Source organism: Microcoleus vaginatus FACHB-2002 (assembly GCF_040004035.1).
Taxonomy (GTDB): Bacteria; Cyanobacteriota; Cyanobacteriia; order Cyanobacteriales; family Microcoleaceae; genus Microcoleus; species Microcoleus vaginatus_C.
In genome coordinates, this window is sequence record NZ_JAMPLN010000002.1 from 1 (window position 1) to 115343 (window position 115343).

Genomic DNA, 115343 nt, shown 5'->3' on the forward strand with positions numbered 1-115343 from the left:
ACCCATTTGTCGCTACGAGCGACCGATGATCGGTACGAGCGACCGATGATCGGTACGAGCGACTGATTGTCGGTACGAGCGACTGATTGTCGGTACGAGCGACTGATTGTCGGCTCAATCGCCTGATTGTCGGTATGATCGAATCAATGACGTGGCGATCGACCGTCCTCACTCTTTTAAGATACAAGGGGCGGGTTCACCAATAATAATTGCCCATAATCTACAATCTCATAAACCCGCCCCCGCTGGCTTTTCATTAACGACATGATTGCCGATACACACAAAGAAATTAGAAAAGTTATCACAGTTTTTGTAAGTAAAAATCAATCAAATGCCCAACAGCTAGAAACAGAACTGACAGAAGCAAATTTTCCCATCCGCGTCCAATCTTCGCTAGTAGTTGCCTATATTGCAATACGCTTGGCTTAAGCTCTATCCCCCCTAACCTCCCTTAATAAAGGGGGGACAAGAACTTACTCTTGCGTCCCCCTTCTTAAGGGTGATTTAGGGGGATATCCGAGGAATAATATCAACTCCGCTAGCTGAGGAATTGTAAAATCGAATCAACAGTCAATACTCAACTATCATTCAGTTTTTCGACCCCTCCTTCAACAGTCAACAGTCAACAGTCAACAGTCAACAATAATTCCGGTGCAACCGGAATTGATATAAATAGTTTTAAATGAACCGTATTGGCCTATATTGAACTGGGCGGAAAATTTCACATTTTTTAGGGCGCAAAAATTGCCGGGAAAGGCACGCTACAGCAGTTAAAATAGCATTATCAGCGCAATTGGTTCACACCCATGCCCATCTATCCCTTCAAGCGCCTAACCGCCAAATTTTTCAGCAAGCTTCCGCTGCGAACGGTTCTAATTGTTCCGTTTGTTTTGCAAACAGTCAGCGCCGTCGGGCTAGTGAGCTTTATTTCTTTCAAAAGCGGTCAGGAAGCAGTCGAGGATGTAGCGCATCAGTTAATCGAACAAGTAGGAGAACGGATTAGCGATCGCCTCACCGATAATAATGGGCCCTCGGCAATCAATACCTTTCTGGCTAGGCTGCAATTCTCGGCGTCAGGACAAACTTTTATTATGGATCGATCGGGCAATCTGATTGCCACATCCACACTAGAAACACCCTTGGTGACGCCAACAAAAAAGCAACCGACGCCATTGCTAGCCACCAACAGCAAGGATGCGCGAACGCGAGATATTGCTCGACAACTCGCCAACCGCTTTGGCAACTTCCGCGCGTTGCAAACCACCCAGAAATTGACTCTGGCGAGCAAGGGCGATAGGCAATTTGTCCGTGTCACTCCCTATCGAGATTTCCGTGGCTTAGATTGGTTGATTGTGGTGGTGGTGCCAGAGTCTGATTTCATGGCTCGCATTCAAGCAAATACGCGCAACACATTGTGGTTATTGATTGGTACAATGCCGCTGGCGATCGCGATCGGATTGTTGACTTCCCGTTGGGTGACAAAGCCAATTATGCGTTTGAATACCGCCACCAAAAATGTGGCAAAAGGAAAATGGGATCGACCTTTAGAAATTAGACGCTGGGATGAAGTCGGAGATCTCGCCAATTCCTTCAATTTTATGGCAGCGCAACTGCAACAGGCTTTTGCAGACCAAAAATCTTTAAATGAAGCTTTAGCGCAAAGAGAGAGCCAACTCAAGCAATTTCTCGAAGCCATACCTGCGGGAGTATCTATCCACAATGCCTCCGGTAAAGTCGTGTACTTGAACGAAACTGCCAAGCATTGGCTCGGCGTAGAAAATATTCCCGATGCGACTTTAGAAGAAGCAGTAGAAGTTTATCAAATCTACCGCCAAAACCAGCTTTATCCCACTGAAGAGCTGCCTGCATTCCGAGCACTGCGTGGCGAAACGGTATTCCTGGAAGATGTAGAACTTTATCGAGATGGGAAATTTATTCCTTTTGAGGTGCGCGCCACACCAATTTTTGATGAAGATGGAAACATTATTTATGCCATCAATGCTTTTTATAACATCGCACAGCGCAAACATTCTGAAAAAATCTTAAGCGACTACAATCGCACTTTAGAAACCGAAGTTGCAGAACGTAGCTATGCCTTAGCTGGTGCTAACGAACTATTACAATCTGAAATTGCCGATCGCGAATTGCTCGAACAAAAACTTTACACTTCTACGGAGCAATTTGTGAAAATATTTGAGTCTATTACAGATATTGTATTGATTTTTGATGTGCAAGAAGAAACTATCCAAATTATACCTACAAAAGGGATTTTTCAATACAACTATCACACGAATCAGATCGACTCCATCATCGAACAGTTTTTTGATGAGGAAAGCGAGGAGATTTATTTCGCTCAAGTTATCGAGGCATTGGAAGCTCAACAAACTATTAGTTTTGATTACAGTCTGCAGATTAATAACCAAGAAGTTTGGTTTGCTGCTAAAATTTCGCCGCTGTCGGATAGCTCTGCGGTTTGGGTAGCGCGCGACATTAGCGATCGCCAGGTGGCGGAAGCCCGACTGCTGGAAGCACAAAAAATTGCCCGTATTGGCAGTTGGGAACACGATATCGCCACAAAAAGAACGACTTGGAGTGAGGAACTATATCGCATTTATGAGCTCGATCCTACTCAAAAACCGCTGCCAACCGAACAATTAATCGAACGTTTTCATCCAGAAGATCGATCGCGCTATCTGGAAATGGTGCGCGAGCAAGCTATGTTAGGGCAAAGCTTTGAAATTGATCTGCGGCTGATCCGAAGAGATGGCTCGCTCAGTTACATTGAAGTTCGAGGAAAACCGGTTTATGATGAAAAAGGGCAGTTGATCCGTTTGTTCGGCACTGTTTTGGATATTAGCGATCGCAAACAAGCCGAGTCAGCTTTGCGAGAAAGCGCCCAGGGAGAACAAGCCATCGCCCGATCGATCGATCGCATCCGTCAGTCCTTAGATATTGACACAATATTCAAAACCACAACCTCTGAACTGCGACAAACCCTAAAATGCGATCGTGTCGGTATCTATCGCTTTAATCCTGATTGGAGTGGGGAATTTGTTGCCGAATCAATGGCTGCTGGCTGGATATCTCTGATGCAACCTGACGATTTTAATGTGCCAAACACTCTCGTCGAAGACTCTCGCTGTACCGTGAAAACTATGCAAGCCGGCGGTACACCAGTGCTGGATACCTATCTACAAAAAAATCAAGGCGGTATGTACGCTAGAGGCGTTCCTTACCGCATAATTGAAGACATATACAGCGCTGGGTTGAGTCCTTGTTACCTAGAACTGTTAAAACAATTCCAAGCTAGAGCCTACGTTATTTTCCCCATATTTTGTGGCAGTCAACTTTGGGGTTTGCTCGCCAGCTATCAAAATTCTGGACCCCGCACTTGGCGCGAAGCTGAAATCAATATTGGGCTGCAAATTAGCACTCAACTGGGAGTCGCCTTACAACAAGCTCAATTGCTCGAAGCGACTCAACAGCAAGCAGTACAGCTTCAACAAGCCGCCTGGGCCGCAGAAGCTGCTAACCTTGCCAAAAGCACTTTCCTGGCGAATATGAGCCACGAACTTCGCACCCCGCTAAACGCAATTCTGGGATTCTCCCAATTGATGCAGCGCTCTACCAACCTCACTCGCGAACAACAGGAAAATATCCGCATTATCAACCGCAGCGGAGAACACTTGCTAGCTCTAATCAATCAAATATTAGATTTAGCGAAAATAGAGGCGGGACGCATGACAATCAACCCAACCGACTTTCAATTAAGGAGCCTGTTGAACGATTTGGAAGAGATGTTTCAACTTCAGGCAAGGGAGCAACAATTGCAGTTAATATTTGAGTGCTCTAGCGAAGTTCCCGAATACGTGCAAACAGATCAACTTAAGTTGCGCCAAGTTTTAATCAATCTCCTCTCTAACGCCATTAAGTTTACGAAAGAAGGAGAAATTAGGGTAAGAGTAAGTGCGGTTAAGGAGGGTGAAGATCAGCAATTACTAATCAGTAATTACCAATTACATTTTGAAATAGAAGACACTGGCTCCGGCATAGCTGCTGATGAGTTAGATAAACTTTTTCAAGCCTTTGTGCAAACCAAAACAGGAACAAAATCTCAGCAAGGAACAGGCTTGGGACTGGCTATCAGCCAACAGTTTATCAAGCTGATGGGCGGCGTGATTACTGTACGCAGTGAAGTAGGACGCGGCACCACCTTCGCGTTTGATCTCCCCGTCAGCGCCGTTGATGCCCCGGCGACTCAACCCGTACAGCCACTGCGTCGGGTGATAGCGCTGGAACGCAACCAGCCACGCTATCGTATTTTGATTGTGGACGATCGCTCGGACAACCGCCAACTGCTGATCAAACTCCTCGCTGCCTTTAACTTTGAACTCCAAGAAGCCACCAACGGCATGGAAGCTATTGAAATGTGGTCGAGTTTTGAGCCACACTTAATTTTTATGGATATGTGGATGCCCGTGATGGATGGACATGAAGCGACCAAACGCATTAAAGCCACCGTTAAAGGTCAAGCTACGGCAATTATTGCCGTGAGTGCCAGTAACGCCGAGGAAGCGCCAACCGTTACTGTATCAGATGATTGCGATGACTTTATCCACAAACCCTTTCGAGATACAGAAATTTTTGCCACCCTGCACAAACATCTGGGAGTGCGTTACATTTACGGTGAACCGGAGAGTGTTCCCGAGTCAACTCAAATTGAGGCTCCGACTCCAGAGAGTCTGGCAGCTTTACCCGCAGATTGGCTGGCAGCTTTAGAGAAAGCCACAATTGAGTGCGATTTAGAGTTAATTCTGATCCACATTGAGCAAATTCGCGATCGCAATGACGCTTTAGCAAGCGCTCTAGCCGCCTTGGCTAACGAGTTTCAGTTCAATCAAATACTAGCTCTCATCCATCCCGAACCAAAATAATCAGGATATGAGATAGGTTTGTAGTGAGTACGATCGTCCTCATAAAACCCCATCGGGCGATCGTACTCACTACAAACCTATAAAGGTTATTTTACAGCACTAGATATGAATTACGAATCAACTCCCGTCATAAAAGGGAATATTTTAATTGTTGATGATATTCCGGCTAATTTGCAACTTTTAGCTCAAATACTCTCGCAGCAAGGGTACAAAACACGCACCGCACCCGACGGCAAACTAGCGCTGCGGTCGATCGAGTTAACTCCTCCTGACTTGATTTTGCTCGACATCATGATGCCCGGTATGGACGGCTACAAAGTCTGCCAAGCATTGAAAGCTTCTCCCACAACCAAGGACATTCCAGTTATTTTTATCAGTGCTTTAAATGAAGTGTTTGATAAAGTCAAAGCCTTTGAAGTTGGTGGTATAGATTATATCACAAAACCGTTTCACGAACTAGAAGTTTTGGCCCGCGTTTCAAATCAACTCGTGCAGCGCCAGTTGTTCCGGCAAACACAATCCTATGCCAAGGAACTCGAACAAACCGTCACTGAACTAAAGAAAACTCAAGCTCAGTTAGTACAGAAGGAAAAAATGGCTTCTTTAGGTCAGCTAGCGGCAGGAATTGCTCACGAAATCAACAATCCCGTCAGCTTTATCTACGGCAATATTGCTCTAGCAGCCGACTATGCGCGAGATTTGCTTCGCCTCGTTGAATTGTACCGACATTACTACCCCCACCCCGTTGCAGAAATTATCGGCGAATTGGATGAGATTCAACCCGAATTCATCGCAGAGGATTATCCAAAACTGCTGAATTCGATGACAGAGGGTGCTTCTCGCATTAGCGAAATTGTGATGTCTTTGCGGAAATTCTCCCACCTTGGCGAACAAAAGTACAAGCGAGTCGATATTAATGAAGGCATTGACAATACTTTAGTTATTTTGCAACACCGACTGAAGGGAGCACACAAAGCTGGTGAGATTGAGGTCATTAAACACTACAGCCAACTGCCCAGAGTCCCCTGTTACGCCAGTGAGTTAAATCAAGTATTCATGAACCTGCTAACTAATGCTATTGATGCCCTGGAAAATCAATCGTCTCCCCGCAAAATTACCATCAGCACTTCAGTAGGTTTTGAGTCAGAAGCTGCGCTGCACAATCACGATTCAATATTAGCCACTCAAAACACTCAATCCGTTGTGATTAACATTGCCGATAACGGTTGTGGGATGAGTGAGGAAGTGCGCCACCAGATATTTGACCCATTTTTTACTACGAAGCCTGTAGGCCGCGGTACTGGATTAGGGTTGGCAATCAGTCACGATATTGTAGTGGAAAAACATCGAGGTCAAATCAGTTGTATTTCTGCTCCGGGCCGAGGAACCGAGTTAATTTTGCAGATTCCGATATCTGTTAAATTTTAATAAATTTCAACATTTGAAAATTTAAGTGACCCAGAGGATATATCAGATAGATTGTACGCGAGCATCTGTTTAAGGTAAAACCGATAGTCTGTCAGTCCGTCAGGGGTTGAAACCCCTGCCTCAAAGCGAAAGTCCTCTTTTAGAGGACTGAATAATTTATTAGTCCTCTTTTAGAGGACTTTTGCTATAAGCCCCGTGGAATTCATTCCCTGGCGGAGTGCCGGGTGAGCGGGAGGACTGTTTCATTTTATTGCCAGAGGATTTGATAGGAATCCTCATTACAAACAGGGGCTGATTGTGGGAAATTGACCATAGAACGTATTTACTTTAAATCCAGCAATCCGCTAGTTTTCAGCTTGGGATTAAACCGGATTTCTTCAGTTACGCCGCGAGCTTTCAACAGCGATAAAATTTCATTTTCCACGCGCCGCGCGACATTTTTCAACAATTTATCTTTGGCAATTTCATCGGCGAAGATACCTTCATAATTTGCCGTTTCTTGGGCAGTCATCACAGTTTTGGTGTCGATGGGATCGTTCCACTTGGCAGCATCGGCACCGTTACCCTGGGGTTGGGAACCGTTTTCGGCAATCCAACTTTCTCTAATACTTTCTAGAATAGTGCGGCTGGGCTTGTCAATAGTTTGGACTTTCAGCCAGTAGCAATATTGGGTTTGGCGTACCAAATGCTGTTTAAGGCTGAGGTAAATGTCGCGAGAATAGCCGACAAATTGGAGAACTTTGTCGTTGTCAAAAATCGCGTAAACGCCAATTTTTCCCTGGACAAAATCGGGCAATTTTCCCTCGGAGTCTATGTAGGGAATGAATTCTAAGCTGGCGAGAGATTGAATGTCTTCTGTCATCCGATTTTAGATTTTAGATTTTAGATTTTAGATTAAACCACAAATTAACCAGCCTTGACCTAATTCTTGAAAACGCGATAAATTGCACAGAGGCGGCTGGGTTTAAATATTTTGGCTTGGAACATGAAATTAGGCGGGACGTTGACGATCGCAAAATCGCTCGATTGATGATACTTTTCAAATTCCGCAGGCATTCCCTTCGGCGTCTCGCTGCTGTAAGGGACTGGCTGAAAAAGTAACTCGGCAAACTCAATGCGGGAGCATTGCAATTGTAGCGCTACTTGTTTGACAAAGCTTTCACCGGTTAACAAACCGAACAGTGCAGTTTTAGCATCTGGTTCGAGGACAAAACTGCTATCGTAGCTTTCAATAATCTTAAGACCCATTTTCTGTATACTCCTGACAGACGGCGGTGAATGGTTATTGGTTAACTGTTGAGCGATCGACTTAATCCTGAATTTTACCTGAGATTGAGCGTTTTGAAGGCAGGAGGTCAATCCATTTTAGATTTTAGATTAAAGATTAAAGAATTGAAGCATTGACCCCACGGACGAATCCGGGGGCTTGTATCCTGGATGCTTTCGGTCAATCGATTTTAGATTTTAGATTTTAGATTTTAGATTTTAGATTTGAAGCATTGACCCTACGGATAAATTCTGGGGGCAAGTTTCATCGGATACAGGTTTTTTATTTCTGGACGGATGAATCCGGCGGCTTGTATCCTGGATGCTTTCGGTCAATGAAAATACCACAATCAGGAAATTTTGACAAATAGGCCTGATTTATTTGCCGATCGCTTTTATCATGTCCGTATCGCCATCTATCCGACTACGACTAAAAGGCTATGCAGAAGATTGAAAAAGCATCATTCCCACCTTTGAGAAGTGCCCCGAACCAGCCGGACTGGCTAGAATTGGCAGAATACGCCTCTGTTGGTGGTTCAGCGATTGGCACGATTGCTGCTGTATTGTCGGGCCAAATTCTCTACGCTGCCGCCCCCTTAACTGCAGCACTCTCGCTAAATCTCGCCAATCGCCAGCGTTTCGAGCAACAAATGCAACAAAAGGCAAATTCTGCGATTACGGACGTACAGGCCGCAGTAGAACGTCGCTCGCAGCAAGTTCAGATACTACCTGGAGAGCCGGCGGAACTCTACACCGCCGTCTCCGACTTGCAGCAGAAACTCCTCGGCTTGGAATCCGGCGTCATCGCCGAGGTACAAGCTGCCGTAGCCTCCCTAGAACGCCAAGCCCAGGCGCTGCCGGCAGATTCTCAGGATTTCAACACGCAACTGTCGGATTTGCAGCAGAAAGTCCGCATTTTGGAAAATAGCGCCCTGAGAGAGCATGATTGGGAAAATGTTAACGTCCGATTTTTATTGATGGGCGAAAAGTTAACTGAAGTTAAAACTATTACGGCTCAGTTACAGGAGCGATCGAACGAAGTAGACTTGGATCAAATCCAAGGTTCTCTGAAGCAATTACAGGATTTGCTCGATCGACCCACAATAGACACAGGGATGTTGCAAACCGAGATTCAGCATTTGCAGCAGCAAGTTTCCGAGTTGCAGAGGCAAAATCAAGAAATTGTCAAGCCTTACTTGCAGCGTCTGACTCGCGCCGTGAAGAAACTATCAGCAAATTAGTCTTACTTATTCGTTTTTCGTAGGGTGCTGCGCGGGCACCTTCCGGGATTTTTTCGTAGGGGGCTCTTCTGCCGCGCACCTTACCCCTTACCAATTACCAGTTACTAAATTTTTGCCAAGCTTGCCAGAAAACATAAATCGATAAGATTGCCAAGAGCGATCGAAAAGCTAAACTAACAATACGATCGGGCAATCTCGGCAAAAACCGCGTGCTCACCTGGGCGCCCAACAAACCGCCGCCGCCCAGAATTAACCCCACAACCCACAAAACATTACCGCGCGCCGCGTGTCCCGCCGTCGCCGAAATTGCCGTAATGACGATGACGCCCAAGCTGGTTTGAATTGCGGTTTTAATGCTTTCTCCTAATAGCAAAATTTGCAGGGGAACCATAATCACGCCGCCGCCTACGCCGAACAAACCCGCTAATAAACCTGCCGCACTGCCGGTGGCAATTTTAGCAAAAGTTGGATTGAATAAAATATTTGAATTATTGGGTAATTCGTGATTGGTAATTGGTAATTGAGCCTTGTCTCCTTGTCCCGCTTCTCCTCTTAGTTCCTCTTGTTCTGCTTCCGCTTTCTTCTTAGCTGTCAGGTGCTTGCGAACTTCAATCAAATAAATATTGAGCCACAGCAACAACCCAAAAGTCAGTAACAGCAAGTAAGGCGGAAAAATCCCCGCCAAATAAGCACCGATTTGTGCGGTGATGACGGCGGGAAATCCAATGCCTGCGACTTGGCTCAAGCTGAGGTAGCCCATTCGCCAATTCTGGATGCTGCCAGAAATAGCTGTAATGACGATCGACAAACCGCTAGTAGCAACCGCTTCTACCGGGGCGTACTTGAGAGCAACCAACAAAGGTACGAGCACCGTACCGCCACCGATACCCAAAAATCCAGCTAGAACTCCGGCAAAAATTCCTGCAGCACCGAGAATCAATAATTCAGTGATAGTCATTAGTTATTAGTCAACAGTTAACAGTTAACAGTTAACAGTCAACAGTTAACAGTTAACAATCAAATTTTAAGAATCATTAGTCGTGCCGTCCGGCATAATTGCCCGCCTCAAATCTGCATCGCGGAAGTTAGTTCGATTGAGATTAGCATCAATCAAAACCGCTTCCAACAAAACAGCCCCGCTAAAATTAGACCAGCACAGCTTAGCACGGTACAAATTAGCACCGCTCAAATTAGCTCTTGCCAGCGTTGACCAACTCACATTAGCAACTCTCAAATTAGCATTGCTCAGATTAGCTTCGGTGAGATTAGCTCCAATCATCGTTACTTGGCGCAAGTCTGCACCAGTCAGGTTGGCCCCGCTCACCATCGCCCCGCTGAGAATTGCCTGAGTCAGATTAGCTCTTTCTAAAAGCGACTCGCTGAGGATGGCATTTGTCAGGTTTACCGCTTTGAGAGTTGACCAACTCAAATTTGCCTTCATCAAATTAATGCGAATCATGCTAGCGTCGGTTAAGTTGGCCGCAAACAAATTCGCTTCGGTAAAGTTGGCTTCGGTCAAATTAGCTTCGGTCAAATTAGCCTTGGTCATGTTGACTTCTCTCGCCATTGAGCCGCGCAGGTTGGCTCCCATCAGGTTAGCCCCGCTGAGATTGGCACGACTCAAATCGGTACCGATGAGATTTGCTTCGCTGAGGTTGGCTTCTGTCATGTCCACCCCTGACAATTTCACCTCGCGCAAGTTCGCTCCCGTCAGGTTAGCGCCTTTGAGGTTTGCGTCTTGGAAATTCGCTCTGGTAAAGTTAGCCTCGCTGAGGTTTACCCCTTTTAAGTCGGCCCCGACGAGGTTAATCTCTCGAAAAATTCTTTCTCCGGCCGCATATTGCCTCAGAATTCGATCGGCCTCCATGTCATTCGCCTCGCAATTTTTTTTAAACGTTAGAGTGATGGGTGTTACCACATCATCCCAGATAACTACGGTATTCACTCTGCACGCTGTAGTATCTGTAGAATCTTTGCATTGCTTTCCGGGCACTGCTGTGCCACTGCCTCCTAAAAGGTCTGACAAATATCAAAGCTTCTGAGAAAATCAACAATAGGGTAAAACTCTCGGCGCTCGGCACTGAGTCAGTCGATTTTAGATTTTAGATTTTAGATTTGCTCCACAGATTCATCTGGGAGCCGGAACTTTGGTCTAAAATTATGGGCTCACCACGACGATTATCGGAAACTTGTATTCGTTTTTGGGCGAGCTGGCAGTTGACAACTGACAACGGTCAACTGTCAACTGTCAACGGTCAACTGTCAACAGACAAAGGAAATTTTAAAATGCCTGAAAATTTGAGAAGCCAAGCTGTGACTGGGGGCGTGCAGCGCGCGCCCAACCGAGCAATGCTGCGGGCAGTCGGTTTTGGTGACGGCGATTTCACTAAGCCGATTGTGGGGATTGCCAACGGGTACAGCACGATTACGCCCTGCAATATGGGATTGAACGACCTCGCTTTGCGGGCTATTGCGGGTGCAAAAGAAGCCGGCGCCATGCCACAGATGTTCGGTACGATTACTATCAGCGACGGGATCTCGATGGGAACTCAAGGGATGAAATATTCTCTGGTGTCGAGAGATGTAATTGCTGATTCCATCGAAACTGTTTGCAACGGCCAAAGTATGGACGGGTTGCTGGCTGTCGGCGGTTGCGATAAAAATATGCCGGGGGCGATGATTGCGATCGCCCGCATGAACATTCCTGCTATTTTTGTTTACGGTGGCACGATCAAACCCGGACACCACAACGGACGGGATTTAACCGTTGTCAGCGCTTTTGAAGCAGTCGGTCAATTCAGCGCGGGCAAAATTGACGAAACAGAACTCAAAGCAGTGGAAGAGAAAGCTTGTCCGGGTGCGGGTTCTTGCGGCGGAATGTTCACAGCAAATACTATGTCGAGTGCTTTTGAAGCGATGGGCATGAGTTTGCCTTATTCTTCGACAATGGCTGCTGAGGATGCCGAAAAAGCTGACAGCGCTGCCGAATCTGCAAAAGTGGTGGTGGAAGCGATCCGCAAACAGTTGTTACCGAGCCAAATTTTGACTCGCAAGGCCTTTGAAAATGCGATCGCGGTAATCATGGCAATCGGCGGTTCAACCAATGCTGTGCTGCATTTATTAGCCATTTCCAATGCGATCGGCGTTGAGTTGTCCCTCGACGATTTTGAAACTATTCGAGCAAAAGTGCCGGTGCTGTGCGACCTCAAACCCAGCGGCAAATACGTAGCAACCGATTTGCACAAAGCCGGCGGCATTCCCCAAGTAATGAAAATCCTGCTAGAACAGGGTTTGCTGCACCCAGACGCGCTGACAATTACCGGTCAAACTCTTGCGGAAGTGTTGGCAGATATTCCAGCCGAACCCCGCACCGACCAAGATGTCATCCGCCCTTGGAACAACCCGATTTACGCCCAAGGACATTTAGCAATTCTCAGGGGAAATCTGGCAACAGAAGGAGCAGTTGCTAAAATTACTGGCGTTAAAAAAGCGCAAATTACCGGTCCAGCGCGCGTATTTGAATCTGAAGAAAATTGTTTGGATGCAATTTTAGCGGGCAAAATTCAAGCCGGAGATGTGATTATCGTCCGCTACGAAGGGCCCAAAGGCGGGCCGGGAATGCGCGAAATGTTAGCGCCAACTTCGGCAATTATTGGCGCTGGTTTGGGCGATTCTGTAGGGTTAATTACTGACGGTCGCTTTTCTGGCGGAACTTACGGTCTGGTTGTCGGTCACGTTGCACCTGAAGCGCAAGTTGGCGGGACAATTGCTTTGGTAGAAGAGGGCGATTCGATTACGATTGATGCTCAAAATCGCTTGTTGCAGCTCAATGTTTCGGACGCTGAATTGGAGCAGCGGCGGGCTCTTTGGCAGCCTCCTAAACCTCGCTATACTAAGGGCGTTTTGGCTAAATACGCTAAGTTGGTTTCTTCGAGCAGTGTCGGTGCTGTGACTGATTTGGGTTTGGGTTGAGTTTGGAATTAGTTAAAAATCGCCGATCGTAATCGGCGGTTGAAACCTGCACTACACAAACTTTCGTCCCTCTCGCTTGAAACTGAAGAATAAAGCTGTAGGGTGCGCCGAGGCGCACCCTACAGCTATGAGCAGGAATATCATGTTTGCTCGAACGTAATATTATACCAGTTTCAAAAAAGAATGTAAGTTGAGGCAACCTCCAAACCCCTATCGAATCAGTCAATCGATTTTAGATTTTAGATTTTAGATTTTAGATTGACCCCACCGATAAATGCGGGGGCTTGAGGATTTTCGATTTTAGATTTTGGATTGATTCCACGGATAAATCACGTGGCGGGTACCATCAAGAAATTCTTGTCATTCCCAATTCTTCAATTCTTCAATTCTAAAATCTAAAATCTAAAATCATATCACCCTTGTCCAAAAACCTTCACCGCTTCAGCCAAGTCAGTCTCACCTATCAAAATGCAGCGTTTCAACAGCTCGATATTCAGCGTTTCCAATCCTGACAACTTGCTCTGAACTACTTCTTCATAACCATCTTCTCGCAGGTGATACAACCGCAGTGTGCCATCTTCCCAAAACCACACCTCCGGCACGCCCAAAGCTCGATATTTTGCCAGTTTGTTCAATCCACCGCTGGTATAAACTATCTCGATCGACAAATCGGGAATTGACTTAGCTTCCTCGAAACAAAATGATTTGTCAGCTTGGGTTGAAACTTCTCCGGTTTTCTCCTGCGTCATCGAACCAGAAGGGTAAAATCTGATGCCCTGTGTTAGCAGAAAAGTTGTCACCAGATAGCCTATGATTTCAGAAAAGTTTTCGTGTTGGAATCCCGGCATCAGAATCTCGATCGCCCCTGCAAAAAAAGATAGCTTAACTCCGGGTGAATCTTCCGAAGCTTTCTGGATTAACTTAAACTGATCCCAATTGCCCCCGATCACTACTCGCTGGTCGATAGTTTCTCGATCGAGAATTTGTGTCATAGCAAATTCATCTATAATTGGCACGCTCAATTATTGTATGTAATTTCGAGCGATCGCCCTTGCCCTCAAAAGAGCGATCGCCCGCCAATCTCTATCCCCACATCTTAACGCTAACGGCGCTGATTCAAAAAGCGGCCTGCCATCGACATGGCGTCAGTAATATCTACGTCGCCGTCTCCATCTGTATCTAAAAACGTATTCAAAACGGGATTTCCACCTTGGGCTGGATTTTGGGCGTTGCCGCCGGTTTGTAGCAAATTCAGTATGAGCGGCACCAAAACAGGTATCATCGCCTGCACTGTGGCGTTATTCAAACCGGTTCTGTGGGCGATATCGTTCACTATCTGCGTCAGTTGGCCGACTCCGAACAAACTCTGTACCGCTTGCGGATTGGGATTTGTGCCGCTAAATTGGTTGACAAGTTGTTGAGCTTGTGCATCTCCTGATTGCGCTCGCACGTTTTGCAATGCCGATCGCACATATCCGCCCAAAACCGACATTGCTAGCTGAGTCGTGCCTGTATTGACGCCCTGGTTGCTGCTCAACTGCTCTACCGCACCGAGAATGTTGCCCAACTGATTGGGACTTGCTTGTTGGTTGGGATTGTCGATCGCGCTCAAAATTTGGTCAAATAGTCCCATAATTTTCGCTCCGTACAGTGATTGCTCAACTTTAAATTTAAATTATAGCAACTCCTGTTTTTCAAGATTACTGAAAATAGTTTTGATTTGGGTATTATCACTCATTGAGTGGGGGAGCGACAGCCAGTCAATCGATTTGAGATTTGAGATTTGAGATTAAAGAATTGAAGCATTGACCCCAGGGATAAATTCGGGGGGCAAGTTTCATCGGATACAGGTTTTTTATTTCACCGGTCCTGAGTCTGCGCGTTGGAATGAATCCGGGGGCTTGTATCCTGGATGCTTTCGGTCAATAAGCAATCTCATACAATTTTAGATTTTAGATTTTAGATTTTAGATTTGGAATGAATTATGAGATCCGAGTTTAGAGCACGGGCTTGCTATTGCATTCTTTTTTGAAAGTGATATAAAAACTGATAATTTTTAAGTTTTTACAGTTCCTCTATCCTCGGACTTGGTTGGCTTTTTCATTGCAGGGGTAATTATATTCGCGAGGAATTGGAAGGTTTACCTGCGTATTTTGCATCAAATCCTCATGCTTAATCGGCAGGGCGATCGAAAATTCCGTCCCCGTTCCCACCTCCGACCAAAAGTTAATTGTCCCCCCATGTTTCTTGACGATAATTTCGCGACCAATTGCCAATCCCAAACCAGTACCTACACCTCTCGGTTTAGTAGTAAAGAATGTTTCAAACATTTTTTCTTGACTTTCTGGTGCTATTCCCGTACCGTTATCAGAAATTCGCACTACCACTGAGTCGTCGTCCAAGTATTCTGTAGCAATCACAATCCTCGGCGAAAAAGTTGGTGCCTCCTGTTTCATTGACTCCGAAGCCGATTGTTTTTTCGCCTCGGCTGAGCTGGATTTCTCGCTTTTTGCTTTCTCTTCCACAGCATCTAGTGCATTGTTGATAAGGTTAACAAATACCTGGTAAAGCAAACCCATATAGCCTTCAACAGTCGGAATATTTCCGTAATTTCGCACCACTTCAATGCCCTGTTTGATGCGGCTGTTGAGAATCAGCAAACTGCTGTCTATGCAGGCGTGCAAATCGACGGGATGAGGGGCGGCATCGTCGAGGCGAGAAAAATCTTTCAAGCTTAAGATAATAGCTTTGGCTCTTTCAGCCCCTAGTTGCATTGAGTCAAATATTTTGCTCAAATCTTCTTTGAGAAAATCGATGTCTATTTCTTCGCCTTTCGTGATAACTGCGGCAGGGGGGTTGGGAATTTCTGTTTCGTAAGTTTTGAGCAAATCTAAAATATCTTCAACATAATGTCTCGCTGGGTCGATATTGGCATAGATAAAATTGATTGGGTTGTTAACTTCGTGAGCCACACCGGCTAACATCCGCCCCAAAGTTGCCATTTTCTCATTTTGAAGTATCTGGGTTTGTTGTTCAGATTTCAATTCTTCTAGCAACTGATTTACTTTCTGAATCAGTTGGTTCAACGAAGCTGCTAATACTCCGACTTCATCGGTGCTGGTAACTGGTACTTGCAACTGAAAATTAGATTCTTCAGTGACTCGCTGAGCAATTTTAGTTACAGCGGCGAGGGGTTTGGCGATCGCCCGACTGGTGAAACCCGCTAGCAGTGCTGCAACGACGATCGACAGTGCCATGCTACCCAAAATTATTTGCACCCGCAGCGCCTGCGCTTGCAGCAAATCCTGCCGCCCTGCATCTTCTTGCTCTTGGGCGCGATCGATAATTTCTGCTATATCATTGACCGCCCTGTCTAGTTCCAACCCTATTTTATCTCGCTCTAAATTCGACAGCAACTTACGGTTTACAAGTTGTTGAGCGGGGTTATTTGGCAGGTTACTGATTTTTTTATTCACTCTTTCTATTTTAGCAAGATAATTAGACAATAGCGAATCGCAAGTTTTTTTAAATTTTTCTATGCCTTCTATGTCTTCCAGGTATTTAGAGTTTTTGACTTCAGATAACAACAACTTTAAATTGTAAATATTGTTTTGTAGTTGTTCGTATTTGTTGTCAAAAAATTTGGGCTGTTCTAGCCCGTAAATAAGCCATTCTTGGCTGTTTTTAGTTCGCAGTAAAGCCACCTGCAACTTATTTAAAAGCTGAGTTTCTCGATCGATGTGTACTTGATTGTTAGTTCTGCGATAGTAATGAGTGCCCACCAACATCCCCAGAGTCGTTCCCCCAATCGCAACACAAAGAGCCAGTGCGTACCCACTGCTGATTTTGTCGCGAATACTGAGGTTGCCCAAGGAATGGGCTATGTGAGCGAAATAATTGGGCTTGAGTGGCTGGCTCTCTTTGAGGTGATGCTCGCAAGAGGTAGAGAGTTCTTGTGAAGGCTGATTCAGATGTTTGAGCTGCATAGATGCTAACCTGTGAATAATTCACGCACTGACAATTCAGTCTAACTTAACTCGCGGCTGATTTGAGAGGACCGCATGGATACTTAATTTGATAATTTTTGTAAATTAGGACGCTTTTACCCTGCCTAAGAAACCCGGTTTCTCGTTTCCCCTTTCAGAGCTTCCAAGACGCACTTACGTTAAGAAACCGGGTTCCTGACTACTTAAGGTGATATTTGTTTCTTAATAAAAAAGTATGGATCGAATTGCGAGGCAATAAATCACGGAATAAATAAGTAGGTAGATACCAATAAGCCAGCCTGCTGTTCGGTCGAGTAATAAGCTGTAGCTTAAGTAGGTATGCGGGCAAAATAATCTTTAGGTAACTAAATATTAAGTAGCGTGATTAAAATGAAACTTAACACGTTGTGTACGGTAGTTTCCTCTTTCTCCTCTAACTTTTAATCCATGAATTACGGCGTGGCGAATTCTAACTCCAAGTCAAATATTTCTCCCGCTAATTCATCTTTTTTCATAAGTTGCCACTCCTATTCAATTGGGTGCATTTCGGCACAATATTGGGATAACAAAAAATATGTATAACCTATTTTTTTATTTTTATCATAACTGTTGTAATTCTTGAGATTGGTGTATCATCAGTTGTTTTGTATGATTATTGGGAAGCGTGTAATCTTAGCATATTTTTGGGCTTATTGCTCCATCATCTTGATATAACTTGTCGATAAATAAACCAAGTTACCAAACCGCAAACCCAGCTAATTTAATGTGAGAAAATTCCTACAATAATCTACGGTCATGCCGTTTCGTTTATTTCAGCAATTATTGCTCACTTCTTTGGTAATAAGTGTAACCAGGTTCACTCCATGCACAAAACCCTGATTGAACCAAATATTCTCAGCCGATTTCTTCCACCCACGTAGCCCATTTCAACATATATAGGTCGGGTTTAATTTGGTGTAATACAGCTTCTTGGTTTCCTTTATGACTCTTCCTCCCTCGTTGGCAAATAAACCATTTTTTTAGTAGTTATTTTAAGCAGTCGTGACTTAATCTAATAGAATAGAAGCCTCTTTTTCTAATTTATGATCTAAGAGAATACTGTTATAGGTCGGTGGTTTGTTTTTGAGGAATTCTTATAAAAACTTTATGTCGGCTTCTTTTAACTTCAGATTTAAAATCCTGTCACAAAAATTCCAAACCTTTTTCTTGCATAGTTTGTGTTATTTATGTAAAACCTATTTCCCTATTTGTGGAGTCCCATTAATCCAGATCAGCTATTTTGCCAACCTACCAGCCATGTGCATTTAATCTAACTACCAGGGCGGCGTATTTAACTTGTTGCGATCCATCCGCCGTTCTCAGTTTTTCGAGATTTTTGTCTTGTTTTTGAGTCAAAAACACCCTTAATATAGCGCCCATATATTGAGTTGCCGCAGTAGAAACATTCTCTGTATTCACTTATTTCTTTAACATTGTTCTGTTTTTTCACGCCGACTTACTCAAAGTCTATTTGAGTGTTGACATCGTTTCAGATAATCGGTTGTATTCCCTTTTTTTAATTTTCTATTAATCAATAATGATAAATATTTATTGTGTGGTTATTTTTTGTAAAAAAGGTTTAATCTAGCTCTCTCAAGCCTTCTAATTTTCAAGTAATTCGCTTAGAAAATGCCAAAGTTTTTGTTCAGTGCTTAATCCCACTACACGAGATATTGCTATTGCTGGTAGTGTTTTACGCTTCATATCAGAAAATCCCCACATAAAAGTAATTAAATGCCTCACAAATTCTCACTTCGGGGAATAGTGTTCTGTATGCTCTGTATAATTCGCAGTAATCGTCAATCGTCAACAAATTTTATCATGAGGGCGAGTTCTCCGAGCTTCTACATAGTCGTAAAGGGTTTACGGGACTTGCTCTTTTTATTATCTCAGGAAAGTGCTGAAAGAGCGTTACTTTCTCTTTTTATTATCTCATGAAATTGATAAGAGATCGTTACCTTAGAGTCGCCGAATTTCCCTAACTCATTTCATGCAGCAACCCACAGTAAGTAAATATAATATTTAGAGAATGTCGTGCAGCTAAGTAACTATTCTCGTTACTATGGCTGACCCCAGGCTACGCTATCAGCTCATGTGTTTAAGGCGAAGTGTTTAAAAAAATAATCAACAATAAAACCCTATAAACTCATGTTCATGCGTACTACGGCTCTTACTCCAATAGAGCTCAGGACTGCGATCGTCCGGCAACCCTTGGTGGTTTCGCCCGATACGACGGTGATGGATGCGATCGCCCAAATGAGCGGCGTGCGATCGCTCTGCAACAACCCTAGAACGGCCGACGGTCAACTTGACGACCTCCACCTAGAGGCGCGATCGAGCTGCGTGTTGGTAGTGGAAAACGAGCAATTGGTCGGCGTACTGACCGAGCGAGACGTGGTGCGGCTGAGTGCCCAACAGCCTTCCTTGGAGAATGTGGCGCTCCGGGAGGTGATGGCACACCCCGTCGTCACCCTGCGCGAGTCCGCCTTCACCGATTTATTTTTGGCGATTAATCTGCTCCAGCAGCACCAAATTCGCCATTTGCCCATCCTGGACGAACTCGATCGCCTAGTGGGCCTAGTGACTCACGAAAGCCTGCGCCAAACCTCTCGACCGATCGACCTGCTGCGGTTGCGTATGGTAGCAGAAGTGATGACCCGCGAAGTGATTTGTGCTGCGCCAGATTCTTCCCTACTGGCTATCGCTCAACTTATGGCAGAGCATCGCGTCAGTTCCGTGATGATTGTACACCCAGGCGGAATCTCTACTGAACCGCTACAAATTCCAATGGGGATTCTCACCGAGCGGGATATTGTGCAATTTCAGACATTGGGCTTGAACCTGGAAACCTGTCTAGCTCAGGCGGTGATGAGTACCCCGATTTTTAACGTCAAGCCAGAGGAGTCGCTCTGGACTGTGCAGGAGATCATGGAGCAACGATCGATCCGTCGGTTGGCGGTGACAGGGGAGCTAGGAGAACTATTAGGCATTGTCACCCAGACCAGTTTGCTCCAAGCCCTCAACCCGCTGGAGCTATACAAGCTGGTCCAGAAGTGGGAAGAGAAGGTGGTGCGCCTAGAGGCGGAAAAGGTAGCGCTGCTGGCAAATCGCAACCTTGAGCTCGAGCAGCAGGTGGAAGCTCGGACAGCCGCCCTCAAAGCAAAGGCCGATCGAGAGCAACTTCTCAATACCATTGCCGAACAGATCCGCTCCTCCCTGAATTTGTCAGATATTCTGCATACTACAGTGCACGAAATTCACTCGCTTCTGGGGTGCGATCGCGTCATCATTTACCAATTTCAGCCTGACTTTAGCGGCACCGTGATTGCGGAAGCAATTACTGACACGGGGCGATCGGTACTCCATAGAGAAGCCCGCGATCCTTGCATGAGCCCAGAATGGCTTGAACCTTATCGCCAGGGCAGAATTCGTGTCATCAACGACATCTACGGCGAAGAAATGACCCAGTGCCATCAGGAAATGTTAGTGGGGTTTGATATTCGCGCCAAGCTGATGGTGCCGATCGTGATTGAGCAACAACTGCGCGGATTAATGATCGCCAGTTATCGAGCCACGGCACACTCTTGGACGGCTGAGGAGATCGAACTCCTGCGACAAGTTTGTCTACAGGTGGCGATCGCCCTTGGGCAAGCCACGATCCAGCAAAAATTGCAGGATGAACTGGTAAAGCGACAGCGCATCGAAGCCACCCTGATCGAGAGCGAAGAACGCTACGCCGCCCTTGCTGCCGCGGCTCCGGTGGGGATTTTTCGCACCGATGCGGAGGGGCTATGCACCTATGTCAACGATCGCTACTTTCAGATCAGCGGGCTCAGACCAGAAGCCACTATCGCACAGGGATGGCAACAAGGAATACACCCCGACGATCGCGATTGGGTCATGGCCCAATGGGAGCAATTCATCCAAGGTAACGACTCTTTTGAACTCGAATATCGCTTTCAACGTCCCGACGGTACCGTAACGTGGGTTTATGGGCAGGGCGTCGCCGAACTCGATGCCAATGGACATCGGAGCGGCTATATAGGCACCATTACCGACATTAGCGATCGCAAACGAACAGAAGCCTTCCTGCAAGAGAGCGAAGAACGCTACGTCAGCCTAGTGGAAGCCGTACCAGTGGGGATTTTCCGCGCCAATGCTGTGGGCAAGTGCATCTATGTTAACGATTGGTGGTGTCTCATCAGCGGACTCACCCCAGAAACCGCCATCGGGGAAGGATGGCAACAAGGGCTACACCCCGACGATCGCGATTGGGTCATCGCCGAATGGGAGCAATCTATCCAAGAAAATGGCTCTTTCCAACTCGAATATCGCTTTCAACATCCCGACGGTGGTGTGGTTTGGGTATATGGGCAGTCCGTTCCCGAACTGGATGCAGACGGGCAAGTTATCGGGTATGTAGGAACTACTACAGACATTAGCGATCGCAAACAAGCCGAACAACAACTCCAGCAACTCAACCAACAACTAGAAACCAAAGTCGCAGAACGCACCCAAGAGCTTTCCCAAGTCAACAGCCTGCAACGCGCCATCCTCAATGGTACTGATTACTCCATCATCTCCACTGACCCAACTGGCATCATCCAGACCTTTAATGCTGGAGCCGAAAGGATGCTGGGTTACAGTGCTCGAGAAATCATCGGCAAAGCCTCCCCCGGACTCTTCCACGATGCAAATGAGGTAATTGACCGGGCAGCATCACTATCTGCCGAACTAGGGCAAAATATTCCCCCCGGCTTTGAGGTTCTTGTTGCCAAAGCACGCCAAGGTATTGTCAGCGAAGAAGAGTGGAGCTATATCCGCAAAGATGGTTGTCGATTTCCTATGTCGCTATCCATCACCGCCCTCAAGGATGTCAATCAGCAAATTATCGGCTTTTTAGGCATCGCCCAAGATATTAGCGATCGCAAACGTGCAGAAGTGGAACTACAGAAAGTATCAGATCGCCTTGCTTTGTCCCTCAAATCAGGGGCGATCGGCTGTTGGGACTTCGATATTGTACAGAACACCGTCATTTGGGACGAGCGGATGTACGAACTGTACGGTGTCACAAAACAATCTGATTCCCCTCTGCCTTACCACATTTGGGCAAACCGCCTACATCCCGAAGACCGCACCGCCACCGAAACATTGCTCCAGCAAGCCGTCTTAGGACAGGCAGAATACGATACCGAGTTTCGAGTGTTGCATCCCGATGGCAGCCTCCGCTTTATTAAAGCCTATGGTGTCGTCGTGCGAGATGCCCAAGGCAATCCCCAGAGCATGATTGGGGTCAACTTGGATATTAGCAGACGCAAACAGGCTGAACTCCAACGACAGCAGTTAATTCAAGAATTATCAGCCTTTAAACAGGCTTTGGATCAGTCTGCCATTGTGGTCATCACCGATCGCGAAGGGCTGATATCCTACGTCAACGATCGCTTCTGTTTAATCTCTGGCTACTCCCGCGATCGACTGATCGGACAAACCCATCGCATTGTCAACTCTGGCTATCATTCCCCTGCTTTCTTCCAAGACTTGTGGCGCACCATTAGCAGCAGTCAGATTTGGCGCGGTGAAATTTGCAATCGGGCAAAAAACGGTAGCCTGTACTGGGTTGCCACCACCATCGTCCCCTTTTTGGACGAACAAGGGCGACCTTTTCAGTATCTAGCCATTGGCTTCGACATTACCGATCGCAAGTTGGCCGAAACAACGCTTCAGCAGGAAAATACTTTCCGTCAAGAAATTGTAGAAAACATGGCAGAAGGGCTGTGCGTTTTCCATAAAGTTGAGGAGTTTCCCTTTGTCCGCTTCACAGTCTGGAATCAGCAAATGCAAGCGATTACGGGTTACACCTTAGAAGAAATTAACCGTCTGGGGTGGTATCAAAGCTTGTACCCGAATCAAGAAGATCGAGAACAGGCGATCGTCAACTGCAGACAGATGCACCCGATCGCTGTGGAAAGGGAAATCCAGCGTCAAGATGGACAGCGGCGCACTATCTCCATTTCCACCTCGGTCCTATCGGGTGATGATGGACATCTCTATTCGCTGGCCCTGATCCAAGACATTACCGATCGCCAACAGACAGAGCGAGAAAATCGCCTGTTGAAAGAACGCCTCGAATTTCTTCTGGCCTCCAGTCCCGCCACGATCTATAGCTGTAAGCCCTATGGCGACTATGGAGCAACTTTCATGAGCAAAAATATCGAAGCCATTTTGGGCTACAAACCAGAAGAATTTGTCTCGGAATCTGCCTTCTGGGCTAACCATATTCACCCAGAAGATGCCCCTATAGTTTTTACACATCTATCGGCTCTCTTTGAGTACGACACTCATCAGCATGAATATCGATTTTTGCATCGCGATGGTCACTACGTTTGGATACGGGATGCACTGCGCCTGGTGCGAGATGAACAAGGTCGCCCAACCGAGATTGTTGGCTATTTTGCCGATATTAGCGATGTCAAACAAACCGAAGAAACCCTAAAAATACAACTGGCGGCAATTGAGGCGGCGATCGACGGCATTGCGATTATCGAAGGAGATACCTACCTCTATTTGAATCAAGCCCATCTAGAATTGTTTGGCTACGAACGCGCTGAAGAAATGTTGGGCAAATCTTGGAAACTTTTGTATTCCCAACACGAGTTAGAACGGTTTGAGCGGGAAGTCTTTCCGGTGCTGAGGCGCGATCGCGCTTGGCAGGGAGAGGCGACCGGCACCCGCAAAGATGGCTCTACCTTTGCCGAAGGGCTGTCCCTCACCCTCACAGACGATGGATTATTGATTTGTGTATGTCGCGATATGAGCGATCGCAAACAGATCGAAGCCGAATTAGCAGAGAGTGAAGCTAAATTCCGGCGGCTGGTAGAAGGGGCTAATGATTTGATCTGGTCATGTGAACCCGATGGCATACTCACTTATGTGTCACCGCAATTCAAGACGATGTTTGGCTGGGACGAGAGTGCATGGATTGGTAAGTCGTTTATATATCTGGTGCATCCAGACGATCGCTCTTTGGTAGTTACTGATTATCGGGAGAATATGAAACTTGGTAAAAAGTCAAGTGATTATGAGTTCCGACATCGCCACCGAGATGGCAATTATGTCTGGGTGAGAAGCAGCGCCACACCCGTTATAAATGCTGAAGGGGAATTGATTAGCGTCCAGGGAATTTTATCGGATATCAGCGATCGCAAACAAGCTGAACTCGCCAGGGAAAGCAGTGAAATGCGCTTCCGCCGGGTGTTTGATTCCAGTGTGAGCGGCATGATGTTTGCCGATTTTCAGGGGAACATTACCGATGCCAACGATCGCTTCTTACAGATCGTTGGCTACACGAGGGAGGAACTAAATGCTGGGATGATTCATTGGGATGTCATGACCCCCCCCGAATATCTCCCCGCTGATGTTTTAGCGATGGAGCGCCTGATACAGGATGGCGAGATCGATTCCTTGGAAAAGGAATACTACCGTAAGGATGGCAGCCGGATTTCTGTCCTGCTCGGAGCCGCACTTCTTCCCGGCTCAGAGGATCAAACTATTTGTGTATTAGTAGACATCACCGATCGCAAACAGGCCCAGAAGGCTTTGCAGGAATCTCAGCAGTTTCTGCAAACGGTACTCGATACCATCCCGCTCGCCGTGTTTTGGAAGAATAGAGAGTCTGTTTTTTTAGGATGCAATCAGAAGTTTGCCAAAACTCTAAGCTTGCCATCTACGACCGAAATTATAGGTAAAACAGATTTAGATATTTGCCCGAAAAAAGTCGAGGCGAGCAGCTATTGTGCGATGGATCGGTGGTTAGTAGAAACGGGTGAATCTATATTAGGGATCGAAGAAAGGCTAACCCTACCCAATGGTAAAGCACTATTTATCGAAACCCACAAGGCTCCCCTGCGAGACTGCTCAGATAATGTTATTGGTCTGGTAGGCACGTTTCAGGATATCACCGATCGCAAAGAAGCCGAAGTGAAAGTGCGACAACAAACAGACCAGGAACGTTTGCTGGGAGCGATTACTAAACGGATGCGATCGTCTCTGCATCTCGACGAGATTCTCAATAGCACTGTTGAGGAAATCCATCAGGTCTTGCAACCAGACCGAACGCTGGTTTATCGAGTTTTTCCTGAAGGGACGGGGGCTGCCATTGCTGAATCTGTTTCGCCAAATAGGCTGAAGCTCCTGGATATCCTCTTCCCTGAAGAGGTTTTCCCCCAAGAGAACTACGATCGCTATATCCAAGGAAGAGTTTATGCCCTCAACGATACCGAAGATGAAAACGAGTCAATCCTACCCTGCTTGGTTGAATTCCTCGCAGACATCCAGGTCAGAGCCAAACTCGTAGTTCCAATTATTCAGAATCAAACCCTCTGGGGGTTGCTAATTGTTCATCAATGCGATCGTCCGCGCCAGTGGGAAGACTGGGAAATCAATTTACTTAAACAAATTGCTAACCAATTAGCGATCGCAATTCAGCAATCTTACCTCTACGAACAGGTACAATCAGAACTGGCTATCCGCAAGCAAACAGAAAATGCGATCGCTTTACAACTGCAACGGCAGCGAACTTTAGGAGTCATCGCCCAGCAAATTCGCGAATCGTTGGATCTTAACCAAATTTTGGCGGCTGTGACACAGCAAGTCAAAGAAATCTTGCAAGGCGATCGGATCATCGTGTTCCGGCTATTTGGGGATGGCAGAAGTCAAATTGTTGAAGAAGCTGTGTCTAGCGAGTTCCCCGCGCTCAAAGACCATCACTGGGAGGACGAACAGTGGTCGCCAGAAATCCTCAACCGGTACTGGCAGGGCAAGCCCCGTATCGTCCCCGATGTAATGACCGATATCTGGACTGATTGCTTGGTGGAATACGCAAGCGTTGGTCAAATCCAGTCCAAAATCGTTGCACCTATCCTGCAAGAAGTCCGAAGCAGCGAAAGCCATAGATGGGTTGCCCCAGGACAAACCAAGAAGCTGTGGGGGGTTTTAGTCGTCCATGCCTGTAGAGAAAAACGAGTATGGCAAGAGTCTGAAGCGCAACTCCTGCAACAAATTGCCAACCAGTTGGCGATCGCAATTCAACAAGCGAGCCTATTTAAGCAGTTGCAGCAAGAACTCACCGAACGACAACAAGCCCAGCAGCAACTCACCGAGCGCAACGAACAACTGGGAGCGTCTAACGAAGAACTGGCCCGCGCTACCCGTCTCAAAGACGAATTCCTCGCCAACATGAGCCACGAACTCCGCACTCCCCTCAACGCCATCCTGGGCATGAGCGAGGGGCTACAAGAGCAAGTCTTTGGCATCGTCAACGAACAACAAATCAAAGCTTTACAAACTATCGATCGCAGTAGCTCTCACTTGCTAGAGTTAATCAACGACATTTTGGATGTCGCCAAAATTGAATCGGGTCAAATGGATCTCGATTGCACCCCAGTTTCAATCAATAATCTCTGTCAATCCAGTCTGGCATTTATCAAACAACAAGCCCTGCAAAAACGCATCCAACTAGAGATTAAAGTGCAACTCAATCTGCCCGACTTATTGATTGATGAACGGCGGATGCGCCAAGTCTTGATCAACCTGCTCAACAACGCGGTCAAATTCACTCCTAACGGAGGACGCATCACCCTAGAAGTCAGCGGTCAACAACGCCCTGCCGACCCAGATTCTGCCGATTCCCCACCCCATTTTTTGGTCAAAGAGACCCTGCGAATTGCCGTCATCGATACAGGTATTGGTATTGCCCCAGAACATATCAACAAACTGTTTCAGCCCTTTATCCAAATCGATGGCGCCCTGAATCGTCAATATACAGGCACTGGCTTGGGGCTTGCCCTGGTGAAACGCATCGTCGAACTCCACGGCGGACAGGTCGGGCTAACCAGCACTGTGGGTGTAGGAAGTTGCTTCACGATCGACCTTCCCTGCACTGCTTGTGCGCCATCCTCTCTTGCAATGGAATCCAAAACAGATCCCAGCATCGAGCCCAGCGGGCCCGAACAGCAGGGAGGCTCTCCCTTAATCTTGCTGGCGGAAGATAACGAAGCCAATATCACTACGATTTCGAGCTACCTGAAAGCTAAAGGCTATCGCATTCTCTTGGCTAAGAATGGAGAGGAGGCGATCGCCCTGGCCAAGTCTGAAAACCCCAATCTAATTTTGATGGACATTCAAATGCCTGGTATGGATGGTCTAGAAGCTATGCAGCAGATCCGCAGCGACCCAAACTTAGTCGATCTGCCGATCGTTGCCCTAACTGCCTTAGCCATGACGGGCGATCGCGATCGTTGTCTTGCCGCCGGAGCCAATGATTACCTCACCAAACCCGTCAAGCTGAAGCAATTGGCAAGCACTATTCAACAACTTTTAGTTTCTAAGTAAAGATAAGCCGTGAACAGACCCTCCGTTTTAATCATTGACGACGATCCCAATAATTTTGATGTAATTGAAACGCTCTTGAGCGAGCAAGACTATCAATTGCATTACGCTGCCAGCGGGCAAGAAGCGATCGCATCCCTCGACATATTTGAGCCTGATCTTATTTTGCTGGATGTGATGATGCCAGGAATAGATGGCATCGAAGTTTGTCGGCAAATCAAAGCCATGCCAAAATGGCAAGCCGTTCCCATCATTATGGTGACAGCATTAAACTCAAAATCCGACCTTGCCCATTGTCTCACTGCCGGCGCTGACGACTTCATTAGTAAACCTGTAAATGCTATTGAACTGCGTGCAAGAGTTCACTGTATGCTGCGAATTAAGCACCAGTATGACGACCTGCAAAGCTTACTCAAATTGCGGGAAGATATGGTTAAAATGGTAGTCCACGATTTACGCAATCCCCTGGCTGGTATCTTGCTTGGCTTGGAACTCCTAAAAAGCATAGAGTATCCTAGAGAAAAACTACAAAGACAACTGGATAGAATTTACTCATCAGCGCAAGCAATACAGCTATTAATTGATGATTTATTGCAAATTGCTTTACTAGAGTCTGGTAAAGCTCGTCTCAATTACACAGAGGTTTATCTGTGCGATATCATAGAATCTGCCATATCAAACTTTGAAGCGATCGCTGCTAAAAAAAATCAGTCGTTGGTCGCTCAATTACCAGGAGAAGCCAGTAGGAAAGTCTCGGTTGATGCCACCATGATACATCGAACGCTGGATAATCTTCTCTCGAATGCCATTAAGTTTTCCCCACACAATAGTCAAATCATAGTGAATGTAGAATTCCTCAGATCTGGCAACGCCAAAATCCAGGTTATCGACTGTGGGCCTGGTGTTCCTGATACATTGCGACACAAGATTTTTGAGAAATACGAGATTGGAAATCTGATGTCGGATGTCTCTCAAATAGGGTTGGGTTTAGCTTTCTGCAAAATGGTCGTTGAGGCACATGGGGGCGAAATTGGTGTCAGAAGCAACCAACCAAAAGGTGCCATTTTTGAAATAACTTTGGCAGCATAGCTGACGGCTATCACCTCAACTCATAAAACAAACTTTTTCCCTTTTTGAAAGGGTGGCACTTATGTCTCAATTCTCTCTGTTAATTGTTGATGATGAGCCGGATAACTTTGATGTGATTGAAACCCTGTTATCAGAGCAGGATCATCAATTGCATTACGCTGCCAGCGGGCAAGAAGCGATCGCATCCCTCGACATATTTAATCCCGATCTTATTTTGCTGGATGTGATGATGCCGGGAATAGACGGCATCGAGATTTGTCGGCAAATCAAAGCCATGTCAAAATGGCAAGCCGTTCCAATCATTATGGTGACAGCATTAAGCTCAAAATCAGACCTAGCCTATTGTCTAAGTGCCGGAGCCGACGACTTCATCAGTAAACCTGTAAATGCTATTGAACTGCGTGCTCGCGTGCATTCAATGCTCAGAATCAAGCAACAGTATGATAATATCCAGAACTTATACCACATCCAAGAAAATACCATCAATGTCTTGGAAAGCACCCTCAATGAGCTGCGTGGCAACTTAGCTTCTACTCTATCCCATGAACTGAATACGCCCCTCAATGGCATCTTAGGCACGCTCGGGTGGATCAAGGACGAGATCGAAGACATGGAGATCGCCCAAATCCGTGAGATATTAGGCTGGGCACATGACTCTGCCCGTCGCCTAGAAACATTAACGAAAAAATTCCTGATTTATTTAGGATTAGAACTATCCGCAAGTCAACAGCACAAGATCGAACCTGCCCAAACTCAATTTTCAGCTTCCGCCATTGAAGCCGAGTTGAAATACGAGGCTCAGAAGGTCAACCGTAGCAACGATCTGTTGTTCACTCTTGAAGAAGCGGAGATCGCTCTATCAGAGCGATATCTATCAAGGCTGCTCTATGAATTAATTGATAATGCACTGAAATTCTCCTCGCCAGAGACAACCATTAAAGTTAGTAGTCAAGTCGTAGGGGAGATGCTGCATTTATCTGTACATGACTCGGGGCAGGGCATGACAGAAGAGCAAATTGCTAAAATTGGTGCCTTCATGCAGTTTGAGCGCAAGAAGTATGAGCAACAGGGCACCGGTATCGGCTTAAAAATTGTGCAGAAAATTGTCGAACTGGCAGGAGGAGAGTTCTCAATTACCAGTATCTATCAAAAGGAAACAACGGTACATCTCACTCTGCCCATTGTCGGGAATTAGCAATCGATTCCGGTTGCACCGGAATCATTGTTGACTGTTGACTGTTGACTGTTGACTGTTGACTGTTGACTGTGAGTCAAAAAAATGAAAATTGCGCCAATTATTTGTTGGCAGCTTGATTCGACTTTACGCCCGACGATGAAGCGCGGAATTGATATGAGAAGGAATAAATTTGCTTTGCCTGGGAATGGCAACACATCAAAAAAGATGAACGAGCAGGAAAAATATTTGACTCGGAATTAGAGCTTGCTTCTGCGGTAATTCATGGGGTAGAAGGTAAAGAAAAAACCGTACACAACCTTACACAACCTATTAAATTTAACTCGAATCACCCTACTTAATCTTTTGTTACATACTGGTGGAGAATTTTCCCACCGACTTACTGAGTTCTCGTGCAAGCTACAATTGCAGACTCCGGCGCGATCGCACTTTATCTGCACCCGCTACCACTAAAACCCCGCCAATCGCGCCCGCAGTCGGACAGAATCGGGATTTGGGGGTTCGCGGAGTACGATCCTCTTCGAGGGCTTTCCTTCGGATCGCTTCGCTAACGCTAACGGGGGCTTCGCCATTTTAGATTTTAGATTTAGATTTTAGATTTGCAATGACTGATGACTATCGGGGTAATGTAAAAATCAAAGCATAACCCTTTTATTTGCCACTCCCCTCATGCCTTTGCCGCGCCTGTTAACCTTAATTGCTTCTTTCTGCCTCGCCCTGGGGCTGATTATTGGGCTGGTGAGTTCCTTAACAGGGCTTTACAGTCAAGTTGCGTGGTCTGCTTCTCCGCTGCTGGCTAATTTGCTGATTTTCCTGATAATTGTACTTTTGGGAACCCTAATTTTTGCGCTGGTTTACTATTTTAGGCTGCTGCAACGCCCTCAGAAAGTTAAGGGAAAACGGCCGATTACTCCGAAGATTCCGGTTGTGAAAAGTGAAGCAGCTTCGGAAAATCTCAAAGCAATCAGGCAACAAGTCGATCGCATTCAAGATGAAGTAGCGCGGCAAGCTTTGCTGTTGAGAGCCCGCGAAATTGAAGCTAGCATGGCTCGCGGCAGCGTTCGAGTAGTTGTTTTCGGCACCGGTTCTGCGGGCAAAACTTCGGCTGTGAATGCGCTGGTGGGGCGGATGGCGGGACAGGTGGGTGCGCCGATGGGAACTACCGAAGTTGGGGAAACTTACACTCTGAAATTGAAAGGAATCGATCGAGAATTAGCAATTACCGATACCCCAGGCATCTTGGAAGCGGGAGTTGCGGGCACTTACAGAGAGGAATTGGCGAGGCAGTTGGCGGCGAGGGCAGATTTGATCTTATTTGTTTTGGACGGCGATTTACGCAAATCCGAGTACGAACCGCTGCGGACTTTGGCGGAAATTGGCAAAAGGTCGATCGTGGTTTTTAATAAAGTTGACCTTTATCCCGACACCGACAGAGATGAAATTCTCGATCGACTGCGGCAGCGAGTCAAAGGTTTTGTATCAGCCATGGATGTAGTAGCAATTAGCGCCAATCCGCAAAAAGTTGTACTAGAAGACGGCACAATTTTTCAGCCAGACCCGGATATTATGCCATTAATTCGGCGCGTCGCTGCGATTTTGCGAGCCGAAGGCGAAGACTTAATTGCGGACAATATTTTGCTGCAATCTCAGCACTTGGGAGACCAAGCGCGCAAGTTAATTGACGCTCAAAGGCGGCGGCAAGCTGATAAAGCAGTGGAGCGATTTCAGTGGATCGGAGCCGGAGTAATTGCCGTAACGCCTTTGCCAGTTGTGGATTTGTTAGCGACAGCAGCAGTTAACGCTCAAATGGTAGTAGAAATTGCCAAGATTTACGGCTGCGAATTAAATATCGATCGCGCGAAAGAATTGGCATTATCTCTAGCAAAAACCCTAGCAAGTTTGGGAATAGTTGAAGGCGTAATTCAAGTAGTGTCAAGGGCGCTGCAATTAAGCGTAGCCGGGTTTGTACTTGGCAAAGCAATTCAAGCAGTCAGTGCGGCTTATTTAACCAGAATTGCCGGTAAAAGTTTTATTGAATATTTCCGCCACGACCAAGATTGGGGCGACGGCGGCATCGCCGAAGTCGTCCAAAGGCAGTTTCAGTTAAATCGGAAAGACGAGTTTGTCAAAGCATTTGTCAAAGATGCGATCGCCCGCGTTGTCGAACCTCTGAACATTTATCAGCAGGAATCGGAACCAGAATTAGAAATGTCAGCAGAATTGGAATCAGAAATACAACCAGAACCTTTGTATCAGCCGCCGCAAGAAGACGATTGGGAAACTTACAGCAATAAACGAAACGATGAGTGGTAATTGGGAATTGGGCCTTGTCAACTGTCAACTGTCAACTGTCAACTGTCAACTGACAACTCACAACTGACTAATAACTAATTTCGCCCCACCAACAAATAAACCATCATTTCTCCTTTACCTTTAATCTCAACAGCACCGCGCCTTTTAAACGAAAATTTATCTTTTAAACGCTCGTAAACCTCAGCAGTCACCTGAATTTCCCCCGGAATACCGCTTGATTCCATCCGCTGAGCAACATTTACTGTATCCCCCCACAAATCGTAACTAAATTTAGTTAAGCCAATAACTCCCGCCACCACCCCACCAATATTGATCCCAATGCGGAGACTAAAGTTGTGATTGTTTTGGACATTGAAGCTAGCGACAGCAGCTTGCATATCCAGTGCCATTTGGGCGATCGCCAAAGCGTGATTTTCCTGCGGTTCGGGCAAGCCGCCGACTACCATGTAAGCGTCACCCATAGTTTTGATTTTCTCCAAACCGTGCCGTAACGATAACTCGTCAAATAGACTAAAAATTTGATTCAGAACTTTCACCGTTTCTGCCGCACTTTTTTGAGAGGCAAAATTCGTAAATCCCACCAAATCGGCGAATAAAACGCTCACCTCCGAAAAGCTGTCAGCAATTATGCTTTGTCCCTCCTGCAAGCGCTCTGCAATTGGTTTCGGCAAAATATTTAATAGCAATTCTTCAATTTTTTCTTTCTGAGACTTGGTTGTTTCCAACAGCAACCGCGTTTCCATTTCTGCCTGTTCCCGATAGGCGATTTCCTGCTGCAACATCAGATTTTTATCCCTCAGTTGTAACTCTAGTTCCCGCAGTCGCAATTGATTTTCTACCCTAGCTACCACCTCTACGGTTTGAAAAGGTTTAGTAATGTAGTCCGCCCCGCCAGCGTTAAAGGCTTTCACCTTCTCAGAAGCTTGTACCACAGCACTCAGAAAAATAATGGGAATGCCACGAGTGCTAGCGCTCGCTTTCAAGCGACTGCAAACTTCATAGCCATCCATATCGGGCATCATAATATCCAGCAAAATCAAGTCAGGCTGAGCCAAATCCACAGCATCGAGTGCCAGTTGGCCGCTAGATGCAGCTTCTACTTTATAGCCTTTCCTGGATAAGATCAGCTCCAGTAACAATAAATTGTTAAGACTGTCGTCCACAATTAAAATACTGCCCCTTAATTTTTCTGAAGATGGTTGATTCATCGGCTTGCTACGGGCTTAGTTAAGGTTAATAAACTTAAGATTTATTGAAATTTATAAATTACGCACGGGTGCGTCCAAAACTATTTTTTTCACTGAAAGACGCACTGCCGAAGGCAAGCAAGAGGAAAAAAACAGGTTTGTGAGAGCATGATTGCCTCCTGAACTCAAATTTATTATACTAATTTGTCAAAACAGCGAAAGCTGGGGCTAAAATTTCATATTGCGGATAAATTCGATCGGCTTTAGCGTCGATTGATTGACTGCCAAATTGATTCACTGCTTGCTGGCAGGTTTTGAAACTAAAAATATCCCACAAGCCCTACCGCTGCACTTTGCACTACAAAAGACAAAAGAGACTACCCGGACACTTTGGAGGGGTAATTTTCCCAAAATTCTGACAATAGCTGGATTCAAAAGTACGATCGACATCGTGGGCGGTAATAAATGGGCGTGATTTTTTAATCTGATGCTCCCTGAGTCTCCGGTGCCGCACTATATTAAGAAATATAACAATAATTTTACACATTGGGGAGACTCCGGGGGGGCTAAAGTCAAACCGAGCGATCGGATGGAACACAATTTTGATAAGATTTAAGATTGACAACAAAATTTGCTATTGTGCGTCCGGGTAAAAACAATGAGCGATCGACCAATTATTCTCGGTATTGTCGGAGACAGCGCAGCGGGCAAAACTACCCTGACGCGGGGAATTGCCCAAGTATTGGGGCCAGAAAATGTCACTGTGATTTGCACTGACGACTATCATCGCTACGACAGAAAGCAGCGGGCCGAAATCGGAATCACAGCATTGCATCCCGACTGCAATTACCTGGACATCATGCAGCAGCACCTCAGCCTGCTGCGTACCGGACAAGCAATTCTCAAACCCATCTACAACCACACGACAGGTACATTCGACCCGCCGGAATACATCAAGCCCAGCAAATTTGTAATAGTTGAAGGTTTGCTGGGTTACGCAACCCGAACAATCCGCGATTCTTACGACGTAAAAGTGTATCTTGCTCCTCCCGAAGAGTTGCGAACTCAGTGGAAAGTTAAGCGCGATGTCATGAAGCGCGGTTATACTGAAGAACAGGTGCTTGCAGAAATAAAAAAACGGGAACCGGACTCTGAAGACTTCATTCGTCCTCAGCGCAAATCGGCCGACGTTGTAGTTAGTTTTTACCCGCCAGAAGCGGACAATCAATCGAATTTGAGCGTCCGTTTAGTGCTCAGACCGACAATTCCTCACCCTGATTTTACTGAAATTTTAGGTCGAGGCAGCGATAGTTTTCAACCTGCAATTCGCTTGGGACTCGATCGGGATATGGGCAAACCTGTTGACGTTTTGGAAGTAGACTCCCATGCTACCAGCGATCAAGTAAACGAACTGGAAATGATTTTGTGCAGCGAGTTGCCACACCTGCGGGGATTTTGCTCCGCCCAAGGCAACCCGGAAATTGGCAAACTGATCGGCACAACAGGCGAAGTGTTGCAAAGTTACCCGCTAGCTTTGACGCAGTTGCTAGTGGCATATCACATGATGAAAGCAATTCATGTGTATTAGTTAGTTGTTAGTTGTGAGTTGGCAGTTGTTGGTTGTTAATTGTTAGTTGTTATTGCAATAATTAATAACCAATAACCAATAACCAATAACTAATGTACTCGCAAAGTCTGGTTGGCAGTGCCTAATTGCTGAATTGGCATGGAGAGTGGCAACTGACTTTGAGGTGCGGGCAGCATTTCGCCTCGGAAGTCGAGGAGGGTGACGAGCAGCAGGTAGGCAACTGCTAAAATTAGAGAAATCACCCCAGTGATAATAGCAATAATTTTTGAACGATCCATATTCAGAAAAATTTAACTACAGCTAATATTAGTTTAACATTAAAAATAGCAATTATTACTTAACTTATGCAATAGAATATAATCAGGTGCTAGTTATTTCTGTGACAAAAATGGAACCTCTTGTAGATGCGCCAAATCCCACCGAGATGCACGGAGCTACCCCTGTGGTGGAAACATTTAACCTGGGGAAGTTCTACCGTACCGGCTTCTGGATGAATGAAAAAATTGAATCGCTCAAAAATTGCACTCTGACTGTCTCTGAGGGCGAAACTTTCGGGTTGTTAGGGCAAAATGGAGCGGGGAAAACTACGCTGCTGAAAACTTTGCTGGGTATAGTGCGCCCCACTTCTGGGCGGGCGCTGCTGTTGGGGAAGCCTTTGGGCGATCGCACTGTGAAGCAGCGAGTCGGCTATTTGCCAGAAAATCCCTATTTTTACGATTATCTCACGGGCTGGGAATTCTTGCAATTTGCGGCGGGGTTATTTCAAATTCCCCCCTCGATTCAGCGGCAGCGAATTCCGAATTTGCTAGACTTAGTTGGGCTATCTCAATCGGCGGCAATTAAAAAACAGTTGCGCCAGTATTCTAAGGGAATGCTGCAACGGATCGGCATGGCTCAAGCTTTGATTAACAATCCAGATGTGGTATTTTTAGATGAGCCGATGTCGGGTTTAGATCCGATGGGGCGCTATCAGATGCGGGAGATAATTTTATCGCTGAAAAATCAAGGAAAAACAATTTTTTTTAATTCGCATATATTGTCTGATGTGGAGAAGATTTGCGATCGGGTGGCTATTTTGGCCAAAGGTGAGTTAATCTGCATTGGTGCAATCGACGAAATCCTAGGTAATACTGAAACTTACCGGGTTGAAGGTAGGGGCGGTCACTTGAATATCCTGCACAAATGGATACCGGATATGGAAGTTGATAATGATTTGTGGTCCGGTCATTTGCAGGGCGAGCCGAAGGAGTTTCTTTCGAGTCTGAGCGCTACGGGAGGGCAGCTAATTGGGATGAATTTGGCTAAGCCTAGTTTGGAAGAGTTTTTTATGCAGCAACTGCAAGAAAGAGGAATTTATTCTAGTGGTTGATGTATCTTAAAAGAGGTAAATTGGGATTGATGGTGGCGCGGGGGCGGGTTTATGAGATTGTCTGTTTTTGGCTAAATATTGTCGGTGAACCCGCCCCTTGTATCTTAAAAGAGTGAGTTAGTCGATCGCTTGAATCAATCAGGCGATCGTACCGACAGCAAGTGAACCTAAAGAAACAAGGAAAGTTTTGTAGAAAAGGTTCTTTAACAGGCGACAGTGCTGGCTATAAAACATCAGCAATCGGTGGAGTTGGCCCGCCCCTTAGACTGCATAAGCCTGTTGCGTATATAAGCGGACATTACTGATGACAGGCGCACATAACACTCGACATTATCTTAGGCTCTCGGTATTATCGGGAAAGCCTGCTTTCACAAGGTTAGTCTTCAATTACCTGTCGGTTCTTTCATAAATTGGAGTACATCGGGAGCCAAAAATGACATCAACAGTCTTAGGTATAGACCTCAGTAAAAGAGATTTTCATGTCTCATTCCTGAAGGAAACTCGTGCGACCCAACCTAAAAAGTTTACTAATAATATTCACGGCTTTGAGAGTTTACATAACTGCCTTAAACAACAAAGTGTAGTCGAGATCCATCCTTGCATGGAAGCGACTAGCATTTTGGCGTGAAGCCTTAGCCGAATTCCTATATGGGGCAGGCTTTCAGGTTAGTATTGTGAATCGAGCTAGGATTAAAGGGTTTGCAAAAAGCGAACTCCTACGAACTAAAACTGACTCGGTAGATGCGGCACTAATTGCTCGTTTTTGTGCGACGATGAAACCGGATATGTGGACACCAACCGCGCCCGAAGTCAAGGAATTACAAGCTTTGTTGCGACGGGTCGAATCTGTCACAGAAATGATGACGAGCGAACAAAACCGTTTGGAGACAGCTACGCCAACTGTTGCTACACTTACTCTCGAACACAGGCGAGTATCTTAAACAACAGCAACAACTAATCAAAAAACTGATTAGTGACCATTTTGAGCAACACCCACACTTAAAACAACAGCGTGACTTGTTGACCTCAATTCCTGGCATTGGCGATTTAACAGCTTCTATATTATTAGCCCAAATTGGTGAGGTTTCCGATTACGATAATGCTCGTCAATTAGCAGCATACGCTGGTCTAACTCAAGCGCGAACGGAGTTCTGGGACTTCGGTTAAGGGCAAAACTCGTTTGTCCTGCACTGGCAATGTCCGACTGCGAAAAGCATTATATATGCCCGCGGTAGTGGCGATGCCCTGCAATCCCTAGCTAAAAGTCATGAGTGAACGATTATTGGGTCGTGGAAAGGTCAAAATGCACGTGATTGGTGCGCTGATGAGGAAACTGCTGCATTTGGCTTTTGGGATTTTAAAATCCCAAAAGCCTTTCGACCCCAATTATTTGACTGCTACCCCTTGACAAGTCAAGACAGTATCTACCACATCTGGGTAAAGGTATTTTGCAAAAATACCGGGTTTTCCCCGCACAAGCAGTTAAAAATGAGATTTGGGATGAAAATAACAAAATCAGATTTTGTCGATCGCCAAACGGGAAGGCACTTGCTAGATTCCCTGTATGAAAAGTTTGCCAAACCCCAACTGCACGATACTTTTAAACCCAATAATCCTTCAATTTACATTCGGCACGAAGAAGGGCAAGTTATTGATGGAAATTATATCATAAAAAAAGTGTTTGAAGACTCTCGCACTGGTTTTTATGCTGAAAGTCGCGTCCCTATTTCTGGCAATAATCCGCCTGTCTTTGTGATTCGCGGCTACGGTTCTTGGTATCCTTTCGAGCGCGTTTTGGAAGATACGCCAGATGTATTTATGGCCAAACTAGAACGCCAGTTAAAATCGGCGCAAACTGTGGGTGCTATTGATTGGATCAAGCAACAATTTTACAGCGGAAATCCGCCGGATGTCATCGGAGAAAGTTTGGGCGGCAAAGTTGCTCAGCAAATAGCAGCAAAATACCCGGATTATATTAGATCCACTGTAATTTTTAATTCTTTGGGCGTTTCGGAAAAGTTAGCGAAAGCTTCCACGGCTAACAATGTTTTTCACTACTTTACTTTAGGCGAAAGGTATGCTTTCTGGGCAAATGAAGGCGATTACATACCGGGAACGATTTTTGTGATTTCCCAGAAAGGCAACAACTGTTGTTATAAAATCGAAGAGGCGATCGTCCGAATGGCGCGTTTTGAAGGCAAGTTTCAGAAAAGACGAGCCCTGGTGGTAGTATTGGCTCAGTTGCTTTTGGTAAACAGACACAATGCGATCGTCCTCAACAAGCGACGGTCAGTAGTCGTTCAGATCGATCGCACTCAATTGCAAACTTTCCGAAAAAAGCGCTTTGTTTAAACTCAGGCAGAATTGCTTCAGGCCGCAGATGGCTGATTTTCCCGCGCTGCGACTGCCAGAAGCAGACAAAGTGCTGCGATCGCTTTTTCCCATTCTTGCTTTACGGCGGTGGGTTGAACCTCATCAAAGGCGCTAACTAAACGAGGGATTGCTCGTTCTAATGCCTGTCTGGGAATTGATTTGTGCAGATCAACTAAACGAGTTAAACTTTCTTGATTCTTCAAAAAACCGACTACCCATTTCGTAGTATGATCGGGACTCTCAGGGACGTTTTTAATTCCTAGTTCAGTTTGCAACCAGTCGTAAAAAGGCGGCAGCTTTTGAGCTAAAACAGTTCCAGCAGTTGGCAAAGTTTCTTTGAGCAAATTAGTATCCAGGCTTTCCAAGACTTGATTGAATTCCGGTGAATCCAGCAAGGTGGTTAATGGAAGTGAAAGCAGCGCTTCTGAAGCGTCAGGGGATACATTTAAAGTCCGCGAAAATGTTTGCAGCATTGGAAAGTCTCTGGTATTGATGACTTTTTTAGCCTAACAATCACGCGAATCAATGAATATGAGCTACCTCATATTAGCAAAATTGTAATATCTCGATCGCCAAAGAAGCCTCTAAATCTAGCTGCGTGCCTCTGCGGTTAATAATTTCCCCTTAAAACTTCTACACAAATTCTCCCTTAGCAACCATCACCACCTTACCACCCACCAAAACTGCTATTTCCCCTTCATTTTTGGCAGCTTGTAACAACAGCAAAGAAGGTCGATCGATTTCATAACCCTGCTCAACTCTGACATCAATCTTTGCTTTCCCATAATAATCATGTTCTACCAAATATCCAGCCAAGCATCCGTTAGCACTGCCAGTAGCCGGATCTTCGGGAATTCCTAATGAATGGGCAAAAACTCGCACGCTTAAATCATTAAGATCGCTGTAGGTTTCTGGGCAAAATATCAAAATTTCTTTCGCTTCCATTGTATCAACTAGCTCAAAATATTTATCTAAGTTGACTTGAGCTTTTTTGAGCGAAGCGAGAGTTTTTAATGGGACAATTATAAAGGGTACTCCGGTCGAAACTTCTTGAATTGGGAAGTTGGCATCAATTTCATCTGGTTGTAAATTCAAGACATTTGCCAGAGTCTCGGCTGATAAAACTTGACCAAAACTAGGCGCGTTTTGTCGCATCCACAAAATATCTGCCGATTCATTGTGATAATTAAAAGTAACTGGAATTTGACCGACTGCTAGATTGAGAATTACTCGATCGACCTTTTCGCGAATAATCTCTTGCTGCAACACAAACGCAGTGCCCAAAGTCGGATGACCGGCAAAGGGCAATTCCTTCTTGGGCGTGAATATCCGCACGTCATAGCCGCCATCTCGCGGATCGGGCGATCGAATAAACGTAGTTTCTGAATAATTGATTTCCCTCGCTATCTGTAGCATTTGAGCCTCAGATAGTTCGGCAACTCCCGCACCGAAAAATACAGCTAGCTGGTTGCCAGCATATTTTGACTCCGCAAACACGTCAACTATATAAAAATTCATAATTATGCCTTTGGTAAAAGTCGATAACTGATATTTTACATCCAGCGTTACAAAGCAGATTTATTTGATTGATCGAGTCACCGCGACGATTTGACGCAGTTTAAAGAGGCGCTTAGAATTGGAAGGATATAGAGAAACAGGGATTTTTAAGAATTTGTTGAGGGATTTGTAACGATGAGTGAGTTTAAACAAGAGTTAGGGGAAATGTCGCGGGAAAAGCGACTTTATACTTTAGAAACTCTGCCAAGGCATTTAGTAGAGAGTGGGCAAGGGGAAAAGCTGTACCAGTTGTTAACGGATTTCGATTTTATGGAGGCGAAACTGGATGAGTTGGGACTTCAAGCGTTAATTGAGGATTATGATTTAGCGATAGATTCTCAATTGTTGGATGGGCCGGAGCAAAGTCAAACTTATCTCTACTGGATTCAACAGGTACTTCACATGTCAGCGCCAATTTTGGAAAGGGATAAAACGCAATTAGCAGGTCAATTATGGGGGAGATTGCTTGCTTTTGAAAAGCCTGAGTTTCAGAGGATGTTGGAACAAGCCAAGCAGTCGAAAAATAGTCCTTGGCTGCGACCTTTGAGGTGGAATTTAATAGTGGGGCCATGTTGGCGTAACCTCGCCGGCCATTATTTCGGGGTACAAGCAGTGGCGATCGCACCCGACGGCAAACGAGCAATTTCGGCTTCATCGGATAAAACCCTTAAAATCTGGGACACAAACACTGGCATAGAACTGAGAACTCTCACCGGTCATACTGGCCCGGTAAGGGGAGTCGCGATCGCACCGGATTGCAACAGAGCGATTTCGGCTTCAGACGATAACACCCTAAAAATCTGGGACATCGAGACAGGTACAGAACTTCAAACCCTCACCGGTCATACCAACTCGGTAAGGGGAGTTGCGATCGCGCCCGACGGCCTGACAGCGATTTCGGCTTCAGACGATAACACCCTAAAAATCTGGGACTTGGCCAGTGCCAGCGAACTGAGAACGCTCACCGGTCATACTAACTCGGTAAGGCAAGTCGCGATCGCACCCGACGGTCTGACAGCAATTTCGGCTTCAGACGATAACACCCTAAAAGTCTGGAATTTGCTCAGCGGAACCGAACTGAGAACTCTCACCGATACTGGCTATGTATATGCAGTGGCGATGGCGCCCGACGGCTTCATAGCGATTTCGGTTCCACAACTTAACACGCTGAAAATTTGGGACACAGACAGCAGCAGGGAACTTCAAACCCTCACCGAGGATTTTAGCTTTGTACAGGCACTCGCGATCGCACCCGACGGCAAACGAGTAATTTCGGCTTCATCGGATAAGACCCTAAGAATCTGGGATCTGGCTAGCGGCAAAGAAATTGCTAGTTTCACCGGAGATAATTGGTTTGATTGCTGTGCGATCGCGCCTGATGGGGTGACAGTGGTAGCGGGGGGTCTACCGGGCACCGTGCATTTCCTGCGATTGGAGGGAGTTAGCGGCGGGGGATAGGAGTTTTAAGTGCGATGGAATTGGCGGGCGATCGAAAAAGTTCGGTTCATCGGGGCGATCGAGTCTTCAACCCGCTCTCGTCGGGTAAAGTTTCGTCTAGACGGGGTTTCAACCGCCGAGTCCTATATTTATTCGCTACTTCAAACAGCGAATTGCCTCTAACATTCCCCTGGCTTTATTCAGCGTTTCTTCGTACTCCATATCCGGGTTAGAATCAGCCACCAAACCAGCACCTGCTTGCACAGAAACCGAATGTTTGTCACCACCTAAAGAACGAACAACCATAGTCCGAATGGCGATCGCACTATTCAATTGCCCCTCAAAATCATAATACCCGTAAACCCCAGAATACGGCCCCCGGCGGCAACCTTCCAACTCGTGCACAATCTCCATCGCCCGAATCTTCGGAGCACCGCTAACCGTACCCGCAGGAAAACCAGCTTTCAACAAATCCCAAGCAGTCTTATCCTCAGCCAATTCTCCCACCACATTGCTCACAATGTGCATGACGTGAGAATAACGCTCAATTTCCATTAACTCGTCAACTTTTACAGTACCGTTTCGGCAAACTCTTCCTAAATCGTTCCTGCCCAAATCAACTAACATGACGTGTTCCGCAATTTCCTTCGGATCTTGCAGCAATTCAGCAGCCAAAGCATCATCTTCGTGAGGAGTTTTACCCCGGCGGCGAGTGCCGGCAATCGGTCGCAAAGTTGCAATCTTTTTGCCATCAGCAGTATTTTCCGCCTTCACCATAATTTCGGGACTCGAACCGATAATCTGCCAATCTCCGAAATGAAAATAAGCCATGTACGGAGAAGGATTTATGAGACGCAAAGATCGGTAAAGTGCAAAAGAATCGCCGCTGTATTCAGCCTCCAGTCGCTGCGAAATAACTACTTGAAAAATATCTCCGGCTTTGATATAATCCTTAGCCTTTAAGACATTGGCACAATACTTTTCACGGGTAATATTGCTAGTGTAAGCCAATTCTGTATTTCCGGTTGTGGAACGGGCATCTTGCCCGTTATTGGGAGGTGTCCATTCTATGAGAGTAGATTGCCGGGAAAGTGGCGATTGCAGCTTCTGAACTAACCGAGATACCCGATCGCACGCTTGCTGATAAGCATCGGCCAAATCAACCCCAACCTCCCGCAAATCCGCATAGGCGACGGCCCAAATTTTCCGCTTCACCTGGTCGAAAATCAGCAAATTATCCACCTGCATCCACAATCCATCCGGCAAATCATTCTCGCTTGCTGGATGCACGGGAACTCGCGGTTCTATCCACTTAATTAACTCGTAACCCCAAAAACCAAATAACCCGCCAATTCCCGGCGGCAACTGCGGCAATTTCACCGGTTGATAAGACTCCAAACATTCAGTTAAAGCTACAAACGGATCGCCCGTAAATACTTTTTCGGAACCGTCACGGTAAACTTGAGTTGTGCGAGATCCCCTTGCCTCCAAAATCCACAACGGATCGCACCCTAAGAAACTATAACGCCCAAGTTTTTCCCCACCTTCCACCGACTCCAGCAGAAAACTGTAAGGTTGACCGGCACAAACCCGATACCACGCAGACACCGGCGTATCCAAATCAGCAACCCATTCTTGATACACGGGTACAAAATTGCCTTGTTTCGCCAGTTCCGAAAATTGTGAGAAATCGGGAAATATCATATATATCAGAAGGAAGAAGGAAGAGGGAAGAAGGAAGAAGGAAGAGGGAAGAAGGAAGAAGGAAGAGGGAAAATGCAATCCTGGCAATAATTTCAGCGATTAAAAGCGTCCTAACCGTCTTGGGATCAATAAACAAAAGACGGAAAGCAACAGCCATGAGGCTGCTGGTACTCGCCAACTGCCATCACCGCCATCGGTTTGAGCGCGCGCAGCCCCTCTTGCAAACACCAGCGAAACAAACTTGCGTAACGCACCGGCAAGTGGAAAGAAACCTGTGCTTCGGAGTTCGACGCGGCCGCCCCCAACAGTAAAGCCTGCATATCTGCTTCAGTTTCTGCGACGCTGTGGCTCAAAGCCGACACCGCACAAGTATAAGCCACAATCCGACCTTGTTTACAAGCAACCCAAGGAGAAAAGAAATTCAGGGCGTACTCAATATCGCTAGTTCGATCGCACCTGTATAATTTCTTGCACAAAGCCACACATTCACCAACATCCTCACTAGCCATCGGCCGCACCTCAAACCCATAGTGTGGCTGGCTGCGAAACTTTCCTTCCATTAACACGAAAGGTTCCTTCACCTCAAAACCCAAAGAAGCGTACAGCGACAGCGACGCCATATTAAAAGATTCCTGAACCAAACGGATACCCACAGCGTCCTGTCCGCGTTCCAGCAAAGCTTTCATGATTTCCCGCCCCGTGCCGCGGCCTTGAAAAGTTCGATCGACACTGACGGGCCCGATACCACGAATCGGGCTGCGTTCGTCCATAAACCCGCAGCCGACAACCGTACCGGAGCTCTCGGCTACTATGCCAAAAAACAACGGACTTTCGATTAGCAAGCCCGTTATTTCGGTTGCAAACTCCAGCGTCGGAAAATCTGTAGGGAATTGATGGCGATCGGAAATATCTTTAAAAGCTTCATAAGTAATGCCAGCGCAAACATCGATATCAGAAGGCTGCGCTCGCCTGATTACGACATTCATTTTTAATTTAACTATTAACTTTTAATAAGATTAGAAGTTTGCAGTAGTATTTTGGCGCTGCGGGCTTAGCCTCCCGCGCCAGAATACTACTGCAAAAACAAGTTTACAAGCTGAGCCGTCCGAGGCAATATTACCTATGTTTTGCTCAGCCATGCAGTTATCGTCTAAGGATCGAAAGTCTTCTTACCTGTGAACTTCAGCTTAGCCGGATTTGGATTGCTGCCAATATTGCGGTCAATCTTACCGTTGTAGGGACGACCTTCGTTCACCTTCTCAGGGAACACGCCATCCTTGGGATGGAGGTACTCAGTAGTACCGTCGGGAAACACGCGGTAAATTTTGTAGTTCGTGATTTTGAATTTGGCCCGCAGTTGCTGGCCGCCCAAAGCGATGCACTGCTCCTTCCGGGGCAGATGCAGCAAGTTGTCGCCTTGACGCATAATCGCAGCGCCACCAGTAGGCATTTCAAACACCTGCTCCTTGGGGCTAGTCCAAGTGATAGCGTACTTCTCTTCAACTAGCGCCTTGGTCAGCAAGCCGCCGGTGCTGCCGCCGAAGATTGGGGGTTGTCCAGTAAGTTGTTCGGCCATAGATATATCCAAAGGATTTTTACGGCATCGTATCATCGAGACTGCACGCTGTTCTCGAAATTGTAAGGAAAATTAACAGTTTTTTTGCGATCGATCTCTTCTGATAATTGATAATTAGTAATTAATAAGTGATAATTGGTAATTTCCACCAAAGTTAGAAAACAAAATTAGGCAGCACGAATTACGAAAAAATAATCAAAAAAAAACAGGAATTATTCTGGTGCTTGTGGGGCACCAGAATAATCGCAAATTCCCCCAATTTACCCCCACACACGATCGAACAATTTACCCCGTCAACCCTAAGTCAAGAACCAATTAGGGTCATAGCCGCGGGGAATTTGGCTCAAAGCAGTCCAAGTTTCTTGATTGACAATCCCGTCGGCCTGAATCCCAAAGCTTTTTTGAAATGCGCGAACAGCTTTGTCCGTCAAAGTAGCAAAGTCGCCGTCAATTTTACCGCCATAATGCTGGGAAACTTTGAGAACTTCCTGAACAGTAGCGACTGCTTCCCCAGAACTGCCGAATTTGAGTACCGGCATATTAACTGGAGCAGCAGTATAAAGCGCCTGCCAAGTGAGCGGCCCGACAATACCGTCCGGCGACAAGAAAACCCGAAACTGAAACAGTTTCACAGAAAATTCAACTGCTTTGTTAAAAATTCCTTTAGCAGGATGCCGATAAAGTTGCAACTTGGTTAGCAGTTGTTCGAGTTCCAATACCGCTTTACCTTGAGAACCTAATTGTAGCTGTGGCTTTTTGGCCATAGGTTGAGTAGATTTCATCTGGGTTGTAGGTGACATAATCGATTTTCCTAACCTCTAGGTTTGAGTATTCTTATGGAAAAAAAGTTTTTCCGGGCGAAATATTTGCATTCTCAACTTTTCACGAATCAACACTGGCGTCGGCAGTGCCTCAACAGATTCGATCAACTTTTACCATCTTGCGACTTGTGGACAGGAGACTTATACCATTTTAGATTTTAGATTTTAGATTCGGCATAACTGATTACTATCGGGGTTTGCAGCTTACCTACAGTTGGATTCTTTTTTTAAACTGATATTAATTTTCGGCAGCCTCCCTAGGTATTCTGTCGCCAAATCGGGTTTAAGACGGCAAGCGCATCCTGAATCTGCTGTGATACTTGTGATTTTAAAGCTGAACACCGCGTGGCCACATCACCTTTAAGGCTGATCTTACAGGGTGAGGATTGAGGGTGAGAGAGGATGTAGCAGCGGAGGCTGGTTCTGCAGTGAAAACTTTTCTGGGCTATCGTGTCTCGGTTGATCAATTAACTCGATCGATACTTGCGTGATCTGACGCTCACCAACCCGTTTTTTTAACTTTGTGCCAGGACTTTAAGCAAGTATTTTCGTTACCTGAAAAAACCGGAAATAATCCACACGATTTTGATTCGCATTGCTGACAGCGGACTGGAAATGCCGGAATCATATCAATCCCGGTAGCATCGGAATTGTATAATCCAGTCAACAGCGAATCCCCTGATCGAAGCCGAAGGGTCAACAATTCCCGATCGTGCAACCGAAATCGCTCTAATTCATCTGCGTTAATCTGTGTTAATCTGCCCTCATCTGCGGTTAAAAAAAGAGAATGTATAAACCGCAGATGACAAGGGATTGACGCGGATTCACGCATATCAAGAGAAGAGAGATAGGAAGAATTCCGATACTAACAGATTTGATATCAGTCAGAAAAAAAATGTTTACAACTAAAGCAGAAGGCAAAGGTACGGGATTGGGACTGTCTATTAGCTATCAGATAGTAACTCAAAAACATTGGGGAACTTGGAAATGTTTGTCATCGATAGAAGGTGGAACAGAGTTGGTGATCGGTATTCCAATGTAGGAGAGACTGAGGGGTAGTTTGCAGTCATAAGTGATTAGTCATTAGTGATTAGTCATGAGTTAACAGTTGTCAATTGATTCTCAACAGTGGGAATAGTAAAGTGAAATTCACTTCCTCGGTCTTTTCCTGCGGAATCTACCCAAATTTTCCCGCCCCAGCCAGCAACAATCTGTTTGCAAATTGCCAATCCCAAACCGGTACCGCCGGCGCTGCGGCGCAAAGCTCCTTCTTCTTGATAAAATCGATCGAACACTACTTTTAAACTGTTCGCCTCTATTCCCCTCCCCGTATCGGCTACGAGCACTTCCACCATCCGAGAACCGTTGCATTTCGCTCGCACTGTCACGCTTCCTTGAGGTGTGGTGAATTTGCAAGCGTTGTCTAACAGTTTGGAGAGCACCTCCACCAACCACTCTCCGTCAGCTTGTACTAAAGGCAAATCTGCGGACACTTCGGCGATAATTTCCGGTAACTCTCGATCGACCGTGCGCGATCGCACGCTGCTGAGGGCTAAATCAACGCATTCTTGCAGCGTCAGCGATTCTACATTCCATTGGACTCGCCCGCTTTCTAAGTGAGAAAGAGTTAAGAAATCCTGCACGAGTTTCCGCATTCTATCGGCATCGCCGAGGGCAGTTTCTAACATGATTTGCCGCAATTCTGCCGGCATATCTGGTTCGGAGTTCAAACTTTCCAAACAAACTTGAATCGTAGAAAGAGGGGTGCGGAGTTCGTGTCCGGTGATGGCAATTAGATTGCTGCGAGTGCGGTCTAATGCTTCTAATTGTTGGTTGAGTTCTTCTAAATGAGCGTAGGTTTCTGCTTGAATTAAGGCGGCTCCGAGTTGGGTGGCGATCGCCTCTACTAAAGCAATTTCGTCTTCTTCCCAAGGTAAAACCGATCGGCACTGGTGCATTTCCACCATGCCCAAAACCCGCCCCTGATAAAGCACTGGCACCATTAACCAAGAGACAATTTGCCAATTTTTTACAGTTTTTCCCAGGAATTTTGTATTGGCAATCAGGGGGTGTTGTGCTGTGTCTTGGATGTAAACTCGCTCTTGCCGCGCCACCGCGTCGCTCCATATTTGATTTTCCTGCAACAGCCAAGTCTGATCCAGCATGGAACTAGCGCCGGGTCCCAAAAACTCGCGATCGATTTTGACCGCCACATCTGTGGCCTTGCACCGATAAATCAAACATCGGCTTGCCGACAGGGCAGTGCCCAGTTCTTGGACTGCAACTTCGACGATTTCTTGCGGGTTGAGAGACTGCCGCATTGCCGTGGTAATTAAGTTTACCAGGCGTTCTTTGCGTTCCTGAGCGGCGATCGCGCTGTATGCTTTGAGCAGTTTGTGCTGGCCTGCTTGCAAGTAGGTGACTAAGCGTTCGGTAAAAGCATCGCTCAATTTGGGATTGGGAATTTTTGAGTTTTTTCCCGTACTTATGTCGGGTTTGGTGGCTTTGGAAGTGGCGGATTTCCTGGTTTTTTTCGCTGTTTTGACTAGCTTGTAAGCAGTTCGCGCTCGATCGATCTTTTCGGTCAATTCCGGGCGATAATTGACAATTCTATCGAGCAACAATGCGGCAGCTTTGGAGCTTACCTCGCGATCGAACGTCCAAATTCCTTCAAATCTGCGAGCTTGATCCATCAACTGTGGCCCGCGATCGTCTTGGTTGTCGATCGGCACAATTTTTTCTTGACAAATCAGACAAGTTGAGTAGTTTTGCCCCAGCACCACTAAGTGCCACTCTTGACTTAATCCGTCCTCCGGTGCAAACGCCACAGTTTCGTGACACTCCGAAGCATTTTTAAAGTCAGTTTCCGGTGCTGCCAGCACGTATACCTGAGACGAGCGTGAGGCAATTCGCCGGTAGCGGTGAGCTTCCTGGCGGTAGAAGCGCTCTCGCTGAAAGCTTGCAATGACTAGCGGTTCCTCGTCGGAACCCGCCAAAACTAAGTCTTCCATCGCGTGAGACAGGGCTGTCATGGAAGATTTGAAATAAATTTGTGCCCGCAGTTGGGGCAAAGCTTGCAGAAGTTCTGCCAGTAGCGAAATAGGGACGATCATCTAGCCTTAAACGTGCATTTTTGCCGATGACAAAACAGGATCGATAGGAGGTTTAGAGCGATCCCTTTTCAGTATCTGATACATTTATGCTTCATAACACGACTGTTTAAGTCATATCATGCTAGGCATATCATTTAGACGAATCTAAGCAGAGGTATGCCTCCAAGACCTTGAGTTCATCCCAAAGTCACCTGTTTTTACCTCTAGATTTTGACGCCAACTCATCTATTCAGGCTTGGATTCGGGCGTTAGGACTCCCACCATTCAGACTTGTTAGGCACCGCTTGCGGATCACTTGCATTATAGCTGGTAAAAGTATAGTCGTTTATGACCTGGCATGGGAGGCATTAAGTCCCTCCCCTTTCACTTTTACTTTGAGCGGATTGACCCGCCTCGGCTGAACTACGCAGCTCTCTATCCCATCGCTAAACGCATTTGGGATTGCTTTTCTGAGGATATTATAAGAAGCATTAACATCAGAGTTAATTGATTGACCGACCGATGTCTTGTACAAACCTCTCTTGATTCGCTTACCGCTAAATGTGACATCATCAGCGCCAGTATGCCCGTACACAGGAATCGGGTCTAGATTCAGGAAATTCGACCTAGATGTGTAAGATTCTTCTTGTACGATTACCTTCATCCCAACCAATCTAGCTTTATATTCTATCATTTCAATCAGTCGAGCATGAGGAATACCGACGAAATTTTGGTTGGTTTGCTTCCCTAAATCAATCTCGGTTTTCCAGTGTGCATTCTTGCCAATTACTAGCGTCCCAATTTGTTTGGCGACCAAGATACCGATTATTAGCCGACTGGCGTGATGCAAGTAATTATCGACTTTTTGATTGCGACAGCGAGTTAAGCGCTGAATGCGGGGTGAACTCTTGCGACTTCCTTTTAACTGAGATTGTAAGTGTGAAGAGCGTTTGTTGTAGAACTGGTTAATCGATTTTAATGGTCGCCCGTTAATCAACAGAGGGATGAAACCCGGCTGATTTGAAGTTAACGCCACTAAATTATTCAGTCCTAAATCAATACTAGCTGCCAAAATATCGTTACTGAGGGTGGACTCCGGCTCATTATAAATCACCTCAATCACATACGAATCACATTGGGGAACCAGCCTTACTTGGCAAATTCGAGCGGGATTTACTTTGGTCTTTATCAAGATTTCTGTACCCGAAAGCTTGATAATTCCTTTTTTCAATTGCTTGCTGCTAATTGCCTGAACCGTATAGATAAGAATATTACGACCCCTAACTTTATCCTTATATTTCGGTAGCTTCGGACGACCAGTGAATTGAGAGGAATCAATTTTGTAAGCTTTGACTGCTTCAAAAAACGATTTCCAATTTTTGTCCAATACCATCAAGATTTGTTGACTAACCTTGGCGGGCATTGCCTTGTATGCTTGATGAGATTTCATCAAACGGTTCATCTCGTTGTAGTTGATGTAACCCCATCCATAAGTAAAACTCTGACGAATGACGTAGTTAGCGGCATTGTAGAGATTCTTGGATTTAAAGGCTAATTCATCAATCTGGGCGAAACGATGTCCCGTAGATTTAATGATGTGCCTCTCTGCTAGTTGCATTTAAGGTTTCCATCTTTTAAGTCATGTGTTTTTTACTCGACTACTCTGAGAGTATGATACTACTATTGTTGATTAATGCTTACAAACTTAATGAAGTTTCACAATACTATTCTTGAGCTATTTGATATCAGTGCCATCTGTATTGGTTTTTGGCGAACCGATTTTTGGCGATCGATCGGGCTAATCGGCAATTAAACTTTCAAAAATCACAAATAATTGGCCGTTAGTTAAAAACTAACGGCCAATTATTTTGAGGACTTATATCCAATCTGGTTAGAGGCGGAAGGATGCCAAGGGTGCTCGGAAAATTATTATTCCGATGAAGCGCGGAAACGATTTTCACCAAAATTTATGAAGAAAAAGGGTTTCGGACACCTAGCGTGTAAGTCCTATATTTTTTTTGAGGCATCGCGCCTAAGTATAAATGCTGCGGCTGTGGTTGTCTTAGGCTAGTTCGCCCCCTTCGTCGCTGCCGCCCGGAGATGATTTGTAGAGAGCATCTAATTGTTCGCGGGCGTCTTGGACAGTCAGCGAACGCATCACTAACAGTGGCTCATTGACTATGTTTCCCTGTTCGTCTAAAAGTTCTGGATGCGGTACAGATTGAGAGCCAGGATAGGATGGGTGGCGATTATTTGCCATGAATTGTTGAGGACGCTGAGACTCCATACCTACCGTGACTAGACTGCGGATTAAGTTACCGACTGCCAGAAAGGCAAGAACGGTAAAAGCTAAAATATAAAGCAGGTGCAACATTATCTTCTCCTCCGGGCTAAACAGCCACACAGCAATTTACAAAAGTGTTTCAGCAAGTAATAACTTATTAACTGGAAATCTGTTTGAGGTTGTCAAGTGGGCCGCCACATTTCCCAAGGTTGGGGATTTGACTGCAAATTTAACTTGAACTCGCTTCCTTATTTTCCAGGGGGAACTGACTGCCATGAGCGAAAGCGTGCCGATACTTGCCAGCATTCGGCGAGCAGTCTGTGCCACGGCATCAGTGCTGTGGTTTCAATCCCAACTTGACCTCCGGTTGCTTGAAATAGAGCTTTAGCAGCGCCTACTTCTTGCTGAGCCTGTTCGACTCGCGCCAGCAAGTCAGATTGATCCTCGTCGCTGAGAAAGGGAATTTCCTCAGTTTCTAAGAGCTTTGCCGATCGGTCGAACCAGTAATTAAAATCCTCTAACAGCGGTTCCAGTAACGCTTTGAGCAATTCTGGCTCGGGCAAGTTGGAATTAAGCATGGATCAAAATTGGGTTATTTATCTATTATAGTCTTAGACCGTCTTTACAAATTGTAACATATTTTTAACAAAAATTCAATAATTTAACAACAATTAGCAGGTGGGTGGGAATAAATTTAACTGTGTCAGCAGCGATTTTTGAGTCGAAATCCCCAAATTCTGCCAAATTAGTTGGCGAGCTCACGGATGGTTAGAACCGGGTTTTTTCAAGCAATACTTTAAAAAACCCGGTTTCTGAGAGTCGGAGTGCGTCCCGCACTAAACGTGGCAACCATCAGGGCCGTTGTTGTAATTTCCCGGAGTGTCCCCCAGCCGGAAGTCGGCGCTTGCTGTCCCAATCTGAGTAAGATAGAAGCAACTGCAACTAAATTAATTGCTAATTCAGCCGATGTCTAGCTCACAATCCATGTCCCCTCCAGAAGAGTCCGTTAAGATTGAGTTGCCCCGCACGAGTGAGTCGGAGGCACTAAAAAAAATTCGCCACACCACCTCCCACGTTATGGCGATGGCGGTGCAGAAGTTATTTCCCAAGGCGCAAGTAACCATTGGCCCTTGGATTGAAAACGGTTTCTATTATGACTTTGACACTCCCGAACCTTTTACGGAACAGGATTTAAAAGCCATTAAAAAAGAGATGATCAAAATCATCAACCGTAAATTGCCTGTAATTCGGGAAGAAGTCAGCCGCGAGGAAGCGGAACGCAGAATTAAGGAGATTAATGAACCTTACAAATTAGAAATTTTAGAAGGTTTGAGCGAACCGATTACTCTTTACCATGTGGGCGAGGAATGGTGGGATTTGTGCGCCGGGCCTCACTTAGAAAATACCAGTGAGTTGAATCCAAAGGCGATCGAGCTAGAAAGCCTAGCAGGCGCGTACTGGCGCGGCGACGAAACTAAAGCTCAGTTACAGCGCATTTACGGCACTGCTTGGGAAACTCCCGAACAATTAGCAGCATACAAACACCGCAAAGAAGAAGCATTAAGGCGCGATCACCGCAAGTTAGGCAAAGAGTTAGGCTTATTTATTTTTGCCGATGCGGTGGGCCCCGGTTTGCCTTTGTGGACGCCGAAAGGCACTGTTTTGAGAAGTATTTTAGAAGATTACTTGAAACAAGAACAAATCAAGCGCGGCTATTTGCAAGTTGTGACTCCGCACATTGCCAGAGTGGATTTGTTTAAAATTTCCGGTCATTGGCAGAAATACAAAGAAGATATGTTTCCGCTGATGGCGGAGGATGAGGAAGCGGCAGCAAACGAACAGGGTTTTGTCATGAAACCGATGAACTGCCCTTTTCACATTCAAATTTACAAAAGCGAATTGCGTTCCTATCGCGAATTGCCGATGCGCTTAGCGGAATTCGGCACAGTTTACCGCTACGAACAATCAGGAGAATTGGGCGGTTTAACACGGGTGCGCGGCTTTACGGTGGATGATTCCCACTTATTTGTCACGCCGGAACAGTTGGATGCAGAATTCTTGAATGTGGTGGATTTGATTCTGTCAGTATTCAAGAGTCTCCAACTGAAAAACTTTAAAGCGCGTTTGAGTTTCCGCGATCCGAACAATTTAGAGAAATACATCGGTTCCGATGAAGCTTGGGAAAAGGCTCAAGGTGCAATCCGCCGCGCGGTGGAAACTTTGGGAATGAATTATTTTGAGGGAATTGGGGAAGCGGCTTTTTACGGGCCGAAACTCGATTTCATTTTCCAAGATGTCTTGGATAGAGAATGGCAATTAGGAACTGTTCAGGTAGATTACAATTTGCCAGAACGTTTTGATTTGGAATACGTTGCTGAAGACGGCACTCGCAAGCGTCCGGTGATGATTCACCGCGCTCCTTTCGGTTCTTTGGAACGCTTGATCGGGATTTTGATCGAGCAGTATGCGGGGGATTTTCCGCTGTGGTTAGCGCCGATTCAGGTGCGGTTGTTGCCTGTCAGCGCCGAGTTTTTGCCGTTTGCGAAGGAAGTGGCAGCGAAGATGAAGGCGCTCAATATTCGCGCTGAAGCTGATGAGGATAGCGAGCGTTTGGGCAAGTTGATTCGCAATGCTGAGAAGGATAAAATTCCGGTGATGGGTGTTGTGGGTGCGAAGGAAGTTGAGGCGAATAGTTTGAATATTCGGACTCGGGCTTCTGGGGAGTTGGGGGCGATTTCGGTTGATGAAGTGATTGGGAGGTTGCAGCGGGCTATTAGTAGTTACGGCGATTTTTAAGCGATTTTAATCGCAGATTTTAGAACGGGCGAGACGCCCGTTCCACGATTCACTTAATGGGCGTCTCTCCCTTCCACGATTCACTTAACGGGCGAGACGCCCGTTCCACAATTAATACAAATGATAAGCGGTTGTGCATTTAATTTTCACAATCTTCTCCGTTGCCTTTGCGCGCGGGTGATGCGGAACCAATTGTAGATTTACAAGCGTTAGTCAATGGGGTTTACGATCGCCCCGCCAAGGACTTTAGAATAGATTATATCGCCGTATCAGTTCCCCCGCTGTCGGAAACTTAAGCTGCTGGGGCGGATGTTTTGTTGGAGGAGAGGGGCTCGATCGGATGATAGAGGGAGGTTTAAGTGCGATCGCCCCCATATAAATTGCTGAGATATAATTAGATGGCGTAGAGTGGCAATAGAAAGTAATGGCAGATATTCAAATCAGCGTCGAAGGACAAGATGCAGTTGCTGCTAAAGATGAACTGTTTGCGATTTCTGGCTTGTCGGGAAATTGGGAAACAACCGGGGATGATGAAAAAGAGGGAACTTTAATAATCATCCGCTTACGATCCAGAGACAATTCCAGAAGTAGGAGAACTAGATGAGCTACAAATCTTTCTAGGATAAAAAAACAATCTGGGTGTGGACAGCAGTAGATTACTTTAGACCAGGCATTCTAGGATGGGTATTAGGAGACCCAGCGTCCTAAAACGTTTGAACCTTTGTGGGATGTAGTTAGTAGATGGGGATGCTATTTTTATGTGACGGATGGTTGCAAAGTTTATGCAATGTTTATTCCAGAGAGAAACCAAATTCTGTGCCCAACTTACATGACTTGCGGTTGAAGGTGAAAACACAAGATTAAGACACTATCTGGCTCGCTTCAAACGAAAGACTTTTTGTTATTCTGGCAGCCGAACAAATGCTCAGATATCCCATTAAACTACTTATTCATTATCTCACGTTTAATGATGTTCGCCTTCCCTATTCAATTAATTATTTCGAGCGAGCATTAGTCACCGCACGCGATTGCTAAACCATACCCCAATTCAGCAACGCCGGGATTGGTTTGTGTGGACGGTGTAGGGTACTGGGTTCTACGGCTGATGCGTTACAAATTGTTGCAAAATGATGCCGTAATGCAGTAAAGAGTGAGATAGTTGGTAGTGGTGCATTATCATGTTAAACTAATAAAATAATATCAATACTCCTGAGTATATATGAGTATCACTTGTTTAAGATGTCCTTCGGGGAAAATTATTAAATACGCTCATAGTTATGGTAAACAAGTGGTAAACAAGGATATAAATGTCAAGAATGTGGGCGACGGTATTTTGTCCATGAGTATAATTTCTCGTTAAGGCGAGTTCCGTGACCTGCAATTACTATACACTACTACCCAATTACTATGTACGACAAAAATAATCCAAATAAGCTCATGCCAGATCCAACAAGTGAAGGGAAGACTCACTTTATCTCACCACGGTTACTAAAGTTATTAAGTTACCAGACCCCTATAAGACAATTCTTTACCCAAGCGACCTATATGAGTCGCCGAACTGAGCCGGGAAGTATTGATTTTACTATCGGTGATGCCCATGAAATACCACCTCCAGGGTTTGTAGAAGCCTTACAGCGTTGGAGTGTACCGCAAAATCAAGGGTGGTATGGCTACAAGGGAAATATTCCACAATCACGGATCACTGTATCCGCTGCTCTTGAGGATAAACGCGGACTTTCTATATTGCCTGAAGATATTTTTATGACCAATGGTACTGTAGTTGGTTTGGCGATTTGTCTGCAAATGTTAGCTGGTGAGGGAGATGAGGTAATTATTTTGACTCCACCCTGGTTAGGTTATAGGAGTATGGTGCATTTTACCGGTGCCGTTCCGGTTGGTGTGCCTGTGGATACAAACACCTTTGATATGGATTTGCAGGCGATCGCATCTGCAATTACAGAACGGACTCGAGCAATCATTATCAATTCACCCCACAACCCTACAGGTAAGATTTTTTCAGCTAGTACTCTAGAGGGTTTGAGCGGTATACTTAACGAGGCTTCTAAGCACTATGGCAAGCCTATTTATATTATTTCCGATGAAACCTTCAGCCGCATTGTTTTCGACAACCAAACTTGTCCCAGCCCTACTCAGTTTTACCCATTTTCTTTCTTAGTATATGGTTATAGTAAGACTTTAATGGCACCCGGTCAACGTATAGGGTATATTGCTTTACCTCCCACTATGCCTAATCGGGAAGAAATAAGACGAATCATTGCTTTCCTACAACAAACTCCTTTTGGTTGGTGTTATCCTAGTGTGCTCATGCAGTATGCATTAGGAGACTTAGAGCAACTAAACATAAATATCGAGCATTTACAAAACAAGCGAGATGGGATGGTGAACGCACTGCGGGATATGGGTTACAACCTGTATAACCCTGATGGGACGTTCTTCCTCTTGGTGAAATCACCTTGGGATGATGACCTTGCTTTTGCCGAGTTATTAGCAAGTCAAGATATATTTGTTTTACCAGGAACTCCCCAGGAAATACCCGGTTACTTCCGAATTTCCCTTACTGCCAACGAAGAAATGATTTCGCGTTCTCTACCCAAATTCCAAGCTGCGATGGAATACGCTGTTGCTAACCCACTTGCTTCCCCCTCTTCTGTCACTAAGCGGCAGAGTATAATAGAACAAAATCTCTCAAACCAGAGCTAGGTCTATGGTTAACCCTCGCCAAGCTAATTCAACCTGGAAATTGATTGATGAGTATTGTCGCTATTACAGAAATCTGTTTTCAGAAGTCAGAAGCTTCAAAGCTTTTACACACCTTCATGCTGGTATAATTTCTGATATGGCGTTGCGGAATTGGGGTAGGGTTTAGCGATCGCGTGCGGTGACTAATGCTCGCTCGAAATAATTAATTGAATAGGGAAGGGGAACATCATTAAACTTGAGATAATGAATAAGTAGTTTAATTGGATATCTGAGCATTTGTTCGGCTGCCAGAATAACAAAAAGTCTTTCGTTTTAAGCGAGCCAGATAGTGTCTTAATCTTGTGTTTTCACCTTCAACCGCAAGCCATGTAAGTTCGGCACATAATTTGGTTTCTCTCTGGAATAAACATGGCATAAACTTTCGGGCCATCCGTCACATAAAAATAGCATCCCCATCTACTAACTACATCCCACAAAGGTTCAAACGTTTTAGGACGCTCGGTCTCCTAATACCCATCCTAGAATACCTGGTCTAAAGTAATCTACTGCTGTCCACACCCAGATTGTGTTTTTTTATCCGACAAAGGTTTGTAGCTCATCTAGTTCTCCTACTTCGGGAATTGTCTCTAGATCGTAAGCGTATGGTAGCAGCTTTCCAACTTGCTTGAGCCAATTAATTATTGTCGTGTGATGCAGGTCTTTGACTCTCTTACTCGCACGAAAACCCATCCCATTGACATATATTTTTAGGTATTGATATTTAACTTCTTGCGCGTAACACTGGTGGGTTTGATAGCAATCTCTAAATTGCCTGCCACAGTCAACACAAATATAATTTTGCTTGCCTTTATTGGCGCATTTTTATTAACATGAGTAGACTTATCTTCAGGAAATTTCATTGGCTTTGACATTAAGTTAATTGGTTTTTGTGAATCGCTCACTCGCTCTATCGTACCTCAATTCAACAACGCCAGGAAAAGATTGGGAATGTTAAAGGGAAAGCTGCTACTTTGCACCAACTAGCAGGAATTTATGCGGATCAAGGGGAAGTAGCAAAGGCGATCGCATTTTATGAACAATCTCTCGAACTTAAGGAAAAGATTGGCGATTTTCAAGGGAAAGCGGCTAGTTTCGCAATGTTAGGACAGTTGTTAGCAGATAAGAAGGGAGATTTTGACAAAGCCTTGAATTATTTACAGGAATCTTTGGACATTTTGCAGCATTTGCGATCGCCCGACGCGAAGACAGTGAGGCGAATTATTGCTGAAGTTCAGCGGATGGCTGATGGCTGAAGAAAGTTTAGCCCGATTCTCTGCTGCGCGAAACCAGCCTGCGGCAATCTGAAATCTAAAAACTCCTACACAAAACGTTACATATTTGTTACCATCGGGACGAGTCTGTCCTCAACAGTCCCTCTGTTAACCTTCTAAACTAACGACTATGAGTCAACCTCCCTCAGCAATTCCCGCCTCCGAAGAGTCCGCCGAAACCCCCACAGCGCCGACAAACAATGCACCTCCACCGAGTTATGTCAAGCTGGCGATGCGGAACATGGTTCGCAAGAGGGCGACTTCTCTGTTTCATTTTGCCTTGACAGCGATCGGACTTTTAGGCGTACTCGTCGGTTTGGCTTTTCTCGATCGCTATTTCAATTCTTAATCGGGGATTCCAACAATCAGCCTCTAATTTCTGGTGATGTTTTTGATCTTTCTTAATCGGGAGTTAAGCTGATTGTTCTGCCTGCCTGTTGCAATCTCTAACAGATTACTGTATCTTTCCAGCAACAGCAAAATCCCCTGCCGTTCGATCGCGCAATTGGAATTTGTAAAAAAATTGAATATATCATCCCTTGACAGGAGAGCAAAAAAATGTTAATTGAGGTGAACGTCGAAGACTGTTACGGGATCGCCCAGCAGTCAGCCGACGCTTCCAACCTCCCTGAGAGTGCAGCCAGCGGGGAGATTTGGGCCGAAACCTGGGAAAATTGGTTTAGCGTTTGGCTGGAAAACCAGGCGGCGGATGTGCCAGTGGCCCCGGGCTACGAAGTCAGTCTGCGTTTAACCGCCGATACGGAAATGCAAGCCCTCAACCTCCAGTACCGCCAGCTCGATCGATCGACCGATGTATTAGCTTTCGCAGCTTTAGAGGTAGACTGTCCTCAACTAGAGGAAATGCAGTCATCTGAACCTTTATACTTGGGTGATATCGTCATCTCGATCGATACAGCTAACCGACAAGCCCAGCAGCAAGGACATCCCCTGAAGACCGAACTAGCTTGGCTGGCAGCCCACGGTTTTCTACATCTTTTGGGCTGGGATCACCCGGATGAAGAAAGTCTGACTCAAATGCTCGATCGACAAGAAACATTGCTGCGGGCGATCGGTCTTACGATCCAAACAGCATAACTTAAGTTGATGGTGATTTAACAAATCATGTCAAGCCCAACATAACTTTCTGAAATTAAACCAAAACTTTAGTAAAAACTTAGAAAAGTTACCTAGACTTGATGAAGTTAATTTGAAAAGTTTAGCTTTCATTCATCTCTGTAAATTAAAGTTGGTTCTTTATGACACTAGATAGACCCTCAATTTCATCACAAATCGCACAGTTTCTGCCCATGCCTCAAGACTCTTCTAGCCAGACAGTCCACGAGCCTAAAAAAGCCTTGAAATACAACCGAGAGCTGTCCTGGAAAATCGCATCTAGCTTAGCTACGAGTTTTAGATACGCTTGGGGGGGTCTGAGTTATGCTTTTGAAACTCAGCGCAATTTTCGGATTCACACTGTTATTGGCACTTTGGCGATCGGACTCGGCCTATTTTTGCAACTGAAACCTGTAGAAATATCTGTGATCGGTGTCACCATTGGCATAGTTTTAGCCATGGAACTGTTGAATACGGCGATCGAATCCGTGGTAGACTTGACAGTCGGTCAATCTTACCACGAACTAGCCAAAATTGCCAAAGACTGCGGTGCCGGAGCCGTTCTGGTATCAGCAATGGCTGCGATCATAGTCGGTGCTGCACTTCTGCTGCCTCCTTTGTGGGCAGTCGTTCAAATTGCGATCGCCGGTCAGTAACTTATTGGACTCAGCAAATTTTAGGTTTTAGATGACCAATTTGAGATTTTTAGTTTTATTCGTCTATATTGCAGCTATTTTTATCTTCGGCATCTATCTAAAATCTTGAAACCCTTGCTTTCAGACAGCGAGTTAACCTAAAATCTAAAATCTAAAACCTAAAATCTAACTTAACCCGTGATTATAGTCATCGATAACTACGACAGTTTTACATACAATTTGGTACAGTATCTAGGAGAACTCGGTGCTGAGTTGCCCGTAGCAAGCGAAGTGCAAGTCTACCGCAACGACCAAATTTCTTTAGCAGAAATTCGCCAATTACAGCCTGCCGCCGTGGTGATTTCTCCAGGCCCGGGGCGACCGGAAGATGCGGGAATTTCTCTGGAATTAATCAAAGAGTTGGGGCCGACTCTGCCAATTTTAGGCGTGTGCCTCGGACATCAAAGTATCGGTCAAGTATTCGGCGGCAAAATTGTTTCTGCACCCCTGTTGATGCACGGCAAAACTTCTCAGGTAGAACACACAGGAGTCGGAGTTTTTCAGGGCGTGGAATCGCCGATGATTGCAACTCGCTATCACAGTTTGGTAATTGAAAAGCAGAGTTGTCCAGAAGTTTTGGAAATTACCGCTTGGGTTGAAGACGGAACTATTATGGGCGTGCGGCACCGGGAATATCCGCACATTGAAGGTGTACAGTTTCACCCGGAAAGTATTTTGACGACTGCCGGAAAGCAATTATTGCGAAATTTCTTGGAACGGCTTTAGTTGAATTTCTCTGAATTTGTAGGGTTCGCTCTTATCAATACTCCGGACAGTTTTTGGAACGATTCTACAAGCTTTACGGGGCAAGGAGCATAAAAAAGTCGAATTAAATGTAAGTCAGGGGTGGAGCTGACATTGATTTAATTATCCACACTGGCTCAAAGTCAAGCGAGCATAAGCTATTGGGCTATATAAAAACTGTCCGGACTATTGTCTTATAGCACCTTACGGTGAGAGTAAGGTACACATTTTCGCACCTGAACCGCCCCAAAAGGGATACAAGCCCCCCACTCCTGTCGTGGTGAACCCCAAATTTTAGACTCCTGTTCGAGATTCCAGATTCAATGCTGCAAGTAAATCTAAAATCTAAAATCTAAAATCTAAAATCGACTGACGGTGTTTTGTGGTATAACAACAAACGACCAACACCCGACAACCCCAACCACAAGATGAAACGGCGACAATTAATACGTTACGCACAGACGGGTTTGCTAGCAGCTTTCTTCACTGGTTTACCATCTGGATGGGAAAGCTATCAAGCTCAAACTGCTGATTCTTTGTCGGTTCAGTGGTTGGGCCACACTTGCTTCTTGTTTGCCGGAGGCGGTGCGAGGGTGCTGGTGAATCCTTTTCGCCCCCTGGGCTGTACCGCAGGCTATCGCTCTCCTAAAGTGCCAACAGATTTGATTCTGATTAGCAGTCGGTTGCTCGATGAAGGGGCGATCGACGGATTTGCGGGCAATCCCGGCCTTTTGTACGAGCCAGGGGCTTACAGGTCTAACGGGCTGCGGATTCAAGGGATTCGGACGGAAAAAGACCGTGAGGGAGGACGACGATTTGGGGTCAATGTGGCTTGGCTGTGGCAGCAAGCGGGCGTTAAGATTTTACACTTGGGCGGAGTTGCTGGCCCGATCGGCATTGAAGAGCAAATCTTGATCGGGCGGCCCGATGTAGTGCTGATTCCCGTGGGCGGCGGGCCCAAAGCTTACACTCCGGCGGAAGCGAAGCAAACTTTGCAACTTCTCAAACCAAAGATGGTGATTCCGACACATTTCAAAACCCAAGCCGCCGATCCTGCTGCGTGCGATTTAGTGCCACTAGATGAATTCTTGGCGCTGATGGATGGTACGCCGGTGCGGCGATTGAATAATGACACGATTTCGATCAAAGCTGCTGACTTACCTCAAACTGGTTCGGTGATTGAGGTTTTGAGTTACAGATTTAGCGGTTAATGCCAGATTTCTTAGGTTGCGTTATATTAAGGAAGTTTTGGTCGATCAGGGATGCAAGAGAATTTTCTCTCTACCTTAGCCTCTGGCAACCTTGCCTTTTGTCGAGATTTGGCTAACATAACAATTCATGTTCACTGTTTTATCTCCTAAGGAAATGCAAGCGCAATGAAAAATCAAAATTTACCTAGCTGGATGAAACAACTGACAGGTTTCGCAGGAATAATCGGCGCTAGCGCGTTAATCGGTTTCCCGGCTTGGGCTCACATCACCTCCAACACCAATGTTGCTAATTCAACTCAAATTTCACAAGTTGCAGGAAAAGTGAAAACCGCTGCTTCACCAGCGCCAACTTCCGCTGCTAAGGATATTGTTGCTATTGCATCGGGCGACCCTCAATTCAAGACGCTGACAAAGGCTTTGGGAGCAGCAGACTTGGTTGCCACTTTACAAAGAAAAGGCCCTTTCACTGTTTTTGCACCGACAGACGCGGCATTTGCGGCTTTGCCAGAAGGAACTGTGGAGAATTTGCTCAAACCGGAAAACAAAGCCCAACTTACTAAGATTTTAGCTTACCACGTTGTTCCTGGTTCGGTTGTATCTACTAGCCTGAAATCCGGCGATGTGAAAAGTGTTGAAGGCAGCTCGCTGAAGGTGGGAGTTAACGCAGGCAAAGTTACTGTCGGCGACGCTAAGGTTGTGACGGCTGATATCAAAGCTAGCAACGGCGTTATTCACGTAATTGACAAGGTGCTGATGCCCCCTGATGCGAAGTAAGACTAGCGGTTTTTGCATCAATTGATGTTAGATTCGGTTAAATGAAAGCGAAATAAGGACACAACATTGTTGTGTCCTTATTTGTATGGCAGGCAATTCAGAATTAATATACATAAAGCTTTAGCTAGCTGCGGGTACTTACAAAAAGGGCTGCCAACCCTTACCCCGATAGCCAAAATCGAAGATTTCGGGATGGAGAATTTCTGCTAAAATTTCTAACGAATCAACCAATCTCGGCCCCGGCCGATTAAAGTAAGAATTGCCGTCAGTTATGTAAACTTTCCCTGTTTTTACTGCTTGCAAATTAGGCCATTCTGCGTATTTAGTTATCTGCATTGCTTCGCTGCGAGTGCGGTTTAAATCAAAGCCGCAAGGCATGAAAATAATTACATCGGGATTAGCTTCTACTAGCGATTCCCATTTTAACCAAGGGGAATGTTCGCCGACAATTCCAAATAGCGAATTGCCTCCCGCCATTGCCACTAATTCGGGAATCCAGTTACCTGCAGCCATCAAAGGCTCAATCCACTCGATGCAAGCTACTTTGGGAACTCTCTCTTTTGTGTTAAGAATAGATGATGCTTGTGTTTGGGAGATAATAGCATCGATGCGGGATTGCAAAAGGTCGATCGCACTTTTGCCATCTACGCCCAAAGCATCAGCAACTCGTTGAATATCCGTCCAGATTTCTGCTAGCAGATTCGGCTGCAAAGAAATAATTTCCGGCTGGCTATTTACTAGCGTGCTTACTGCTTGTTCAACCTCTGTCAGAGAACAAGCGCAGACTTCACATTGAGCTTGAGTAATAATGTGAGTCGGCTGCAATTTTTCCAAAGTATCTATTTCTACTTTATAGACACTCAGCGCATTTTGCAACAATTCTGTCACGCGGTTGTGAATTTCGCTGCTAGTTCCTTCGGGATTGAATTTAGGTTGAGTGCAAACAGGTAAATTTTGGATTTCTGGGGGATAGTCGCATTCGTGGGAACGACCCACAATTGCATCGGTTAATCCTAAAAGTGCTACAATTTCGGTGGCACTGGGAATTAGAGAAACTATTCTGAGTTGGTTCATTGATTTTCTGTTTTTTACAGATTTAGAAGCACAGGCGTAACAGATTTATAAGCACAGGCGGGACGCCCGTGCCACAAAAAAAGGGGTTGTTAAATTTTGAGTTTTTTTAAGTATTGCAAATCTTGCCATCCTTGAATGAGATTACCTTGCATCAGAGCCGCTACACCGTTTAAAATTCTAATTTCCGGTAGATTGGAGTTGAGAGCGAGAGCAGGTTTTAAGGCTGTTTGAGCGGCTTTGGGATGCCAGCCGTACAGGTGTACAAAAGCGAGATAAGCATAAGCGTAAGGGTTTTGAGAGTCGAGTTGAGTGACTTTTTCTAAGGCTGCGATCGCACTTTCGACATTCTGCTGCAATACCCGAGAAAATGCCAAAGCATAAGCCAATTCTAGATTATTTGGTTCCTGCTGCAACCGATATTCTAACGCTTGTTCCGCTTGCACGGTATAATCTTGAATTGGATCGTACTGATTGATGCGCCCAATCTGCTCGAACACAGGTTCTAAACCGGGCAATCCTTTGGGTAAATTAACCGCCATCGCCCGCAATTGAGTCACCAAATCTAACTCAGGCTTATCTGTATTATTCTCGTTTCCACGCTCTGCCTGGAAACGCATATCCAAAGGCTCTGCCTCGATTTTAACACTAACTGCCGGCACATTAATCGGATAAGTTTCGCCGGTTTTCCGATTTAGATAAGTAGCTTGCAGATTGTAAGTTCCCGGTGCAATATTAGCAGGAGGAAGCATCGCCGTGCGATCGACAACTCGAAACCCCACAGCAAATTTATCCGCTTCCAGAATCCCCGGATGCAAAGTCGCCTGGGCGATCGCGCGATCGTGTAAAATCCTGAAAGTCTGTCCCGGTGGAATATCGCCAGACTGCTGATTTTGCCACGTTACCAACACTAAACCAGACTGCAACTGCTGCCAAGGGCCAGACCAAGTATAAGTAACCGGCAGCGCGACTCCGGGAACTGCTTTTGCAGCGACAGTAACTCGATCTAATTGTACTTGCGCTCGCCCTTCATTCAACGGCTGTATTTCGACAGGCTGAACTCGCTTGCGATAAAGATTTAAATTAGTATAATCTGGCAAAACCCAAGTTTTATCTAACTCAAATTTATCCCCTTTTTCAATTGCCGTAACTGCTGCATTTTGAGCTTGTTTAATACGTTCGCGAATCGAACCTTGGGGGCCGCTTTTAGTTACGAACCAAGAGAGCGATCGCACATCTTGCGGGACTTGTTTTAAATTCGTTCCCACCTGCCGCCCGTAAACCTGAAAATTAGCCAAAGCACCGTAAAAATTAAAATTATGCTGGTTAATTTCCGGCGTCGAAGGCAACACGCCTAAAGTAGATTGCAAATAAGGTTCCCTATCAATAATTTCTGCAATTACCTCTCGGTGCGGCCACTCTTTCCCCAAGTAAGGATAGTTAGAATTGCCGGGACTGATAATTTGGACTAAGCTATGTCCCAGAGCACCTCCCAGTGGCAAGATATGGAACAGCATCGCCAGAATTGCCAAGCCAATTGTACCCCAGCGAATTTGTCGTCCCCACCGAGAAGGCCACAGCGTTAAACAGTAGGCTAAGAAAATAGATAAAACTGGCAAATAAGGTATCACATATCGGTCATCTTTGTTGATATTTAGAGAATTAATTAAATAAGCTCCTCCCCAGAAAACAGCCAGCCAGCGACAGGAGTTAATATGCAAGATTGACGAACTATCTTGCCGACGACGCCAATAAAGTATCAATCCTACTAAGGGAATAAGTAACAGAGGCCAAGAAATGTGTTCGGGTAAGTGTTGGCCGTAGTAAATCCAAGCGTCGATCGTATTGATGGCCGGATCTCCTTCGGCGATCGCAGAATCCAGCGTTGCCCGTTTTCCCCCGGTCAAAATTAACAGCCAATTGGTTTTCGCCCACGGGCCAAACACAGCCGCAGACAGCAACAAAGCACCAGTTAATTGACCTAATCTCCCCCAAGCTTTTTGCCGCACAGCACCAACAGCCAACCACACAATCGGGGTAAACAGAAATAATACAGTAGTGTGTTTAACTAATATTGATAAGCCGAGAGAAATTCCAAAGGCGATCGCCCAAAAGAAAGATGACGCGGAGAGTGGGGGAGTGGGGGAGGGGGAGAATTTATACTTTTTCTTTGTTGGTTCCTCCAACTGAGTTCTATCGGTTACATCCGTTAAATCCGTTGCCGAACTTCCTTCTTCCTGACATCCGTTACATCCGTTACAGAATCCGTTGCCGAACTTCCTTCTTCCTTCAGAAGCCTTCCACATAGTCAAACAATAGAAAGCAAAAGTAATCGCTGCAGTGAGGGGATAGTCGAGTAAAAATTGCAAGCGGAACCGATAAAGCCCCGGTAACAAAACGCAAATTGCAGCGGCCCACAAACCGACTTGCCGATTAAATAATTGGACGCCCAGACTGTAGACTGAGGCAAGGAGAATTGCACTAAATAATAGATGAACGAGGGTTGCCCGATCGCCCCCGGTACCAAAAACCTGAAGAAACGGAACCGTTAAGATGTATACCAAGGGGGGAATTTTCGTCGAAAGCAGCCAGAAGTTTGTCCACCACTCCCCGGAAAGCCACTGAGGATGCTGCAACGCCTGCAAGTATTTCAGGGTGCTAGTCAGGTAGTCTGCTTGATCCCACGCCGGGACAGATCGATCGAGGGCAAACCAGAGGCGATCGCTAATTGCCCCCAGCAGCCAAATTATGCCTAAGACAAGCAGACTCTTGCCCTCGCTGTCCCGATGTTGCTGTGCCATTGCGATTCTTGGATTTTAGGTTGCAGCTTTTAGCTTACAGGCGGGCGGTTCCGGGCGATCGAAAAATTAATTGAGAAAAGTGCTTGCTAAATTCTGTATGTGTCTGCTAAGATAGTAAAGCGCGAAAAAACAAGCCGGGATAGCTCAGTTGGTAGAGCAGTGGACTGAAAATCCACGTGTCACGAGTTCAAGTCTCGTTCCTGGCATCGCAAAGCCCTCACAAAGTTGAGGGCTTTTTTTTGTTTAGGCATTTGCTCCTCGGAGAATCCAAATATTTCTGCCTTTTTTTTAATTAACACTCATAGTGTGTAGATTTAAAGCGTTTTTTCAAGTTAACACTCATAGTGTGTAGATGTGAAACACTTATAAGCTTTATATTTTTGGCGTGACAGAAAATTATCAGCTTAAAATATTTGGCGAACAGGTTCGGAAATTAAGAAAAGCTAGGGGGCTAGGCCAAGAGGAGTTAGCTGAACTAGCAGAACTGCATCGAAATTACATTGGCGGCATAGAACGTGGCGAGAGAAATGTCGCTCTTCTGAATATTGTGCGTCTAGCTAAAGCTTTGGAAGTACCGCTAAGCAAATTGTTGGAGGGGATAGAGTCAATGACTTCACCTTATGCGGGGCTTGCCACAGAAGATTGGGCACTAAAAACGCGGGAACTGATAGAGATACATCCACTTACCCCCAACGAAATATATGAAGTAGTAATTCAAGTCTGGCGAGAAATATTTGAATCTAATTTTACCAGCAAAAACTATAAAATAGGTGTAGATTTATTTCCCCGTCCCCAAATTATGGGATACTTTTTGCACGAACTCATCCCATTAGAATTGACTAGGCGATACCCAGAAGTTTGGCGTCGCGAAGAAAAGGCTACTGAAAAAGATCTGGTCTGTCTTCTAGATGATTGCTTCTCGATCGAGATTAAAACTTCTTCAAGTAATCGTAATACATATGGAAATCGCAGTTATACTCAACTAAGCACTACTGGTATAGAAGGAAAGAAGAATAAATCGGGCTATTATCTTGTTGTTAATTTCCAGAAATTAAACAAAAACATTCCCGGCTCACAACTTCCGCAGATTAATTTAGTCAGATTTGGATGGTTAGACCGAGAAGATTGGCAAGGTCAAGCCGCTGCAACTGGGCAACAAGCGAAATTAAGTCCTGCTGTTGAACGTTATAAATTGCTGCAATTACCAACTTTAGAATAAAGATAACTGTGCTTCTGGGAGTTCCTTATCCCTCAAAAAATCATCTATTCTAGTAGCCACAATCTCACAGTAATCAGCCCTAATTTCAAATCCAATAACTTGACGCTGCAAACCCAGAGCCACAATTGCTGTCGTCCCGGAACCCATAAAGGGATCTAAAACAATTTCGTTTAAATTTGATGCAGACTTGATGATGCGATCGACAACAGCAACAGGAAATTGAGCGGGGTGAGGCGTGCGTTCTTTTGAAGCTCGGTTTTTCCCCGACGTAACTTTTGGGAACTGCCAAACATCCGTCGGATTTTTGCCTTTTAAGTTTACTTTAATCTTGCCGTTCTTTTTCTGATTCGGATATTTCACATTTGGGTCGCGCACTTCATCCAAGTTAAATGTATACTTGTCTTGATTTTTCACATACCAGAGAAACTTTTCATTGCGGGGTGAAAAGAACTTGCTGCCCGCAACTCCTGCGCCGTAGTTCCAGACAACTTCTTGAATTAGATAAAAAGGCACTTTGTCCCAAAGCAGGTAGGAAATCGGAATTGCTTTTGCCCGATCGCGAATTGAGAAATAACCTAAATTCAGCCAAAACGCTCCTCGATCGAGCGTTACCCGGTAAACCTCCGCTATCCACTGCTCGCACCAGTTTAAATACTCATCTAACACCAAGGATTTTTCGTACTCTTTGCCGATGTTATAAGGCGGGCTGGTAACGGTTAAATCTACAAATTGATCGGGCAGCAGCTTCAATGCTTCCAAGCAATCCATGTTATAAATTAAGCAATTAGGAGCTTGAAAGTACGGTTTACCTAAAATCTTCGCGATATCAGTCAAGCTCATGAAATATTGGGGAGATATTTTGTTGACAAAGTGTAAAATTTATAGTAAGTGAGTTTAGAAATATTGTCAAACTCATCTGGACTGGGGAATCGCCCTGTCGGAAACAAAAGGTTACAATCACAAATACATTCTATTTCCATAACATTACTGTTTATAGCTTGAACTCCTCAGTGCCAAATAACAACTCCTCAACACAATCCTTTCAATTTGACTCGATCGACAGCGCCCTCGCAGACCTCAAAGCAGGTCGCATGGTGGTAGTAGTCGATGACGAAAATCGCGAAAACGAAGGCGACGTGATTTGTGCCGCCCAATTCGCCACCCCCGACAACATCAATTTCATGGCCGTGAACGCGCGGGGTTTGATTTGTCTGGCATTGAGCGGCGAAAGGCTCGATCGCCTAGAACTGCCCCTGATGGTCAGCAAAAATACTGACAACAACCAAACTGCCTTCACCGTCAGCATCGATGCAGTCAACGGTGTCAGTACCGGCATTTCCGCCGAAGACCGGGCGCGCACTATCCAAGTAGCCATCCACCCGGACACCAAACCTCAAGACTTGCGCCGTCCCGGTCACATTTTCCCCCTGCGGGCGATCGACGGTGGCGTCCTCAAACGCGCCGGTCACACCGAGGCCTCCGTTGACCTCGCCAGACTCGCCGGCCTGTATCCCAGCGGCGTCATCTGCGAAATTCAAAACCCCGACGGTTCGATGGCGAGGTTGCCCGAATTAATCGAGTACGCTAAACTCCACAACCTCAAAATAATTAGTATTGCCGACTTAATTAGCTACCGACTCAAGCACGATCGATTCGTCCGCCGCGAAACCGTCGCCAAATTGCCCACTCAATTCGGCGAGTTTATGATTTACGCCTACCGCGACACCCAAGACAATTCAGAACACGTTGCTATTGTCAAGGGCGACCCGGCAGAATTTAAAGACAAACCCGTGATGGTGCGGGTGCATTCCGAATGCCTGACCGGCGATGCTTTGGGTTCCCTGCGCTGCGACTGCCGGATGCAACTGCAAGCGGCACTGAAAATGATCGAAAATGTCGGTTCTGGCGTCATCGTTTACTTGCGCCAAGAAGGCCGGGGTATTGGATTGGTAAATAAACTAAAAGCTTACTCGCTGCAAGACTTGGGATTGGATACTGTAGAAGCCAACGAACGGTTGGGATTTCCCGCCGACTTGCGGAACTACGGCGTCGGAGCACAAATGCTCAACGATTTGGGAGTTAAAAAAATTCGGTTGATTACCAACAACCCGCGCAAAATTGCGGGTTTGAAAGGTTACGGGATTGAAGTAGCCGATCGCGTCCCCTTACTAATTGAAGCCACAGATTACAACTCGATCTATTTGGCAACAAAAGCCGAAAAACTCGGTCATATGCTACTGCAAACTTATTTAGTAACAGTGGCGATTCAGTGGAACGAAACGAAGGAAGAAGGTAGAAGCCAGAAAGCAGAAGGGAAAGAGGAAGATTCTGCCATTCAAAATCGGTACGAACACCTCGAAAAGCTGCGGCATTTGGCGGCTAACCAGCACTTGCTGCTGCAAGAAGAAGCGCGGCCGGTGGGAATAGCCCTTTTCGGAGAAGGCTCCCTCATCGTTCATCTAGGCTTCGATCAAGCCGGACTCGCAGCCCCCGATTGGTACAAAGATCCAAACCATCCTTATGTCAGGGCGATCGGCCAAATTTTGGGCGAAATCAGCACTGAGGCGAATTTGCAAACATTAGAATTCATGGTTTCCTCCGGTGCAGATCCGCTCAAAACCCTGCAAGTCCAGCTCGATCGCGAGACATTCCTTTTGTCGGAATTAACCGGAATTTGCGATCGGCTCGAACCTCAAAAAATCTACAGTTTTGCTCCTCTTGCCTGAAGGCAGAAGGTAGAAGCCAACCCCCCTACCCCAGCAGGGGGGAAGGCAGAAGCCAAGAAAAACTGTGAATTTCAGAAGGATACTTGTTGATACCAGCATCTTCCTTTCGTCAGAAAGCAGCCACCAATAAAAACAGTGAATAACTAAGTTGATTGCAGTCTAACAAATCGATATAGCGAACACTTGAGAAAGAAGCGTCGCTGCACATTTATATTATTAAGCAGTATTAATACTCATTAAATTATTCACTAGGACTTTTAGTTAATGTTAATTTTTTTAGACATTGATGGTGTACTTATTCCTGACAGAAGAAATGGAGCGAGTTTGCAAACAGATATAATGAAATTTAATTCAGTTTGCCTTAATCACTTTGAAAATGTCCTTCGTTCCTATCCTAATGTACGAGTAGTAATTTCATCATCCTGGCGTGAAATATTCCCCTTCGAGGTAATCCCGCCATTATTTTCACCAGATATCGCTATCCGTATTATCGGATTCACCCCTTTTCTCAACCCCAAAAATATTCCCCAACACAAATATTTACGACACCAGGAAGTTCTTGAGTATATTCGACAAAATCAAGCAGAAAACTCACCTTGGGTAGCCATTGACGATATTCCAGAACACTATCCGCCAGATGCACCAGTTGTGGCTATTGATGATTACAATGGTTTTGACCAGAACTCAGCAAAGGTACTTTCAGAATATCTAACTTGATTTCAAAGGTTAGGAAAAAAGTATCGGAATAGAGAGGGTGAATTTGACATGGAAATGAACGTTGGTGACTTTCTGCACCGACTCGATCTCAGGGGACAAGCACTTAAAGGCACCAACCTTGGCGGTGCGGAACTCCGGGGAGCCAACCTCCGAGGCACGGATCTCCGAGAAACCAACCTCAGCGGCGCTATGCTCAGGTATGCAGACCTGATTGAAGCCGACCTCAGCGGTGCTAATCTCAGCGGGGCGGATTTAGCTGAATCATTTCTTAATTTAGCTAACCTCACTAGAGCTGATTTGACTGGTGCTGTCCTCCGAGAAGCTAATCTCGTAGGAGCCGAATTCACGGGCGCCAACCTCAAACAAGCAAGTTTGATCAAGGCTAATTTAGTTGGAGCAAATCTCCACGAAGCCAACTTAACCAGAGCCAACCTTAGCGGGGCGGATTTACGCGGTTCTCAGTTGAGCGGCGCCATTTTAGACAAGGCCGTATACAACAACCGGACTATCTTTCCCGAAGATATTGATCCGGGTGCAATGGGAGCATTTTTGCTAGCTCCCAATGCTTCGCTCCCTGGCTTAAATCTGGCTATGGTAGATTTGACCGAAGCCGATTTAAAAGGAGCCGATTTGCGGCGGACAAACTTATACAAAGCTATTTTATTTGGCGCAAAACTCGATCGGGCAAACTTAGCAGGAGCCAACCTCAGCGCAGCGGACTTGAGGGAAGCTAGTTTGAGCGGCACGATTTTGGAGAAAGCTGTTTACAGCAACAAAACATTGTTTTCAGAAGGTATCGACCCCAGTCTGGGCGGAGCTTATTTAATTGCTCCCAATGTATCGCTGCAAGGGGTAAACTTAACCGGAGCCGACTTAAACGGGTCAGATTTAAGCGGAGCTAATTTGAGCGGTTCTAACTTAACTTCGGTCAATCTCAAAAATGTAGACCTCAGCAGAGCTAGCTTAAAAAAAGCTTACCTCAAAGGTGCAAACTTGGAGCAAACAGATTTGAGAGGAGCCGATTTAAGCGGCGCAATTTTACACCAAGTAAACTTGAGTTCTGCTGACCTCCGGGGTGTAGACTTAACAAGGGCTGACCTCAGCGGCGCTAATTTAAGCGATGCAGATTTGAGGGAGACAGATTTCACGGGAGCTACTTTGCTGTTCGCTAACTTGAGCGGGGCAGACTTGAGAGGTGTAGACTTGACAAAAGCTGACCTCAGCGGCGCTAAGTTAAACGAAGCTGACCTCAGAAAAGCAGATTTGATGAGAGTAAATTTGGAGGGAGCAGATTTAACTGAGGCAGACTTGAGCGATGCTCATTTATTCCGAGTTAATCTCAGAGGTGCTAACCTGAAAGGTACTAACCTCAAAGGCGCAAGTTTAAAAGGGGTATTTTTGACCGATGCTTATTTGAGCGAAACCGATTTGGCCGATATACATCTGAGTCCGAGTTTTTTTGAATTGCCACTAGAATCGGAATGGTAATTAGTTGACTGTTAACAATCGAAAATCTAAAATAAAAAATCGCCCATCGAAAATTGCTCGATTATTAACAATCTAAAATCTAAAATCTAAAATCTAAAATGGATCGACCGTTAGGCTCTGTTATTCAAGGCTCCCTGAGCAAGGGATTAGAAGTGCGACTGCACGCCGACGTTTCGGTGGAAGATATGAGGGTGGGGAAATTTCTAGTAGTGCGGGGGGTACGATCGCACTTTTTCTGTATGCTCACCGACGTGTCTCTCGGAACTTCTAGCGCCCGCATTTTATCGAATCCTCCCAATCCCGACGACGATTTTCTTCTGGCAGTGCTAGCCGGTAGCAGCACCTACGGTACGATCGAACTGTCGCCGATGTTGATGTTGACTGCAGAACGAGAAAAACAGCAGGCAATTTTCGACCCGACGCAAAACGGCGGAGTTCGCGAGAATAAGCTGGCGTTAGGAAATTTGGCTTCTTTTGAGTCACAAACCGGTGCGGATATTGAGTTGCTGCCGGTCAAAACTATTCCCAGCCACTTTTCCCAGGTGTTTGATGCCAAAGAAACAGACTTTCGGGCAGTTTTTGGCTGGGAAGATGACCCGTACCGCCGCAATTTTGCGATCGGCAAACCGATTGACATGGACGTTGCTGTGTGCTTGGATTTAGACCGATTTGTGGAACGCAGCAACGGAGTTTTTGGGAAGTCGGGAACGGGAAAATCTTTTCTGACGCGCTTGCTATTGTCGGGAATTATTCGCAAGCAAGCTGCTGTTAATCTAATTTTTGATATGCACTCGGAGTACGGGTGGGAAGCAGTTTCGGAAGGCAAACAGTTCAGCACTGTTAAAGGTTTGCGGCAGTTGTTTCCCGATAAAATGCAGATTTATACCCTCGATCCAGAATCGACCAAACGCCGGGGAGTCCGCGACGCTCAAGAGTTGTTTTTGAGTTTTGATCAAATTGAAGTGGAAGACATCGCGCTAGTGCAGCGTGAGTTAAATTTGTCGGAAGCTAGTATCGAAAATGCGATTATTTTGCGAAATGAGTTGGGAAGTGGTTGGATCAACCAGTTGCTGGAAATGACCAACGAAGATATCCAAATGTTTTGCGAAGAAAAGCGGGGAAATAAGTCTTCGATTATGGCTTTGCAGCGGAAATTAGAGCGCCTGAATGATTTGAAATACATTCGCAAACGCTGTCCAAAAAATTATGTAACTGAAGTTTTGCAGTGTTTGGATGGAGGGAAGAATGTAGTAATTGAGTTCGGTTCCCACTCTGATTTGCTGTCCTATATGTTGGCTGCAAACGTGATTACTCGCCGCATTCACCAAGCTTACGTGCGGAAAGCTGAAAAGTTTTTGCAGAGCAAAAATCCGTGCGATCGCCCGCAGCCATTGGTGATTACCATTGAAGAAGCTCACCGCTTTCTCGATCCGGCGATCGTGCGATCGACTATTTTCGGTACGATCGCCAGAGAAATGCGAAAATACTTCGTAACCTTGCTGATTGTAGACCAGCGTCCTTCCGGCATCGATGCCGAAGTCATGTCGCAAGTAGGCACCCGCATTACAGCCTTGTTAAACGACGATAAAGACATCGATGCTATTTTCACCGGCGTTTCAGGAGGGCAGAGTTTGCGTTCAGTTTTGGCAAAACTCGACTCCAAACAGCAAGCATTAGTTTTGGGGCACGCCGTACCGATGCCCGTAGTCGTGCAAACTCGCCCCTACGATGAGCAATTCTACAGAGAAATCGGGGATATTGACTGGCAAGAAATGCCGGATGAACAAGTATTTGCCGAGGCAGAAGCTGCTAAAATGGATCTGGGGTTCTAGATTGAAAACTGCTAGATTCATTACAGAAATTAGGCAAATGTTACTGTAAATTAGTCTTGGCGAACAATTGGCGATCGCTGGCAATGACAGAAATATCAGATTTTTGCCTCAGTTATAAACGCAAAAGTGCGATCGAACCTCAAAAAAATTAGCCCCCAGCTTTCCGTCAGAAGCTTTTCCCCTTTCACCCCCTCACCCCTCATCCCTAACTGCCCAAAATTTGCCTAAGCTTAAACATGATGGAGATGATGGAGCCTAGGGGCACAATGAAAGTCAAACAGGGCAACAGCCAGCCTTTATACACCTTGTCGTTACTCGTAGCAGAATTGCTTTAGCATATTTAAATAAAAATGTCAAGAAATATTTTAAACAGTTACTCCCATCTAATACGGCGATCGAGTTCGGTTATCTCGCATCCCACCATCTAGGCAGCGAGAAAATTTCAAGCGATGATGGAACAGAGAGCAAAACAAAGCCCTCGAATTGCATGAGTCTGTTTGCATGAGTATTGTGAAGTTAAGTGGCAGTTAAAACTAACAGGGAATTCAAAACCTTAAGGAAAAATGTAGAATCTTGACCTTAAGACAGAGGTTTTTACCCTTTACGATCCTCAAAATTGGGAATAATATTGAGAAAACTAAACTCTTGCTTCACTTCGCCTTGAACTAGCCGTTAAAGCTAGCGAGCTACCGAAAATCGACGGGGATTACTGGAAAATCCAGCACAAAAGTAATCCCAAACAAAAAGCTTCTACCGATCGTCACCGATAAACATGAGGGGAAACATCCCCTTTGTCGCAGTCTTTATCCCACTTGCAAAAGTGGGACAGGGTATCACCAACTTTTTATCTGTTGTTACAAGGAGTGCAATACTCACCCATGTCCACCACAACCCCCAAAAACAAAACAGTGAAAGCCGATCGCATGGGCAGCCGGCCATACTCCTCAACGGATACGGTTCGTACCTATCTGCACGAGATCGGTCGCGTACCCCTGCTAACCCGAGAAGAAGAAATTGTTTTCGGGAAGCAGGTGCAGCAAATGATGAAATTAATCGAAGCAAAACAAGCACTTGCTAAAGAATGGCAGCGGGATCTGACGAATCAAGAGTGGGCTGCCGAAATGGAGTTGACCGAACCTGAACTTAGCCGCATCTTACACATAGGGCGGCGGGCTAAGCAAAAGATGATTGAAGCGAATTTGCGGCTAGTAGTGGCGATCGCCAAAAAATACCAGAAACGCAATATGGAATTCTTGGATTTAATTCAAGAAGGCACCCTTGGTTTAGAACGAGGAGTCGAAAAATTTGACCCGATGCGGGGATACAAATTTTCTACCTATGCCTACTGGTGGATTCGGCAAGCAATTACCCGCGCGATCGCTCAACACGCCCGCACAATTCGATTGCCAATTCACATCACCGAAAAACTCAACAAAATCAAAAAAGTACAGCGGGAACTTACCCAGCAGTTGGGCCGGTCTCCCTCCCCCGGGGAAATTGCTGCAGCCTTGGAACTGCACCCTTCCCAAATTCGGGAATACCTGCTGATGGCAAGACATCCAGTTTCTTTGGACTTGCGGGTAGGAGACAACCAAGATACCGAACTGCAAGAACTCTTAGAAGACGAAACTGCATCTCCCGACAACTACATTACCTCGGAATTGCTGCGGCAAGACCTCGATACTTTAATATCAGAACTGACTCCCCAGCAGCGAGATGTGATAATTCTGCGCTTCGGTTTGGAAGACGGCACAGAAATGTCTCTGGCGAAAGTGGGAGAACGGTTAAATCTCAGCCGGGAACGGGTGCGGCAGCTAGAACATCAAGCCCTTGCCCACCTGCGGCGCCGCCAATCTCAAGTCCGAGAATACTTGGCTAGTTAGTCACTAAAAAAGTTGAGATTTCCCAAAATCTCAACTTTTTTTACGTCTATACCAGTTTGAAAAAAGAATGTGACTGTAAGCCCGTGATTCACACAATTAGGCAATAGGTCATTGCTAATTATTCCATTCTTTAATCTAAAACAGGAGTTACGCACTATCGATCTTAAATCAAGGGTTTGAGATTGCTTCACTACGTAGTCTTCGGACAGAAAATCGTAGTATGTGCGTCCAGGACTATAAAACTTAAAATCTAAAATGGTATTATTTGACGGGTGGATTGCCCAATCAGGGCGGACGCAAAATTTGTCAAAACTAATCTTAGATTTAAGTTCAGGAACCGGGCGGGCGATCGTTCCTTTAAGTTTATAGCCAACATTAAGCCAAATACCCGGTTTCTCTACAATTTTTGTGAAACTGGTACAAGAGGCGCTTGGAACCAGCTATTTTAAATTTAGGGGTCTGGAGTGGTTTTGACTTATTTGATATTGACAGGAAGTTTAGAAGCGATCGCGATCGTGCTTGCTCTCTCGCCCGGTAACTTCAGCATCGCATTCCCCGCACGCCGAGCACACGACTCGGACATCAAATCCGGCGTTTTAAGCTCGCAATCTCAGCCAAATCCTGGGCTAGATACAGCTAGCACAGGTTTAGCAGATGGCATTTACCTCTACGGCCAGTCGAGCCAGCCAGAGGAAATTAAACAAGAATATTTTGTATTTGAAATGCGGCAGAGTAAGGTAGTCGGCGCTTTTTACCTGCCTCGGTCTGCTTTTTACTGTTTTTACGGCACAAGCGATCGAACTCAGTTAAATTTAATAGTAGTGGATAGTTACGACGGCAGTCGCTCTCCCTACTCCGTAAACCTGCAACAATATTACCCAATTTCTACGATCAGCGAGAACGATCGGCGCATCTTGGGTACTTGCAAAGAATCTCACAAGCAGCAGGTGTGGGAAAAGTAGGAAACACGCGCTGCGCCACTCGTCAATAGATTTTAGATTTTAGATTTTAGATTTTAGAATTGAAGAAAGCAACCCTACTGATACATCGGGGGCCCCCGGACCACATTGCTTTCGCTCAGGGTTCAGGAAACAGTAGTAAAATTGCTCCTGAGTTGAGAATTTCGGACGGACACCACACACATGGCAAGATGAAACTGCGTCGGAAAACACTATCGATCATTGGCATTACCATCGCTGGATTGACTGGCATTCTGTATGTCGCCTCCTCAAGCATCCTCTTGGGCAGCATGATCAAAGCAGAGGAACAAGAAGCCACACAGGTTGTCAAGGGAGTGCTCAGCGTGTTCGGGCAAACCGCAGACGAATTCAACTCGCGCTTTGCCGACTGGTCGTCCTGGGACGACACCTACGACTTTATCCAAAACCGCAACTCAGAATACATTGCCTCTAATTTAATTCCAGAAGGGCTGGCTAATATAAGAGTTAATATAGCCGTATTTGTCAATACTTCTGGCAAAATAGTTTACGGTACGGGTTTAGACAGCGAAAAGCTGAAACTAACGCCTGTTCCAGAAGCATTAAAACGGCGCATTTCTCTCAGTGACCCGCTGTTGCAGCACCCTAACACCAAAAGCAGCCTCGCTGGTATCCTGCTGCTACCGTCAGGGCCAATACTGATTACTTCCCGACCTATTCTCACGACTAAAAGCACCGGCCCGATCCGAGGTACGCTGATATTCGGGCGCAATTTGGATGCTGCAGGCATTGCGAAGGTTTCTAAAATTACTCGCTTGCCGCTGATCGTACACAGCGTGAATGAGGCTAATTTGCCTGCTGACTTTCAGCAAATGCGGGAGAAACTGTCGGAAAAAAAACCGATTTTGGTGCGTCCTTTAAGCGAAGAGTCGATCGCGGGTTACGCTCTCATCCGCGATATTTACAACAAACCTGCGCTGCTATTGCGGGTTGATATCCCCAGAGAAATATATCGGCAAGGTCAAATTAGTTTGCTGTACCTGCTGGGGTCTGTAGCGTTAGCGGGAGTTGGGTTGGTCGGCTGCACTCTGCTACTGCTAGAGCGTCTGGTGCTGTCTCGGTTGAGCGGTTTGGCGAAAGCAGTGAACCACGTCAGCAGCAGCCAAGACCTCTCGGTGCGACTGCCGGTTACGGGCGAAGACGAGTTGTCCGACCTTGCCCATACTATCAACGGAATGTTGAGTGCGATCGCCCAAGCCGACAGCGAACAACTTGAGGAAAAAGCCCGCTACCGAGCCGTAGTCGAGCAAGCTACAGATTGCATTTTCCTGTGGGACGCTCAAACCAAACGCCTGTTAGAAGCCAATACAGCGTTTAGAAACTTGCTCGATTACAGTCCTGATGCGATTTCGCAACTGACTATTTACGATATCATCGCTTACTCTAAAGACATAATTGACAACAATATCGAGTTGCTGCTGACGGACAAACAATTTAGAATTGGCGAAGTTCTCTACCGTCGCCGAGACGGTTCCTGCGTGGATGTGGAAGTGAGCGGGAGCGTGATTTCCTACGGCGGCCGCGAGATTATTTGCACGGTTGTCCGCGACATTACCGAGCGCAAACAAGCCGAAGCCCAACTGCGAGCCTCGGAAGAACGCTACAGACTTTTGTTTAAAAATAACCCCCATCCGATGTGGGTTTACGATTTAGAAACTCTGGAATTTATAGCCGTCAATCAGGCTGCTGTCAAACACTACGGCTACACTCGCGACGAATTTCTCAACATGACCGTTGCGGACATTCGTCCTCCCGAAGAGCTGCCGAGATTGCTAGAAAATATCTTCCAAGTAGATGCCGGTATTGAGTTTGCAGGTGTGTGGCAGCACCAGAAAAAAGACGGGACAATTATTGATGTAGAAATTACTTCTTATGCTCTGGTATTTGATAGCAGAAATGCTGAATTAGTGCTGGCTCACGACGTGACCGACCGCTTGCAAGCCGAGGCAGAACTCTACAAGGCAAAGGAAGCCGCAGAAGCAGCTAGTTTGGCTAAAAGTCAGTTTTTGGCTAACATGAGCCACGAACTGCGAACTCCTCTGAATGCGATTATCGGTTACAGCGAGATTCTGCAAGAAGAGGCTTTAGATTTGGGCGAAGAAAATTTTGTGTCGGATTTGGAGAGAATTCACAATTCAGGCCAGCTTTTACTTTCCTTAATTAATGATATTCTGGACTTGTCGAAGATTGAAGCCGGTCACGCGGAACTTGAATTAGAAACTTTTGACGTGTCGGAGGCTGTTCAAGATGTAGCCAGAACTGTTGAACCGCTATTTTTGCGAAACACTAATCACCTGAATGTGGAATGTCCTAATAATATTGGCGCATTGTATTCCGATCAAATTAAGTTTACTCAAATTTTGTTTAATTTGCTCAGTAATGCAGCTAAGTTTACTCATAAAGGAACAGTTACACTCAGCGTTGAAAGAATTAAAAATGACGAGAAAAGTAGGAATTCGGAACAGTTAATTATTAAGTGTACGGATACGGGAATTGGGATTACTCCTGAACAGCTACAAAAGTTATTTCAACCTTTTACGCAAGCTGATGCCTCGACTACCCGCAAGTACGGAGGTACGGGTTTGGGTTTGGCAATAGCGCAGAAATACTCTCAGATGCTGGGGGGAGAAATTACTGTGATTAGCGAGTTTGGCAAGGGGTCAACTTTTACTTTGATGTTGCCAGCATAGCTCTTTTTAAAATTTGAGAGGGGCGAAAAAGTCTTGACTACCAACAACATTAATACTCAATACCTGCTTGAGCTTTAATCCCTTGTTCTCGAAATGGATGCTTAACTAATGTCATTTCTGTCACTAAGTCTGCCCGTTCAATTAGCGCTGGCGGAGCGCCTCTGCCTGTTAAAATAATGTGGGTTTCTTCTGGTTTTTGTTCTAACCCGGAAAGCACTTGCTCGACTTGCAAATAACCTAGTTTTAAGGCTATATTGACTTCATCTAGAAGAACTAATTTAAATTCGGGATTGCAGATGAAAGTTAGGGATTTTTCCCAGGCTTTTTGAGCTGTTTCGATATCTCGATCACGGTCTTGCGTGTCCCAGGTAAAGCCTTCTCCCATTGCGTGGAATTCTAGCTGTTTTTCCCAGAGTTGAAAAACGGCTTTCTCTGCGGGTTCCCAAGCTCCCTTGATAAATTGTACTATAGCGACGCGGTATCCGTGACCGAGCGATCGCACAACCATTCCCAAAGCGGCTGTAGTTTTGCCTTTACCGTTACCGGTATTGACTATAATTAAACCTTTTTCTTTGGAAGAGTTAGCGATTCGCTGTGATTGCACTTCTTGGCGGCGCTGCATTTTCTGTTTGTGCTGTTCGGCTGTTAAGCCAGTGGTTTCTTTAGTTTCCATTAGATTTTTTTTTAACCGCAGATGAACGCCAATAGACGCTGATGGATGCAGACTTTTTAGTTATTGCCAGACTAGCTACAAGTTTAGCACGAAACCGGGCAAAACATCTTCTCCTGAAAGTTCTGCGGGAGATTCCAGTATTTCGACTTCTTGTCCTTGGCGATAGATTTCGACTCTGCGGGTTTTGCGGTTAATTAACCAACCTAGTTTTACTTGGTTGTTCATGTATTCTTGCATTTTGTCTTGGGTATCTTTTAAACTATCGGTGGGCGACATTAATTCCAAGACAAAATCTGGGGCGATGGGAGGAAATTTTTGTTTTTGTTCGGAAGTAAGTGCGTCCCATCTTTCCTTTTTTATCCAAGAGACATCGGGAGAACGATTTGCACCGCTGGGCAGTTTGAAGCAAGTTGAAGAATCGAAACAAATTCCCAGTTTGGTTTGTCGGTTCCAAATTCCCAAATCAGTAGCTATTTCAAAGTTGTAATTTCCTGTTTCTCCTCCGGTAGGTGGCATGATGATTATTTCTCCTTTGGCGTTGCGTTCAAATTTGACATCTGGGTTTTCGCGACACAGTTGATAAAATTGGTCGTCGGTTAGTTTAACTATGGAGTTGAAGTTGATGGTAACTGCTATCATGGTATTTTATCAGGATGCGTTGGGTTTTTTCAGCCACATAATGTATCTGAATGCGGATAAATGCCGAGCGATGCAGATGCTGTAAATATTATTGATGTGGGAAGGAGGATTTGAGTCGTAGTTTTTTGGAGGCACTTGTGATATCATTATATCACCTACTTACAACTAGATATCCCTAGTTTTATAAAAAGCTTTTTGGAGAAAAGACTTACAGACATACCAATAATAAAATGCAATGTTGATTTCACTAAACAATTTAGGGACTCCCTCTAGTAAACTGGAGAATATTTTGTTTTTTAAATGCAGGGAATCTACGCCGATCGCAAAAAACAACAATCCTAAACCCGCTAACAATATTTGGTAGGGAGTTAACTGTAGTTCTCGCCGAAAAAACCATCCGTAGGAAAACAAAACAACTGCGTACAAAAGACTTACTCCTAGCTTGGGAATTCCTACGGCTATCATATATATATGAATTCTGTAAACTTGATTAAGCAGAAATCCACCTGTTAAAAGAGCCGAAAATAAAATAAAGCGATTTTCTTCATGACACGGTTGAATAGTTTTAGCTAATCCATAGGTAAAAGTACAAACAACGACTGGTACAGAACATAAAATTTGGAAACTCCGAGTTAATAAGGCGACATTGGGATTGGGAGAAAAATAAGGCTGAAAGAATAAATCGCTGACTTTTAACCCTGAAAGTTGAGTAAAAATTATCAGTATCGCCACCAATAATAAGGATAAACAATTGAGTCGAACAACAAAGCGAGAAATAGTCATAAGCAATTAACACCAAAAATTAGGTTTACTGCCCAAATACAAAAAAATTATATCACCAATATCTCTGGATATTTTGCTAAACTTAATTAGGAGTGTAATCAAAACCAGGAGACAGTCATGCTGTCAGTGAAAGAAGCAGAATCGATCGTTCTAAATTTGGCGCAACCCCTCGACAGTCAGCGGGATGTAGAAACTGTAGACTTGCTGGCAGCATCGGGGCGGATTTTGGCTGCACCCGTCACTGGTTCCCTAGATTTTCCTTATTGGGATAATTCAGCAATGGATGGGTACGCGGTGCGGTTTGCTGATGTGGAAAATTGTAGTGCGGAAAAACCAGTGGTACTAGAAGTAGTTGAAGAGATTCCAGCCGGATATCAGCCTCAAAATACCGTTCAATCGGGGCAAGCGGCACGAATTTTTACGGGTGGGGTGATGCCTGCCGGTGCTGATACGGTGGTAATGCAGGAAGAAACAAGGCGTGAGGGCGATCGTATTTTTATCTTAGTTTCTCCTGAAAAACCGCAAGCATTTGTCAGGCATAAAGGCGCTTTTTATCAAGCAGGAACAACTTTGCTAACTCCCGGTACAGTTATCAATGCCCCTGAAATGGCGGTGTTAGCAACTGCCCAGTGCATTCAAGTTCCCGTTTATCGGCGGCTGCGGGTGGCAATTTTTTCTACGGGTGACGAATTGGTATCGCCTGACGAAGCTTTGGCACCGGGGAAACTGGTAGACTCGAATCAGTATGCTTTGACAGTTTTGTTGGCACAAATGGGATTTGAACCGATTCGATTGGGCATTGTTCCTGATAATGAAGAGGCGTTAAATAATGCGATATCCGGGGCTGTTGCGACGGCGGATGTGGTACTTTCTACGGGGGGCGTCTCGGTAGGAGACTACGATTATGTCGAGAAAATTTTGGCAGATTTGGGAGGAAAAGTTCACATTAGTTCTGTGGCGATTAAGCCGGGGAAACCTTTAACAGTTGCTGAGTTTAAACGAGGTGAAAAAAATGATGATTCTCCCAGTTTGAGTTCGGATTGTCTATATTTTGGTTTGCCGGGAAATCCGGTTTCGGCTTTAGTCTGCTGTTGGCGGTTTGTTGTGCCTGCTTTGAGAAAGATTTCTGGGCTTGGCGCGGATGCTTGGGGGCCGGAGTTTGTCAAAGCTAGGTGTAATGCTGAATTGCGATCGCCTGGTCGGCGCGAAACTTATGTTTGGGGTAAACTACATTTAGTTGCGGGAGTGTGGGAATTTGAACCTGCTAGCGGCAGCCAAAATTCAGCAAATTTAATTAACCTCGCCAATACAAGTGGTTTAGCAGTTTTGCCACCGGGGGACACCTGGATTGTACCGGGCGAATTCGTGGAAGTTTTAAAAGTTAGTCATTAGTTAGTTGTTATGGGTTATTTGTTATTGTTTCGGTATAAGTTCATGTAAAATATTAACAACTAAGTAATCTTCCTTCTTCCTTCTATCCTTTACATCCGTTACACAATCCGTTGCCGAACTTCCTTCTTCCTTCTATCCTTTACACAATCCGTTGCCGAACTTCCTTCTATCCGTTACATCCGTTACACAATCCGTTGCCGAACTTCCTTCTTCCTTCTATCCTTTACATCCGTTACACAATCCGTTGCCGAACTTCCTTCGTATTATGAGAATTTTAATTGTTGAAGATGACCCGATGATGCAACTGGGATTAGAGCAAGTTTTAGCCGATTCCCCAGAAATAGAAATAGTAGGACAAGCAGAAGACGGGTATTTAGGCGTAGCAGCCGCACTGAAACTCAAACCTGATATTATTGTAATGGATATCGGTTTGCCGCGACTCGACGGCATCGCAGCGACACAGCAAATTAAAGCACAACTGCCAGAAGTTCGAGTAGTAATGTTAACTTCTCACACGGCAGAAACTGAAATTATTGCTGCCCTTTCTAGTGGGGCTGATGCTTATTGTATTAAAGGTGCTTCTGTAGACAGGCTATTAGCAGCGATTGCAGCCGCAGCAGAGGGCGCTACATATCTTGATCCTCAAATTGCCCGGACTGTCATCGAACACCTCAAACCCCCGACACCTGCCTCTACAACTACTTTTGGTCAGTTGTCGCAGCGGGAATTGGAGGTGTTAAAATTAATGGTGGAAGGTAACAGCAATCCGGAGATAGCAGCGGCGCTTTACTTGAGCCCAAATACTATTAAAACTCACGTTCGCGGTATTATGAATAAGTTGGCAGTGGATGACCGCGTGCAAGCAGCAGTTGTAGCCCTTAGAACTGGATTGGTGTAAAGAAGGAAGAGGGAAGAAGGAAGAGGGAAGAAGGAAGAGGGAAGAAGGAAGAGGGAAGAAGGAAGAGGGAGAAGATCCGAGGGAAGAAGGAATAAAAATAATTCAACATTTTTCAGTTGCCAATTCCCAATTCCCAATTGCGGATTCCCAATTCCCAACACCCAATTCCCATTATCAATTACTAGCAATTTGAGTGATATAATCTATGTCTGAGTGGATAGAAATTGGTAAAATTGTAGCAGCTCAAGGTTTGGACGGGGAAGTGCGAGTCTATCCCGATTCGGATTTCCCGGAAAGGTTTATCGAACCGGGGAAGCGGTGGATTTTGCGCCCTAACAAAAGTGAACCGGAACCGATCGAGTTTTTGGGCGGTCGCTACATTCCGGGCAAAGGGCTGTATGCTGTAGAGGTAGAGGGTGTGGAAGACCGCGATAGTGCTGAGGCGCTGCGGGGCTGCAAGTTGTTTGTTGAAAAGACCGATCGACCTTACCTCGAATCTGATGAGTTTTACGTCCAAGATTTGATCGGTATGGAAGTTTTTAACCAGTTAACCGGGGAAATCCTAGGCAAGGTAAGTGATATTATTCCCGCAGGTAACGACCTTTTAGAAGTAGAAACGAATCTAACGCCGCCGGAAACTGTCGCTGCAGAATTAGAAAAGCCAAAACAGCCTGAAACTCCCAAAGCCAACGCTGACCCCAGAAATACCCGCAAACCACGGAAAATTCGCGTTAAAGAGCCTAAATCGACAAAAATATTGATTCCTTTTGTGGAAGAGATTGTGCCAGTTGTTGACTTAGAACAAGGCAGAATTGAAATTGTGCCTCCTCCTGGTTTATTGGAATAATATCATTTCTGGTCGAGCGACCGGACATGATAAGCTGTTGCGGCATTTAAATTGTCTGTCAAAAAACCCTCCAACTCTTGTGGGGTGCGCGTCCCGCCCGCCCTGAATATGCAATTTAAATGCGCGACAGCTTATTAGTTATTAACAATTACCAATTCCCAATATTAATCATTTCCTCTATTTGTGACTCGCACTATCAAGTAACTGATGGAAAGCGCGAAAATTGCAGTCGCCAAACCCATCAAGTCGGCTGCGGTTTTTTTTTCCAGGTCAAGAATGATGATTTTTCGAGATACTGCTATCAAAGAAGTTACAATAACTAGCTCTACTTGAATTACGTGCTTTTTCAAATAAGCTGTAATATTTTCCAATATTTCCAGAGCAATTAAAACATTTAAAAACAACCCAAAGATGACAAACAAGCTGTCTTTGAACAAATGCTGCGGGTCGCTTAGCCATGTTCTCCCTAAAAAAATTAGCAAATCGCAAACGCTGACGAGAATTACCCAAATCATCGCCAGTGATAAAATTTTCGCTACTGCTACTTCTACACTTTCTGTAAAATGCAGAAAGTTTTCATCTGTGTTTGACTTGCGAATTTGCCTGAATATTTTTTTCAGCATACCAGTGATTTAGTCATCATTCTTAATTAATGATTTTGTCATTGTTCAGTACACTTTGCAAGCGCAAAACTGTGAGAGTGCTTGGTTTCACGGCGGCAACCGGTTGCGGGGGAAGGTGACTCTCTGGGCCTGTTATATTTTATAGTTTTTCGTGTCAGCTAGGAATCGATCGCACGCGATCGAACTCCTGATTAATAATTTTTGCCATAAAAAAACCTCAAACTATTGTCTAGCAATATTTTGAGGACTTCAAGGCGCGGTGCTAACACTGAACTAACTATCTATTCTCAACAGAGAATGATTGTTGACTCCCAGCTTGCTCCGACGCAATATATAAGATAGCTAAAAATTTAGCTCCGGTGGTTTAGTAGCGACGAGAATTGCCACCGCGATCGTTGTTACCCCAGTTACCGCTGTTAGAAGAACCACGTTCTTCGCGGGGTTTTGCCTTATTGACCTTGAGGTCGCGACCCATCCACTCAGCACCGTCAAGAGCCTCAATGGCTGCGGCTTCTTCTGCTTCAGTAGACATTTCTACAAAAGCGAAGCCCCGCATCCGACCTGTTTCCCGGTCAGCAGGCAACTGAACGCGCTTTACTGTACCGTACTCTCCAAAAGTTTGGTTGAGGTGCTCCTGCGTTACTTCGTAGGATAAATTGCCGACATAGATTGACATTGAACATTCTCCAGAATCAGAGGGTGTAGAGATTTAAATCCGGAGGAACGCCGATCGAACGAACTGTACTGCCGAAAATAAAGCCTTGTAAAAACATCATAGCACCTATAGGTGCAAACTGCAATTGTCTGACTCGATTAATTAAAAAGAAGGCAGAAAGCATTTGCCAGAAGACATTCTCCCCAAGGAAAAACCCCCAATCAAGAAAGAACAACTCACAATAAATAAATTTAATTTTCCTTATTCCCGGGCTCTGCCGGGGAAACGCAGTTTTTAGGCTGCGTAATGGCATAACGATTTTAGGTTTTAGATCTGGGATTTGGGATTTAAGATTTATGTGTAGGGTATGTCCGGGTTCAAAATTGCTCGATCGAGAGAGGTTGTTACCCCAAAAAACGGATACCATGCCACGTACTGCTGTCGGGAAGAGTGCAAAATTTTCGACTCTTGTTCAAGATCCCAGATTTATCTTTGGAGTAAATCTTCGATCGTTCGACTGAGCGTGATTGACTGAGCGCTCGCCGAAGGTCAACTAAGTTCCTCTCGTTTCCATGTCTATCCCCCGGAGCTTCCCGCTCGTTCTTCGGTGATTTGTAACATCTCGTAGTTGGACGGCAGCTCAAGAAGTGACGGCGAGAGTGGATTTTGCCCAATTAAATTCCCCAACTTCTGCGGCAACTTCTGATCCAACTTCCCCCGCAGTTTCTGCCCCAACCAGCACCAACTGCACCGCACAAGCTTTTAACTCAGGCTGTTTGGAATCTGGACAGCTTGCAGCATGAGTCATGGCATTGGCTTCAGCCGCTTCGGCCCACAGAGAACCCCAGTGCATGGGTACAAATAGCGTACCAGGGGCGATCGCCTTTGTGACTTTTGCGGGAAACTGCGCCTTGCCGCGGCGCGATCGAACTTCCAGCAAATCACCCTCCTTAATCTGCAATTTGGCAGCATCACGGGGGTGAATTTCCAAAAACGGATCGGGGTGCAATTGATTAATTTTTTCTGTTCTACCCGTCCGCGTCATCGTGTGCCAGTGTCCGTAAACTCTTCCTGTGGTCAACACAAACGGATAATTCGGATCGGGAGGTTCTGCCAGTCCCCGCGAGTGATAGGCCGAAAATCTCGCCCGCGCGTCAGGAGTGTGAAAACGCCTGTCAGTATACAGCCGTTTCGCTTCGTTCGCTGGATGCACACCCTCGTTTTCCCGGCAAGGCCACTGCTGGGGGCCTTGTTGGCGGATGTATTCGTGGCTCAGACCGGTCATGTCGCAAGGCTGGCCGCGCGTCAACTGCGCGTACTCTGTAAAAACCTCCGCACTGTTCTCGAAAGCAAAGTGTTCGGCAAAACCCAACCGCCGTCCCACCTCGGCGAAAATCCTCCAGTCGTCGCGGGCTTCCCCGGAGGGAGTGTCGAAACCGGGACAAAGCGTCACCCGGCGTTCGGAATTCGTCATTACTCCGGTTTTTTCGCTCCACTGCGTTGCCGGCAGCAGGATGTGAGCGTAGGCGGAGGTTTCAGTGGGAAAGTAAGCTTCTTGATAAATAGTAAAGGGCGATCGCAGCAAAGCGGCTTTAGTGCGTTCCAAATCCGGCATACTAACTACCGGATTAGTAGCTGCAATCCACAGCAAATCGACTTCGCCACTTTCCAAACCGGTAATCATCTCCCAAGCTGTGCGGCCCGGATTCGGGGAAATGCTTCCCGGTGCGATTCCCCAAAACTCCTCGACTTGGGTTCTGTGTTCAGCATTTTTCACAAAACGGTAGCCTGGGAGCAAGTGAGACAGTCCTCCGGCTTCCCGCCCTCCCATCGCGTTTGGCTGCCCGGTGAGGGAAAACGGGCCGCTTCCCGGTTTGCCGATTTGACCGGTCATCAAGTGCAAATTAATCAGCGATCGCACCTTTGCCGTGCCTTCCGACGACTGGTTTATTCCCATCGACCACAGAGACAAAACCCGCTGCGACTGTTCCCAGTAGTTTGCCGCCGTTTCTAACTCGCTGACAGTAATGCCGCAGCGCGAGGCTACAAACTCCGGCGTGTAGCTGCTAATAACCTCAGCAAAAGCTGAAAAATTCTCCGTGCATTCTTCAATAAACTCAGAATCTATTGCTTGCCTACGTAACAGCAAATATGCAATTCCGTTAAGCAAATCTATATCCGTACCTGGTTTAATTGCTAAGTGCAAATCCGCCGCTTCAGCAGTCGGAGTCCGCCTTGGATCTACCACAATCATCTTGACATTTGGATGCTTTTTGTGGTACTTTGCTAATCGATTAAATACGATCGGATGGCATTCCGCTGTATTGCTGCCGATAATAAAAGCGCAATCTGTTAATTCTAAATCGTCGTAACAGCAAGGTGGCCCGTCCGAGCCAAAGCTTTGAACGTATCCAGAGACTGCTGAAGACATACACAAGCGAGAATTAGCATCAAAATTATTAGTACCCAGACAACCTTTCATTAGTTTCTGGGCAATATAATAATCTTCTGTTGCGAATTGACCCGAACCGTAAACGCACAAAGCATCGGGGCCGCTGGTGCTGCGAATTGTTTGGATGCGATTAACAATTGCATCGAGAGCTTCGTCCCAGCTAGCGCGGCGAAACGGTTCGTCGAGAGTATCTCGCATCATCGGATACAGTAGCCGATCGCTCCGAATGGACTCTGCTACGGTTGCTCCCTTAATACAAACCATGCCCTGACTCGATGGGTGATTGCGATCGCCCCGCACTTTCCAACTTTGTTTTTTGTCGGGAACAACTTCTAGACCGCAACCTACACCGCAGTATGGGCAAAGAGTTTTTATAGTTTCCATCTGGTGATTTTAGATGCTAATTTTTGAAAGCTAATGGGTAATTGGTAATTCGTCATTATAGTCGGAACTGAGGGCTCCGGCAAATAATGTGTTAATCATTACTAACTTACCGCAAAAATGCTTCACAGCAACGGACAATACCCTGATTTAAAATTAACCGCTATCTTACTAAAACTCGCGAGCCATCTGGTTTTTCGCCAGTGGTTCGCTGCTCCTAAATTCCTCTCAAACAGAGGTACTCCAGCCCTAAATCTTGTCACCCCCACCTAGGGGAGCGAGGAAGAATTTTGCATGGCTCAAATAGCGCGCAGGTCCTACTTTTGACCGGGTTGTTAATACCAACAGAGATTTAGTGCGGGAGTATTATGTCGCCTACTTCTCTGTTTTAACTTCTAATACACCGCCGTTGCTGGGGCTAAAAGTTACTTGGAATTCAGCAGTTTTTTCAGCGCCTGCTGCCGCACCAGCAGGAGTTTGCAAAACCGGCAGAGGAGTTTCTTTGACGAAATCTTTAGCTGCTTTATTTGTGGGATCGAACTGTAGGATATCGCCGTTTTGTTTTACTTTGACCCGATAAGTCAAGCTTTCGGTAAATGTCGGAGTTGTTCTCCATTTTTGGTCGATTTGTGCATATAACTGCTTTCCGATCGCATCGAGTTCGGCTTGGTCAGAAATCACTGATGTGGCAGTGGTGGCTGCATTGGGCGCGGCGCTGTTAGCAGCAGCAATGGGTGCAGGACTTGCAGCAGCAGCGATTGGTGCAGGGCTAGCAGTCGGTGCGATCGAACTTGCTGCGATTTGCGGGCTGGGGGGAGAACTCACAATCGCTGCAGCAGTCGGCGCCTGCGCTGCTGTTTCTTCTAGTTTCGCTTGCTTTAGCTGGCTGGAAACAACAGACATATTGACGGCAGCTAAAGTAAACATTGCTACGAACCACGAGGCTGCCAAGATGCCGCGTTTGATCGGCGAAGCTTCTGGGGGTTCGGCAGCGTGAGACACAAAAGGTGCAGGTGCGATCGGCCTGTCAGCAACCGCAGGCTTTTTGCTAGCAGGTAATGGCATCGGTAGCGCGACGGCTTCTGTCTCCGAGTCCGTTGCTTCACCTTCTTCGTGGTGGGCGTAGCGAGAAAACAGGAACTCCAAAGCAAAGTTGCGAAGTTCGTAGTATTTCGGGTCTTCCATAATCCGCGCCCGGTTGCGGGGACGGCTGAACGGAACGTGCATATCTTCGCCGATGGAAGCAGCAGGCCCGTTGGTCATCATCACGATGCGATCGGCCAAAAACAAAGCCTCATCAATATCGTGAGTAATCATAATGACGGTAATTTTTTCCTTCCGCCAAATTTTCAGCAATTCTTCCTGCAACTCTTCTCGCGTAATCGGGTCTAGAGCTCCGAAAGGTTCGTCCAAAATCAACAGTTTCGGACGAGTTGCCAGAGCTCTGGCGATCGCCACCCGCTGTTTCATCCCCCCGGACAATTGGCCCGGTCTTTTGTTACAAGCTTCGGTCAGCCCCACTAATTCCAAGTGTTCCTTGACGATCGTATGGTGTTCGTCTGCGGACTTTTCCGGGTAAACATTTTCAACGCCGAGGTGAATGTTTTCAGTAGCAGTCAGCCACGGTAGCAGCGAGTAGTTTTGAAACACCACCATGCGATCGGGGCCTGGTTCAGTAATCTGCGAACCTTCCAGGGTTACTTCTCCGTTTGTCGGCCCGTTGAATCCCGCAATCATATTTAGCAAAGTTGATTTGCCGCAGCCAGAGTGACCGATCAAACAAATAAATTCGCCTTCATTAATAGTCAGGTTTACACCGTCGAGAACCACGTAAGGGCCTTTAGGAGTTTCGTAGACTTTCGATACGTCTTTAATAGTAAGAAAGTCTTGCTTGGGGGTTTGAATTAGAGTTGTTTGGGGGGTTTTTAGAGTTTGCATATTTTCAGGATTTGGATTTTGGATCGGGGAATTAGACATGACAACTTTCGATTGAGAATTTGAAATTATGGAGTTAGGAAGCGGGAAATGTGGAGTCTTGTTTCCTGATTTCTTGCTCCTGATTCCCTCTTCCTATTTGCTGGTTATGCTGGCAGTTTGATGGAACATTGACTGCCTATTTGTTCAATTAAGATTTCTTCAATGCGGACGGCACGCTTAATTTTGACATTGTGAAGATACTGGATCGGGTCGTCGAGATTAAACACAGTGCCGTCAAATAGCTCGATCGTCCGGCGATCTCTGGCGATATCCGGCAAGCCCAATTCACGCACTGCTTGACCGAAAACATCAGGCCGCAAAACTCGATCGACCACTTCCACCCAGTTTTTCGGGAACGGGATCAGTCCCCAGCGAGCCATCTGCGCCATCACCCACACCATTTCTAGGCGGTCTGGAAAATTGGTTTTGTCAACATAGAACTGGTTGAAATTGTAGAGCATTTCTGGTTCTGCCTCCGTACCGGAGTTGTACGGATCGATGAACCCCGGACGGATGTCTTTGGGATCGGCGCCGATGTATTGTTCTTGGCTAATCAATCCTAGGACTTCTTCGCGGTTGCGGCGATCGTCGCAGTAGTCGCAGGCTTCCAAAAGCGCTTTGACGAGGGCGAGGTGGGTTTGAGGATATTTCTGAGCCCAATCTTCGCTAACACCGAGAACTTTTTCGATGTGTCCGGGCAAGATATCGAGGGAACGGGCCATGACAAAACCCGTACCGCTGTTGACTGCGTGGGAGTTCCAGGGGTCGCCTGAGCAGTAGCCGTCAATGTTGCCTGCTTTTAAATTCGATACCATCTGCGGGGGCGGAATCACTGTCAAGCCCACGTCGAGGTCGGGGTCAATGCCGCCGGCGGCCAGCCAGTAGCGGAACAGCAGATTGTGCATGGAGGCGGAGTGTACCATGCCCAAGGTGTGAGCTTTATCGGGACTCTTGGCGATCGCAGCTTTGAAATCCTCTAATGTCCGAATGCCTTGTTTGTAAAGGTCTTTGCTGAAAACAATTGAATTGCCGTTGCGAGAGAGCGTCATGGCGCTACAGACGGGCACAGGGGCTTGACCGTCCATGCCCAACAGCATGGCGATCGGCATTCCTGCGACCATTTGCGCTGCGTCCAGCCGTCCTTCGGCGACTCCCTGGGCAATCGCTTTCCAACCAGGTTCGCGGCTGAGAGTAACTTCTTCCAAGCCGTGCTCTTTGAAGAATCCTTTTTCTTTCGCTACTACTAAGGGGGCGCAGTCGGTGAGGGGAATAAAGCCGATGTCGAGGTTGATTTTTTCCAGGCCGTTGCGGGCGATGACAGCGGGTTGTTGTTTGGCCCGGCGCTGTTTGACCCGCTTTTGCTGGTTGAGGAAGTAAACCATTTCGTTACGCAGGGCGTAGTAACTCGGATGGTTGACAACTTCCATGCGCTTGCGGGGGCGGGGAATGTTCACTTCGAGGATTTGCCCGATTTGCGCTTCCGGGCCGTTGGTGAGCATCACAATGCGATCGCTCAGTAATAAAGCCTCATCCACGTCGTGAGTTACCATCACGCTGGTGACTTTACTTTCTTCGCAAATTTTCATCAACTGGTCTTGCAAACCACCGCGAGTTAAAGCATCAAGTGCTCCGAAGGGTTCGTCTAGCAGCAGCAATTTCGGGCGAATCGCCAGGGCGCGGGCGATCGCAACTCTTTGTTTCATCCCCCCTGAAATTTCGCCTGGGCGTTTGTCGGCGGCGTGCCCGAGTCCGACCAATTTAATGTGGTGTTCGATCACCAACTCGCGATCTTCTTGAGAGTTACCGCTGTAAATTTCATTTACTGCTAGAGCAATATTTTCGCGCACCGTCAGCCAAGGTAGCAGCGAGTAATTTTGAAACACCACCATTCTGTCGGGGCCTGGATCGCGGACTTCGCGTCCTTCTAAAGTAATCCCGCCCTGACTTGCTTTGTCGAGGCCGGCGATGATATTTAGCAGCGTAGATTTGCCGCAGCCAGAGTGCCCAATTAAGGTGATGAATTCTCCTTTTTTAATTTTCAGTTCGATATTTTTAAGAGCGATGTATTGCTCTCCATTGGGCAAGTTAAATACGCGGTCAACGTGGTCTACTTCAACAAATACTGACATGGCTATTTTAGGTTAGTTGGTAATTTCTAGATGCTAATTATTAATGGGAAATTGGGCATTGGGCATTGGGCATTGGGCATTGGGCATATATAATTATTCCCGCTTCCTAATAACTAATCACCCATTCCCCATTCCCCATTCCCAAATCCTATTTCTGTTCTTCGGGAACAACTTTGGACGCGATGAAACCAACGATTCTGTCTAAAATTAAACCGACGATTCCTACATAAAGCACTGCTATAATCACTGCACTTAGTCGAGAACTGTTGTAAGCGTCCCAGATGAAGAAGCCGATGCCGACGCCGCCGACTAACATTTCCGCAGCTACGATCGCCAGCCAAGACAAACCGATCCCAATTCTCAAGCCAGTGAAGATGTAAGGAACAGAAGAGGGAAGCAGGATTTTCCAGAAGTATTTTTGGTTAGGGAGACGCAAGACGCGGGCGACGTTTCTGTAGTCTTGGGGTATTTGTTGAACGCCTACTGTGGTGTTAATTAGAATCGGCCAAATTGCTGTAATTAAGATTACGAAAAGTGCTGAAACTTCGTTAGCTTTCACCCCCATGCCTTCAAAGGGATTGAACTGTTGAAATACGGCCAGGGCGATCGGCAGCCAAGCCAGGGGCGGGATAGTTCTGAATACTTGAAACAGCGGGTCTAAAGCATCGAACATTAGGGAGTTTGTGCCGATCAGGATTCCTAAACTGATGCCGAGAACTGTTGCCAAAGTAAAGCCGATCGCCACCCGCTGCAAGCTAGCCAAAATTTGCCAGAACAAGCCTTTGTCTGTACCGCCGTTGTCGAAGAAAGGATTGATAATCAGATTCCAGCTTTCTTGGACAGTTTTGATGGGCCCCGGCAAGCTGGAGTCTGGACTGTTGCAGAGGATTTGCCAGATTATCAGCAGAACTGTAATTGCTACCAGCGGGCGGATGATTTTTCGGCGGTTTCTTTGAACCTGATCCAGAACGAAAGTTACTGGATTTTTGCTTTTAGTAACAGCGAGGTTTGTTGCCATTTTTCTTTTTGCAGTATTGTGAATAATCGATTATTTGTAGATACTTTGAACAGAGTTCAGCAGGTTTGGTTCGTCGAACGCACCCTCCGTTTCACTCTGTCCAACACCATCACTTTTAGGGGTTTGTCAACTGTCAGCAGTCAACTGTCAACTGTCAACTGTCAACCAACTAATTATGCTTTTTTGATTGCCAGACTCTTCAGATATTCTTCTGGTTTTTCTGGGTCAAACTTCACACCGTCAAAGAAGGTTTCGACACCGCGAGAAGTGGTAGTAGGAATTTGCGCGGCGGGGACGCCAAGTGTTGTCGCTGCTGCTTTCCAAATATCTTCGCGGTTAACTTTATCAACCGTGGCTTTGATGTCGGTAGTTGCCGGGATATAACCCCAGCGAATATTTTCAGCTAAGAACCAAGCATCGTGACTCTTGTAGGGATAAGAAGCATTATCAGCCCAGAATTTCATCGCCACAGGGCTGGCGGCTTCAATGCGGCCGGTCCCGTAGTCAATTTGAGCTTTAGAGCGACCGATAATATCTGCTACTGGAACTTTTAACCACCTATCTTGAGAGATGATTTGGCACATTTCATCGTGATTTTCTGGCTTGTCGCACCACTGCTGGGCTTCCAGTACGGCCATTGTAATTGCTTTTGCAGCTTTGGGGTTTTTGTCAACCCAATCTCCTCTTAAACCTAAAGCTTTTTCAGGATGATCTTTCCACATTTCTCCAGTTACTAAGGCGGTGTATCCTACCTTTTGACTAACTAGCTGAGCATTCCAAGGTTCCCCTACGCAAAAGGCTTCCATGCTGCCAGATTTCATGTTCGCTACCATTTGGGGTGGCGGTATGGGAATCACGGAAACATCTGTATCTGGATTAATACCGCCGGCTGCTAGCCAGTAGCGTATCCACAAGTCGTGGGTGCCGCCGGGAAAAGTCATAGCAACAGGAAGGTTTTGATTGCCAAAAGCTGCTTTCAGGGGTGCGCTGTCTGTACCTACTTTTAAATCTAGGTATTTTTTGCTGAGCGAAATTGCCTGACCGTTAGTATTTAACCGGGCGAGAATGTACATCGGCACTGGCTGATTGCCTTTGGTAATAGTGCCTAATGTCATTTGGTAAGGCATCGGGGATAAGATGTGGGCTCCGTCAATGCCGCCTTTGTCGGAACCGAGTTCTAAGTTGTCGCGAGTAACTGGCCAAGATGCTTGTTTGGTAATTTGTACGTCTTTCATGCCGTACTTGGCAAATAACCCTTTTTCTTGGGCGATGATTAAGGGTGCTGCGTCGGTGAGGGCAATGAATCCGAGTTTGGCTGCGGTAACTTCTGGGGCGTCGGCGGGGTTGATGTTGACTGCTGGGGCGGCGGTGGGCGAAGCGCCGCCGGGAGTGGCGTTAGATGTGGTGGGACCGGAACTGCAACCGTGGGCTAGGAGGGTGCCGGCTGCTGTTGCTCCAGCGGTGATGATGAATTTTCTTCTCGAAAGGTTGCTCATTTGTCTTGAATTGTTGTTGTACTTTGAGATGGTGGAAATGTGAGATGTGAGATTAATTCGCGACCTTCGCATCGCATCTCACATTATGAGATTAGGCGTCGATCGTCACTTTGCCCAGAGCCCGCGCGCTGCAAGTTAAAATGAACCCTGGTTCTAAGCCGGCGGCCGCTTCGGGGTGGCTGTCGTAGGCGGCAATATTACCTTCTAGGAGTTTCTGCTTGCAAGTGCCACAAACTCCCTTTCGGCAATCGCTGTCAAGTTCGACCCCGGCCCGTTCGGCAACGTCGAGAATGTACTCATCTTCGCTGCAAGCAACTTCTTTGCCCGATCGAGCGAAAATGACAGTAGATGTCTGAGGTTTGGGTGCCTGGGCTGCTGCTTCGCCCTCCTCAACCGTCAATTGCAGTTGCCGCTGCAGCACAGCTACATCCCCTGTAATCTCTTTGGGAACTGCCCCAAACTGCTCGACTAACAGTTGATACAGCAGCGGTTTGAGGTCTTCGCAAGCGATGCCTTTTTGGACGCAAGCACCCAAATGAGCGTCTTTGCCAACTGTGCCTCCCATGTAAATGTCTACACCTTCGAGGGTTTTGCCGTTCTTGCGAACTTTTGTTCCCATCAAACCGATGTCTGCTACTTGGGGTTGACCGCAGGAATTGGGGCAACCCGTCCAGTGAATTCTGACCGGTTTGGGAAGTGAAAGTTCGACATCGAGTTCCTCAATCATGGCCACGGCGCGGCTTTTGGTTTCGATGAGGGCGAAGTTGCAAAACTTGGCGCCGGTGCAGGAAACCAAGGCTCGCATCAGCGGTGCTGGCTCGATAGAAAAACGCTGCAACAGCGGTTCTTTGACCAGCGATTCAATCCGCGAGTCGGGAACGTTGGGAATAATCACGTTTTCTTCCACAGTGAGCCTGAGCTCGCCGCTGCCGTAAACCTCGGCAATTCTGGCCAAATCGAACAAATCCGATGCCTGCAGCCGTCCGACGGGAACGTGCAGCCCTACATAGTTGAGCCCTGATTGTTTTTGGGGGTAGATGCCGATGTGGTCGCGTTTCTCCCAGGTGATTTCATCTTTGGGTGCGGCGGCGGGCAAAGTGCGACCTAATTCTTGTTCGACTTCGGCTCGGAATTGTTCGATTCCGAGTTCGTCAATCAGCCACATCAGCCGCGATTTTTGGCGGTTTGCTCTCGGGCCTTGATCGCGAAACACAGTTAAAATTGCTTTGCACAAATCTACAACGTCGCTGGGACTTGCCCATGCGTTGAGAGGAATTGCAGCTTCGCAGCGTTTGGCGGAGAACAAACCGCCGACTAAAACGTTAAAGCCGATGTTGCCGTCTTTGTAAGCGGGTACGAAGGCGATGTCGTTGATTTCTGCGTGGACTGAGTTGTCCCGGCAGCCTGCGATCGCAATATTAAACTTTCTCGGCAAATTTGAAAACGCGGGGTTGCCTTCGCCGCTGTTCGTAATCATGTCTTGGACTTCGTTCGCCAGTTCCCGCGTATCAATCAGTTCGTCGGCGTCCAGCCCCGCGACTGGGGAACCCGTGATGTTACGCACGTTGTCCATGCCAGACTGGATGCTGGTCATGCCCGCTTCTTTGAGGCGGCGGAAGATGTCGGGTACGTCTTCGATGCGAATTCCGCGCAATTGCAGGTTTTGTCGGGTGGTGATGTCGGCGCTGCCGTCGTCGCCGTAGCGTTGGACGATTTCTGCTAGCGTTCTGGTTTGATTGCTAGTAATGATGCCGTTGGGCAAGCGCAGCCGCATCATGAATTTGCCGGGAGTTACTGGCCGAAAGAAGATGCCGAGCCATTTGAGGCGGTGCTCGCGATCTGTTTCGTTCATTGCTTCCCAGCCGATGGCTGCGAAGTGGTCGAGTTCGGCTTTTAATGCTAAGCCATCTTTTTCGGCTTTGAGTTTTTCAAACTTGTTCAGGCTCGCTTGGGCTTTGGGTTCTACTGTTTGGGTCATCGGTTTACCCTCGCTGCTGGCTTGTGTGGGGAGGTATTGACTTGGAGCATAAAGTGTGTGTTTCCTGCTAACCTTAGTGACTGTATGGATTTAAAACTGTATATTTAGTTACTAGATGGAATTTCTTTTAAGCATGGTTGGTCTTCTGTAAACTTGAGTTTGACTGGGCGCTGGCTCGAACGTCGCCAAACTATTTATGGTTATAGTTGCTACCGAGGATTCGGTCGATCGCTCTGTTTCGATGCACCTTTGTTATGAGCTAATGTAAAGCCCACGATTGTAAATATTCGTAGCTATTTTTACAAAAGATTGAGTTTTATGAATATTTCGCATAGAGCTCATGCGTTTTATACATGGGTAATGGGTCAAGACACCCCCAAAACGGAAAAATCTCTCTAAATCTTTAGATTTAGGAGGGAAGAGGGGGAAATTGGAATATCTAAAATTAATGTTGTGAGTGCGATCGCAGACTTAAAACGAGATCGTCACACAATTACAACGGTCGCTGTCACAGAGTTTGCCTCAAAACATCACATTATGTGCTACGCCAGCGTCACTATTAATTTTCGGAGAACGAGAGATGATATAAGCATCGAATTCAGGGAACGTCTCATGTTTTTAGTTCAACTTCTCCCCGGCGCTATTTCCGAAATGCTTGCTTCTGTTACGGATACGGGTTGTTTGACTCTAGCCGATCGCTACGGCTTAATGGCCGCTGTTTTGGACGACTCTCTCGACGATGAATACAGACATTCGATCAACCGCCTGCTGCGTTCTGTGATCAAGGGAAGAGTCAAGATTGTCAACGAACTGTCGGCGATATATTAACAGCATTTAAAAATTTGATTGATTTATGCAGCGCTGCAAGTGCATAAACCACGGGTCGAGTTAGAAGGAACCCACGATGGCTGCACCGGATGTAGGGCCGGAAGTTTATTGGGTGTTGTAAAAACGTGCGATCGCTCTTGCCGTATGATTTTTTTTGATTATCCAATTCTCGCTTTGGGCGGCACTTACAGAAAAAGTGCTGATTCACAGTTTTGACGCTCAATTGAGAGCCTGTTGGGTGGAACGCTGATGGTAAAATTAGTAAAACTGCTGTGCGCGATCGGCATTTGAGGACTTTGAGGAATGAAGTCATCACAACAAACGTAATTATAATTATTCAACATCTCCAGAAAAGCCTGTCTTGAACAGGCAGGATGCCTGTTCCACAATAATTATTGGAGAGGTCTCTTGAACAGGGCTGGAAATGAAAGACAATTTATGAAAATTATTAATCAAAAAATCCAAATATTAACAGAATCCGACATCGGCATCTACAACATCACGCCCACTTTTGTCAAAATTCATTGGTAATTGATAAAAAATCAATTAAGTCGAGCGGCCGGAAAAAACAATAATATCTTGTAGGGGCCACTCAAGCCTAGATATTGACTCGCAAACAGTTTATTGCTGCACTCAACCGCCTAAACCCGCTAGTCCGTTTATTTGCACCTATACAAGACTTATGCAGCCATACTTTATACTGTGCCTGCATAAATCCTGTATTTAGCTACTGCCATTGGTTAGTTTTTTTAACCAATATAGTTGATATAATGCGATCGCCCGACCAAAGTTTTAGCAATATTTTAATATTTTCAGGCGAAATATATGATTGACTGAAAATTAAAAACAGTCGAGCAGACTTGACAATTTAACAATGATTCCCAGGGAGCATTTTATGAAATCCATTGCTAAAAACAGCATCCACTGGACTTACTCAGTGGCTATTTTCTGTGCCATTTTCGCACTACAGCAACAAAAAGCTACAGCAGCAACCCTATCTAACGGCTGGAATTATGCGATCGATTCCTTCAACGACGGCGTGACAGGGCCCCAAATCGGCGGCGGGGAATTTGAATTTTACGGCATCGCCATCAAAGAAACATCAGATACAGCTTTCATCGCCATCAATTCTAATCTAAGTTTAGCAGGATATGCCGACCCACTAGCTCAAAGAGGCAACATCAACTACGGCGATTTATTCTTCAATTTTTCCGGTCAAAACTTCAATACAGCTAACGCAAACGGCAGCTTGTTTGGTATCCGCTTTGCTGCCGGAAATGACTCCGGCGTGGCGACAACAGGCGTTTACAGAAATGTTACAGCGAAAAACGTCACCCAAACTAACTCTGGCTTTAGCAATTTAAATCAATTCAATACGGTAGTGGCATCTCAAGGTGGAACCCCATCAATGGGCGATTTAGCGGCCACAGACCCATATTTTCAACAAACAGGAAACTCGACTATTCTCAACTCCATAGCTACGGGTACAAAAGTAGGAGAAATCAATTTTTTAACGCCAGCAACTTTGAGTGTCCTCGGTCTTAATTTCGCTCAGTTTAATGCCGTGGGTTCTCAAACAATTGGATTCAGTTTTAATAAATCCTCAATGCCTTCGGGGAACTATATTGCTAACTTTTTTGCCGAGTGCGCTAACGATGCGATCGCCGTTCAGGGATCGTTTGAGGCTGTACCCGAACCTTCTACTTGGTTTGGTACTTTAGTAGGATTGAGCTTTTTAGGTATTGGCGCAGCAAAACGCAAAACTAAGCGCAAGAAGATTTCCTAAGTTAGGTAGGGTGTGCATTCAGTACCTTACGAATAGCTGTTATGCACACCTTACTAATAGCCGTAGTGCCTCACACTACTTGCAAACAGTAGAGTAGATTATGGATAGATAAAATGCGCCCAAACATTCCCATCTGGCCCAGCAACTTGATTGACATAACTGTAGGGATACATCAACTTTCTCCCCTCAGTATTGCTGTAACCAGTGAGTGCATCTCCCCAAGGATCTTGCACGATATAACCCTGAGAATTGTAGCCAATGACAGTAAGAATGTGACCGGCAGCAGTAAAATCTCCGGCTAAAACTACTGGCCGCCGATTCAGCAATTCCGATCGCACCTGGGCCCACGTGCGAGTCGTACTAAAACTCGTCTTAAACCCGTAGGCCTGAATCAGCGCCGAAAGCACGCTGTGATCCGTTTGAGAACCCTGGCCGGCATAGTCGAAACACCACTGCAACAACTCATCCTCCAACTGTCCGCCCCACTGAGAACGAAGGCCGTAATAATAAAGCACCATGGCGATCGAAGTTACGTTGCAAGTAGACCAGTCAAAACGCGGATTGTCGCGCTGCGAAAAATACGGCACGTTCAATTCCACATTGTTCGGAACCGGATCGAAAATTTTATCTCCCCGCTTGAACTGAACAAAACTAGGAAAAACATAACCTGTATTGCCCAAATTCGGCAATTCTTCAGTCAGGGAAACTTTCAGGTGAGATCCTTCCGCACCGTAGCTGTTCACGCCGTAAACTCGACCTAAAGGCAACGTAGTTTTCTCGGTACTGCTCAGGCTAGCAGAATCTACCGGCCGTTTTTTAAACACAGTTGCTTGCAAGATTGTCATCGTCAAAGCACCGGGGTCAAAGGGAACTTCTTTGCCGTCTTTTTTAATTTTAACGTCCTGCCAATAAATAAATCCGATATTGCCGAAACCGGGAATTGGTTGGGCGAGAGTTACTCGGAAATGCCCCAAAATGCAGGCATAACCAGTAATGGCATAGGTGCTGCCTAAAGTTATTTGAGCAATTTGATCGGCAGGCAGTTTCGATGAATCTTCGGGTTTAGCTTTAATCTGAGTTGTTTGAGTTACCAACAGTTGAGCGCTGACGTTGCTATTCGGTACGTCAGCCAGGTTAAATCTTAGGATTTGAGTACCTTTGGCCAACTGAACGTCGGGTTCGTAAAAATAGCCAAAAGTGCCGATCGGCCAAATTGCTGAATCCAGAACCACCTTGAGATGCCCGTCCATAAATCCGTATTTGCTCACCGCCAAAGTCTGGCCTGCTTTGACAAAAACTTTTTGCTGATTGTTGAGCCGGGAAGAATCCAGGGGACCTACCTTAAACAAAGTGTCAGAAACTATCTTTAAGGTCAAACCTCGTCCGACAGTTAGCGGATCGGAAGTTACGGTAATGTAAATTATTTGGCTGCCAGTAACGTTGCCTTTGCTGTCAGTTGCCCGCAACCTGAGCCACCGAGCTCCTGCTACGCTAAATCCTTTAGACAAATTAACTTGCCAAGTGCTGGCCTCTTGGTTTAGCGTGACGCTTAGGGGAAATTTATCCTCAGCTATCACGTCAATTTTTGCTGCTTGTTGCCGGTCAAAAGTACCCCGAAGGACGATCGGCTGATTTACTAAAACTTCTGACGGCCCTTGATAAGTTAAATTCACAGCGGGATTAAAAGATTTGCCACCGCGGCTGAATTGCACAAAATCGGGATAAATGAAACCCGTATTGCCAAATTGCGGCAAATTCTCGGTCAGCGAGACTTTTATGTGGCTTTGTTCGATCGAGAATCCGGCAATTCCGTAAATCATTCCCGCCGGCAAAGTAATTTTTTCTTGGGGTGGCAGGCTAGCCGCATTTATCGGCCGCTTTTTAAACACAGTCGTTTTGATGATTGTCATCGTAACTGCATTTCTATCATACTCAATTCCCCTGCCGTCTCGCAAAATTTGGACGTGCTGCCAGTACAGAAATCCCGAAGTTCCTAAGTTAGGAACTGCACGAGCAAAAGCGACTCGGAAATGGTTTTCCACGCAAGCGTAGCCCAGAAGATTGAAAGTTTCTCCCGCGTTAAATTGTAATTTCTGAGTTGGTCCTAAAGTAGCAGAATCTGTGGGGTTGAGCTTTAACCAGGTCTTTTTGATCACCCACAGTAACTGCATTCCAGGCGGCGGGGTCGGCAACTCGGCACGATCGAATATGAGAATTTTGGCGCCTTTGGTTATAAGTACGTGTTTTTCGTAGAAAAAGCCAGAGGTTCCCACCGGAGCAATTGGATTATTTAGTTGAACATTCAGGTGTCCGTCTTCAAACTCGTAGTCCCTAATTTGATAAGTTTTACCTGCTGGTATGTCCGCTTTTTGCAGGTTGTTAAGATTGCTTGCGGGCAGTGTTCCGACTTTGAACTTGGTATCTGTGAGAGTAATTAACGTGAATAATTGAGCGGGTGACCCAGAAGCAGGATTAACTTTGATGTTAATTGTTTGTTGGCCGATAACTTTGCCGGTTTTATCAGTTGCCCTCACCTGCAGTGTGCGAGTTCCTGCGCTATCGAATCCTTTTTCTAAACTGATGTTCCAAAAGCCTCTAGAGAGATTGATCCCCACATTCAGCGCATTTGAGCCTTCTGCTGCTGAAATCGCTGCCACTAGATTTTTGTCAAAAGTGCCAACTAAGACAGCGGCTCTATTGACCTCAATTTCTCGCGGGCCTAAGTAACTCAAAATAATGTTGTTAGTTGTCATTATATATCCCTCTACCTACTTAGTTATTCAGCTAAAGCAAGGATAACTTCTGATTTTATCAAACACAATGACCCGAACCAGGAAAAAATCGCCCCTAGATTCAGCCTACGGGCGGTTAATGCCTTTTCCAGTATAAGTTTTTAACTATTTGCGAGAGTTGCGCCACAAATCTAACTTTAGACGTACCATAAGCACCTTAACCGAATATATGCCTGGTTGAGCGGATTTGTGGTGGAAGTTTTAAGGGAAGGAATTTAATTCGAGTAGGTTGTTTCCCCCTGTACCCTTGACCCCTCGCTTGCTGAGTCAATCGATTTTAGATTTTAGATTTTAGATTTTAGATTTTAGAATTGAAGCATTGACCCCACGGATGAATCCGGGGGCTTGTATCCTGGATGCTTTCGGTCAGGACTTACGAAAAAAACCCGGTTTCTACCAGAATATTGCCTATAGCAACGAGGCATCTAGGAAGAAACCGGGTTTTTAGCCGTTTGGTGCGTCAAGGAAGGTTAGTGCGATCGGCTAAACTTCGACTAAACTATGGTGACGAGAATATCTTGAGCGTGAGTGTCAACTTTCATGGTTTCGCCCTCATAAACTTGAATGATTTTGCCGGTACCGTCGATGACGAAAGTAACGCGCTTGGCATAATCGCCTTTCTCGACATCGTAAGCTTTGGTAATCGTGCCATCAACATCTGCTAATAGCTGGAAAGGCAAACCGTATTTTTCTGTGAACTTTTGGTGCGATTCCTCGTTGTCTCGGCTGACACCGAGAATTACAAGATCTTTGCCCTTGTATTCTTCATAAGCTGCTTTGAAGCTTTGGGCTTGTCTGGTGCAGCCGGGGGTGTCATCTTTCGGGTAGAAATACAGGATTACGGTTTTACCGGCGAATTGGGACAGGGAGACGGTGTTGCCGTTGGTGTCTTTGGCGGTAAACTGAGGGGCAGCGCACCCAACTGGTAATGTCATAGTTTTGTTTCCCTTGCGATTTATAAATGTATTTTAATTGACTTTGTGCTTCGGCGATTGAAAAAGGTATCGGCGATTGAAATCGCTTTTTTTGAACTGGAACTCGAATATGCTACGCTCGTTATTCGAGTTCCAGTTCAAGCAATCACCTTGACTCAAGTCGATTGGCGACGGCGGAAATTCGCAATATCCATCAAAAATACCATAGCTTAAAATGCCTTTTACAGCCAAACTCGTCTAACCTGTCCTAAAATATAAGAGACATCCTATATTAATTCCCTACCATGTCGATCGCCGTCATTAAAGAACATATCGAAATCACCCCAGGAATCTGTGGGGGAAAACCCCGTATCGCCGGACATCGCATCCGAGTTCAGGATATAGTTGTTTGGCACGAACAAATGGGAATGTCACCAGACGAAATTCTGTATCACTATCCAAGTATTACTTTATCTGACATCTATGCAGCTTTAGCCTATTATCACGATCGTCGAGATGAAATTCGCTCGGCAATCGAAGCAGATGCAGAATTTGCCAGCAAATTGAAAGCTCAAACCCCATCGCTATTGCAACAAAAATTAAAAAATCGCCAGCATGGCTAAGATTAAATTTCATCTTGACGAAAATATAACTCTTGCCATAGGGAATGGATTGCGAAGACGGGGAATTGATGTCACCACAACTCCAGAACAAGGAATGCTCGGGCAATCCGACGAACAACAATTAGCATTTTCCCTGTCTCAAGAGCGAGTAATTTTTACCCAAGATACGGATTTTTTAAGACTGCATCATGCAGGTTTGTCTCACGCGGGTATTGTTTACTGTCTGCAAAGCAATAAATCAATTGGGGGAATTTTGCAAGGATTAGTCTTAATTTGGGAGGTACTCAATGCTGAAGAAATGAACAATCATTTGGAGTATTTGTAAAAATAGGCGCTCGTGCAGTGACGATAAGCATTTGCACCCTGAGTATTAATTATAAGCCAGTTGGGACTCTGTTGAGCCTCCATCATAATTTAGGTAGATTTGTGAGAAATCTACTTTCTTGACTATAAATAGGTGATGATAAAAGTAGTAGCTACTCAAAAGTTCTCTCAATGACTTTTATTCCATCCGAAGCGTTTAAATCTATTAGTTATCCGGGCCGCACTGTCAAAAGAGCCGATCGCGCCGTCCGGTGCAGCCCTTTTCAATTACACTTCTTCCAGACAATCCGCGATAACAGTGTTTTCCTAAGTGCGATCGCCTCAAATTCCGGTGTCGAAAGCGGCTACACCCGATCGCCCGTATCCGAACTCGTAGCCGAAAACTCCCTACTCTGGCTGATCCAAGTCGGCGTCCTGCGGCGGGAAGTAGACGGACAAGGGATTACCGACAGTTTTCGCCTCACGCCCCTGGGCCGCCAACTCGTGGAAAAATGGGAACAGGAAGGACAGGGAGTGCCGGCGGCGTCATTGTGCGATCGTATTGGTAATGCTTTTAGCCGCGGATTGGGAGTATTTCTATGAGGGGTTTTCACTTGCCTTAGTCCGACAGTCCGACAGGGAATGAATTCCCTGTCTCATAGCGAAAGTCGGTTAAAACCGACTGCAAGTGTCAATTCAATTCGATGTTGAGTTTCGCCTAAAACCGACTGCAAGTCTAAATTCAAATTGAGGTTGAGTGTCGCATTTCACCTTAATCAACCTCCTCAGTCCTCTTGCAGAGGACTTGCGCTATGAGACAGGGATTTCAATCCCTGTCGGACTCGCCGTCAAACGAGTTAGACCCCTTAAAGCCGTCAAGCGAAGGAGGGGGTTTTAGACCCATTTTCTTGATAAATTAAATGCCCGATCGCTTAACTAATACAAATTAAACTTAAATTAAATAAAAATAATGGTTCAAACCGCTTCTAAACCTTTGACTCTCGCCGAATTTCTCCAACTGTCGGAAACCAAACCCGCCAGTGAATTCATTGATGGTCAAATTATCCAGAAACCTATGCCCCAAGGAAAACACAGCACAATTCAAAGCGATTTGGGTGCTGACATCAACCGGGTACTCAAACCCCAACGCATCGCCCGCGCCTATTCTGAATTACGCTGTACCTTTGGCGGTCGATCGACAGTACCCGATCTTGCAGTCTTTACCTGGGAACGCATTCCCCGCGACGAAAACGGCGAAGTAGCCAACACTTTCGCCATCGCCCCCGACTGGACAATCGAAATTCTTTCCCCCGACCAAAGTCAAACTAAAGTCGTCCGCAACATTCTCCACAGTCTCGGCCACGGAACCCAGATGGGCTGGCTGATTGACCCGGAAGAAGAACTGGTATTTGTCTATTTTGCCGATCGCACCATAGCAGTTTTTGAAGAACCGGGCGATCGCATCCCCGTTCCAACCTTTGCCGAATCCTTCAATCTCACCGTCGATGAAATGTTGAGTTGGCTGACTGATTAGCGCCACCTCGGTTTATGAATGATTTAACCGCAGAGGGCGCAGAGGGCGCGGAGGAGGGATAAGAGAGAGTACCCTACGGATTTGCTTCGATCAAATGTGCGGTCGATCGCTTATACTAAAATATCTGGTTGTCAGCTCTTCAATGACGAGAGATGACTAAAGTTGTCACTACAAACTTAATTATGATTATTTAACCGGACTTGATATCATCACTCAAATAACCGCTAACTACTAACAACTAACTACATAAAACGTTTCTCAAAAATGGAAGCTAAATCTTACAAAGACACGGTAAACCTGCCCAAAACCAAGTTTGATATGCGCGCCAACGCCGTCAAACGGGAACCAGAATTGCAACAATTTTGGGCCGATCAAGAAATCTACGATCGCCTTTCGGAAAATAACCCAGGCGATTTGTTCATCCTGCACGACGGGCCACCCTACGCCAACGGACAACTCCACATCGGCCACGCCCTCAACAAAATCCTCAAAGACTTTATCAACCGCTACCAAATGCTGCGCGGCAAAAAAGTCCGCTACGTGCCCGGTTGGGATTGTCACGGATTGCCGATCGAACTTAAAGTATTGCAGAACATGAAATCGGAGGAGCGGCTAAATCTTACCCCGATCGAACTCCGCCACAAAGCCTCCGCCTTCGCGCAGCAAACAATGGAACAGCAGCGCGAATCCTTCCAGCGCTACGGCGTTTGGGGCGACTGGGAACATCCGTATTTAACCATGAAACCCGAATACGAAGCCGCCCAAATCGGCGTTTTCGGTCAAATGGTGCTCAAAGGCTACATCTACCGCGGCTTCAAACCTGTTCACTGGAGCCCGAGCTCGAAAACAGCCCTCGCCGAAGCGGAATTGGAATATCCCGAAGGCCACACCTCGCGTAGCATCTACGTGGGCTTCCATGTGAAAAAATTGTCAAAATCCCTGCAAACGAAGCTCAAGCGCTATATGCCGAGCCTCTGGGCCGCGATTTGGACGACTACCCCCTGGACGATTCCGGCCAACTTGGCGATCGCCGTCAATCCCGAACTGACTTATGCGGTGGTGGAACCGCCGGCAAATTCCCACATCGCCCAACAATTTATGTTAGTAGCTGTCGATGCGGTCGATCGGCTGTCGGCAACTTTTAACACTCAATTAAAAATACTTGCCACCTTCAAAGGCAAAGAATTAGAAGGTTGCAGTTACAAACACCCGCTGTTCGATCGCGAAAGTCCAATTGTTGCCGGCGGCGACTACATTACCGCTGATTCCGGGACGGGATTGGTGCATACCGCACCCGGCCACGGACAAGAAGACTTTATAGTAGGAAAACGCTGCGGTTTGCCAGTTTTAACACCCGTAGACGAGAACGGAAATTTCACCGCAGAAGCCGGACAGTTCGCAGGTTTAAATGTCCTCGGAAATGGTAATGCCGCAGTGATTGATGCCCTTGCCGAAGTAAATTGTTTGATTAAAGAGGAAAGTTACGCTCACTCTTATCCTTACGATTGGCGCACGAAAAAGCCGACTATTTTTCGGGCGACGGAACAGTGGTTTGCCTCGGTTGAAGGGTTCCGAGATGAAGCCTTAAAAGCGATCGCCGAGGTGAATTGGATTCCCGCCCAAGGGGAAAATCGGATTACTGCAATGGTGGGCGATCGATCGGATTGGTGTATTTCTCGCCAGCGGACTTGGGGCGTTCCCATTCCCGTATTCTACGACGAAGAAACCAACGAACCGCTGTTAAATGAAGAAACGATCGCCCACGTGCAAGCCATTTTTGCCGAGAAAGGTTCCGATGCTTGGTGGGAATTGTCGATCGATGAATTGCTGCCGGAATCTTACCGCAATAACGGCCGCACTTACCGCAAGGGAACCGACACGATGGATGTGTGGTTTGACTCAGGTTCTTCGTGGGCCGCAGTTGCCCAAGGTCGATCGGAATTAAACTATCCTGCTGATATCTATTTGGAAGGTTCAGACCAGCACCGCGGCTGGTTTCAATCGAGCTTGCTTACCAGTGTAGCAACTAACGGCGTTGCTCCTTATAAAACAGTTTTGACTCACGGTTTTGTGCTGGATGAAAAAGGCCGGAAGCAAAGCAAATCTCTAGGCAATGTCGTCGATCCGGCAGTCGTAATTAATGAATATGGAGCCGATGTTTTGCGGTTGTGGGTGTCTTCGGTAGACTACTCGGCAGACGTGCCTTTGGGCAAAAACATTCTCAAACAGCAGTCGGATGTTTACCGCAAAATTCGCAATACAGCTAAGTTTTTGCTGGGCAATTTGCACGACTTCGATCCGGCAAAAGATGCCGTTGCTTACGAGGAATTGCCGGAACTCGATCGCTATATGCTGCACAGAATGGGCGAGGTTTTTGCGGAAGTCCAAGAGGCTTTTGAAAGCTTCCAATTTTCCCGATTTTTCCAAACTGTGCAGAATTTCTGCACGGTGGATTTGTCGAATTTTTACTTGGATATTGCCAAAGACAGACTTTACATCAGCGCGACAGATACCCTTCGCCGCCGCAGTTGTCAGACGGTGATTGCAATTGCTGTGGAAAATTTAGCAAGGGCGATCGCACCTGTTTTGTGTCACATGGCTGAGGATATTTGGCAGTACCTTCCCTATCCAACTCCTTACAAGTCCGTGTTTGAAGCCGGCTGGGTGCAAATTGATGCTTCATGGCATAATCCAGAATTGGCTACTCGCTGGCAGTATTTGCGACAAGTGCGCGGCGAAGTTAACAAGGTTTTGGAAAAAGCCCGGATTGAAAAGGCGATCGGTTCTTCTTTGGAAGCTAAGGTTTTATTGTACGTTCCCGATGTTGAGAAAAGAGAGCAATTGCAAGCTTTGAATCCCAGCAGCGAAGAATTGGTGGATTATGTGCGATCGCAAAATTCAGTCATAGAGTTAGCCGCAGAGGAGAAAGCAAAAGCAGCACAAGATCGACAGGAAGAACAGGCGGCAAAAGTTGCCAAAGTCTTGACAGAAAACACAATTTATGTGGAGGCGGAAACGAGCGCAGAAAAGGGCGATCGAACTTCTGAGATCGTACAGTATTCCGCCCCTGAACTGTCGGCTTCAGATTCGCAGCCAATCTTAGATCAAGCCGCCCAGTTTGTGGCTAATTTGCCTGAATACGCGGGCAACTTTTTCACAGAATACCAAAAAGCGCTGGTAACACTTGGGCTGTTAGCTTCTGTGGTGATAACGGGCAGAGTAACGCTGGCGATTTTGGATACGATGAATCAGATTCCGCTTTTGGGAGGCTTATTAGAAGTCATCGGCATCTTATTTACAATCTGGTTTGTTTTCCGTCACTTGCTGTTTGCCGCCAACCGTCAACAACTGGCTCAAAAGATTGATTTCATGACAGCAGATGTGGTGGGGCGGACAAACACGCTTGTGCTTGTAGAAACAGAGGCGATCGTCCTCGCACCGCCAGTAGATACAGCGCTTGTGCTTGTAGAAACACAGGCGATCGTACCAACAGCCTCAGTAGAAACGGCGCTTGTAGCCACACCGGAAGTCCCGGAAGCAGAATTAGTTGCGATCGAACCCAAACCTGAAATTCCTGCTGAAATAGCTGTAACGCACGATTCTACAATGACCGGCAAGGGTGTAGATGAACTGCGGTATTTGTTCATTACTTCGGAAGTGGAACTGGTTGAATCGAATGCAGCGATCCAGGAATTGCCGTACAGTTATCAGTCTCCAGAGTTGGCGATTGGTGTAGTGAAAGCAGACGGGGAAAAGTGCGATCGCTGCTGGAACTACTCTACTCACGTCGGAGAGTCGATCGAACATCCGCTAATTTGCGAACGCTGCGTTTCAGCAGTAGACGGCAAATTCTAATGTAGGGTGCGCTTCGGGAAAAAATCTTGAGTTTGTGGTTGCCACATTCAGCCCGAAGCGCACCCTACAATAATTTCATTTACTTATTTCTGATTAAAAAAACGGCAGACGATTTCACCAGGGTTGTTTTGTCCAAACGCCAAAACAGTTCCATCTTTCTTAACTGTAGTGCGATCGCGGCAATTGTAGACTTCCAGAGGCTGTTTAACTCCGCCCACACTAAGAATTACCCTGTATTCCCAATAGTTTTTCGCACTGCGTTTGATATCGACAATGCAAATCTCGCGCCCTTGATAATTGCGGCATACAGAGGCCTCAGCAGGAAGGGCCTTCCCGAAAAAAGATATTAATAGCAACAAGCAGCAAACACATTTCATCATCAGCCAAATTACTAAGTCCTATATTACGTTTTTTGATAATTAACTGACAGTATTTTGCAAGCGACTTAGCAATTGGGCGCGCCCTCAAGTCGCGACATCATAAGATAGCTGAACCATACCAGAACTGTATGTCTGACATCCAGTTAACTGCAAAGTTGTAGTATTTATCGGATTAACAAATAAAGGGATTCCCTCGCCTAAAATAATCGGGTGCACCGAAAGAATCAATTCGTTGACAAAGTTTTGATTCAGGAAATCGCGAATCAGCAGAGAACCTCCCACCAACCAAATATTCTTGCCCTCAAGCAAGAGCAAATCATTGACAAAACTCTCTAAGTCTGTTACCACTTCCACATCCGAAGTGGCTTGAAAATCTAGATTTTTCGTAAAAACATAACTCTTTTTTTCCTGGTACGGATACTCGCCAAAAGTTAGAACTTGTTCGTAAGTCTTTCGACCCATGAGAACCGTATCGATGCTATCTAAGAATTTAGTATAACCGTAATTTTGGTCTGTAAACAGCCAGTCAATATCGCCATTCGAGCGAGCGATATAACCGTCCAGACTAGATGCAATGAAGAGTACAATTTTACGCATGGCAACACCTAGATAAATGCTCTACAGATACTTTATAATACTATAGGCGCTTTCAGTAGTCGGGAAGTACGTTTTGATAATTTGTAATTTATCGGCTGTATCCCACCTATTTCGCCATCGCCCTTGTCACTTCCAAAAACTCGCGCAAAATCGGCGAATTATCGTCGGCCCTCCATACCGCTGCCATCGGAACAGTTGGCGTAGATTCCGCAATACTTTTATAAATAACGCCCTTCCGTTGAATATTTTGAGCATTGGCCGGCAGCAAGGCAATTCCCACGCCGCCCGCGACTAAGCCGAGTATGGTCAGCATCATTGTCCCTTCTTGAATAACATTAGGAGAGAAACCAAATTGTTGGCATAAATGTTCTATTTGCTCGGACAAACCGGGCGCAAATCGACGAGAGGGAAGAATAAAGGCTTCCTGTGCAAGTTCTTTTAAAGAAACTTGAATTTCGTTAACTAACCGATGATTTTCTGGTAGTGCCACAATCAAAGGTTCTTGCCAAATCGTCACGGAACATAAATCTGATTCTTGAATCATTGATGACATTAAATGGAAAAACCCAACATCCAAATGCCGATCGCGCAGTGCTTGCAATTGCAGCGATGTTGCTAACTCCCGCCAAGTCAGTTCCACTTTGGGAAATCGATCGCGAAAAACTCGTAAAATATCAGGCAACAAACAGTTAGCCATTGAACTGTTAAAACCGACAATCAAACGCCCGATTTCTCCGCGACTGGCGCGTTTTGCGGTTTTGACAGCATTGTCCACCTGCGCGAGGATCAAACGAGTTTCTTCTAAAAAAACCTGTCCTGCCCAAGTTAACTGAAGGGGTCGTTTAGTGCGATCGAACAACTGCACCTCAATTTCCTCTTCCAGTGCCATAATTTGCTGGCTGAGAGGAGGTTGCGCCATGTGTAAACGCTCTGCAGCGCGACTGAAGTTCAACTCTTCTGCTACTGCAATGAAATATCGCAAATGTCGAAGTTCCATTAATTAGCCTCTACTATATCTTTTAAATATAGCTTACAACTGAATTAAATATTGGACATATACTACCACCTTAGCTAATCTGGATAGTAAGACGTTATTAATCTCAAGTCAACAGACTTCGAGAGATATTGCTGCAGTTGGAATAGGAAGTTATTTGTTTATGAACCAAATTAAACGTGTTGCCATAGTGGGAGGAACCCACGGAAACGAACTCACAGGAATTTACCTCGTGAAGAAATTCGCTCGCGCGCCAGAGTTAATTGGGCGAGCGACTTTTGAAACTATCACCCTGCTGGCCAATCCCAAAGCTTGCGAAATCGGGACACGCTACATCGATATTGACCTCAACCGCTGCTTTAGAAAGCAAGATTTAGAAAATCCCCATCTCTCCAGCTATGAAGCACAGCGGGCGAAAGAAATCTACCGCATTTTTAGCTCAAAAAACACTCATCTGCCCAACGTAATTATCGATTTGCACAGCACCACATCCAACATGGGGCTAACTTTTATTCTCGCCAGCCATCATCCATTTAACCTGCAACTAGCAGCTTATTTAACATCAGTGTATCCCCACCTCAAGGTACTCGCTTCTACAACCAAGAATCATGAGAGTCCTTTGCTGCGATCGCTTTCGGTATTAGGCGGTACGCTGGAAGTTGGTGCAGTGTCGCAAGGGGTATTAGATGCGTCTTTATTTCAGCAAACTGAGCAACTTGTCTGCGGAATTTTAGACTGCGTAGAAGCCTACAATCAAGGCACCCTGCCTGCTGCAAAGAATCCCCTGACTATTTATCACACCATTGGGGCGATCGACTATCCCAGAAACGAGAACAGAGAAATTCAGGCAATGATTCATCCTCATCTGCAATCCAGAGATTATCAAGCCCTAAATCCCGGCGATCCGATGTTTTTGACCTTGGATGGTGACTCGGTGTTGTATGAAGGTAAATCAACCGTTTATCCCATTTTCATTAACGAGGCTGCTTACTACGAAAAAGGAATTGCCATGTGTTTTACCCAAAAGCTAATAGTCAGTCTTGAGTAGAAATTTAAAAATTATTATTGAGAATTTTCAGGCGACATAAACTCCTCTTTAGAAGCTGTAGTAAAAGAACGCAATTCCTTCCATATTTCCAAAGTGATAATACAGGTAATCAGCCACACCAAACCCGCCGTATAACCAGCAATAACATCGGTAGGCCAGTGAACTCCTAGGTAAAGCCGGCTCAAACCAATACCAGCAACTAATACAACTGTCAAGCTGTAAATAAACCAGCGCTGTTTGGGAAAGCGGGTAGCCAAGAAATATCCTAGCAAACCGTAAATAACCATTGAAATCATCGCGTGTCCGCTAGGAAAACTGTAAAAGCGAACGTCAACAACGCGCTCCCAAAGTTGAGGTCGATCGCGGGCAAAAAGTTTTTTTAACAGTAAATTTAAACCGATCGCCCCACCACCCGCGAGCGCAATAGTTGCAGCTTCCGAGCGGTGATTGCGCGCTAGCAAAACAATACCCAACGTCAGACAAATCACTAGCAGCAAATTCGGCTCTCCCAAAAAGGTAAAGCCCAGCATTATTTGATCGCGCAGGGGAGTGTGCAATTGCCTCAGAGCTAGTAAAATAGAGGTATCGAAAGCGTAACTTTCTTTTTCCAACACGTCTTCGGCAATAGTGGCAAATCCCCACATCGCCAAAGCCGCAACAGCAAGCCCGGTAAGCCGAATTATCGAAATGAGCGATCGAATTTTAGAACCCATTCTTGAACTAATTAAAATTTTAAAATTTCCAACTTAAAATAATACAACAAAGATAGGAAACGAAAACGCCTTACCCATCGTCTAGATTCTTAAGCAACTATATTCTGAACCATTAATTGATTTTTCACTACCCACCTCAGCTTTTACATCCAATCGGCGAATGACTATACTCTCCACAAAATACATTTCTGCAATTTTGTTGACCTTGGGGTTGACAAGTCTTTCTAGCTGTGCTACCAACAGCGGAGTAAGTGCGCCGATCGCCGAAGCCCACACGATCGCCCAGCGTCTCGTCTCGACCGCAGTCGCGCAAAAGCCGAACCACCCGCAATTCGGCCAGCCGATCGACTGTACCCTAGGCAAAGACTGTTTTGTAATGCTGTATTTCGATCGAGAACCCGGCCCCACCGCCGTCGATTTTGGCTGCGGGCGCCAAACCTACGACGGGCACGACGGCACAGATTTTGCCATTCCCGACGCCAAAGCAATGGCAAAAGGAGTTCCAGTGATTGCCTCCGCAGCAGGCAAAGTTTTGCGAACACTAGATGGTGTGGTCGATCGGCGTTTACAAAACGAGACAGACAAAGCCAGCGTCGCAGGCACAGAATGCGGCAACGGCATCGTAATCGACCACGGCGCAGGCTGGGAAGCCCAATATTGCCACCTCCGCAAAGGCAGCGTTGCCGTCAAACCGGGGACGCAGGTAGAAAAAGGCGCGGTTTTGGGTATGGTGGGAAACTCTGGGGAGGCATCTTTCCCCCACGTGCACGTAACTTTTAGCTATCAAGGCAAACCCGTAGATCCGTTTGTCGGCCCCGACGCGAAGTTAGGCTGCAACATCGCCCGCAATCCAATTTGGGACAAGCCTCTAGACTATATTTCCACAGGTTTAATCCGCGCTGGTTTTGCCAATAAGCCGCCAGACGAAAACACTGTTTGGGCCGGACAATTTTCCGAGACTCAACTCCCTGCAAACAGTCCAGCTTTGTTGTTTTGGGTGCAAAGTTACGGAGTGCTCAAGGGCGATCGCGAACAATACAAATTATTTGCACCCAACGGCACAACTATCGCTGCCCCGACCAATGAAATTAAAGCCCCTAGCCTTACTTGGTTGGGTTATGTCGGCAAAAGAAACAGTACAAATTCTCCTCTAACTCCCGGAGTTTGGCGGGCCGAATACCGATTGATGCGGGGCGATCGAGTTTTGACAGAAGTCAAGCGAGAAGTAGAGTTGCGTTAGTCGCCAAGTTACTCATACCAAATTCCTTTGAAAACGAGAATGAAATATGTTAAAATAACAACAATATTTTTTCATTTTTGAGGGTCAAGTTTTCCTTGCCTCGTAATAAAAGTGCCATACAGCCACTTCACCAACCTAGAAATGATTGAAACCAACTTTGGCATAACCA

94 protein-coding genes, 1 tRNA gene and 4 pseudogenes (1 of these 99 running past the window's edge) are annotated in these 115343 nt (G+C 46.0%); 55 read left to right on the forward strand and 44 right to left on the reverse strand.

Annotated elements, in window-relative coordinates:
• Positions 1-187 (reverse strand): hypothetical protein (locus NDI35_RS01715; RefSeq protein WP_445311230.1); only part of this gene is annotated, 187 nt, incomplete at its 3' end.
• Between the two features lie 77 nt (positions 188-264).
• On the opposite strand from NDI35_RS01715, the gene NDI35_RS01720 reads away from it, so the two are divergent.
• The 3 genes from NDI35_RS01720 to NDI35_RS01730 all read left to right on the forward strand — a co-directional run bounded on the left by NDI35_RS01720 (position 265) and on the right by NDI35_RS01730 (position 6362).
• On the forward strand, positions 265-429 hold the full coding sequence (locus NDI35_RS01720; protein ID WP_445311231.1) for a hypothetical protein: 165 nt from the start codon (positions 265-267) through the stop codon (positions 427-429).
• 377 nt (positions 430-806) lie between these two features.
• Positions 807-4934: an ATP-binding protein gene (locus NDI35_RS01725; RefSeq protein WP_445311232.1), complete on the forward strand. Its 4128-nt coding sequence runs from the start codon at positions 807-809 to the stop codon at positions 4932-4934.
• 105 nt (positions 4935-5039) lie between these two features.
• Complete coding sequence (locus NDI35_RS01730; RefSeq protein ID WP_445311233.1) at positions 5040-6362, forward strand: hybrid sensor histidine kinase/response regulator; 1323 nt, start codon at positions 5040-5042, stop codon at positions 6360-6362.
• A 322-nt stretch (positions 6363-6684) separates the two neighbouring features.
• Here the strand turns inward: NDI35_RS01730 and NDI35_RS01735 are convergent, their stop codons facing one another.
• Complete coding sequence (locus NDI35_RS01735) at positions 6685-7224, reverse strand: GIY-YIG nuclease family protein (RefSeq protein WP_445311234.1); 540 nt, start codon at positions 7222-7224, stop codon at positions 6685-6687.
• Between the two features lie 59 nt (positions 7225-7283).
• Positions 7284-7610, reverse strand: a complete 327-nt coding sequence (locus NDI35_RS01740; RefSeq protein WP_333035800.1) for a hypothetical protein — start codon at positions 7608-7610, stop codon at positions 7284-7286.
• Between the two features lie 458 nt (positions 7611-8068).
• On the opposite strand from NDI35_RS01740, the gene NDI35_RS01745 reads away from it, so the two are divergent.
• Complete coding sequence (locus NDI35_RS01745; protein ID WP_445311235.1) at positions 8069-8869, forward strand: hypothetical protein; 801 nt, start codon at positions 8069-8071, stop codon at positions 8867-8869.
• Between the two features lie 94 nt (positions 8870-8963).
• Here NDI35_RS01745 and NDI35_RS01750 read toward each other — a convergent pair whose 3' ends face one another.
• Positions 8964-9827, reverse strand: a complete 864-nt coding sequence (locus NDI35_RS01750; protein WP_445311236.1) for a sulfite exporter TauE/SafE family protein — start codon at positions 9825-9827, stop codon at positions 8964-8966.
• A gap of 66 nt (positions 9828-9893) precedes the next feature.
• Positions 9894-10736 carry a pentapeptide repeat-containing protein gene (locus tag NDI35_RS01755; RefSeq protein ID WP_445311436.1) on the reverse strand — a complete coding sequence of 281 codons (843 nt, stop codon included), beginning with the start codon at positions 10734-10736 and terminating at the stop codon, positions 9894-9896.
• A 419-nt stretch (positions 10737-11155) separates the two neighbouring features.
• Here NDI35_RS01755 and ilvD point away from each other — a divergent pair, with 419 nt between their 5' ends.
• Positions 11156-12841 (forward strand): dihydroxy-acid dehydratase, encoded by a 1686-nt coding sequence (gene ilvD, locus NDI35_RS01760; RefSeq protein ID WP_445311437.1) that lies wholly within the window; start codon positions 11156-11158, stop codon positions 12839-12841.
• Positions 12842-13254: 413 nt separating this feature from the next.
• Here ilvD and NDI35_RS01765 read toward each other — a convergent pair whose 3' ends face one another.
• The 4 genes from NDI35_RS01765 to NDI35_RS01780 all read right to left on the reverse strand — a co-directional run bounded on the left by NDI35_RS01765 (position 13255) and on the right by NDI35_RS01780 (position 18285).
• Positions 13255-13857, reverse strand: a complete 603-nt coding sequence (locus NDI35_RS01765; protein ID WP_445311438.1) for a Uma2 family endonuclease — start codon at positions 13855-13857, stop codon at positions 13255-13257.
• Between the two features lie 86 nt (positions 13858-13943).
• On the reverse strand, positions 13944-14474 hold the full coding sequence (locus tag NDI35_RS01770) for a hypothetical protein (protein WP_445311237.1): 531 nt from the start codon (positions 14472-14474) through the stop codon (positions 13944-13946).
• 442 nt (positions 14475-14916) lie between these two features.
• Positions 14917-16827 carry a sensor histidine kinase gene (locus NDI35_RS01775; protein ID WP_445311238.1) on the reverse strand — a complete coding sequence of 637 codons (1911 nt, stop codon included), beginning with the start codon at positions 16825-16827 and terminating at the stop codon, positions 14917-14919.
• Between the two features lie 1287 nt (positions 16828-18114).
• Positions 18115-18285: a hypothetical protein gene (locus tag NDI35_RS01780; RefSeq protein WP_445311239.1), complete on the reverse strand. Its 171-nt coding sequence runs from the start codon at positions 18283-18285 to the stop codon at positions 18115-18117.
• Between the two features lie 729 nt (positions 18286-19014).
• Between NDI35_RS01780 and NDI35_RS01785 the strand changes: the two genes are divergently transcribed.
• From NDI35_RS01785 to NDI35_RS01810, 6 genes are all read left to right on the forward strand, one after another.
• Positions 19015-27255, forward strand: a complete 8241-nt coding sequence (locus NDI35_RS01785) for a PAS domain S-box protein (RefSeq protein ID WP_445311240.1) — start codon at positions 19015-19017, stop codon at positions 27253-27255.
• A gap of 9 nt (positions 27256-27264) precedes the next feature.
• The gene (locus NDI35_RS01790) at positions 27265-28341 is read left to right on the forward strand and encodes a hybrid sensor histidine kinase/response regulator (RefSeq protein WP_445311241.1); all 1077 of its coding nucleotides are present in this window, start codon (positions 27265-27267) and stop codon (positions 28339-28341) included.
• Between the two features lie 61 nt (positions 28342-28402).
• On the forward strand, positions 28403-29536 hold the full coding sequence (locus tag NDI35_RS01795) for a hybrid sensor histidine kinase/response regulator (protein WP_445311242.1): 1134 nt from the start codon (positions 28403-28405) through the stop codon (positions 29534-29536).
• An 84-nt stretch (positions 29537-29620) separates the two neighbouring features.
• Positions 29621-29779: a hypothetical protein gene (locus NDI35_RS01800; RefSeq protein WP_445311243.1), complete on the forward strand. Its 159-nt coding sequence runs from the start codon at positions 29621-29623 to the stop codon at positions 29777-29779.
• Between the two features lie 149 nt (positions 29780-29928).
• Positions 29929-30087, forward strand: coding sequence for a hypothetical protein (locus tag NDI35_RS01805; RefSeq protein WP_445311244.1), 159 nt, complete (start codon positions 29929-29931; stop codon positions 30085-30087).
• 118 nt (positions 30088-30205) lie between these two features.
• Positions 30206-31849 (forward strand): YcjF family protein, encoded by a 1644-nt coding sequence (locus tag NDI35_RS01810; RefSeq protein WP_445311245.1) that lies wholly within the window; start codon positions 30206-30208, stop codon positions 31847-31849.
• A gap of 74 nt (positions 31850-31923) precedes the next feature.
• Here NDI35_RS01810 and NDI35_RS01815 read toward each other — a convergent pair whose 3' ends face one another.
• On the reverse strand, positions 31924-33057 hold the full coding sequence (locus NDI35_RS01815) for an adenylate/guanylate cyclase domain-containing protein (RefSeq protein ID WP_445311246.1): 1134 nt from the start codon (positions 33055-33057) through the stop codon (positions 31924-31926).
• Positions 33058-33694: 637 nt separating this feature from the next.
• Between NDI35_RS01815 and NDI35_RS01820 the strand changes: the two genes are divergently transcribed.
• Positions 33695-34624: a phosphoribulokinase gene (locus tag NDI35_RS01820; protein ID WP_445311247.1), complete on the forward strand. Its 930-nt coding sequence runs from the start codon at positions 33695-33697 to the stop codon at positions 34622-34624.
• An 89-nt stretch (positions 34625-34713) separates the two neighbouring features.
• On the opposite strand, the gene NDI35_RS01825 is transcribed toward NDI35_RS01820, so the two are convergent.
• Positions 34714-34902 carry a hypothetical protein gene (locus tag NDI35_RS01825; RefSeq protein ID WP_445311248.1) on the reverse strand — a complete coding sequence of 63 codons (189 nt, stop codon included), beginning with the start codon at positions 34900-34902 and terminating at the stop codon, positions 34714-34716.
• Between the two features lie 110 nt (positions 34903-35012).
• On the opposite strand from NDI35_RS01825, the gene NDI35_RS01830 reads away from it, so the two are divergent.
• The 6 genes from NDI35_RS01830 to NDI35_RS01855 all read left to right on the forward strand — a co-directional run bounded on the left by NDI35_RS01830 (position 35013) and on the right by NDI35_RS01855 (position 38345).
• Complete coding sequence (locus tag NDI35_RS01830) at positions 35013-35993, forward strand: ABC transporter ATP-binding protein (protein ID WP_445311249.1); 981 nt, start codon at positions 35013-35015, stop codon at positions 35991-35993.
• A gap of 593 nt (positions 35994-36586) precedes the next feature.
• A complete protein-coding gene (locus tag NDI35_RS01835) occupies positions 36587-36934 on the forward strand; it encodes an IS110 family transposase (RefSeq protein ID WP_445311439.1) in 348 nt (115 codons plus the stop codon).
• A gap of 79 nt (positions 36935-37013) precedes the next feature.
• A complete protein-coding gene (locus NDI35_RS01840) occupies positions 37014-37160 on the forward strand; it encodes a transposase (RefSeq protein ID WP_445311250.1) in 147 nt (48 codons plus the stop codon).
• 13 nt (positions 37161-37173) lie between these two features.
• Positions 37174-37251 carry a hypothetical protein gene (locus tag NDI35_RS01845; protein ID WP_445311440.1) on the forward strand — a complete coding sequence of 26 codons (78 nt, stop codon included), beginning with the start codon at positions 37174-37176 and terminating at the stop codon, positions 37249-37251.
• 9 nt (positions 37252-37260) lie between these two features.
• Positions 37261-37401, forward strand: coding sequence for a hypothetical protein (locus tag NDI35_RS01850; protein WP_445311251.1), 141 nt, complete (start codon positions 37261-37263; stop codon positions 37399-37401).
• Positions 37402-37493: 92 nt separating this feature from the next.
• Positions 37494-38345, forward strand: a complete 852-nt coding sequence (locus tag NDI35_RS01855) for an alpha/beta fold hydrolase (RefSeq protein WP_445311252.1) — start codon at positions 37494-37496, stop codon at positions 38343-38345.
• A 17-nt stretch (positions 38346-38362) separates the two neighbouring features.
• Here the strand turns inward: NDI35_RS01855 and NDI35_RS01860 are convergent, their stop codons facing one another.
• Together NDI35_RS01860 and NDI35_RS01865 are read right to left on the reverse strand one after the other, a co-directional pair.
• Positions 38363-38839 (reverse strand): hypothetical protein, encoded by a 477-nt coding sequence (locus NDI35_RS01860; RefSeq protein WP_333068145.1) that lies wholly within the window; start codon positions 38837-38839, stop codon positions 38363-38365.
• A 160-nt stretch (positions 38840-38999) separates the two neighbouring features.
• Positions 39000-39884 carry a PhzF family protein gene (locus tag NDI35_RS01865; RefSeq protein ID WP_445311253.1) on the reverse strand — a complete coding sequence of 295 codons (885 nt, stop codon included), beginning with the start codon at positions 39882-39884 and terminating at the stop codon, positions 39000-39002.
• A gap of 174 nt (positions 39885-40058) precedes the next feature.
• On the opposite strand from NDI35_RS01865, the gene NDI35_RS01870 reads away from it, so the two are divergent.
• Positions 40059-41381, forward strand: a complete 1323-nt coding sequence (locus tag NDI35_RS01870) for a WD40 repeat domain-containing protein (protein ID WP_445311254.1) — start codon at positions 40059-40061, stop codon at positions 41379-41381.
• 135 nt (positions 41382-41516) lie between these two features.
• On the opposite strand, the gene trpE is transcribed toward NDI35_RS01870, so the two are convergent.
• The 4 genes from trpE to NDI35_RS01890 form a co-directional block, all read right to left on the reverse strand.
• A complete protein-coding gene (gene trpE / locus NDI35_RS01875) occupies positions 41517-43064 on the reverse strand; it encodes an anthranilate synthase component I (RefSeq protein WP_445311255.1) in 1548 nt (515 codons plus the stop codon).
• A gap of 125 nt (positions 43065-43189) precedes the next feature.
• Positions 43190-44050 (reverse strand): GNAT family N-acetyltransferase, encoded by an 861-nt coding sequence (locus NDI35_RS01880; RefSeq protein WP_445311256.1) that lies wholly within the window; start codon positions 44048-44050, stop codon positions 43190-43192.
• A 164-nt stretch (positions 44051-44214) separates the two neighbouring features.
• On the reverse strand, positions 44215-44640 hold the full coding sequence (locus NDI35_RS01885) for a photosystem I reaction center subunit II PsaD (RefSeq protein ID WP_333044721.1): 426 nt from the start codon (positions 44638-44640) through the stop codon (positions 44215-44217).
• Positions 44641-44939: 299 nt separating this feature from the next.
• Positions 44940-45440: a peptidoglycan-binding domain-containing protein gene (locus NDI35_RS01890; RefSeq protein ID WP_445311257.1), complete on the reverse strand. Its 501-nt coding sequence runs from the start codon at positions 45438-45440 to the stop codon at positions 44940-44942.
• Between the two features lie 919 nt (positions 45441-46359).
• Here NDI35_RS01890 and NDI35_RS01895 point away from each other — a divergent pair.
• A pseudogene (locus tag NDI35_RS01895) lies at positions 46360-46503 on the forward strand (histidine kinase); the annotation flags it as partial.
• A 52-nt stretch (positions 46504-46555) separates the two neighbouring features.
• Here the strand turns inward: NDI35_RS01895 and NDI35_RS01900 are convergent.
• The 4 genes from NDI35_RS01900 to NDI35_RS01915 form a co-directional block, all read right to left on the reverse strand.
• Complete coding sequence (locus NDI35_RS01900; RefSeq protein ID WP_445311258.1) at positions 46556-48574, reverse strand: DICT sensory domain-containing protein; 2019 nt, start codon at positions 48572-48574, stop codon at positions 46556-46558.
• Between the two features lie 325 nt (positions 48575-48899).
• Positions 48900-50171 (reverse strand): RNA-guided endonuclease InsQ/TnpB family protein, encoded by a 1272-nt coding sequence (locus tag NDI35_RS01905; RefSeq protein WP_445311259.1) that lies wholly within the window; start codon positions 50169-50171, stop codon positions 48900-48902.
• A gap of 444 nt (positions 50172-50615) precedes the next feature.
• On the reverse strand, positions 50616-50927 hold the full coding sequence (locus NDI35_RS01910; protein ID WP_190662628.1) for a DUF2973 domain-containing protein: 312 nt from the start codon (positions 50925-50927) through the stop codon (positions 50616-50618).
• Between the two features lie 158 nt (positions 50928-51085).
• Positions 51086-51415 (reverse strand): DUF2605 domain-containing protein, encoded by a 330-nt coding sequence (locus tag NDI35_RS01915; RefSeq protein ID WP_445311260.1) that lies wholly within the window; start codon positions 51413-51415, stop codon positions 51086-51088.
• 264 nt (positions 51416-51679) lie between these two features.
• On the opposite strand from NDI35_RS01915, the gene NDI35_RS01920 reads away from it, so the two are divergent.
• The 6 genes and pseudogenes from NDI35_RS01920 (at position 51680) to NDI35_RS01945 (ending at position 56354) form a co-directional block, all read left to right on the forward strand.
• Entirely contained in the window at positions 51680-51811 is a 132-nt protein-coding gene (locus NDI35_RS01920; RefSeq protein WP_445311261.1) for a hypothetical protein, read from the forward strand.
• Complete coding sequence (gene thrS / locus NDI35_RS01925; protein ID WP_333331630.1) at positions 51804-53633, forward strand: threonine--tRNA ligase; 1830 nt, start codon at positions 51804-51806, stop codon at positions 53631-53633. Before NDI35_RS01920 ends, thrS begins: the two co-directional genes overlap by 8 nt.
• 161 nt (positions 53634-53794) lie before the next feature.
• Positions 53795-53929, forward strand: a complete 135-nt coding sequence (locus NDI35_RS01930) for a DUF4058 family protein (RefSeq protein ID WP_445311262.1) — start codon at positions 53795-53797, stop codon at positions 53927-53929.
• Between the two features lie 128 nt (positions 53930-54057).
• Positions 54058-54237, forward strand: a complete 180-nt coding sequence (locus NDI35_RS01935) for a hypothetical protein (RefSeq protein ID WP_333452545.1) — start codon at positions 54058-54060, stop codon at positions 54235-54237.
• Positions 54197-54668: pseudogene (locus tag NDI35_RS01940) on the forward strand (IS1 family transposase); the annotation flags it as partial. The gene NDI35_RS01935 and the pseudogene NDI35_RS01940, both read left to right, overlap by 41 nt.
• 372 nt (positions 54669-55040) lie before the next feature.
• Positions 55041-56354 carry an aminotransferase class I/II-fold pyridoxal phosphate-dependent enzyme gene (locus tag NDI35_RS01945; protein ID WP_445311263.1) on the forward strand — a complete coding sequence of 438 codons (1314 nt, stop codon included), beginning with the start codon at positions 55041-55043 and terminating at the stop codon, positions 56352-56354.
• Positions 56355-56516: 162 nt separating this feature from the next.
• On the opposite strand, the pseudogene NDI35_RS01950 reads toward NDI35_RS01945, so the two are convergent.
• Positions 56517-57253 (reverse strand): annotated as a pseudogene (locus tag NDI35_RS01950) (IS1 family transposase).
• A 111-nt stretch (positions 57254-57364) separates the two neighbouring features.
• Between NDI35_RS01950 and NDI35_RS01955 the strand changes: the two are divergent.
• The 7 genes from NDI35_RS01955 (at position 57365) to NDI35_RS01985 (ending at position 62201) form a co-directional block, all read left to right on the forward strand.
• Positions 57365-57646 (forward strand): tetratricopeptide repeat protein, encoded by a 282-nt coding sequence (locus NDI35_RS01955; RefSeq protein ID WP_510182634.1) that lies wholly within the window; start codon positions 57365-57367, stop codon positions 57644-57646.
• 148 nt (positions 57647-57794) lie between these two features.
• Positions 57795-58013, forward strand: coding sequence for a DUF3285 domain-containing protein (locus NDI35_RS01960; protein WP_333240833.1), 219 nt, complete (start codon positions 57795-57797; stop codon positions 58011-58013).
• A 209-nt stretch (positions 58014-58222) separates the two neighbouring features.
• Entirely contained in the window at positions 58223-58759 is a 537-nt protein-coding gene (ybeY, locus tag NDI35_RS01965) for an rRNA maturation RNase YbeY (protein WP_333331639.1), read from the forward strand.
• 161 nt (positions 58760-58920) lie between these two features.
• Positions 58921-59433 (forward strand): diacylglycerol kinase, encoded by a 513-nt coding sequence (locus tag NDI35_RS01970; RefSeq protein ID WP_445311264.1) that lies wholly within the window; start codon positions 58921-58923, stop codon positions 59431-59433.
• Between the two features lie 177 nt (positions 59434-59610).
• The gene (locus tag NDI35_RS01975) at positions 59611-60198 is read left to right on the forward strand and encodes an anthranilate synthase component II (protein ID WP_333079394.1); all 588 of its coding nucleotides are present in this window, start codon (positions 59611-59613) and stop codon (positions 60196-60198) included.
• A gap of 446 nt (positions 60199-60644) precedes the next feature.
• Positions 60645-61427, forward strand: coding sequence for an MBL fold metallo-hydrolase (locus tag NDI35_RS01980; RefSeq protein WP_445311265.1), 783 nt, complete (start codon positions 60645-60647; stop codon positions 61425-61427).
• 165 nt (positions 61428-61592) lie between these two features.
• Entirely contained in the window at positions 61593-62201 is a 609-nt protein-coding gene (locus NDI35_RS01985; protein ID WP_445311266.1) for a fasciclin domain-containing protein, read from the forward strand.
• A 138-nt stretch (positions 62202-62339) separates the two neighbouring features.
• Here the strand turns inward: NDI35_RS01985 and NDI35_RS01990 are convergent, their stop codons facing one another.
• Entirely contained in the window at positions 62340-63275 is a 936-nt protein-coding gene (locus tag NDI35_RS01990) for a cobalamin-binding protein (protein WP_445311267.1), read from the reverse strand.
• Positions 63276-63364: 89 nt separating this feature from the next.
• Positions 63365-66073: a glycosyltransferase family 39 protein gene (locus tag NDI35_RS01995; protein ID WP_445311268.1), complete on the reverse strand. Its 2709-nt coding sequence runs from the start codon at positions 66071-66073 to the stop codon at positions 63365-63367.
• 133 nt (positions 66074-66206) lie between these two features.
• Between NDI35_RS01995 and NDI35_RS02000 the strand changes: the two genes are divergently transcribed.
• Both NDI35_RS02000 and NDI35_RS02005 read left to right on the forward strand, forming a co-directional pair.
• Positions 66207-66279, forward strand: a tRNA-Phe gene (locus tag NDI35_RS02000).
• Positions 66280-66458: 179 nt separating this feature from the next.
• The gene (locus NDI35_RS02005; protein WP_445311269.1) at positions 66459-67292 is read left to right on the forward strand and encodes a ScaI family restriction endonuclease; all 834 of its coding nucleotides are present in this window, start codon (positions 66459-66461) and stop codon (positions 67290-67292) included.
• Here NDI35_RS02005 and NDI35_RS02010 read toward each other — a convergent pair.
• Complete coding sequence (locus NDI35_RS02010) at positions 67284-68132, reverse strand: DNA-methyltransferase (protein ID WP_445311270.1); 849 nt, start codon at positions 68130-68132, stop codon at positions 67284-67286. The two genes, NDI35_RS02005 and NDI35_RS02010, sit on opposite strands and share 9 nt — an antisense overlap.
• Before the next feature lie 170 nt (positions 68133-68302).
• Between NDI35_RS02010 and ribBA the strand changes: the two genes are divergently transcribed.
• The 7 genes from ribBA to NDI35_RS02045 all read left to right on the forward strand — a co-directional run bounded on the left by ribBA (position 68303) and on the right by NDI35_RS02045 (position 79626).
• Positions 68303-70018, forward strand: a complete 1716-nt coding sequence (gene ribBA, locus NDI35_RS02015; protein WP_445311271.1) for a bifunctional 3,4-dihydroxy-2-butanone-4-phosphate synthase/GTP cyclohydrolase II — start codon at positions 68303-68305, stop codon at positions 70016-70018.
• Between the two features lie 264 nt (positions 70019-70282).
• Positions 70283-70735, forward strand: coding sequence for an HAD domain-containing protein (locus NDI35_RS02020; protein ID WP_445311272.1), 453 nt, complete (start codon positions 70283-70285; stop codon positions 70733-70735).
• 48 nt (positions 70736-70783) lie between these two features.
• A complete protein-coding gene (locus NDI35_RS02025) occupies positions 70784-72223 on the forward strand; it encodes a pentapeptide repeat-containing protein (protein ID WP_445311273.1) in 1440 nt (479 codons plus the stop codon).
• Positions 72224-72321: 98 nt separating this feature from the next.
• Entirely contained in the window at positions 72322-74055 is a 1734-nt protein-coding gene (locus NDI35_RS02030) for a helicase HerA domain-containing protein (RefSeq protein WP_445311274.1), read from the forward strand.
• 878 nt (positions 74056-74933) lie between these two features.
• The gene (locus tag NDI35_RS02035; RefSeq protein WP_333068118.1) at positions 74934-75938 is read left to right on the forward strand and encodes an RNA polymerase sigma factor, RpoD/SigA family; all 1005 of its coding nucleotides are present in this window, start codon (positions 74934-74936) and stop codon (positions 75936-75938) included.
• Between the two features lie 464 nt (positions 75939-76402).
• Positions 76403-76900: a hypothetical protein gene (locus NDI35_RS02040; RefSeq protein WP_445311275.1), complete on the forward strand. Its 498-nt coding sequence runs from the start codon at positions 76403-76405 to the stop codon at positions 76898-76900.
• A gap of 188 nt (positions 76901-77088) precedes the next feature.
• Positions 77089-79626, forward strand: a complete 2538-nt coding sequence (locus tag NDI35_RS02045) for a CHASE4 domain-containing protein (protein ID WP_445311276.1) — start codon at positions 77089-77091, stop codon at positions 79624-79626.
• A 49-nt stretch (positions 79627-79675) separates the two neighbouring features.
• Here NDI35_RS02045 and cobO read toward each other — a convergent pair whose 3' ends face one another.
• From cobO to NDI35_RS02060, 3 genes are all read right to left on the reverse strand, one after another.
• Complete coding sequence (cobO, locus tag NDI35_RS02050) at positions 79676-80299, reverse strand: cob(I)yrinic acid a,c-diamide adenosyltransferase (RefSeq protein ID WP_445311277.1); 624 nt, start codon at positions 80297-80299, stop codon at positions 79676-79678.
• Between the two features lie 75 nt (positions 80300-80374).
• Positions 80375-80938 (reverse strand): Uma2 family endonuclease, encoded by a 564-nt coding sequence (locus NDI35_RS02055; RefSeq protein ID WP_445311278.1) that lies wholly within the window; start codon positions 80936-80938, stop codon positions 80375-80377.
• A gap of 165 nt (positions 80939-81103) precedes the next feature.
• Positions 81104-81721 carry a DUF8692 domain-containing protein gene (locus tag NDI35_RS02060; protein WP_445311279.1) on the reverse strand — a complete coding sequence of 206 codons (618 nt, stop codon included), beginning with the start codon at positions 81719-81721 and terminating at the stop codon, positions 81104-81106.
• 117 nt (positions 81722-81838) lie between these two features.
• On the opposite strand from NDI35_RS02060, the gene NDI35_RS02065 reads away from it, so the two are divergent.
• From NDI35_RS02065 to rimM, 3 genes are all read left to right on the forward strand, one after another.
• Complete coding sequence (locus tag NDI35_RS02065; RefSeq protein WP_445311280.1) at positions 81839-83113, forward strand: molybdopterin molybdotransferase MoeA; 1275 nt, start codon at positions 81839-81841, stop codon at positions 83111-83113.
• A gap of 265 nt (positions 83114-83378) precedes the next feature.
• Positions 83379-84011 (forward strand): response regulator, encoded by a 633-nt coding sequence (locus NDI35_RS02070; RefSeq protein ID WP_333127004.1) that lies wholly within the window; start codon positions 83379-83381, stop codon positions 84009-84011.
• Between the two features lie 205 nt (positions 84012-84216).
• Complete coding sequence (gene rimM / locus NDI35_RS02075) at positions 84217-84858, forward strand: ribosome maturation factor RimM (protein WP_333250442.1); 642 nt, start codon at positions 84217-84219, stop codon at positions 84856-84858.
• Positions 84859-85022: 164 nt separating this feature from the next.
• Here the strand turns inward: rimM and NDI35_RS02080 are convergent, their stop codons facing one another.
• The 10 genes and pseudogenes from NDI35_RS02080 to NDI35_RS02125 form a co-directional block, all read right to left on the reverse strand.
• A complete protein-coding gene (locus NDI35_RS02080; RefSeq protein ID WP_445311281.1) occupies positions 85023-85481 on the reverse strand; it encodes a phosphate-starvation-inducible PsiE family protein in 459 nt (152 codons plus the stop codon).
• Positions 85482-85845: 364 nt separating this feature from the next.
• On the reverse strand, positions 85846-86157 hold the full coding sequence (rbp, locus tag NDI35_RS02085; RefSeq protein WP_332948676.1) for an RNA-binding regulator: 312 nt from the start codon (positions 86155-86157) through the stop codon (positions 85846-85848).
• Between the two features lie 16 nt (positions 86158-86173).
• Positions 86174-86449, reverse strand: a complete 276-nt coding sequence (locus NDI35_RS02090; RefSeq protein WP_445311282.1) for a hypothetical protein — start codon at positions 86447-86449, stop codon at positions 86174-86176.
• 327 nt (positions 86450-86776) lie between these two features.
• Positions 86777-88972, reverse strand: coding sequence for a molybdopterin oxidoreductase family protein (locus NDI35_RS02095; protein WP_445311283.1), 2196 nt, complete (start codon positions 88970-88972; stop codon positions 86777-86779).
• Positions 88973-89344: 372 nt separating this feature from the next.
• Complete coding sequence (locus NDI35_RS02100; protein WP_445311284.1) at positions 89345-90946, reverse strand: ABC transporter ATP-binding protein; 1602 nt, start codon at positions 90944-90946, stop codon at positions 89345-89347.
• Positions 90947-91050: 104 nt separating this feature from the next.
• Positions 91051-93075 carry an ABC transporter ATP-binding/substrate-binding protein gene (locus NDI35_RS02105; RefSeq protein ID WP_445311285.1) on the reverse strand — a complete coding sequence of 675 codons (2025 nt, stop codon included), beginning with the start codon at positions 93073-93075 and terminating at the stop codon, positions 91051-91053.
• A gap of 148 nt (positions 93076-93223) precedes the next feature.
• Entirely contained in the window at positions 93224-94093 is an 870-nt protein-coding gene (ntrB, locus tag NDI35_RS02110; RefSeq protein WP_445311286.1) for a nitrate ABC transporter permease, read from the reverse strand.
• A gap of 173 nt (positions 94094-94266) precedes the next feature.
• Complete coding sequence (locus NDI35_RS02115) at positions 94267-95589, reverse strand: CmpA/NrtA family ABC transporter substrate-binding protein (protein WP_445311287.1); 1323 nt, start codon at positions 95587-95589, stop codon at positions 94267-94269.
• 91 nt (positions 95590-95680) lie between these two features.
• A complete protein-coding gene (locus NDI35_RS02120; RefSeq protein ID WP_445311442.1) occupies positions 95681-96010 on the reverse strand; it encodes a 2Fe-2S iron-sulfur cluster-binding protein in 330 nt (109 codons plus the stop codon).
• 18 nt (positions 96011-96028) lie between these two features.
• A pseudogene (locus NDI35_RS02125) lies at positions 96029-97567 on the reverse strand (ferredoxin--nitrite reductase); the annotation flags it as partial.
• A gap of 612 nt (positions 97568-98179) precedes the next feature.
• On the opposite strand from NDI35_RS02125, the gene NDI35_RS02130 reads away from it, so the two are divergent.
• Both NDI35_RS02130 and NDI35_RS02135 read left to right on the forward strand, forming a co-directional pair.
• The gene (locus tag NDI35_RS02130; RefSeq protein ID WP_333215740.1) at positions 98180-98395 is read left to right on the forward strand and encodes a hypothetical protein; all 216 of its coding nucleotides are present in this window, start codon (positions 98180-98182) and stop codon (positions 98393-98395) included.
• Positions 98396-99290: 895 nt separating this feature from the next.
• The gene (locus NDI35_RS02135) at positions 99291-100181 is read left to right on the forward strand and encodes an XDD3 family exosortase-dependent surface protein (RefSeq protein WP_445311288.1); all 891 of its coding nucleotides are present in this window, start codon (positions 99291-99293) and stop codon (positions 100179-100181) included.
• Between the two features lie 98 nt (positions 100182-100279).
• Here the strand turns inward: NDI35_RS02135 and NDI35_RS02140 are convergent, their stop codons facing one another.
• Complete coding sequence (locus NDI35_RS02140) at positions 100280-102934, reverse strand: C39 family peptidase (protein ID WP_445311289.1); 2655 nt, start codon at positions 102932-102934, stop codon at positions 100280-100282.
• A gap of 533 nt (positions 102935-103467) precedes the next feature.
• The gene (locus NDI35_RS02145; RefSeq protein WP_242723459.1) at positions 103468-103908 is read right to left on the reverse strand and encodes a peroxiredoxin; all 441 of its coding nucleotides are present in this window, start codon (positions 103906-103908) and stop codon (positions 103468-103470) included.
• Between the two features lie 284 nt (positions 103909-104192).
• On the opposite strand from NDI35_RS02145, the gene NDI35_RS02150 reads away from it, so the two are divergent.
• From NDI35_RS02150 to ileS, 5 genes are all read left to right on the forward strand, one after another.
• Complete coding sequence (locus NDI35_RS02150; RefSeq protein ID WP_445311290.1) at positions 104193-104510, forward strand: DUF433 domain-containing protein; 318 nt, start codon at positions 104193-104195, stop codon at positions 104508-104510.
• Positions 104503-104835, forward strand: a complete 333-nt coding sequence (locus NDI35_RS02155; protein ID WP_445311291.1) for a DUF5615 family PIN-like protein — start codon at positions 104503-104505, stop codon at positions 104833-104835. The genes NDI35_RS02150 and NDI35_RS02155 overlap by 8 nt, the downstream gene beginning before the upstream one ends.
• 170 nt (positions 104836-105005) lie before the next feature.
• Positions 105006-105416 carry an Npun_F0494 family protein gene (locus NDI35_RS02160; protein ID WP_445311292.1) on the forward strand — a complete coding sequence of 137 codons (411 nt, stop codon included), beginning with the start codon at positions 105006-105008 and terminating at the stop codon, positions 105414-105416.
• A gap of 367 nt (positions 105417-105783) precedes the next feature.
• Entirely contained in the window at positions 105784-106347 is a 564-nt protein-coding gene (locus NDI35_RS02165; RefSeq protein WP_445311293.1) for a Uma2 family endonuclease, read from the forward strand.
• Between the two features lie 264 nt (positions 106348-106611).
• The gene (gene ileS, locus NDI35_RS02170) at positions 106612-110202 is read left to right on the forward strand and encodes an isoleucine--tRNA ligase (RefSeq protein WP_445311294.1); all 3591 of its coding nucleotides are present in this window, start codon (positions 106612-106614) and stop codon (positions 110200-110202) included.
• A gap of 83 nt (positions 110203-110285) precedes the next feature.
• Here the strand turns inward: ileS and NDI35_RS02175 are convergent, their stop codons facing one another.
• The 3 genes from NDI35_RS02175 to NDI35_RS02185 form a co-directional block, all read right to left on the reverse strand.
• Complete coding sequence (locus tag NDI35_RS02175; protein ID WP_445311295.1) at positions 110286-110582, reverse strand: hypothetical protein; 297 nt, start codon at positions 110580-110582, stop codon at positions 110286-110288.
• A gap of 84 nt (positions 110583-110666) precedes the next feature.
• Entirely contained in the window at positions 110667-111179 is a 513-nt protein-coding gene (locus tag NDI35_RS02180) for a dihydrofolate reductase family protein (protein WP_445311296.1), read from the reverse strand.
• Between the two features lie 106 nt (positions 111180-111285).
• Entirely contained in the window at positions 111286-112176 is an 891-nt protein-coding gene (locus tag NDI35_RS02185) for a LysR substrate-binding domain-containing protein (RefSeq protein ID WP_445311297.1), read from the reverse strand.
• A 160-nt stretch (positions 112177-112336) separates the two neighbouring features.
• Between NDI35_RS02185 and NDI35_RS02190 the strand changes: the two genes are divergently transcribed.
• Positions 112337-113221 (forward strand): aspartoacylase, encoded by an 885-nt coding sequence (locus NDI35_RS02190; RefSeq protein WP_445311298.1) that lies wholly within the window; start codon positions 112337-112339, stop codon positions 113219-113221.
• A gap of 14 nt (positions 113222-113235) precedes the next feature.
• Here the strand turns inward: NDI35_RS02190 and NDI35_RS02195 are convergent, their stop codons facing one another.
• Positions 113236-113934: a phosphatase PAP2 family protein gene (locus NDI35_RS02195; protein WP_445311299.1), complete on the reverse strand. Its 699-nt coding sequence runs from the start codon at positions 113932-113934 to the stop codon at positions 113236-113238.
• Between the two features lie 160 nt (positions 113935-114094).
• On the opposite strand from NDI35_RS02195, the gene NDI35_RS02200 reads away from it, so the two are divergent.
• Positions 114095-115174, forward strand: a complete 1080-nt coding sequence (locus tag NDI35_RS02200) for a M23 family metallopeptidase (protein WP_445311300.1) — start codon at positions 114095-114097, stop codon at positions 115172-115174.
• A gap of 141 nt (positions 115175-115315) precedes the next feature.
• Positions 115316-115343, forward strand: partial view of a hypothetical protein gene (locus NDI35_RS02205; RefSeq protein WP_445311301.1) — the beginning only. It continues 554 nt past the right edge of the window; the window shows 28 of its 582 coding nt (coding positions 1-28); its start codon is at positions 115316-115318; its stop codon lies beyond the right edge, outside the window.

What these genes read in the sequence shown, in the direction of transcription:
- ybeY (WP_333331639.1), top strand. Translation starts at nt 58,223, where the DNA reads ATGTTAATTGAGGTGAACGTCGAAGACTGTTACGGGATCGCCCAGCAG.
- NDI35_RS02030 (WP_445311274.1), top strand. Translation starts at nt 72,322, where the DNA reads ATGGATCGACCGTTAGGCTCTGTTATTCAAGGCTCCCTGAGCAAGGGA.
- NDI35_RS01825 (WP_445311248.1), bottom strand. Translation starts at nt 34,902, where the DNA reads ATGGATCGTTCAAAAATTATTGCTATTATCACTGGGGTGATTTCTCTA.
- NDI35_RS02150 (WP_445311290.1), top strand. Translation starts at nt 104,193, where the DNA reads ATGTCGATCGCCGTCATTAAAGAACATATCGAAATCACCCCAGGAATC.
- NDI35_RS01980 (WP_445311265.1), top strand. Translation starts at nt 60,645, where the DNA reads ATGAAACGGCGACAATTAATACGTTACGCACAGACGGGTTTGCTAGCA.
- NDI35_RS01735 (WP_445311234.1), bottom strand. Translation starts at nt 7,224, where the DNA reads ATGACAGAAGACATTCAATCTCTCGCCAGCTTAGAATTCATTCCCTAC.
- NDI35_RS02025 (WP_445311273.1), top strand. Translation starts at nt 70,784, where the DNA reads ATGGAAATGAACGTTGGTGACTTTCTGCACCGACTCGATCTCAGGGGA.
- NDI35_RS02145 (WP_242723459.1), bottom strand. Translation starts at nt 103,908, where the DNA reads ATGACATTACCAGTTGGGTGCGCTGCCCCTCAGTTTACCGCCAAAGAC.
- NDI35_RS02185 (WP_445311297.1), bottom strand. Translation starts at nt 112,176, where the DNA reads ATGGAACTTCGACATTTGCGATATTTCATTGCAGTAGCAGAAGAGTTG.
- NDI35_RS02155 (WP_445311291.1), top strand. Translation starts at nt 104,503, where the DNA reads ATGGCTAAGATTAAATTTCATCTTGACGAAAATATAACTCTTGCCATA.
- NDI35_RS02160 (WP_445311292.1), top strand. Translation starts at nt 105,006, where the DNA reads ATGACTTTTATTCCATCCGAAGCGTTTAAATCTATTAGTTATCCGGGC.
- NDI35_RS02175 (WP_445311295.1), bottom strand. Translation starts at nt 110,582, where the DNA reads ATGATGAAATGTGTTTGCTGCTTGTTGCTATTAATATCTTTTTTCGGG.
- ntrB (WP_445311286.1), bottom strand. Translation starts at nt 94,093, where the DNA reads ATGGCAACAAACCTCGCTGTTACTAAAAGCAAAAATCCAGTAACTTTC.
- NDI35_RS01900 (WP_445311258.1), bottom strand. Translation starts at nt 48,574, where the DNA reads ATGATCGTCCCTATTTCGCTACTGGCAGAACTTCTGCAAGCTTTGCCC.
- NDI35_RS01860 (WP_333068145.1), bottom strand. Translation starts at nt 38,839, where the DNA reads ATGCTGCAAACATTTTCGCGGACTTTAAATGTATCCCCTGACGCTTCA.
- NDI35_RS02010 (WP_445311270.1), bottom strand. Translation starts at nt 68,132, where the DNA reads ATGAGCTTGACTGATATCGCGAAGATTTTAGGTAAACCGTACTTTCAA.
- NDI35_RS01755 (WP_445311436.1), bottom strand. Translation starts at nt 10,736, where the DNA reads ATGGAGGCCGATCGAATTCTGAGGCAATATGCGGCCGGAGAAAGAATT.
- NDI35_RS01800 (WP_445311243.1), top strand. Translation starts at nt 29,621, where the DNA reads ATGAAAATTGCGCCAATTATTTGTTGGCAGCTTGATTCGACTTTACGC.
- NDI35_RS01855 (WP_445311252.1), top strand. Translation starts at nt 37,494, where the DNA reads ATGAAAATAACAAAATCAGATTTTGTCGATCGCCAAACGGGAAGGCAC.
- NDI35_RS01865 (WP_445311253.1), bottom strand. Translation starts at nt 39,884, where the DNA reads ATGAATTTTTATATAGTTGACGTGTTTGCGGAGTCAAAATATGCTGGC.
- NDI35_RS01985 (WP_445311266.1), top strand. Translation starts at nt 61,593, where the DNA reads ATGAAAAATCAAAATTTACCTAGCTGGATGAAACAACTGACAGGTTTC.
- NDI35_RS01960 (WP_333240833.1), top strand. Translation starts at nt 57,795, where the DNA reads ATGAGTCAACCTCCCTCAGCAATTCCCGCCTCCGAAGAGTCCGCCGAA.
- NDI35_RS02020 (WP_445311272.1), top strand. Translation starts at nt 70,283, where the DNA reads ATGTTAATTTTTTTAGACATTGATGGTGTACTTATTCCTGACAGAAGA.
- cobO (WP_445311277.1), bottom strand. Translation starts at nt 80,299, where the DNA reads ATGGAAACTAAAGAAACCACTGGCTTAACAGCCGAACAGCACAAACAG.
- ileS (WP_445311294.1), top strand. Translation starts at nt 106,612, where the DNA reads ATGGAAGCTAAATCTTACAAAGACACGGTAAACCTGCCCAAAACCAAG.
- NDI35_RS02060 (WP_445311279.1), bottom strand. Translation starts at nt 81,721, where the DNA reads ATGACTATTTCTCGCTTTGTTGTTCGACTCAATTGTTTATCCTTATTA.
- ilvD (WP_445311437.1), top strand. Translation starts at nt 11,156, where the DNA reads ATGCCTGAAAATTTGAGAAGCCAAGCTGTGACTGGGGGCGTGCAGCGC.
- NDI35_RS02055 (WP_445311278.1), bottom strand. Translation starts at nt 80,938, where the DNA reads ATGATAGCAGTTACCATCAACTTCAACTCCATAGTTAAACTAACCGAC.
- NDI35_RS02195 (WP_445311299.1), bottom strand. Translation starts at nt 113,934, where the DNA reads ATGGGTTCTAAAATTCGATCGCTCATTTCGATAATTCGGCTTACCGGG.
- NDI35_RS02065 (WP_445311280.1), top strand. Translation starts at nt 81,839, where the DNA reads ATGCTGTCAGTGAAAGAAGCAGAATCGATCGTTCTAAATTTGGCGCAA.
- NDI35_RS01795 (WP_445311242.1), top strand. Translation starts at nt 28,403, where the DNA reads ATGTCTCAATTCTCTCTGTTAATTGTTGATGATGAGCCGGATAACTTT.
- NDI35_RS01770 (WP_445311237.1), bottom strand. Translation starts at nt 14,474, where the DNA reads ATGGGACTATTTGACCAAATTTTGAGCGCGATCGACAATCCCAACCAA.
- NDI35_RS02095 (WP_445311283.1), bottom strand. Translation starts at nt 88,972, where the DNA reads ATGGAAACTATAAAAACTCTTTGCCCATACTGCGGTGTAGGTTGCGGT.
- rbp (WP_332948676.1), bottom strand. Translation starts at nt 86,157, where the DNA reads ATGTCAATCTATGTCGGCAATTTATCCTACGAAGTAACGCAGGAGCAC.
- NDI35_RS01995 (WP_445311268.1), bottom strand. Translation starts at nt 66,073, where the DNA reads ATGGCACAGCAACATCGGGACAGCGAGGGCAAGAGTCTGCTTGTCTTA.
- NDI35_RS02045 (WP_445311276.1), top strand. Translation starts at nt 77,089, where the DNA reads ATGAAACTGCGTCGGAAAACACTATCGATCATTGGCATTACCATCGCT.
- rimM (WP_333250442.1), top strand. Translation starts at nt 84,217, where the DNA reads ATGTCTGAGTGGATAGAAATTGGTAAAATTGTAGCAGCTCAAGGTTTG.
- NDI35_RS01720 (WP_445311231.1), top strand. Translation starts at nt 265, where the DNA reads ATGATTGCCGATACACACAAAGAAATTAGAAAAGTTATCACAGTTTTT.
- NDI35_RS01820 (WP_445311247.1), top strand. Translation starts at nt 33,695, where the DNA reads ATGAGCGATCGACCAATTATTCTCGGTATTGTCGGAGACAGCGCAGCG.
- NDI35_RS01850 (WP_445311251.1), top strand. Translation starts at nt 37,261, where the DNA reads ATGAGTGAACGATTATTGGGTCGTGGAAAGGTCAAAATGCACGTGATT.
- NDI35_RS01730 (WP_445311233.1), top strand. Translation starts at nt 5,040, where the DNA reads ATGAATTACGAATCAACTCCCGTCATAAAAGGGAATATTTTAATTGTT.
- NDI35_RS02165 (WP_445311293.1), top strand. Translation starts at nt 105,784, where the DNA reads ATGGTTCAAACCGCTTCTAAACCTTTGACTCTCGCCGAATTTCTCCAA.
- NDI35_RS01890 (WP_445311257.1), bottom strand. Translation starts at nt 45,440, where the DNA reads ATGTCACCTACAACCCAGATGAAATCTACTCAACCTATGGCCAAAAAG.
- NDI35_RS02130 (WP_333215740.1), top strand. Translation starts at nt 98,180, where the DNA reads ATGTTTTTAGTTCAACTTCTCCCCGGCGCTATTTCCGAAATGCTTGCT.
- NDI35_RS02105 (WP_445311285.1), bottom strand. Translation starts at nt 93,075, where the DNA reads ATGTCAGTATTTGTTGAAGTAGACCACGTTGACCGCGTATTTAACTTG.
- NDI35_RS02070 (WP_333127004.1), top strand. Translation starts at nt 83,379, where the DNA reads ATGAGAATTTTAATTGTTGAAGATGACCCGATGATGCAACTGGGATTA.
- NDI35_RS01905 (WP_445311259.1), bottom strand. Translation starts at nt 50,171, where the DNA reads ATGCAACTAGCAGAGAGGCACATCATTAAATCTACGGGACATCGTTTC.
- NDI35_RS01970 (WP_445311264.1), top strand. Translation starts at nt 58,921, where the DNA reads ATGACACTAGATAGACCCTCAATTTCATCACAAATCGCACAGTTTCTG.
- trpE (WP_445311255.1), bottom strand. Translation starts at nt 43,064, where the DNA reads ATGATATTTCCCGATTTCTCACAATTTTCGGAACTGGCGAAACAAGGC.
- NDI35_RS02035 (WP_333068118.1), top strand. Translation starts at nt 74,934, where the DNA reads ATGTCCACCACAACCCCCAAAAACAAAACAGTGAAAGCCGATCGCATG.
- NDI35_RS01750 (WP_445311236.1), bottom strand. Translation starts at nt 9,827, where the DNA reads ATGACTATCACTGAATTATTGATTCTCGGTGCTGCAGGAATTTTTGCC.
- NDI35_RS02080 (WP_445311281.1), bottom strand. Translation starts at nt 85,481, where the DNA reads ATGCTGAAAAAAATATTCAGGCAAATTCGCAAGTCAAACACAGATGAA.
- NDI35_RS02135 (WP_445311288.1), top strand. Translation starts at nt 99,291, where the DNA reads ATGAAATCCATTGCTAAAAACAGCATCCACTGGACTTACTCAGTGGCT.
- NDI35_RS01810 (WP_445311245.1), top strand. Translation starts at nt 30,206, where the DNA reads ATGCCTTTGCCGCGCCTGTTAACCTTAATTGCTTCTTTCTGCCTCGCC.
- NDI35_RS01915 (WP_445311260.1), bottom strand. Translation starts at nt 51,415, where the DNA reads ATGCTTAATTCCAACTTGCCCGAGCCAGAATTGCTCAAAGCGTTACTG.
- NDI35_RS02180 (WP_445311296.1), bottom strand. Translation starts at nt 111,179, where the DNA reads ATGCGTAAAATTGTACTCTTCATTGCATCTAGTCTGGACGGTTATATC.
- NDI35_RS02090 (WP_445311282.1), bottom strand. Translation starts at nt 86,449, where the DNA reads ATGCCATTACGCAGCCTAAAAACTGCGTTTCCCCGGCAGAGCCCGGGA.
- NDI35_RS01935 (WP_333452545.1), top strand. Translation starts at nt 54,058, where the DNA reads ATGGCAGATATTCAAATCAGCGTCGAAGGACAAGATGCAGTTGCTGCT.
- NDI35_RS02140 (WP_445311289.1), bottom strand. Translation starts at nt 102,934, where the DNA reads ATGACAACTAACAACATTATTTTGAGTTACTTAGGCCCGCGAGAAATT.
- NDI35_RS01945 (WP_445311263.1), top strand. Translation starts at nt 55,041, where the DNA reads ATGTACGACAAAAATAATCCAAATAAGCTCATGCCAGATCCAACAAGT.
- NDI35_RS02100 (WP_445311284.1), bottom strand. Translation starts at nt 90,946, where the DNA reads ATGTCTAATTCCCCGATCCAAAATCCAAATCCTGAAAATATGCAAACT.
- NDI35_RS01725 (WP_445311232.1), top strand. Translation starts at nt 807, where the DNA reads ATGCCCATCTATCCCTTCAAGCGCCTAACCGCCAAATTTTTCAGCAAG.
- NDI35_RS01745 (WP_445311235.1), top strand. Translation starts at nt 8,069, where the DNA reads ATGCAGAAGATTGAAAAAGCATCATTCCCACCTTTGAGAAGTGCCCCG.
- NDI35_RS02115 (WP_445311287.1), bottom strand. Translation starts at nt 95,589, where the DNA reads ATGAGCAACCTTTCGAGAAGAAAATTCATCATCACCGCTGGAGCAACA.
- NDI35_RS01880 (WP_445311256.1), bottom strand. Translation starts at nt 44,050, where the DNA reads ATGAATGTCGTAATCAGGCGAGCGCAGCCTTCTGATATCGATGTTTGC.
- NDI35_RS01830 (WP_445311249.1), top strand. Translation starts at nt 35,013, where the DNA reads ATGGAACCTCTTGTAGATGCGCCAAATCCCACCGAGATGCACGGAGCT.
- NDI35_RS01910 (WP_190662628.1), bottom strand. Translation starts at nt 50,927, where the DNA reads ATGTTGCACCTGCTTTATATTTTAGCTTTTACCGTTCTTGCCTTTCTG.
- NDI35_RS01990 (WP_445311267.1), bottom strand. Translation starts at nt 63,275, where the DNA reads ATGAACCAACTCAGAATAGTTTCTCTAATTCCCAGTGCCACCGAAATT.
- NDI35_RS01775 (WP_445311238.1), bottom strand. Translation starts at nt 16,827, where the DNA reads ATGCAGCTCAAACATCTGAATCAGCCTTCACAAGAACTCTCTACCTCT.
- thrS (WP_333331630.1), top strand. Translation starts at nt 51,804, where the DNA reads ATGTCTAGCTCACAATCCATGTCCCCTCCAGAAGAGTCCGTTAAGATT.
- NDI35_RS02190 (WP_445311298.1), top strand. Translation starts at nt 112,337, where the DNA reads ATGAACCAAATTAAACGTGTTGCCATAGTGGGAGGAACCCACGGAAAC.
- NDI35_RS02200 (WP_445311300.1), top strand. Translation starts at nt 114,095, where the DNA reads ATGACTATACTCTCCACAAAATACATTTCTGCAATTTTGTTGACCTTG.
- NDI35_RS01785 (WP_445311240.1), top strand. Translation starts at nt 19,015, where the DNA reads ATGTTCATGCGTACTACGGCTCTTACTCCAATAGAGCTCAGGACTGCG.
- NDI35_RS01885 (WP_333044721.1), bottom strand. Translation starts at nt 44,640, where the DNA reads ATGGCCGAACAACTTACTGGACAACCCCCAATCTTCGGCGGCAGCACC.
- NDI35_RS01740 (WP_333035800.1), bottom strand. Translation starts at nt 7,610, where the DNA reads ATGGGTCTTAAGATTATTGAAAGCTACGATAGCAGTTTTGTCCTCGAA.
- NDI35_RS01870 (WP_445311254.1), top strand. Translation starts at nt 40,059, where the DNA reads ATGAGTGAGTTTAAACAAGAGTTAGGGGAAATGTCGCGGGAAAAGCGA.
- NDI35_RS01815 (WP_445311246.1), bottom strand. Translation starts at nt 33,057, where the DNA reads ATGAATCAACCATCTTCAGAAAAATTAAGGGGCAGTATTTTAATTGTG.